The organism is Salinarimonas rosea DSM 21201, from assembly GCF_000429045.1.
In the GTDB taxonomy this organism is placed as follows: domain Bacteria; phylum Pseudomonadota; class Alphaproteobacteria; order Rhizobiales; family Beijerinckiaceae; genus Salinarimonas; species Salinarimonas rosea.
Genome location: NZ_AUBC01000001.1, coordinates 169667 through 280354 on the forward strand (window position 1 = coordinate 169667; position 110688 = coordinate 280354).

Here is a 110688-nt window from a genome sequence, read left to right on the forward strand (position 1 = left end):
CGGCGACCGCCGAGACCGTGCAGGGTGTCGCCCGGCTCGTCCGCGAGCTGGCGGAGGGTGTGCGCAGCGCTGCGAAGACGCCGGGGTAAGGCGCACCCACCGTCATCCCACGATCCACGCCACCACCACGGGCGCCGCGAAGGCGGTCACGAGTCCGTTGAGCGCCATCGCCAGCCCCGCGAACGTGCCCGCCACCGGGTTCACCTGCAGCGCGCGGGCGGTGCCGATGCCGTGGGCGGCGAGGCCCACCGCGAAGCCGCGGGCGCGCCAGTCCTTCACGCGGAGCAGGTTCAGCGTCGGCGTCACCAACGCCGCGCCGGTGATGCCGGTGGCGATGACGAGGACCGCCGTGAGCTCCGGCACGCCGCCGATCTCGCGGGCGACGCCCATGGCGATCGGCGCCGTCACGGACTTCGGCGCGAGCGACGCGACGAGCGCGCTGTCGAGGCCGACCGCGAGCGCGAGCCCGACCGCGCTCGCGATCCCCACCACCGCGCCGACCATCAGCGCGACGACGAGCGGCAGGAGGTTCGCGCGGATCTCGGCGCGGTGGCGCACGATCGGGATCGCCAGCGCCACCGTGGCGGGGCCGAGCAGCACGTGCACGAACTGCGCGCCCTCGAAATAGGTCTCGTAAGACGTTCCCGTGGCGATCAGCACCGCGCCGAGGACGACGATGGCGACGAGCACCGGGTTGACGAAGGAGTTGCGGCCAGACCACGCCGAGAGCCGGTCCGCGCCGAGATAGACCGACAGCGTCAGCGCGAGCCAGAACAGCGGCGAGGTCGCGAGGTAGACCCAGAACTCCGCGGCCGCCTCGGGAACGGGCGCGGGGCTCATCGCCCTCCCTCCTTCGCCGGCCGCGCCAGGAGCGCGAAGACGCCCGCCGTGACCGCCATCGTCACCAGCGTCGAGACGACGAGCACCGCGACGAGCCCCAGGAGCTCGGCCCGCAGCAGGTCGAGATGCTGCAGCACGCCGACGCCCGCCGGCACGAACAAGAGGCTCAGATGCCGCAGCAGCGCGTCCGCCGTCGGCTCGACGGCGCGCAGCAGCGCGGGAAACGCGATCGCCAGCAGCGCCAGCGCCGCCAGCCCGACCACGGGCCCCGGCGTCGGCAGCCCGGCGAGCCGCGCCGCCGCCTCCCCGGCGAACTGGAACAGGACGATGAGGACGAATCCGTGCAGCATGGGCGCCTCCGTGAGGGGCGGCCATGAGAGCACGGCGGGCGGGCGTCTGTCCCCTGCCGCTGTCCCCTGGCGCCCGGACCTCTCGCCCACCGGCTTCCTCCCCGCAGGCGAGGACGGAGGCTAAAAGGCCGGAGGGTGGGAAGGGCGGCGGGCCGGCGCGATCGCACGGCGCACGGCCCCACCGCCCGCTTCGAGGCGCGGACTCCTCCCCTGCGGGGAGGACGCGGCTCAAGGGGCAGCGAAGCGCGCGAAGTCCGCCACCACGCGCTCGTAGACCGCGCGCTTGAAGGGGATGATCAGCTCCGGCAGGCGCTCCAGCCGCTCCCAGCGCCAGGCCTCGAACTCGGGCTTGTGGCCGGCGGGGCTGGCGATGTCGATCTCGCTGTCGTCCCCCTCGAAGCGGAAGGCGAACCAGCGCTGCGTCTGGCCGCGCCACTTGCCCTTCCAGGCCTGGGCGGCGACCGTGCCGGGGAGGTCGTAGGCGTACCAGTCCGCGGCCTCGCCGACGAGGCTCGCGCTGGTGACGTTCGTCTCCTCCCGGAGCTCGCGCCGCGCCGCCGCGAGCGGGTCCTCGCCCGGGTCGATGCCGCCCTGGGGCATCTGCCAGACGTAGGGTCCGTCGACGTGCTCGGGGCCCGACTCGGGCAGGCGCTTGCCGACGAAGACGAGGCCGTCGCGATTGAAGAGCGCGACCCCGACGCAGGGGCGGTAGGGCGGCAGATCGTCGGTCATCCGGGTCTCCGGTGTCTCAGCCACCCGGCGTCGCCAGCGCGGCGGAGACCGGCACGAGCCGGACGCCGCGCTGCTCCGCCTGCGCGGCCCAGGCCGCGATGCGGTCGACCGTCATCGGCAGCGCGCTCGCCGTCGCCACCGCGATGCCGCGCTCGCGGGCGAGGCGCTCGAGCCGGGAGAGCTCGGCGTCGATCCGGTCGGGATCGGGCACCGTGTCCAGCACGACGTCGCCGACGGCAACCGGCAGCCCGGCATCGGCGGCGAGCGCCGGCGCGCGGCTGCGCGAGGATGTGCCGTCGTCGACATAGGCGAGCCCGCGCCCGCCGATCTCGGCGAGGATCGGCTGGAGGCTCGCGGCGTCGCCGGTGAGCTTCGCGCCCATGAAGTTGACGACGCCGACATAGCCGGTGAACCGGCCCATCACCCAGTGCAGCCGGTCGCGGTTGTCCTCGACGGAGGCCTCGGTCGTGAGCGTGTGCGGGCCGGGGTCGCTGCGGGGATAGTCGAAGGGCTCCATCGGCACCTGGAGGAAGACCTCGTGCCCGTCCTCCCGGGCCCGCGAGACGTGCCGGTCGAGATCGCCGCCGTAGGGGGCGAAGGCGAGGCTCACGTCCGGCGGCAGCCGATCGACGGCGCGGGTCGTGCCGGACTGGCTGATGCCGAGCCCGGTGACCAGGATGGCGACGCGGGCGCTCTCCGAGAGGCTCATCGGCGTCGGCGGCCGGGCGTAGACCCGCGCCGGCATCGCCCCGTCCTCCCCCACCCGCGGGAGGAGACCGTAGCGGGTGCGCTCGACGAGACGCTGGTCGGGCGCGGGCGCGAGCCCGCCGGACGGCGCCGCCCCCGCCGGGGCGGGAGGGGTCCCCTCCCCCGGCGGAACCTGGATGATCAGAGCGCCGGGCTCGGCCGCCCCGCCGGGACGCGTCACGGACACGCCGGACGCCCGCTCGATCTCGGCGGCGCTGGTGCCCGCACCCGCTCCGCGCGCGGACATGTCCTGGATGAGGGCGAGGCCGCTCTGCGGCGCGGTCCCGCCCGCCGGATCGACCGGCATGGGCGCCGCGCCCGGCGCGCCCTCTCGGATCTCGACGACCACCTGCGGGTCCCCCCCGGACGGGTCGTCGACGAGGGCGAGGTAGCCGCCGATCAGCGCCGCGAGCGTCATCGCCCCGCCGGAGGCGATCCGCCCGAGCGGCAGGCGCGCCAAGAGCGATGGCCGGCGCTCCTCGCGCTCGGTGCCGAGCGGTGTCGTCAGGTCGTCGGACGCACTGGACACGTACCCCGTCTCCGATCCTCGTCGCCGATGCTCGTCTGCGGTCCCGTCCGCGGCGCCTGCGGGCCGAATCGCGCGACGGCCCGCCTCCAATGTCGAGCATCGGAGGCGGGCCGTCGAGTGCCTGGTTCGGTGCCGAGCCGCGGGGCTTCGGTACGGCCTCAGTTCGGGACCGTCTCGGCCTGTGGCGCGCGGGCGGCGGAATCGACCCGCTCGCCGCGCAGGAGCGCGAGGGCGGCGGCGATCTGCACGTCGTCGGCCGGATCCGGCGGCACGTAGGCGGAGGACGCGGTGCGCTCCTCGTCGTCGTTGGCGAGGTGGCCGCGCAGGCCGGCCTCGCCCTCGACCGTGTCGCGCCCCTGGAGTTCCTCGGGCACGTCCGGCAGGACGATGATGTTCGGCTCGATGCCGCGCGCCTGGATCGAGGTGCCGCTCGGCGTGTAGTAGCGCGCCGTGGTCAGGCGCAGGGCGCCCGAGCCGCCCAGCGGGATGATCGTCTGCACGGAGCCCTTGCCGAAGGAGCGGGTGCCGAGCACCGTCGCGCGCTCGAGGTCCTGCAGCGCGCCGGCGACGATCTCCGAGGCCGAGGCCGAGCCGCCGTTGATGAGAACCACCACCGGCTTGCCGTCGGTCAGGTCCCCGGAGCGGGCGTTGAAGCGCTGCGTCTCCGCCGCGTTGCGGCCGCGCGTCGAGACGATCTCGCCGCCGTCGAGGAAGGCATCGGACACGTCGATCGCCTGGTCGAGCAGGCCGCCCGGGTTGTTGCGCAGGTCGAGCACGAATCCCTTGAGCCGCTCCTCGCCGATCTCGTCGGTCAGCTCGGCGATGGCGCGCTCGAGGTTCGGGGAGGTCTGCTCGTTGAACTGGGTGATGCGCACGTAGCCGATGTCGTCCTCGACGCGCCAGCGCACCGGACGGACGCGAATCACGTCGCGGGTGATCGACACCTCGATCGGCGCGGCGCCGCCGCCGCGCCGGATGCGCAGCTCCACCGCGGAGTTGACGGGACCGCGCATGCGGTCCACCGCCTGGTTCAGCGTGAGGCCCTGGACCTCCTCGCCGTCGATGTGGGTGATCAGGTCGTTGGCGAGCACGCCCGCCTTGGCGGCCGGCGTGTCCTCGATCGGACTCACCACCTTGACGAGCCCGTCCTCCATCGTGACCTCGATGCCGAGCCCGCCGAACTCGCCGCGGGTCTGCACCTGCATGTCGCGGAAGCTCTTGGGGTCGAGATAGCTCGAATGCGGGTCGAGGGAGGTCAGCATGCCGTTGATGGCCGCCTCGACCAGCGCGGCGTCCTCGGGCGCCTCCACGTAGTCGGTGCGGACCTTCTCGAAGACGTCGCCGAACAGGCTGAGCTGGCGATAGGTCTCCGCGGAGGCGGCGATCGCGCTCGAGCCCGGGAGCAGCTGCGGCTGCGAGACCACGGTCGCCGCGCCGGCGCCCATGGCCGCGCCGATCATCAGAAGTGAAAGCTTGCGCATTATCCGCGAACCTCTTCGCCTTCGGTTTCCTGCCACCAGGGAGACGGATCGATCGACCCGCCGTCTTTCTTGAACTCGACGTACAGAACCGGGTCCGTCGTCTCCAGCGCGCCGGCGGCCGGCGAGAGCGCGGCCGTCGCGCCCATCGTCCCGATCGGCTCGCCCGCCAGCACGAACTGCCCGACCTCCACCGTGATCGTCTCCATGCCCGCGAGCAAGAGATAGTAGCCCTCGCCCGCGTTGATGATCAAGAGACGCTCGAACGAGCGGAACGGCCCGGCGAAGGCCACCCACCCGTCCGCAGGCGCAGTGACGATCTCACCCGGTCGTGTCGAAAGTGAGATTCCCCGGGTGCGCCCGCCATAGCCGTCGGGTGCGCCGAATGCGCGCAGCGTGTCCCCCGCGACGGGGCGCGGCAGCAGGCCGCGCGCCTCGTCGAAGGGCAGCGCCGGCGCGAGCCGGGCAGGGTCGCGGAAGGCGGCTTCCTCGAAGCGCGCGCGGGTGCGCGCGACCCGTGCCTCGCCCGCCGCCCGCGCCGCCGCGGCCGCGTCGCGGGCGGCGGCGATCTCGCGCTCCATGCCGGCAATCAGGTCTTCGAGAGTGGCCGCCCGCTCGGCGAGCCCCGCCGTGCGGGCGCGCTCGGCCGCGGCGTTCTCGCGCGCTGCGGCGAGCCGCGCCTGGCGCGCCTCGACGAGGGCGGTCAGCCGCGTGCGCTCGGCGGCGAGCGCCTCGAGCTCGGCGGCGAGCGTCGCACGGTCGGTCGCGATGGCCTCGCGCAGGCGCACCAGCTCCGCGAGGTCGGCTGCGAGCGCCTCCGTCTCGGCGCGCAGCTCGGGGACGACCGAGCCGAGCAGCATCGAGGTGCGCACGGCGGCGAGGATGTCCTCGGGCCGCACCAGCACCGCGGGCGGAGGCCGGCGGCCCATGCGCTGGAGCGCGGCGAGCACCTCGACGACGACGTCGCGCCGGCTCTCCAGCGAGCGGCGGATCGCGGCTTCCGAGCCCAGCAGCACGGAGAGCCGCTCCTCGAGCTCGCCGGCGCGGCCCTCGAGGCCGCGGATGCGGGCCGTCGTGTCGATCAGCGCCTGGGCGAGGCGCGCGCGGTCCTCGCCGAGGCGCGCGATCTCCTCCTCGAGCGCCCGGCGCTGCGAGGCCGCTCCGTCGAGGGCCGAGCGCAGCGCCTCGAGCTCGGCCGCCCGCGCGTCGCGCTCGGCCTGCGTCTCGTCGGCCCGGATCTCGAGCGCACCGGGATCGACGGCGGGCGCCTCCGCGGGCGGCTCCACGGGATCCTGGGCACGAGAGCCTCCCGCGCAGAGCACGAGCGCGAGCGCGAGAGAGCCGACCCGGAGCGTCGGGCGGCGTGTCTTGCCGATGGCGCGCACCGCGCCTTCGCGCGTGGTCATCTATCGCCCCCGCGATGGTACGGATGGCCGGAGAGGATGGTCAGCGCCCGGTAGATCTGCTCGGCGACGAGGCCGCGCACGATCTGGTGGGGAATGGTGAGGGCCCCGAACGAGAGCACGAGGTCCGCCCGCGCGCGGATCGTCTCGTCGAGACCGTCGGGCCCGCCGACGACGAAGGTCGCGGCCGGGCGTCCCGCGCCGCGCCAGCCGCCGAGGCGGTCGGCGAAGCCGGGGCTGTCCAGCGTGCGACCACGCTCGTCGAGCACGACGAGCGCTCCGTCGGGGAGGCGCGCGGCGAGCGCGGACGCCTCCTCGGCGCGCCGATCGGCATCGCGCCGCGCGCGCGACTCGGGCAGCTCGGAGACCTCCGGTCCCGAGAGCCCGAGCGGGCGGGCGAGCGCGCGGGCGCGCTCGACGTAGCGGTCCGCGAGCGCGCGCTCGGGGCCGGCCTTGAGCCGGCCGATCGCGACGATCGCGAGCCGCACCTCCGCTCAGCCGTCGATGCGCTCGGCCGGCCGATCCGCGCCCCACATCTTCTCGAGATTGTAGAAGGAGCGGACCTCGGGGCGGAACACGTGCACGATCACGTCGCCGGCGTCGATCAGCACCCAGTCGCACGCGGGCATGCCTTCGACACGCGGGGTGCCGAGGCGATTGTCCTTGAGCGTCTGGATGATGCGGTCGGCGATCGCGTTCACGTGGCGATCCGAGCGGCCCGTGGCCACGAGCATCGTGTCGGCAACGGACGTCTTGCCGACGAGATCGATCTCGACGATGTCCTCGGCCTTCATGTCGTCGAGACACGTGCGGGCCACGGACAGGATTTCCCCGTCGGCCGAGGCGGAAGCCTCGGGACGGGCGGGAAGCGGCGCGGTTTCCGCTTCGCGCGGAGACACTTGAGCCAGCGTCATGTCCTCTCTGCGTTCACGACGGCAGGAATTGCCGACGCCCCCAAGATGCGCCTCCGGGCCCCGGATTTCAACGGCGATCTCGCGGCGTTCGGGTCCCGCCATATATAATGAGTCGATCCGCTCGTCCCACGCCCGGCACGGAGCGCCGTGCGGGGCGTGTCTCCGGCGCGTCGATGGGGCGTTGACGCGGGAGCCGTGCGCGACTATACACCCGGCTTCACGGGCGCGCGCCGGTTCCGCGGCGGGCCGCCCATGGGTTCCTGAGACATCAGCCGATCCCTGCTGCGCGGGCCGCGACGGCCTCGCCGATCGGCGCATCCGAACGGGGTTCTACAAGCCATGGCCAATACGCCCTCGGCCAAGAAGATGACGCGCAAGATCGCCCGTCGCACGGCGGTCAATCGCATGCGTCGCTCGCGCATGCGCACCTTCATCCGCAAGGTCGAGGAGGCCCTCGGCGCAGGTGACGCCACCGGCGCGCGCACCGCCTTCACCGTGGCGGAGCCGATCATCATGCGTTCCGCCCAGAAGGGCGTCACGCACAAGAACACGGCCGCCCGCAAGGTGTCGCGCCTCGCCAAGCGCGTGAAGGCGCTGGAGGCCGGCGCGAGCGCCTGACCGGCATCTCCGCCGGCGCGCGAGCGCCGGCTGCCCCGGCCCCGGTCGCCCCCGACCTTCGACGGAAATGCCCGAAAGCCCGGCCCTCGCGCCGGGCTTCGCCTTTTCGTGCACGGAATACGCGTCCTTGCGACGACTTGGCGAGAATTCGTGCGCGACTGAAGACATCCGGACACGCAGCGCGGTCGATTTCCGAGTTGAACGCAGTTCTTCTAACGTTCTGCTTGACTCCCGTGCGCGAATTCCGGGTGGAAACCTTGGAGACCGCCCGTTCGAGCGCGCAGATAAACGCTTTAAGCGTCAACACCTTAGGGGGCAAAGCACGGGAGGCCTCGGAATCGAGACGACCCGGAGGCGACAGCGGCGCCCCGATACAATGCGTGCGACGCGCCCCGAATCGGCAGCGCGGGCGCCGCCATCCTCAACAAAAGGTAAAGAGGCACAGCGACTTATCGGCCCGGGACCGGGTCTGCGGGGACCCGTCGAGCCGCCCGCGTCGCACGAGCCGACTCCTTTCTGTTGCGCCCCCGGGGGGGGCTGTGTAAGGTCTCAGGACTTCGGGGGCTCCCCGAAGTAACTCTTCAGAAATCCAAGGTTAAGCCTCAGGAGCGGGGGGTCGCGCGGTGTCTATCGTCGGCAAAGATACAAAAAAGCGCCTGATGATGACGCTGGCCCAGACCTCGAACGACGCCCTGTAGCACGACCTGGACGACATCCAACATCACTAAGACTTTCGGTGCCCCGGATCCTTTCGGGGCAGTGCGGCGGTTTTCCGCCGCACGGTACGGCAATTACTGGACGGGGCGGGCGGTGTCGGCTTGCGGCGGCGGTCGACGTGCCCGAGGCGCGGATGAGGAGGGCTGAGATGTTCCATGGGGGCGAGGAGCGCGCGAAGGCACTCGCGGCCGCGATCGGGGCGGAGCCCGGCGCGCGCATGACCTGCGCCGCGGGAGAGCCGACGACGGACGCCCCCGGCCCGGCTCGGGTCGCGGCCGGGGCCGGCGCGAGCGAGGCCTGGTCGCGCGTGCGCCGGCGCCTGCGCGCGGAGCTGGGCGAGGACGTCTTCACGTCCTGGTTCGCCCGCCTCGAGCTGGACGCCCTCGCCGACGGCTGCGCCCGGCTGACCGTCCCCACCCGCTTCCTCAAGAGCTGGATCGAGGCGCACTACCTCGACCGTGTCCTCGACGTGTATCGCGCGGAGGAGCCCGCCGTGGAGCGCATCGCGCTCGCGGTGCGCGGCACGACCTCCCGCGACGGCCCGCGACGGATGGAGCCCGCCCCGGCGACCCGTTCGGACGCCGCGCCCCGCCGCGAGGCGCCGGCCGCCGCCGCGCCCGCCGCACCGTCTCCGCCGCAGGCCTCCGTCGGACCGGCCGACGGCGACATCGCCGGCGCCCCGCTCGACCCGCGCCTGACCTTCGACAGCTTCGTCGTCGGTCGCTCGAATGCGCTCGCCCACGCCGCCGGCGACCGCGTCGCCCGCCACGACGGGCACGCGCTCTATAACCCGCTCTACGTCCACGCCGGCGTCGGGCTCGGCAAGACCCACCTGCTCCACGCCATCGGCCACGGCGCCCGCGCCCACGGCAAGCGGGTGATCTACCTCACCGCCGATCGCTTCATGTACGGCTTCGTCTCGGCCCTGAAGGCGCAGACCTCGCTCGCCTTCAAGGAGAAGCTGCGCGGCATCGACCTCTTGATCATCGACGACGTGCAGTTCATCCAGGGCCGTACGATCCAGCAGGAGTTCGGCCACACCCTCAACGCCCTGATCGATGCCGGCCGCCAGGTCGTGATCGCCGCCGACCGGCCGCCGGGAGATCTCGAGAGCCTCGACGAGCGCGCCCGCTCGCGCCTCGCCGGCGGGCTCGTGGTCGAGGTCGGCAACCTCGACGAGGACCTGCGCCACGCGATCCTCGGCGCGCGCATCGCCGCCGTGCATCAGGCGCATCCCACCTTCGACGTCGCTCCCGACGTGATCGCCTGGGTCTCCCGGCAGATCACCACCAACGGCCGCGACCTCGAGGGCGCCGTGAACCGGCTCCTCGCCCACGCCACCCTCACCGGCACGGCCGTGACGCTGGAGACCGCGGAGACGGCGATCCGCGACCTCGTCAAGAACCGCGAGCCCAAGCGCGTGAAGATCGAGGAGATCCAGAAGCTCGTCGCCTCGCGCTACAACGTCTCGCGCTCCGACATCCTCTCCGAGCGCCGCACCGCGGCGGTGGTGCGCCCCCGCCAGATCGCCATGTACCTCTCCAAGACGCTGACGCTCCGCTCCCTCCCCGAGATCGGCCGCCGCTTCGGGGGGCGCGACCACACGACGGTGCTCCACGCCGTGCGCAAGATCGAGAAGGCGATCGGCGAGGACACGACGCTGGGCGAGGAGGTCGAGCTGCTCAAGCGCATGCTGCAGGAGTGACGGCGCGGGGGGGCGTGTGCCCCGCCCCCTCGCCTACGCCTTCTCGCACCGCTCGCGCGACGGTGCTCATGCCTCGGGCACGTGTCGAAGTCGGGCTTGCTGGACGTCTGGCGCAGGCCTTCTCCTTCCCTGTAGGGGAAGGTGGATCGACGGCGAAGCCGGCGAGACGGATGGGGCGCGGCGCGGAGCGACGCGTTCCGCGAAGCGGAAGCCTCCGCGTCCGGCATTGGACCGGCCTTTCGGCTCCGCCGAACGCGCTTCGCGCGCCCCATCCGTCTCGGCTTCGCCGAGCCACCTTCCCCTACAGGGAAGGACAATGGGGGCGCCTGCATGCTCCGCTCACCTCCCGAAGGCTGCTCGCCGAGTTCCTGGAAAGGCATCAGTGATGCCCAAACCGACCAGCCCTCTCAAGCGAGCGCCGCCGCCACCCGCCGGGCCGCCTCGGCCATCTCGCCTTGCGCGTGATACAGCCCGAAGCCGAAGCGTAGCACGTCGGCGCGCACGTCCGTGACGATGTCCGCTGCCATGAGCCGCGCGTGGAGGTCGGCCGCGTCCCGGCGGCGGAAGGCCAGGAAGTTGGCGCGGCGCGGGTCGTCGAGCCCGATCAGCAAGTCCGCCCGCGACAGCGCGGCGCCCTGCGCCTCGAGCGCCGCGACGAAGGCGCGCTGGCAGGCGTGGGCGTGCGCGTGCGCCCGCGCGGCGTCGATCCCGAGCCCGGCCAGCCAGCGCATCACGGCATTGAGCCGGTAGAGCGCCGTCGGGTCGAAGGTCGCGCCCATGAAGCGGAAGCCGTCCTGGGCATAGCCGATCCGCCCGTCCTGCCGCGCGGCGAGCGCGCCGAAGGCGGCGTACCAGCCCGTGGCGCGCGGCCGCTCGCCGAAGCCCGGCGGGCAGTGCATGAACGCCGCCCCCTCGCCGCTCATCACGTACTTGTAGCCGCCCGACATGTAGAACACCCGGTCCGCGAGGCGCGAGAGGTCCGTCGGCAAGGCGAGGAAGCCGTGATAGCCGTCGATCACCACGAAGGTCCCGCGATCGGGCACCGCCGCGACGAGACCCTCGAGGTCCGCGACGACGTACCCCGAGCCGAACAGGACCTGACTGAACAGCACGATGTCCCACCCGCCCCGCGCCGCCTCCTCGGCGAAGCGCGCCTCGAAGCTCGCGAAGGGCTCGACGGGCACCGTCACGAGCTCGATCAGGCCGTCCTCGGCGAGGCGGCGCGACAGCCGGGTGAAGGAGTGGAACTCGCCGTCGGTGGCGAGGACCCGCGCCGGGCGGTGCGTCGGCATGCAGGAGAAAAGCCGCAGCCACAGCTCGAAGGTGTTCTGCGCGAAGACGACGGTGCTCGGGTCCGGCAGGCCGAGCACCCCCGCGACGTGGCCCTGCGCCTCCGGCCAGACATGGCCGAGGACATGCTCCCACTTGCGGTCGGCGAGCCGCGCCGCGTCGTCCCAGGCCTCCTCCTGCGCCGCGCGGGTGACGTCCGGCCAGGCGTGGTGGCTGTGCGCGGCGAGGTGGAGGCGGCCGGGCGCCGCGGCGCGGGTGCGGGAGAAGTGGTCGCGCAGGTCGAGCATGGGCCGTTTCGTCCTCGTGAAGCGAGGGCGGAGCTTGTGCCGGCGCGCGAGATATTTCAAGCTTCAACCATTCAGCGGAGGACCCCCGCGATGGCGGACGACGGCGTCAAGACCGACTTCTCGAACGACATGTCCTACGGCGATTATCTCGGGCTCGACACGCTGCTGTCGGCCCAGCGACCGCAATCGCCCGAGCACGACGAGCACCTGTTCATCGCCATCCACCAGGTGCAGGAGCTCTGGATGAAGCTCTTCATCCACGAGCTCGACGCGGCCACGGCCGCCGTGCGCGCGGACCGGCCGCGCCCCGCCTTCAAGGCGCTGGCGCGCTGCGGACGCATCCAGGAGCAGCTGGTGAGCGCCTGGGACGTGCTCTCCACCATGACGCCGGCGGACTACCTCGCCTTCCGCGAGCGGCTCGGCGCGTCCTCGGGCTTCCAGTCCTTCCAGTACCGGATGATCGAGTTCAAGCTCGGCGCCAAGAACGCCGGCATGATGAAGCCCCACGCCCACGTCCCCGCGCGCCACGGGCCGCTGCTGGCGGCCTACGAGGCGCCCTCGATCTACGACGAGGCGATCCGGCTGCTCGCCCGGCGCGGCCTGCCCGTGCCGGCCAACCAGCTCGAGCGCGACGTCCGCGAGCCCCACGTCTACGACCCGGCGCTGGAAGCAGCGTGGGAGGTGGTATACCGCCGCTCGGAGGAGCACTTCGACCTCTACGAGCTCGCCGAGGAGCTCGTCGACCTCGAGGACCTGATGCGCCAGTGGCGCTTCCGCCACGTGACGACGGTCGAGCGCATCATCGGCTTCCGGCGCGGCACCGGCGGCTCGGCCGGGGTGTCGTACCTCAAGGGCGTGCTGGAGAAGCCGTTCTTCCCGGAGCTCTGGCAGCTGCGGACGAAGCTCTAGCCCCGCGGAATCGGCCGCGGGCGTCCCTCGTCGTCGATGGCCACGAAGGTGAAGGTCGCGTCCGTCACCTTCTCGCGCTGGTTCGTCATGAAGCGGCGGGCCCAGGCCTCGATGTGGATCTTCATCGAGGTGCGGCCGACCCGCTCCACCTCGGTGTAGACGCACAGCACGTCGCCGACCTTGACGGGGCGGATGAAGGTCATCGCCTCGACCGCGATCGTCACGACGCGGCCGCGGGCGCGCTCGACGCCGGCGATGCCGCCGGCCTGGTCCATCTGCGAGAGCACCCAGCCGCCGAAGATGTCGCCGTTGGCGTTGGTGTCCGACGGCATCGCCAGCGTGCGCACGGTGAGGTCACCGCGCGGCTCGTCCGCCATCGTCGATCCCGTGGTGTCCTGCGCCATGCCCGCCTCCCGCGACGCATCCTGATGCGCCAGCGCGGACGGGTTGGCAAGGTCGACGCGAAGGTCCCGCGAGGCTGGCGCCGCGCGGGACCGGCGAGGGTCTCCCGAAGACGTCTCTCGAGGGGGTCTCTCGAACGAGCCTCAGGCGGCCTTCTGGTTCGCCGCCGTCTCGGCGAGCTTCGTCAGCTTCTCGTCGGTGCGGCTCTCCTCCTTCAGCGTCTCCTCGAGGAGCTTCGCCGCGTCCTTCATCCCGAGCGCGGTCGCCCAGGCACGCAGCGTCCCGTAGCGCGAGATCTCGTAGTGCTCCATCGCCTGGGCGGTCGCGATGACGCCGGCGTCGAGGGCGACCGAGCCCTTGAACTCGGAGAGGATCTCCTTCGATTCCTCGACGAGCCCCTGCATCGCTTCGCAGGTCTTGCCGCGGGCCGGCTTGCCGAGCATCTCGAAGATGCGATCGAGCCGCTCGACCTGCGTCTCGGTCTCGTCGCGGTGCTGCTCGAGCGCCGCCTTGAGGTCGTCGGACGCCACCGCCTTGACGATGCGCGGATAGGCGCGCAGCGCCTGCTTCTCGGCGTTGTAGACGTCCTTCAGCGTGTCGAGGAAGAGATCCTCGAGGGTCTTGTCGTTGGCCATGAGGGCATAACTCCGGTTGCGGGAGCCTTCGCAACGGCGATCGGGCGCCGGGGTTCCGGCGCCCGATGCGTCCTCAGCGCACGCGCGCCCGGTCGTCCGCGTCCGTGGCGCGGGTCGGCACCGTCTTCGTGGTCACCGCGGCGCCGATCTCGAAGAGGCCGATGATCAGGTGCGGCCAGAACACGAAGTCGGCGAAGCCGAACAGCCAGGGCGAGACCGCGAGCAGCGCCCCGCCGAGCGCATCGAGCCACAGGTGCGTCGGCATCGAGATCGCGCGGCGCGCGGCGTACTCGTAGTCCGTGAAGAGCGAGTAGAGGATCACGCCGGCACCCAGGATCACCGGGAGCCATTGCGCGACGCCGCCGATGGCGAAGCCGAAGAGCCAGGGCGAGGCGATGAGGAGCACGCCGACGAGATAGTCGACGATGGCGTGGACGTTGGTGGGAATGAAGCGCATGTCGGATCTCCCGGACTGTTGCGGCGCCTGCAGCGCCCCGTTGCCCCTCCAAGCCCCGCCGCGCGGCTGGGTTCCCTATCCGGCCTCTCTTCGTGCGCGATCATCGGGCGCCCCACCCCTCAGGACGCGCTCCACCGCGTCGAGGAGGGCGTCGGCGAGCCGCAACCGCTCCGCGCCCGTGCGTGTCTCGCGGGCGTAGACGAGGCGGTTGCCGTCGAGTGTCGCCTTCTCGGCGAGCGTCAGGCCGGCGAGCCGGCGTGCGGCCTCGTCGCGGAAGGTCGCGGCGAGCGCCGCCGGGCCGGCCTCGAGACGCAGGATGCCGAGGTCGCGCGCCCGCAGGCGCAGCCGCGCCAGCACGAGCGCGTCTCCGAGGGCGTCCGCCGCCACGCCGAACCGCTCGGCGATCTCGTCCACGAGAGCGTCGAGCGCGTCCTCGTCGGCGAGCCGCGCGAGGCGTGCGTAGAGCTCGAGCCGCATCTGCGGGCTCTCGATCTCGCTCGCCGGGATCGCGGCGCCGACGCCCAGCGCGAGATGCGGCATCGGTCCGGCCTCGCCGCCCTCCCCGCGCGCGTCCGCCATGGCGCGGGCGACGAGCTCGCGGTGGAGACCGATACCGATCGCCTCCGCATGGCCGGCCTGCTCGTCGCCCATGAGCGTGCCCGTCCCGCGCAGGTCGAGGTCGCGCAAGGCGAGCGCGAAGCCGGACCCGAGCCGGTCGTGCGCCACCAGCGCGTCGAGCCGCTCGCGGGTCTCCGCGGCGAGCTCGGCGCCGGGCTCGGTCAGGAGCCAGCAATGCGCCTGGCGCGCCCCGCGCCCGACGCGGCCACGCAGCTGGTGGAGCTGGGCGAGGCCGAAGCGGTCCGGGTGGACGATCAGCATCGTGTTCGCCGCGGGCACGTCGAGGCCGCTCTCGACGATGTTCGTCGCGAGCAGGACGTCGGGCGGATCGTCGCCGCAGGCGAAGTCGAGCATCGTGTCGTCGATGGCCGCGGGCTTCATCCGCCCGTGCACCACCGCGACCCGCAGGTCGGGGACGAGATCGGCGAGCCGGACCGCGATGCCCTCGATGTCCGCGATGCGCGGGACGACGACGAAGCTCTGCCCGTCGCGCGCCCGCTCGCGGGAGAGCGCCTCGCGCACGAGCGCGTCGTCCCAGTCCGCGCGGGCGGTGCGCACCGGCTTTCGGGCGACCGGTGGCGTTGCGATCGTGGACAGGTCGCGCAGGCCCGCGAGGCTCCCCGCGAGCGTCGCCGGGATCGGCGTCGCGGTGAGCGTGAGGACGTGCGCGCCCGCGCCGAGCGCCCGCAGCGCCTCCTTGTCGCTCGCGCCGAACCGCTGCTCCTCGTCGACGACGACGAGGCCGAGATCGGCGAAGCGCACCTCCTCCCCCGCGAGCGCGTGCGTGCCGCTCACGATCCGGATCGATCCGTCCGCGAGGCCCGCGCGGGTCTCCCGCGCCTCGGCGGCGGTAACGAGCCGCGAGAGCTGGCCCACCGCGATGCCGAAGCCCGCGAAGCGCCGGCGCAGGGTCTCCGCGTGCTGGCGCGCGAGCACGGTCGTGGGGGCGACGATCGCGACCTGCTTTCCCGCGAAGGCGGCGGCCGCCGCGGCGCGCAGAGCGACCTCGGTCTTGCCGTATCCGACGTCGCCGCACACGAGCCGGTCCATCGGCGTCTCGCGCGCGATGTCGGCGAGCGTCGCGGCTGTGGCCGTGGCCTGGTCGGCGGTGAGCGGATGGGGAAAGCGCTCGGCGAAGCGCGCGAGGTCGCGCGGGGAGGCACGCAGCGCGGGCGCGGTGGCGGCGCGACGCTCGGCGGCGCGCCGGGCGAGATCGCGTGCGGCCTGCGCGATCGCCGCCTCGATCTCGCCGCGACGCGTCCCCCAGGTGTCCGTATCGAGCCGGTCGAGCCGCGCGCGGTCGTCCGGCCCACCGTGGCGCCAGACGCGGTCGAGGTCCTCCACGGGGACGAGCAGGCTCGCCTCGTCGGCGTAGACGAGGCGCACGGCCTCGCCCGCCTCCTCCGCCGTCTCGGTGCCGGTCGCGATCCGCTCCAGCCCTTCGAGCCGGCCGATGCCGTGGTCGGCGTGGACGACGACGTCGCCGATCCCCGGGAGCGTGGCGGTCTCGGGGAGCACGCCGCTGCGTCCGCCGGCGAGGCCGGTCTCGCCCACGAGGTCCGCGGCCGCGACGAGCGTCGTGGCGGTCGCGTCGTCCACGAAGCCCTCCGCCAGCGGAGCCGCGAGCGCGGCGAGCGCGCCCCCGGGCATGTCGGCAGCCTCCGCGAGGCTCGCCACCCGCGTCGGCGTCTCGCCGAGCGCGGCGCGGGCGCGCCGCAGAAAGCCCGGGAGCGCCGGCGCGTCGGCGCAGAGCAGGATGCGCCCGCCCGCCTCGCGCGCCTGCGCGACGAAGCCGGCGAAGGCCGACCCGGGGCGGCCCTCCAGCACGAAGCGCGGCACGCCGGTCTCCTGCGCCTCGTCCGGCACGGTGGCGAGGACACGGGCGGCGAGGATCTCCTCCCACTCCTGCGCCCGCAGGTGCAGCGCGTCCGGCGCGAGCGGCGTGCGTGCACCGTCGCGGGTGCCGCGCAGGGTGCGTGCGGCCTCGTAGGCGTCGGCGACGTCGCGCAGAACGTCCTGCGCCACGTCGCGCGCCAGCGGATCGAGAACGAGCGCGGCGCGGGGCGCGTAGTCGAAGAGCGTCTCCAGCGCCTCGTAGCGCTCCGCCAGGCGATGCTCCGCGCCCGTCGCCAGCGGCTCGGGCGCGGCGTCGGGAGCCCGCACGATCTCGGAGGCGGGATCGATCACGAGCCGGTCCAGGTCCGCGAGGCGCGCCTGCGTGTCGGGGTCGTAGGTGTGGATCGCGCCGACGCGCCCGTCCGCGTGCTCGATGCGCACCGGCAACGCGGCCGCGGCGGGATGCAGGTCGACCACGTGCGGCCGCACCGCGGCCTCGCCGGGCTCCTCCACCCGCTCGCCCGCCCGGTAGCCGAGCCGCGCGATCGCGGCCTCGAACGCGTCCGGGTCGAGCCGGTCTCCCGCCGCGATTGACAGCGGCGCATGCGTCCAGATGGCGCGGGGCGGCACGCGGCGCAGCAGGGCGGCGGGCGTCGCGACGACGAGGACAGGCGCCCCGCCCGCCCCGCCCGGCTCTTGCGCACCGCCGGAGAGGCGGCGCAGGATGCTCATCCGCGCGCCCATGCATGCCCGCGACGGCGGCATCCTGTCGTAGGGAAAGCAGTCCCAGGCCGGCAGATGCACGGTCTCGACCTCCGGCGCGAGCCCCCGCGCCGCCGCGACGAGCGCGCGGGCGCGCCGGCCGCCGTCGGCGACGTGGACGATCGGCTCGGTGGCGCCTCGCTCGGACGCGAGCCGTGCGAGCGCGAGGGCGAGCCGCCCGATCGGGTCGGATGCGGGCAGAGGGGGAACGGCGTGGGACGGTTTCGGCATGCTTCGTGCAAGATCGCGGCGGGCTTCGAGAACGCCGCGCGCCGCCGTGAGTTCGGCGGGCAAGCCCGCAGGGCGAGTTCGCCGGGGCCCGAATAGGAATCCGGGCACGCGTGCCCTTCCCACGGCGCGAAACGCGCGTATATACGACAGTCCCCCGTCAGATCGTTCGCCAGAGCCGAAAGGCGCCTCGATGACCGCCGTCCCTCAGATGCTGGATCACGCCGCACCGGCGCCGATCGACGTGGATCAGCTCCTCGCCAACGCCCGCCAGGCCAGCGAATTCCTGAAGGCGCTCTCCCACGAGACGCGGCTCATCATCCTGTGCGTGCTCATCGAGGGCGAGAAGTCGGTGACCGAGCTCGAGGAGATGCTGAACATGCGCCAGCCGGCGGTGTCGCAGCAGCTCGCCCGCCTGCGCGCGGACGATCTCGTGGCGAGCCGCCGCGACGGCAAGAACATCTACTACTCCCTCGCCCGCCCCGAGGTGATCGAGGTGATCGGCTCCCTCCAGCGCGCCTTCTGCCCGCCGGAGCGTTGAGGCGCGGCGCCGCCCCGCCACACCCGACGCGCGGCCCTGCTGCGCCGCCTGCGGCGCAGCGAGCGGGCGGCGCGGCGCGCCGGCCGCGCCGCGGCAATCGAGGCACAGGCACCTCCACGTAGTCGCCCCGCGTGCGTAGCGTGAAGGTCACCGGCGTGTCGGTCCTGTTGCGCCAGAACCAGCCGTGGTTCCCGTCGAAGGCGGCGACGAGGGGGAACCGAGCGTCACAGTTGATCCAGCGCAAAGAAGCATTAGTAATATCGCATATTCTAAGGCTCAGCCGGGGCGCCGCCCCGTTGTCGCGGAGGAGCCGAGATGGCGAGACCGACCGGGTACACGCGCACGCAAATCGTCCTGCATTGGGCCGTCGTCGGCCTCATCGCCCTGCAATACCTCCTCCATGAGCCCATTGCGGAGGCTTGGGACGCGTGGCGCGGCGGAGCCGAGATCGCCTTCGATCCTCTCGTGGCCCAGCACGTTGTCGGAGGCCTGCTCGTCGCTGCGCTCGCGGCATGGCGCCTCGTTCTGCGCTTCCGGCACGGCGCACCACCGCCTCCCGAAGCGGAGCACGCCGCGCTGCGAGCGGCGTCGCACGCAGCCCATTGGAGCTTCTACGCGTTCATGCTTCTGATGCCGCTTTCCGGCGCTGTGGCCTGGTTCGCTGGTGCGCAAGAGGCGGCGGAGGCGCACAACGTGATGAAGATCGCGCTCCTCGCTCTGACCGGCCTGCACGTCGCGGCGGTGATCTTCCATCAGGTCGTGCTCAAGAGCGGCGTGCTCTCGCGGATGCGGCGTCCGGCGTGAGGGCATTCGAGGCCGAGGCGCGCTCCACATGATATCCCGCCACGAACTCGTGGAATATGCCCCCTATGCTCTCCGTCCTGGCGAACACCACCTACCGACGCCTCTTCGCCGCCCAGGTGCTCTCGCTGCTGGGGACGGGCCTGACGACCGTGGCGCTCGGGCTCCTCGCCTGGGAGCTCGCCGGCACCGATGCCGGGCTCGTGCTCGGGACCGCGCTCGCGATCAAGATGGTCGCCTATGTCGGCATCGCGCCGATTGCCGGTGCGCTCGCCGGGCGCTTCCCGCGCCGCGAGTTCCTGGTCGGTCTCGACCTGTTCCGGGCGGCGATGGTGCTGCTCCTGCCCTTCGTCACGCAGGTCTGGCAGATCTACGCTCTCGTTTTCCTGTTCCAGGCCTCGTCGGCCGCGTTCACGCCGACCTTCCAGGCGACGATCCCGGACTTGCTGGCCGACGAGAAGGACTACACCGCCGCGCTCGCCCTCTCGCGCCTCGCCTACGATCTCGAGGCGCTCGCGAGCCCCCTGCTCGCCGCGCTCGCGCTGACCCTCGTCTCGTTCCACTGGCTCTTCGTCGGCCAGAGGACCGTCCGGCGCTGTTCGCGGCGCAGTTCGCGCTGTCGCACGCCTGCTGGCTCGTGACCTACCCGCTATGGGCCTCGACGCCGCCTTCGCGCTCCTGGCGCTCGGCTCGGCCGGTGGGGTGGCCGTCGCCGCGCGGGTCTGGCCGCGGCACGATCCGGCCGAGGTCGAGCACGAGCACGAGGCGATCGAGCACGTCCACGACCGGGTCGACGACGATCACCATGCGCCGGGCGCCCTCGAGGCGGGTGCGACCGGCCCGCGCCACCGGCATCGGCCGACGCGCCACGCCCACGCATTCGTCATCGACGACCACCATCCGCGCTGGCCGAGGAGAGGTCGGCCGCCCGACCGCTGGGGTGTGACTGCGGGAGCGGGATCGAGGGCCAGCCGATGGGCACGGGTCCGGCGGATCTTCATCGCCCCGAAGCCGCGACCGACCGATGGAGCCGTCGCGGGCGAGCACGCCCGTGAGGAGGCTGATCCGAGGCTGCGGCGCTGACCGACTCGTCACGCCGGACGGAGACGTCGCCTCGCGCATGGGCGACGTGTCGCTCTCGCAAGCGTCGAGGTCTTCCCAGTCTCGCGGCGGTGGTGCGGCGGTTCCGAACGGTCCAGGTCACGTTCGCGGCTTTCTCGCGAACGGCAGACCTGCTGGCGCGCCCTGCGGGAATCGAACCCGCCTCTTCAGCGTGAAAGGCTGATGTCCTAACCGATAGACGAAGGGCGCTCCGGCCGCGGGGCGTCGGGCCCGTCGCGGCTGGGCCGTCATAGAGGGCTTCGGCGGCGCTCGCAAGCCTCCCGTGCGCGGCGGGAGCGCGCATTCGGCGCTGGCCCTGCGCGCCGCGGCGCACTATGGTCCGCCGCGCCGAGAGACCCGGACCACGGACACGAGATGGCCGAGAAGACGACTCCCCACTTCGCCAACGACGCGGGCGTGCCGATCATCCACATCGGGGCGAAGGAGTTCATGTGCATCGGGGCGAAGCCGCCCTTCGATCACCCCCACGAATTCCTCGACATGGGCGCCGAGGACGAGATCATCTGCCCCTATTGCTCGACGCTCTTCCGCTACCGGCCGGACCTGACGACGCAGCAATCCGACCCGCCGGAATGCCTCTGGACCGGCGGCGCGCTCGACATCGCCGCGGCCCACACCGGCCCCTCGCGCTGAGATGACCCGCCCGTCGGTCGCGATCGCCGGGGCCGGCATCGCGGGCCTCGCCGCCGCGCTCGCGCTCTCGCGCGCCGGCCACCCGGTGACGCTGGTGGAGCGGCGCACCGGCTTCTCGGAGGTCGGCGCCGGCCTGCAGCTGTCGCCGAACGCGAGCCGCATCCTCCTCGATCTCGGGCTCGGCCCCGCGCTCGCGCGGCACGTCGGGGAGCCGCGCCGTGTGGTGATTCGCGACATCGCGCGGGGCCGCACGCTCGCCGAGATGCCGCTCGGCGAGGCCATGCGCGGGCGCTTCGGCGCGCCGTACTGGGTGGTCCACCGCGCCGACCTGCAGACGATCCTTCTCGACGCCGTGCGCGCGCGCCCGGACGTCCGCCTCGTCATGGGGCGCGCCGTCGAGGACGTCGAGGAGACGCGAGGCGGCGTCGCGTTCGCGCTCGCCCGCGAGAACGGGGCGCGCGAGACGCTGCGGGCGGATCTCGCGCTCGGGGCCGACGGCGTCTGGTCGAAGCTCCGGCGCCTCGTGGAAGGGCCGACCGGGGCCGTTCCCGCGCAGTATCGGGGGTATGTCGCCTGGCGCGCGAGCGTGCCGCGCGAGGCGGCGCCCGCGGCGCTCGCGGGCGACGAGACCGGGCTGTGGCTCGGGCGCCGCGCGCACGTCGTGCACTACCCGATCGCCGCAGGCGCGCTCGTCAACATCGTCTGCGTGGTGCAGAGGGCCTCGCCCGTCGACGGCTGGGCGACACCGGGAGAGGCGTCGGCGCTGCGCGAGGCGCTGCCGGCGCTCGCGGCGCCGCTGCGCGCGCTGATCGACGCCGCGCGCGGCTGGCTGCTCTGGTCCCTGCACGACCGCCCGGCCGCGCGCATGGCGCGCGGGCGCATCGCGCTCGTGGGAGACGCCGCGCACCCGGTGCTGCCCTTCCTCGCTCAGGGTGCGGCCCTCGCCATCGAGGACGCCGCCTGCCTCGCGCGTGGGCTCGCTCCTGCCGAAAGGACGGGCGGCGACGCCCACGAGCCGGCCGCGGACCCGGTCGCCGCCGCCCTCGCCGCCTACGCCGCGCGGCGTACGCCGCGGGCGCTGAAGGTCCAGAACGCGGCACGGGCGAACGGGCGCGTCTATCACGCGGGCGGCCCGATCGCCCTCGGTCGCGATTTCGTGCTGCGCCGGATGGGCGCATCGGGGATGGCCGAACGCTACTCATGGCTGTACAGCTGGCGCGACGGCTGACGCGACGCCGACCCTTGGCGCACTTCTTGCTGCCGCTTGACGACCGATGCGGCGGCCCTTGACACGATGCTCGTAGCCCATATCAGCGACCTCCACGTACCCGCGTCGGGCGAGCCCGTCCCCGGGGCGGTGGACGTCAATGCTGCACTGCACAAGGCTTTCACGGCCCTGCAGGCGCTCTCGCCGCGCCCCGATCTCGTGATCGTCTCCGGCGACGTCGCGGACGCGGGCCGCGCGCGGGCCTATCGCCGAGCGGCCGAGATGCTGAAGAGCATGCGGCGATCCGTGGTTGCGGTACCCGGAAACCACGACGATCCGACGGCATTCGCCGCCTTCCTGCGCCTGATCGGCGGGGAAAGCCGCCTGCCCGCCCCCGACCTGTGCAGCGTGCGCGACTTCACCGCGCTCAGGGTCGTCGGCCTCGCCTCGAACCTGCCCTACACCAGCGCCGGCGGGCTCGACGACGCGCAGCTCGACTGGCTCGACGCGACGCTCACGGACGCGCCCGCGCGCCCGACGCTGATCGCCGTCCACCATCCGCCCTTCCGCTGCGGCATCGGGTTCATGGACCGGATCCGTCTCGTGGAGGGCGCGGCGCGGCTCGAGTGCATCGTGGCCGCCCACCCGCAGGTGCTCGCCGTCCTGTGCGGGCATCATCACCGGGCGATGGAGACGTTGTTCGGCGGGCGGCCCTGCTATGTCGCGCCCTCCCTCGCCTACGGGGTGAGCCTCGACATGCGCCCCGGCGGCGACGGCGGCCTCGCCCCGGAGCCCGCCGCCTACCGGCTCCTGCACTACGACGGCCGCAGGCTCGTCTCGCACCTCGCCTTCGTCGAGAGCGCCGGCGCCGCGCGGCCGTTCCGGCTGGCGGAGGTGGCCGGGGCGCGGGCGTGAGTCCGGATCGCCGGGGCCCGAACGCAGAACGGGCGGAGGGGTGCCCCCTCCGCCCGCCCGAGCCGTACGACGGGTCTCGAGGCGACGTCGCCGGTCGGTTCCGGAAAGGCTTCAGTTCGTCAGGTAGGGCATCGGGTCGACCGGGTCGGCCCCCTGGCGGATCTCGAAGTGGAGCTGGGGCGAGGTGACGTTGCCGGTGCGGCCGGAATTGGCGATCACCTGGCCGCGCCGCACGGCGTCGCCGCGGGCGACCAGGAGCTCGGAATTGTGGGCGTAGGCGGAGACGTAGCCGTCGTCGTGCCGCACGAGGACGAGCTTGCCGTAGCCGCGCAGCTCCTCGCCGGCATAGGCGACGGTGCCGCTCTCGGCGGCGCGCACCGGCGTGCCTTCCGGCACCGCGATGTTGATGCCCTCGTTCCCGGCGGTGCCGAAGCCGGAGATCACGCGCCCGCGCGCCGGCCAGCGGAAGTCGAGACCCGTCGCGGCGGAGGGCAGGCTCGCCACCTGCGTGGGCGCCGCCGCGGGAGCGGAGGGCTGTTGCACGGGTGCCTGAGCGGGGGCCTGTGCGACCGGCTGGGCGGGCGGCCGGGCCGGAGACTGGGCGACCGGCGGCACAGTGGACGCCGCCGGGCCGGGGCTGCGCGCCGGTGCGCGCGGCGGCAGCGGCGCGCTCGCGACGACGGTGCCCGTCTGCGTCGGGGCGGGAGAGGCGGCCGTCTGCGGCGGTGCGGACGCCGCGGGCAGCACGGTCGGCGCGGCGGAGGCGACGCGCGTGCCGCCGGCGGCATTGAAGACCGGGATGACGACGGCGCGGCCGGGCTGGACCTCGGCGGCGGATGCGAGGCCGTTCACCCGCAGCAGCGCATCGACGGGAACGTTGTAGCGTCCCCCGAGCGAGGCGGCGGTCTCGCCCTGGCGCACGATGATCGGCGTGCCGCCGAGAGCGCTCCAGCCGGGGGGGCCGCTCGGCGCCGGGGCCCGCGCCGCCACGGCGGCCGGTCCCGTCGGCAGCGGGGCGCCGGCGACGGCGCCCGGCGCGGAGAGCGGGGCGCTCGCGACGGCGACCGTCGGTGCGGCGGCGGCGGGATCGACGCTGCCCGTCATCACCGGGTCCTGCCCCGGCGCGGCGAACGGATTGCCGAAGGGATCGGCGAAGCGCATCGTGTCGGCGCTGCACGCGCCGAGCGCGCCCGCCGCCAGCGCGACGAGAGCCACCCTCGCTGCGATGGAGGAACGACGGTGACCCTGGAGAGCCTGGGGGTAGCGCATCGACGCACCTGATACTCGAAACGACCTGATGCACCGATTAAAAGGGCATTCAGGTTAAGCAAGCGTTGCGCACGTCACGCCCTCGTCGCTCCCGCCGCGGACGACCCGCCCGCCACCAGCGGCGCGATGCGCACGCTGGCGCCGAGCCGGCGGTGCAGCACGCCTTCCGCGTCCTTCTCGACGACGACGAGGCGCGGGAAGCCCTCGACGCTCAGCGCGCCGACGAGGCGCCCGCCGGGCGCGAGGCGCTCGAGCAGCGTGTCGGGGAAGGCGGCGAGCGCGCCGTTGACGAGGATGCGCGGGAAGCGCTCGCGGTTTCGCCGCGGGGTGAGCCCGTCGCCGACGCCGAGCGCGATCCGGTCCGCCACGTCGAGCTGGCCGAGCCGCAGCGCGGCGGCGTCCGCGAGCGCGCCGATCCGCTCGACGCTCTCGACCGCGCCGCCGAGCCGCGCCATCAGCGCGGCGACGTAGCCGGACCCGGTGCCGACCTCGTAGACGGCCTGGCCCTCCTCGAGCCCGAGCGCGACGAGCATCGCCGCGACGGTCGTGGGCGAGGACATGGTCTGGCCGAAGGGCAGCGGCAGCGCGACGTCGGAGCGGGAGAGATCGGCGAAGCGGGGCGGCGCGAACAGCGTGCGGGGCACGCGCTCCATGGCGCCGAGCACCGCCTTGTCCCGGAAGCCCTTGGCGCGCAGCGCCAGCACGAAGGCGGCCGTCTCCACCGCCTCCGCGTCGAGCGTCGGATCGCCCTCGCTGAGCCCTTGCCGATCGACGCGCATCGCCCCTCCGTCGCGTGAGGATAGAGCGTCCTGGTTAACCGATCCTTCACCCTGTCGCACGCAGGACACGCTCGGGCGCGCAGGTGACGCCGAGGCGGGCCGGCTCGCTTGATTTCGGGGCGCGCCTTGCGCATCGTCGCGCACGCTCGGGCAGACGGCGGAGGATCGCGGCAATGCGCAGGACGATGACGGCAGTGACGGCGGCGCTCGTCGCGACGATCGGGATGGCGGTCGCCGGAGCGGCACTCGCGGCGGACGTGACCGCGCGCGGCGGCCCCGATGATCGCCTCGGCGGCTGGTTCTACGGCGCGCCGCCGGCGGAGGAGCGGGTGATCCCGTTCTCGGGCGAGGTCCCCGCCTGCGATGCGCCGACGGTGCTCGCGACGATCTCGGCCGAGTTCAACCGCCGCGAGGCGCGGTTCTGGGACTCGGAGCTGCGGGTCGTCGGCATCGAGGAGGTGCGCCCCGTGGCCTTCCGGCCCTGGTCGGACAGCTTCTTCCCGCGCCGCTTCTGCACGGCCACCGCCGCCGTCGCGCACGGGCCGGTCGTGCGGCATCACCGGGTGAACTACCTCGTCCGCGAGGAGCTCGGCATCCTCGCCCAGTCGTCGCACGACGTCGAATGGTGCGTCGTCGGCATCGAGCGGCACCTGCACGCCGCGCCCAACTGCGAGATGATGCTGCCCTGATCGCGCTCCGGCGCCCTCGGCCGCGCGAAGGCGCTTGCGGCGCGCCGGGGTCCGGTGCCATCTCGGCCCCATGAACTATCGCCACGCGTTCCACGCCGGCGGCTTCTCCGACGTGATGAAGCACGCCGTCCTCGCCCGCCTCCTCGCCTATCTCGGGCGCAAGGAGACGCCCTACCGCTACATCGACACGCATGCCGGCATCGGCCTCTACGATCTCGCCGCCGAGGCGGCGCGCCGGACGGGGGAGGCGGATGCCGGCATCGGGCTGATGGGCGCGCCCTTCGCGCCCGAGGTGGAGGAGGTGCTCGCACCCTACCGCGCGGCGCTCGCCGCCGTGCGCGCCCGCCACGGGGAGAGCGCCTATCCCGGCTCGCCGGCGCTGGCGCGCGAGATGCTGCGCCGCCAGGACCGCGGCGTCCTCGTCGAGCTTCATCCGACGGACCACGCCACGCTGTCGGCGCGCTACAACACGGTCGCGAACCTCAAGACCCTCGCGCTCGACGGCTGGACGGCGCTCGGCGGCCTGATCCCGCCGAAGGAGAAGCGCGGCCTCGTCCTCGTCGACCCGGCCTTCGAGGCGCCGGGTGAGCTCGATCGCCTCGCCCGCACGCTCGTCGCCGCGCAGAGCAAGTGGCCGACCGGCGTCTACGCCGGCTGGTACCCGATCAAGGACCCGCGCGAGGTCGATCGCGCCGCAGCGCGGCTCGACGCGCTCCCGCGCCCGGCGCTGCGGCTCGAGCTCCACGTCGACGACGCGAGCCGGGTCGAACGGCTGAACGGATGCGGCCTGTTCGTGATCAACCCGCCCTTCACGCTGGAGGCCGAGGCGGGCGTGCTCCTCCCCGCCCTGGCGGAGCGGCTGGGACGCGCCGGGAAGGGCTCGGCGCGGGTCGTGCGCATCGGCGCAGCGCCGTAGCCGCGTCCCCCGGCTTGCCCGGGGGTGCCGCCGCGTGGGAGACAGGGGACCACAGGCACCACATCGAAGGACGAGACCCATGATCCTGCGTACGTCGCCGGCCTCCCCGTTCGGCCGCAAGGTGAAGATCGCTGCCGCGGTTCTCGGCCTGTCCGAGCGCATCGAGATCGTGCCCGCCGACACGAGCGATCCGTCCGACGACCTGCGCGTGCAGAACCCGCTCGGCAAGCTACCCGTGCTCGTGACCGACGACGGAACCGCGCTCTACGATTCCCCCGTGATCGTCGAGTATCTCGACCATCTCGCCGGCGGCGGGCGGCTCATCCCCGCGGGCGCGGGCCGCTTCGACGTGCTGACCCTGCAGGCGCTGGCGGACGGGCTCATCGACGCGGCGATCATGCAGGTCTACGAGGTGCGCTTTCGGCCGGAGGAGCGGCGCGAGCCGACCTGGGTCGACTATCAGGCGCAGAAGGTGACCCGCGCGCTCGACCGGCTCGAGAGCCGCGCCGGCGCCATCGGCGACGCCCTCGACGCCGGCACGATCGCGCTCGCCTGCGCGCTCGGCTATCTCGACTTCCGCTTCGAGGGTCGCTGGCGGGCGAGCTATCCCGCCCTCGTCGCCTGGCTCGACGGCTTCGCCGCCCGCGTCCCGGCCTTCGAGAAGACCCGCCCGAGCTGAGACGGACCTCGGCCACGCCCGCGCTCCCGCCCCGTTGGGGCGGGGACGATCCGCGGGAGCGGATCAGGGGCGGGGTCCCCCGGCTCGACGTCGGCGGTGATCTCGGCTGCCACCGGCGCGCGTGCCGGCGGATGGTGACACACGTGCGAGAGCCGAGCGGCAGGGCCGCCCGGCTCCCTGGAGGTGCGATGGCATGGCACGCGCCCATCGACCGGGCGCGTGCCTGCGATCGTCACTGACGCGGCTGGGCGGCCGGGTCGGCGGGAGCGTCCGTCGCGCCGGGCGCGGGGACCGGCGTCGCGCCGGGGGTGCCGAGCGCCGGCTCGCCGGTCGTGGCGGGCATCGAGCCGGTCGCCTCGCTCTGCGTGCGCCACTCGTCGAGCGTGGCGAACTCCGGGGCGGCCTCGAGCTGCTCGCGGGTGAAGTCGACCACGATGTGCTCGATCTCGCCGCCGCCGCTCACCGCCAGGCCCGAGCCGCTCTCGCCGGTCATGCGCCGGGTCTCGTCCATCTCGACCTCGGCGGCCGCCATGTCGGTGCGCTCGGCCTGAGTCGCCGTCCCCGGCGCCGGCTGCGTCGCGGCCATGCCGCCCTGCGGCACGACCGCCGTGTCGGCATCCAGGCCGGCCGCGGCGTCCGCCTGCATGTCCGCCTCGAAGCGGACGTCGACCGCGTCGAGCGGGATCGCGACCTGCTTCTCGCCGATGCCGAGGAAGCCGCCGACGCCCACGACGATGCCGCGGATGCGGCCGTCGGAGTCGATCACGACGTCCTCGACGCTGCCGAGCGACTCGTCCGCCATTGTGACGACGCTCGCGTCCATGAGGTCGGAGCCGAGGAGCTGGTTCTCGCCCTGGCGGGCGATGAAGCCGCCCTCGAGCTCCAGCTCGGAGGCGCCCGCCGTCTGCATCGTGGCGCCGTCGGTGCCCGCCGGGGCGGGCGGCAGGCTGTCGAGGGTCTGCGCGGTGGCCGGGGCGGCCTGGCCGGTGGCCGGCGCGCTGGTGGCCTGGCCGTTGGTCGTCTGGGCGGCGAGCGGCGCCGCCGCGAGGAGTGCGCCGAGGGCGCAGGCGGTAGCCAGATGCTTAGAGAACATGATGTCTCTCCTGTCGGGTGCTCCACGGTGTGGAAGCTCGGGCAGGCAACATCCACGAACCGCCCCGGTTTCGGCGACGGCGGTGCGGCGGCGCGTAGATGGGCAGCCTAAACGCCGCGGGAACCTCCAGCGCGCCTCGGATTCGCGCCGTCTCCTCAGAACGGCCCCACCGGGAAGAAGCGCAGGTAGATCTCGGCGTAGGTCCCCTGCGCCCACAACCGCGCCAGCGCCGCGTCGAAGGCCTCCGCGAGCCGCGCGTCCCCCGGGCGGAAGATGAAGCCGATCCCCTCTCCGAAGAAGCGGCTGTCGAGGAAGGGGCCCGAGACCAGCGTGCAGCATCCCTCCGACGCCCGCCCGCCGACCCAGAGCGCCAGCGCGAGCCCGTCGGCGAAGAGGAGATCGGTCTCGCCGGCGCGCAGCCCCTCCTGCGCCTCCGCCAGCGTCTGCGCGGGCACCCGCGTGGCGCCGGGCCAGAAGGTCTCGACATAGGCCTCGTGCGCGGTGCCGGCGACGACGCCGACCCGCGCCGCCTCCACCGCTTCGACGTCGAAACCGGCGGCTGCCGCCGCCGGCGCGGCGAGCCGGGCCGGGAAGCGGAAGAAGGGAGCCGTGACCGCATGGTCCTCCCGCAGCTCCGCGGTGATCCGCAAGGCGGCGGCGACCGCATCCCCCTCCCCCGCCGCGAGCGCCGGAAGCAGCGTTTCGAACGGCCGCGCCTGGATCGTGCAGGCCACTCCCGCCTCGACGCAGGCGGCCCGGGCGACCTCCACCACGAACCCCGTGGGCACCCCGTCCGCGCCGAGGAAGTGCAGCGGCGGGAAATCCGGGCTGGTGAGGAACCGGATCGTGCGCCCGGACGGCAGCTCCACCGGCTCGCGCGGGGCGCGCGGGTCCCAGAAGTTCGGGATCGCCGGCTCCGGGAGGACGACCGCGGGGGATTGCGCCTGCACGGGGGTCGCGAGGAGGAGGGCGAGGAGGAGCGGCGCGAGGATGCGGCCGACGGGACAGGACAAGGCTGGCGGTCCTCCGGTTGAGTGTGCAGGAGCTAATGCGGTGGTGCCCGCGGCGTCAACGGTCCTTCGCCTCGGGCCGCGGCGGGGCGCCCCCGTTCGCCTGGAGGACATGCGCCGCTCGACCAGGTCGATCCGCCGATCGCCGCGCGCGCTCCTGCCGCGCGGGCTCGTCGGCGGCCGGGCCCTCGATTGCTTTCCGGCCTCCTATACACCCGCGCGAATCACCCCGAGAGCACACGCGTGAAACCGTAGCTTTCCGTAATCTGGTCCGCTCAATTGCAATCGGAACGGACGAGAAGGGGGTGCTGACATGTCCGATGCCGAGAACCGCGCGCCCGGCGGCGCAGCGGACGGGGAGGGCTTGCCCGGCGACATCGCCTTTCTCCTGCGGCACGACGTGCCGCACGCGACGCTCGTCGCGGCCGCTCGCGCGGCGCGGACGAGCGCGGTGCCCGCCTGCGATGCCCTCCTCGCCCGCGGCCTCCTCGGCGAGGAGCGCTTCTACCGCGCGCTCGCCGCGGAGATCGGGGCGCCGTTCCTGGCGACCCCGCGTCTCGGCCCGCATGCGCGCATGCCGGAGAGCCTCCTCGCCGGACGGGCGCCGCTCGCTCCCGGACCGCCCGGCGCGCCGGCGACCGTTGCGGCGCCCCGGGGTGCGGCGGTCGGCGCGCTGGTCGCCCGGGGGCGTGCCCCGAACGGCCTGGCCCTCGCCACCCCGCGGGCGCTGCGCGAGGCGATGCTCGCGCTCCATGGCGCGGCGGTCGCACGGCGCGCGGCGCACGGGCTCGCGGATCGCACGCCGCATTTCTCCTACCGCGGCGGGCCGAGCATCGGTCAGCGCCGCACCATCGCCCTCGTCGCGCTGGCGATCCTGGCGGGCGCCGCGGTGCTGGACGGCGTCCTCGTCGCCCTCGGCGCCCTCGCCTGCGTGCTGTTCGTGGTGCTCGCCACGATCCGCTTCGCCACCTGCCTCGAGAGCGTCGCGACGGCGCCGCTGCGGGCCGTGGCACGCATCCCCGACGCGGACCTGCCGGTCTACACCATCCTCGTGCCGCTCGCCGACGAGGCGCGGGTCGTGCGCCGGCTGGCCGAGGACCTCCTCGCGCTCGACTACCCGCCGGAGAAGCTCGACATCAAGCTCCTCGTCGAGGCCGACGACGGCGCGACCGCGGCGGCGATCGACGCGCTCTCGCTGCCGGGGGCCTTCGAGACGATCGTGGTGCCGCCGGGCGAGCCGCGCACCAAGCCGCGTGCGCTCAACGCCGCCCTGCCGCTGGCGCGCGGCACGTTCACGGTGGTCTTCGACGCGGAGGACCGGCCCGAGCGCGACCAGCTGCGCCTCGCCGTCGCCGCCTTCGACCGGGAGCGGCCGGACCTCGCCTGCCTCCAGGCGCGGCTCGCCATCCACAACGCGCGGGACGGCTGGCTCCCCGCCCTGTTCGCCATCGAGTACGCGGCCCTGTTCGACGTGATCAACCCCGGCCTGATCCGGCTCGGCCTGCCGATCCCGCTCGGGGGCACGTCGAACCATTTCCGCACCGCCCCCTTGCGGGCCATCGGCGGCTGGGACGCATGGAACGTCACCGAGGACGCCGACATCGGCCTACGCCTCGCGGCGCTCGGCCTGCGCACGGGAGACCTGCCGTCCGCCACCTGGGAGGAGGCGCCGACCCGCCTCGGCCAATGGCTGAACCAGCGCTCGCGCTGGATGAAGGGCTTCGTCCAGACGCTGCTCACCCACACGCGCGACCCGCGCCGGTCGATCGCGGTGCTGGGCGCACGACGGGTGGCGATCGTCTGGCTCCTCGTCGGCGGCACGGTGCTCTCCGCGCTGCTCTATCCGCTGACGCTGGTCGTCGTCGCCTCGCTCGTGGCGGGCGGGATCGGCGCGGCGCTCGTGCCGGGGCCGGACCCGGCCTGGGTCGCGGCGGCGCTCGCCCCGCTGCCGCTCCCGATCGCGATCCTCGCGACGACGACCTGCGCCTGGGGCCTCGCCACGACCTGCGCCGTCGCTGGCCTCGCGCTGCGCCGACGGGGGCGACGCGACCTCGTGCGGCTCGTGCCGACGATCCCGCTCTATCTCTTCCTCGTCAGCGTCGGCGCGTGGCGCGGCCTCCACGATCTCGTGCGCCGCCCCTACCACTGGCACAAGACCTCCCACGGCCTCCCCCCGCCCCCGACGCCCGGCGCACGCCTTGCCGCGCGGTGGTCTCGGATCGTGCACCGGCGGGGGAGCGGGCGGCGGGAGGAGGCGCCCGCGGAATGACGAAGGATGCGTTGCTCTCCGGGCGGGCCGCTCAAATCCGCCCCAGCAGCTCCTCCGCCGCGTCGGCCGGCGCCTTGGCCGTGTTCAGCCCCGCGACGAAGCGGCCCTCCTCGTCCATGATGTAGACGATCGCCGTGTGCTCCATCGTATAGTCGCCGTCGTCGAGCGGGACCTTGCGGGCGAAGGCGCGGTAGGCGGAGACCACCGCGTCCACCTGCTCGGGCGTGCCGGTGAGGCCGAGGATGCGGTCGTCGAAGCTCGAGACGTAGGCTTGCATGATGTCGGGCGTGTCGCGCTCGGGATCGACGGTGACGAACAGCGCGCGCAGGTTGCGGCCGGAGCGCGCCTCGACCGCGTCGAGCGTCTCGGCGATCTCGAACAGCTTCGTCGGGCACACGTCCGGGCAATGGGTGAAGCCGAAGAAGACGAGGTGCGGCTCGCCCAGGAAGTCCGCCTGCGTCACCGGCGTGCCGAAATGGTCGACGAGCGTGAACGGCCCGCCGACGTCCGAGGCCGCGACCTCGCGGCCCTGCGGGGTGAGCGTCAGCACCGCGGCGATGCCGAGCGCGACGACGCCGAACAGGAAGGCGGCGAGCGGCAGGACGAGGCGGCGGGTGCGGTCGGTCATCTGGTGTCTCTCGGGCGTGCGCGTGCGGTGCGCCCGAGATACGCCCTCAGAAGCACCATGCCAATGCGGCGAGAACGACCTCGTTGAACACCGCCGGCCCCTGTGCCGCCCACATCAGGAGCCCCGCGCCCGCGAGCGCCGCGACGCCGAGCGAGACGAGGATCGCCGGCGCGCGGCCGGGCCCCGCGGCCTCCCGCATGCGGGCCTCTCGCGCCTCGCTCCCGGCGTTCGGATGGGTCGCCTCGTCGATCATGCCGGCGATCCTACCGCCATCCGGCGACCCGAGCAACCGAGGATGCCTGGAGCAGAGAGAAACAGTACAACTCCTGTTACGGCCGGCTTCTTACATCCGCCAACTTGCGCAGCCACGATGTTCCCGGGCGCCGATTCGACCGGGACGATGGCTGTGCCTGAAATCTCGGGAAGACGACGGCGTTTCGTTCCGTGGCATCTTGCCACCATCCGGATCGAGCCGAGGATGACGTGTCGAGCTCCTTGTCCCAGAAGCAGAAGATGCTGCTCCGGCTGCGCGATGTCGCGCAGACGATCGACTCCGACCTGAGCTGGATCGATCCCGATCGCCGTCGCGCCTTCCTCGAGCGGCTCGAGGCCGAGCGCGACGAGGCGCTCGACATCGTCCTCGCCGACCCGCCGGCCATCGAGGACGTCGCGATCGCGCAGCACGTGCTCGATCACCTGCGCCGCGCGCCCGAGGACGCCATCCTCGCCGACGCGCTCGAGGGCTGGATGAAGCAGGCGCGGGTCCCTCCCGGCGCATCCTGAAGACGCCGGCGGCGAGACGCGCATTGCGCCGGGCGCCGCGGGCGGGCACGATGGCGCGATGCCACCGACCGAACGCTACCAGCCCGACCCGCGCCACCTCGCCCTCGGCGAGGCGTTCTACGACCGCGTTTCCCCCGCGCCCTTCCCGGCGACCGTCCTGCGCTGGCGCAACGACCGCTGGGCCGCGCGGGTGGGCCTCGACGGGCTCGACGAGGCGGAGTGGATCGCCCATCTCGCCCGCTTCGCGCCGCTTCCGGGCAACATCCCCGAGCCGCTGGCGCTGCGCTACCACGGCCACCAGTTCCAGAACTACAACCCCGAGATCGGCGACGGGCGCGGCTTTCTCTATGCGCAGATGCGCGATGCGCAGGACGGGCGGCTCCTCGACCTCGGCACCAAGGGCTCCGGCCAGACGCCGTGGTCGCGCACCGGCGACGGGCGGCTCACCCTGAAGGGCGGCGTGCGCGAGGTGCTCGCGACCGAGATGCTGGAGGCGCTCGGCGTCTACACCTCGAAATCGTTCTCCCTGGTGGAGACCGGCGAGGCGCTCGTGCGCAACGACGAGCCCTCCCCCACCCGCTCCGCCGTCCTCGTGCGGCTGTCGCACTCGCATGTGCGCATCGGCTCGTTCCAGCGCTTCCTCTACCTGAACGAGGGCGCGCAGATCGAGCGGCTGCTCGCCTACTCCATCGAGACCTACTGGCCGCAGGCGGCGAAGGCCGAGAACCGCGCCGTCGGCTTCCTGGGGCTCGTCACCGACTCGGTGGCGCGTATGGCGGCGGAGTGGTTCCAGGCGGGGTTCGTGCACGGCGTGCTCAACACCGACAACACCACGATCACCGGGGAGAGCTTCGACTACGGGCCGTGGCGGTTCCTGCCCACGCTCGATACCGGCTTCACCGCCGCCTACTTCGACCAGACCGGCCTCTACGCCTTCGGCCGCCAGCCGGCCTCGGTGCACTGGAACCTCTGCCGGCTCGCCGATTGCCTGCGCCACCTCGCCCCCGACGACGCGCTCGTCTCCGCGCTGACCCCTTTCGGCGAGATCTTCGACGCCCACCTCTCCCGCCTCGCCCGCGCCCGCCTCGCGCTCGACCCCGACGACGCGGGAAGCGAGGATGCGCCGGCGCTCGTCTACCGCGCCATGGCCCGCACGGACGTGCCCTTCGAGCGCGCGATGTTCGACCTCGTCGGCGGCGCCGACCCCGCCCGCCTCGCCGCGAGCCCGCACGCCGCGATCTACGACGACCCGGAATGGTCCGACGCCCTCGCCGCGCTGCGCGCCGCCCGCCCGCACCCGCGCCGGGACGAGGCAATGGCGCACCCGTACTTCGCGCGCGAGGCGCCTGTGACGATGCTGATCGAGGACGTCGAGGCGGTGTGGGCGGCGATCGCGGAGGGGGACGACTGGGGGGTGTTCGCGGGAAAGATCGCCGAGGTGGAGCAGGTTCGGGGGGCATACGCGCCGCTGCTCGACAGCGTGCGGCGCGACCGGATTCCCTGAGCGCCGCCCGCGAGGCGCGACGGACCACGAAGCCGTATCGGAGCGCCGACGCCGTGTCTCAGCCCCTCCTCCTCTCCCTCGCCGCCGTGTCGGCGGCCGTCACCGCGCTCGTCCACCTCCTGGCGGGCGGCGCGCACATCGCGCGGCCGCTCCTGCGCGGCGACGGGCTGCATCCGGCCGTGCGCGACACGCACTACTTCTGCTGGCATCTCGTCACGATCGCGCTGGGCGGTGTGGCGCTCGCCTACGCGCTGGCGGCCGGCGGGCGCGCGAGCCTCGAGCTCGCCGTCGCGGCGACCGTGTTCAGCGGCGCAGCGGCGATCCTGAACGTCGTGCTGGGCGTGCGCGGCGGGCATTGGCCGTGGCGCATGCCGCAATGGGCCTTCTTCCTGGTCACCACCGTGCTGGGGACGTACGGGCTGCTGCTCTGACCGGCGCCCCCTCGAAAACGAAAACCGCCGCTCGGTCTCCCGAACGGCGGCGACGCTGCCTGGGGCTTCACGACGCCCCGTCTACTCGGCCTCTGGAATGCGATGACCGCTCCGTCAGTGGAGCGTCTCCTCCACGCGATCGCCGTCGCGCAGGCGCGTCATCTGGTCCTTGAGAACCAGCTTCCTGCGCTTGAGCCGGGCGATCTCCTCGTCGCTCGTCGAAGGGCTCGTCACCGCCTTCTGGATCTCCTGCTCGAGTGCCTGGTGCTTGCGCTCGAGCTCGGCCAAGTGGCTATTCAGCGACATGCGTCGTCTCCCTTCCAGTGTTCGCTTCGAACGCCTCGATGCTCTCACAGAATCATTCGCCTGTCGAAGCTTTCTCGTGCTGCGCCGCAACCCTGAAGAGTTGAACGGCGACGCTCGGACCTTGACGGCGGCGGGGTTTTGTCGCTCTTGGTGTGCAATGCGTGAAGACGCACCGGCTCGTTTGGTCACGGTGGAGCGCGAGAGTGGACGACGGGGTTGATTCCGCCGAGCTGCAGTCCGAGCTCGCGCGGCTGAAGGAGGAGCACCGCGATCTCGACCGGGCGATCGAGGCGCTCGAATCCGCGCCGGTGTACGATCGCCTCCAGCTGCAGCGGCTGAAGAAGCGCAAGCTCACGCTGCGCGACCGCATCCACCGAATCGAGGACGAGATCCTCCCCGACATCATCGCCTGACGGGCGTTCTCGCCCACCCGCGAGGGAGCCGCATGACCGAGACCACCCCGCCCGCGCGGCCCCCCGTGGCCATTGTCATGGGCAGCCAGTCCGACTGGGCGACGATGCGCCATGCCGCCGAGACGCTCGACGCGCTCGGCGTCGCCCACGAGGCGCGAATCGTCTCGGCGCACCGCACGCCCGAGCGGCTCTTCGCCTTCGCGAAGGGCGCGAAGGCGCAGGGCGTCGAGGTGATCGTGGCCGGGGCCGGAGGGGCGGCGCACCTGCCGGGCATGGTCGCGGCGCTCACCCCGCTGCCGGTGTTCGGCGTTCCGGTCGAATCGAAGGCGCTGTCGGGCGTCGACAGCCTCTATTCCATCGTGCAGATGCCCGCCGGCATCCCCGTCGGGACGCTGGCGATCGGACGCGCCGGCGCGATCAACGCGGCGTTGCTGGCGGCCGCCGTCCTGGCGCTCCGCGACCCCGCGCTCGCGGAGCGGCTGGAGGCGTGGCGGGCACGCCAGTCGCAGAGCGTCGCCGAGCATCCGACGGACGCGCCGATCGTGGAGGGCGTGCGATGAGCGGGGTCGCGCCCGGCGACGTCCTCGGCATCCTGGGCGGCGGCCAGCTCGGGCGGATGATCGCGGCCGAGGCCGCACGGCTCGGCCTCCTGGTGCACGTCTACAACGACGCGCCCGCGAGTCCCGCCTTCGATGTCGCGGCCCGCGCCACCACGGCGGATTTCGCGGACGGCGAGGCGCTCGCGGAATTCGCCCGCCACTGCGCCGTCGTCACCTACGAGTTCGAGAACGTGCCCGTCTCCGCCGCCGAGACGGTCGCACGCTGGGCGCGGCTGCGCCCGGGCCTCGCCGCGCTCGCCACCGCGCAGGACCGGCTCGCGGAAAAGCGCTTCGTCGAGGGGCTCGGCATCCCCGTCGCGCCCTTCCGCGCCGTGTACGACGCGGCCTCGCTCGCCGCCGCGCTGGCGGAGCTCGGGCGGCCCGCGATCCTCAAGACGCGGCGCTTCGGCTACGACGGCAAGGGCCAGGTCGTGATCCGCGAGGGCGACGATCCCGCCGCGGCGCTCGCCGCCATCGGCTCCGCGCCGGCGATCCTGGAGGGCTTCGTGCCCTTCGCCGCGGAGGTCTCCGTCGTGGCCGCCCGCGCGCCGGACGGCAGCCTCGCGGTCTACGACCTGTGCGAGAACCGCCACGAGAACGGCATCCTCGCCCGCACCAGCGTTCCCGCCGCGGTCGCGCCCGCGACGGAGGCGGCGGCCCGGGACGTCGCGGCGCGCATCGCCGCGGCGCTCGACTATGTGGGCGTTCTCGCGGTGGAGATGTTCCTCGTGCGCGAGGGCGCAACCGAGCGCCTCGTCGTCAACGAGCTGGCGCCGCGGGTGCACAATTCCGGCCACTGGACGGATTTCGGTGCCGCGACCTCGCAGTTCGAGCAGCACGTGCGCGCCGTCTGCGGCTGGCCGCTCGGCCCGACCGCACGGCGCGCCCCGATCGTCACGATGGACAACCTGATCGGCGGGGACGCGGGCGCCTGGCGCGACCTCCTCGCCGACGAGGGGGCGCGGCTCACCCTCTACGGCAAGGGCGAGGCCCGGCCGGGGCGCAAGATGGGGCACGTCACGCGGCTCTCGGAGGCGCGGTGAACGCCAGCGCACGCAGGCGTTCGGGGCCGGTCTCCGGGACCGATCTCGGGCCTCGACAGCCCTCGGCGATTCTGCTAAGCGCAGCATCCACCGGCCGAGGCGCGCGAGAGGCGCGAGCCTGCGCTCGGCCGTCCAGGTTCCCGTAGCTCATCCCGCATCCGACATCGCCGGCGCATCAACCGAAGGAACTCGACGCGTGCAGGTTCTCGTCCGTGAAAACAACGTCGATCAGGCGCTCCGCGCGCTCAAGAAGAAGATGCAGCGCGAGGGCATCTTTCGCGAGATGAAGCTGCGCGGCCATTACGAGAAGCCCTCCGAGAAGAAGGCGCGCGAGAAGGCCGAGGCCGTCCGCCGCGCCCGCAAGCTCGTGCGCAAGCGGATGCAGCGCGAGGGCCTGCTGCCGTCGAAGCCCAAGCCCGCCCGCTGAGGCGCGCACGCGGGACCGATGTGGCGATCCGCGGCTCGGAAAGGGCCCGGAATCGCCCCATTCGTGTCTCAGGTGGCCATGGAAGCCGGCTTTCGGCGGGCGGCCTCGCACCCTAGTATGCACGCGAGCGACGGGGCACGGGCGCAGAACGACGGGCGCGCATCGCGCCGGGGAGAGGCGAGCATGATCACGACCAACGACGGGACGCGCCGCGGCATGCGGCTGACGGGGCTCCTCCTGGCCGGCATCGCGCTCGCGGGCTGCGAGACCGTGGCGCGCGGCCCCGCCCAGCAGGTCGCCGTGCTGGAGCGTCAGGACAGCGCGGTGGCGGGCACGAACATCGCCTCGCTCACCGAGGTGATCCGCAACAATCCGGACGACGCCACCGCCTACAACACCCGCGGCGCCGCCTACGCGCGCACCGGCGAGTTCCGCGAGGCGCTCGCGGACTTCACACGCGCGATCGAGCTCGACCCGGCGAACGCCGCCGCCTTCACCAACCGCGCGCTGGCGCTGCGCCAGACCGGCCGCGACGACGAGGCGCTCGCCGACTTCACGCGCGCGCTCGCGTCGAACCCGAACTACGCGCCGGCGCGGATCGGCCGGGCCAACCTGCTGCGCGCGCGCGGCGACACGGCCGCGGCGCTCACAGACCTGAACGAGGCGCTGCGGGTCAACCCCGAGTCGGCCGAGGCGCACCACGCCCGCGGGCTCGTCTACCAGCGCCTCGGCCAGCATCGCGAGGCGGTGCTCGACTTCGACGCCGCGATCGAACGCAATCCCTATGTCGCCGCGCCCTACCAGGGCCGCGGCCAGAGCCTGATCGCGCTCGGCGACTACGACAAGGCGATCGAGGACCTCAACGCCTCGCTCAACGTGCAGTCCCAGAACGCCGACGCCTGGGCCTGGCGCGGCGTCGCGCTGGAGCGCTCGGGTCAGGCGGACGAGGCGCGCGAGAGCTACCGCCGTGCGCTGTCCATCGACGCGTCGAACAGCATCGCCCGCGAGGGCGCCGGTCGCGTGCGTGCCTGATCCGGCTCACCGCCCGGCCGTGACCCCGCTCCCCGAACTCGTCCGCGCCGCGTTCCTGCGCCAGGCCGAGGCCTGCCGTGCGCTGGGCTCGCCCTTCACCGCCGACCTGTGCGGGCTCCTCGCGAAGCAGCTCGACACGGATAGCGCCTTCGGGCGCCGGATCGCGTCCTGGGAGGGCGACCCGGGCGCGGACGCACTGGCGCTGCGCGCCGCGGGTGCGCTCAACGCGCTGGCACGCACCGGCCGCGTCCCCGCCCTGACACGGGCCTACCCGCCCGCCGGCTTCGACGCCCCACGGATCGCAGACGCGCTCGCGGCGTCACTCGCCGCGGAGGACGCGTTCCTCACGGCCTACCTCGACTCCGCGCCGCAGACGAACGAGGTCAAGCGCTCCGGCGCGCTCATTGGCGCCCTGCTGATCGTGGCGCAGAAGACCGGCCTGCCGCTGTCGCTCCTGGAGATCGGCGCCAGCGCCGGGCTCAATCTCGGGCTCGAGCGCTACGGCTATGCGCTCGCCGTCGCGGCGCGGGAGGGCACGAGCCCGGTCGTGATCCGCTGCGCCTGGCGCGGCGCGCATCCCGACCCGGCGACGCCGCTCGTCGTCGCCGATCGCGCCGGCTGCGACCGCAATCCGCTCGATCCCGGCGCGCCGGCGGATCGCGAGCGGCTGCTTTCCTACATCTGGCCGGACCAGCCGGATCGGCTCGAGACCACGGCCGCCGCCTGCGACGTCGCCGCCGCCGCACCCTGGCGGGTCGAGCGCGCCGATGCCGCCGACTGGATCGAGGCGCGGCTCGCGCAGGCGCCGCGGCCGGGGGTCGTGACCGTCGTCTTCCATACCATCGTCTGGCAATACCTCCCCGCCCCCGCGAAGGCCCGGATCGAGGCGGCGCTCGCCGCAGCCGCCGCCCGCGCCAGCGCCGACGCGCCGCTCGCCCGGGTGGCGATGGAGGCGGACGAGACCCGCGGCTCGGCCGCGCTGACGCTGACGCTCTGGCCCGGCGGAGAGACGCAGGCGCTCGCGCGCGCCGACTTTCATGGGCGCTGGGTGGCTTGGGAGTGACGTCTCACCAGGGGTGGCTGGTCGATTCACGCATCGTCCCGGATCACTCGGGTTCTGCACGAGCAGCGTCGCAGAGACTGCGCGCCGAGAGCGCCGATGCTTCTCCTTCCCTGTAGGGGAAGGTGGATCGGCGCGCAGCGCCGAGACGGATGGGGCGCGCGGCACGCGCGTTCGGCAAAGCCGAAACGAACGGGGCGCGAACCCGGAGACCAAAACTTGCGCTTCGCGGAACGCATCGCTGCGCGCCGCGCCCCATCCGTCACCGCGCCTTCGGCGCGGCGCCACCTTCCCCTACAGGGAAGGAGAAAGCCTGCCTCGACCTTCGGCGCAAACTCGGCATCGACTGGGGCGCCCGGAGATGTGTGCCGACGCTAGCCAGGTATGGAGAGGGACGCCGGCCCGATGATCGCGCCGGGCCGATAGGACCACGGTCGGTGCCGTCAGCGGTAGGCGTCGTCACTGTCGCGATCGTCGCGGATCAGGTCGACGCTGCTTCCGGGAAAGCGCGGTCCCATGGCCGAGATCCGCTCCGCGATGTCCAGGAACTCCGCCTGCGAGGGCGCCATGAAGGAGCGCAGCGCATCCAGGGCCACGTCACTCACCGACTTGCCCTGCGCCCGCGCAAGGGTCTGGAGACGTGTGAAGACCTCGTCGGCGACGTCGCGAATGAGGATTTCGACCATTTGCGGCTCCATCGGTCGCGAGAGGATCGCAGACCCGACGCGCCGCGCCAACCCCTACCCCCGCGCCTCCACCAGCCGCGCGGCATACCGCGCCATCAGGTCGACCTCGAGGTTGACCCGGTCGCCCGGGCCCTTCTCCGCGAAGGTCGTGTGCGCGAGCGTGTGGGGGATGAGCAGGACGGAGAAGACGTCCCCGTCCACGGAGTTCACCGTCAGCGAGCAGCCGTCGAGCGCGACCGAGCCCTTCTCGGCGACGAAACGCGCGAGGGGAGCGGGAACGCGCAGGTCGAAGCGGGCGGTCGCGCCCCAGCCGGTCTCCTCCGCGGTCACCTCGCTGCGCGCGACGATCTCGGCGAGCCCGTCCACGTGGCCGGTGACGATGTGGCCGCCGAGCTCGTCGCCGATCTTGAGAGAGCGCTCGAGGTTGACGCGGGTCCCCTCCCCCCAGGCGCCGACGGTTGTGCGCGCCAGCGTCTCCGCCGCCGCGTCGACCCTGAACCACATGTCGCCGGCCACACCGCCCAGCTCCACCACCGTGAGGCAGGGTCCGGAGCAGGCGATGGAGGCGCCGATCGCGATCGTCGCCGGGTCGTAGTCGCAGGCGATCGTGAGGCGCCGCTGGTCGGTGCGGTCCTCCACCGCCGTGACGCGACCAATCGTCGTGACGATGCCGGTGAACATGGCTCACGCCCTCTCGTAGTGCTGGAATACGTCCTCGCCCGCGGGCTCCTCGGAGACGAGCCGCAGGCGCGTCTCGAGGTGGCGCGCGAGCGCGGGGCCGACGGCAGCGAGGCCGGGCGCCGCGAGCCGGCGCGGACCCGTCGCGATGGCGAGCTCGTCCACGAGATCCGCCTGCGCCAGCCCCTCGGCCAGAGCCGGCCCTCCCTCGCAGAAGACGCGGGTGACGCCGCGCACGGCGAGCAGCCGCAGGCCCTCGTCGAGCCGCACGCGCCCGCGCTCGTCGGCGCCCACCCGCATCACCTCGACGCCCGCGGCGACGAGCCGGCGCTCGGCGGCGACGGGCGCGTCGATCGTGGTGATCACCCAGGTCGGCGGTGCGCCGGCGCTCTGGACGATCCCCGCCTCGAGCGGCAGCGCCAGGGTCGAATCGACGACGACGCGAACCGGCGAGCGGTGCTCGAGCCCCGGCAGCCGCGTCGTCAGCCGCGGGTCGTCGGCGACGACGGTGTTGAGGCCGACCAGGATCGCGTCCGCATGCGTGCGCATCAGGTGGACGCGGGCGTTCGCGAGGGCGCCGGTGATCAGGAGCCGCTCGTTGGAGGCGGCGGCGGCGTAGCCGTCGGCGGTGCGGGCGAGCTTGAGCAGCACCGCCGGGCGGCCCTTGGTCACCCGCGTGACGTGGCCGATGTGGCTGCGCGCGGCCTCCGCCTCCTCGATGCCGCCGGTGACGGCGAGACCCGCCTGGCGCAGGAGCGCCGCGCCGCGCCCGCTCACCCGCGGATCGGGGTCGGCCAGCGCGTAGACGACGCGGGCGACGCCGGCGTGGATCACCGCCTCGGCGCAGGGCGGCGTCTTGCCGTGGTGCGAGCAGGGCTCGAGCGTGACGTAGAGCGTCGCACCCCGCGCCGCCGGCCCGGCGGCATCGATCGCCACGCGCTCGGCGTGCGGGCGCCCGCCGGGCTGGGTGATGCCGCGGGCGACGACCACCGGCTCGCCGGAGGCGTAGGAGACGAGGACGGCGCCGACGCTCGGGTTGGGCGCGGTCAGGCCGAGGTTGCGCCGCCCGATGGCGAGCGCATTGCGCATGTAGACGACGTCGCGCTGCGCCTGCGCATCGCCGGCGGTCATCTCTCCGGCGACGGGTGCGCGCCCCGCGGCCGGGCTCATCGCACGCCGCTCGCGGCGGGATCGGCGGACGTGGAGGCGGGCTCCCGGCTGGCCGGCTCCTCGGCCGGGACCGCGGCGGCGACGGCCGCGTTCGCGCCGGCGGCGCGGCCGAGCCCGATCAGCAGCTCCTCGAAATCCTTGGGCTCCCGGAAGCTCTTGTAGACCGAGGCGAAGCGCACGTAGGCCACGTCGTCGAGATTCTTGAGCCCCTCCATGACGAGATCACCCACCTGCTCGGAGGAGATCTCGGTCTCGCCGGAGGATTCGAGCTGGCGCACGATGCCGTTGACCATGCGCTCGACGCGCTCGGCGTCGACCTCGCGCTTGCGCAGGGCGACGTCGATCGAGCGCTGGAGCTTGTCGCGGTCGAACGGCACCCGCTTGCCCGAGCGCTTCACCACGACGAGCTCGCGCAGCTGCACGCGCTCGAAGGTCGTGAAGCGCCCGCCGCAATCGGGGCACACGCGCCTGCGCCTGATCGAGGCCGAGTCTTCCGCCGGCCGCGAATCCTTCACCTGCGTGTCGAGGCTTCCGCAATAGGGGCAGCGCATGTGCGCCCGCGTCTCCTCAGCCGTAGATCGGGAAGCGGCCGGTGAGGGCGTGGACGCGCTCCTTCACCGAGGCCTCGACGGCGCCGTTGCCGCCCTCGCCGTTCGCCGCGAGCCCGTCGAGCGTCTCGACGATCAGCCGGCCGACCTCCTGGAACTCGGCCACGCCGAAGCCCCGCGAGGTCGCCGCCGGGGTGCCGAGCCGGACGCCGGAGGTGACCATCGGCTTCTCGGGGTCGAACGGCACGCCGTTCTTGTTGCATGTGATGTGCGCGCGCCCGAGCGCCTGCTCGGCGGCCTTGCCGGTGAGCGACTTCGGGCGCAGGTCCACGAGCATCAGGTGGTTGTCGGTGCCGCCGGAGACGATGGCGTAGCCGCCGGACTTGATCGTGTCCGCCATGGCGCGGGCGTTGTCGACCACCGCGCGGGCGTAGATCTTGAACTCGGGACGCAGCGCCTCGCCGAAGGCCACCGCCTTGGCGGCGATCACGTGCATCAGCGGCCCGCCCTGCATGCCGGGGAACACCGCCGAGTTGAACTTCTTCGCCAACGCCTCGTCGTTCGTGAGGATCATGCCGCCGCGGGGTCCGCGCAGGGTCTTGTGCGTCGTCGTGGTGGCGACGTGGGCGTGGGGGAACGGCGAGGGATGCGCGCCGCCGGCCACGAGCCCGGCGAAATGGGCCATGTCGACCATGAACCAGGCGCCGACCTCGTCCGCGATCTCGCGGAAGCGGGCGAAGTCCCAGTGCCGCGAGTAGGCCGAGCCGCCGGCGATGATGATCTTGGGCTTGTGCTCGCGGGCGAGGCGGGCGACCGCGTCCATGTCGATGAGGTTGTCGTCCGGCCGGACGTTGTAGCTCACGACGTTGAACCACTTGCCCGACACGTTCACCGGCGCGCCGTGCGTCAGGTGCCCGCCGGCGGCGAGGTCGAGGCCCATGAACGTGTCGCCGGGCTGCATCAGCGCCATGAATACCGCCTGGTTCGCCTGGCTGCCGGAGTTCGGCTGCACGTTGGCGAAGCCGCAATCGAACAGCCGGCGGGCGCGCTCCTGGGCGAGCGTCTCGGCGACGTCGACGAACTGGCAGCCGCCGTAGTAGCGCCGGCCGGGATAGCCCTCGGCGTACTTGTTGGTCATTACCGAGCCCTGGGCCTCGAGCACCGCCCGGGAGACGATGTTCTCCGAGGCGATCAGCTCGATCTCCATGCGCTGGCGGCCGAGCTCGGCCTCGATGGCCGCGGCGATCTCGGGATCGACGTCCGCGAGGCCCGCCGAGAAGAAGGAGTTGGACAGGTGGGTCCCGGTCGCTTCGCTCGCGCTCATGGTTCGCCTCGCTCGTGCCCCGCGTCGCTCACCGGCGCGACGCGACGGGGCCGTCCGCACGCACGCCCGCGGACGCCTGCCACGTCCGCCCGATCTCAGATGGGGCGTCTATCATGGGGGGACAGGGGCGGCAAATCGTGAATGGATGCGACATGGAGCGGGTGTTGCATCGACGTTGGCCCACTTCGGGGGGCGTTACGTCGAACACCTTGCACCCACGCCAACCCGCCCTGGCGCGCGGCCTCGTTGCTCCGGGCTTCCGCGCGACCATCTGTCAAAGCGACGATACGGCACAGCTCGCCGGAAAGGCCCCCCCCGATGACCGACCTCGCCACCCACCCGATCGCGACCCGCTTCCCGCCCGAGCACCCCGAGCGCCTCCAGCTCTACTCGGCCCCCACGCCCAACGGCGCGAAGGTTTCGATCATGCTGGAGGAGACGGGCGTCCCGTACGAGCCGCACTACGTCGCCATCGGCGAGAACGAGACCTGGACGCCGGAATTCCTGGCGCTGAACCCCAACGGCAAGATCCCCGCGATCATCGATCCGGACGGCCCCGGCGGCAGGCCGCTGGCGCTGTTCGAGTCGGGCGCGATCCTGCTCTACCTCGCGGAGAAGACCGGCCGGCTCCTCCCCGCCGACCCGGCCGCCCGCTGGGAGACGGTGCAGTGGGTGATGTGGCAGATGGGTGCGGTGGGGCCGCTCTTCGGGCAGCTCGGCTTCTTCCACAAGTTCAAGGGCCGCGAGATCGAGGACCCGCGCCCCAAGGAGCGCTACCGGGCCGAGGCCGAGCGGCTCCTGAAGGTGATCGAGACGCGGCTCGAGGGACGCGACTGGATCATGGGCGCGGACTACACGATCGCCGATATCGCGCTGCTGGGCTGGGTGCGCACGGTGGTCGGCTACTACGAGGCCGGCGACATCGTCGGCTGGGACGCGCTCTCGCGCACGCCGGCCTGGCTGGAGCGCGGCCTCGCCCGCCCGGCCGTGCAGCGCGGCCTGACGATCCCCTCGCAGAGCTGACGCGGCTCAGCGCGCCGCGGCGGGGGGCGCCTCGATCGAGGGCGGCGCGAGCACCTGCTCGCTGAGGAAGCGGCGCAGCGCGTCGGCGTCGAAGGTCGCCGGCTCGGGGCGCGCGCCGCTCGTCGGCGGCGGCGCATCGACCGGCGGCGGCTCGCGCGCCGCCTCCTCCGCGGCCCGCCGGGCTTCCTCCGCGGCCCGCCGGGCCTCCTCCTCCTCGGCGCGCCGGGCCTCCTCCTCGGCGACCCGCCGGGCCTCCTCGTCCGCCGCTCGGCGCGCGTCCTCCTCCGCCAGCCGGCGGCGCTCTTCCGCCTCCGCCGCCTGCCGGGCCCGCTCCTGCGTCAGAGCCTCGAGCGAGCGCAGCTCGGCGTCGCGGCGGGCCTCCTCCGCGGCGCCGCGCTCGCGGATCTCCTCCCGGCGGCGGCGCTCGGCCTCCACCCGCCACTCCTCCGCGCGCTCGCGGCGCAGCTCCAGCATGCGCGCCTCGTCGATGCGGCGCTGGCGCTCGCTCGCCTCGCGCTCGAAGGCCTCGATGCGGGCGAGCTCGCGCTGGAGCACGATGGCCGCGATGCCGTTCGTCAGCGGCCCGACGTCGACCGTGCGGGCGAGATCGCCGATCGGCCCGGCGAGGGTGACGCCGATCATCGGCGCGGGTCCCTCCCAGCCCTGCGGCGAGTCCTTCCCGCGCAGGAAGCCGCGGATCTCCAGCGTCAGCGCACGCAGGTCGAGCGCGACCGCCCCCTCGAAGTCCCCGCCCGCCGCCTCGGCGCGCACGGGCGAGAGGCCGAGCACGCCCGAGACCAGCGTCACCGGCGCCTCGACGGCGTCGACCCGCAGCGGCCCCTCGTCGAGCGCGGCGGAGACGTAGGTGTCGATCCGCCGGCCACCGAGCGGATCCTCCTCGGCCAGGGCCCGGTCGAGCCCGCGGCCGATCGCCGACGGGTCGGCGCCCGGCACGACGACGTCGGTGATCGTCATCTGCCCCTCCCCCGCGAGCGCGCCCACCACCTCGGCGATGCTGCCGCCGGACCCGCCGAAGCCGATCGTGCCGGTGAGCCGGCCCTCGACGGCGAGGTCGGGAGCCAGCTGCGAGAGCGCGAGATCGGCGAGGGAGGCCTCGCCGACGATGGACGCCCGCTCGGCGGCGGGCCGGCTCAGCGTCAGGTCCGCGGCGATACGCCCGTCCGCGAGTGCGCCTTCCAGCCCGGTGATCGCGATGCCGTCGCGCTCGAGCGCGACGTCGAACCGCGCGCCCTCGGCGACATAGCCGCGCCCGAGGGAAAGCTGCGGCACGATCACCGTGGCGCTGCCGCGCTCGAGCGGGCGCGCCAGCGCGGCGAAGGCCTCGCGCGACCAGGTCGCGTCGCGCCCCTCCAGCACGTCCCCGAGCGCGAGGGCCTCGACCAGCCAGGGCAGCGACAGGCGCGCGGTGCGGATCTCAGCGCGCGGGGGTCCGTCCGGCGGCAGGGTGGCGTCGATGCGCACGCTCGTCTCGGCGATGTTGCCGCCGGCCTCGAGCAGCGTCTCGACGCCCTCGCGGCGGATCGAGGCCCGCAGCGTCGCCGGCACCGGCGCCTCGGCGACGATCCGGCCGCCGAGCAGCGCGAATGCCGGGCGCAGGTCCTGTGCGACGAGGTCGACCTCCCCGCCGATCGGCGCGAAGTCGATGGCGTCGAGCACGAGCGGGCGGCTCGTGTCGAGCCGCAGGCCCGCGACGTCGGCGGTGACGCGGGCGACGAAGCGGTCGGGTCCGCTGCGGCCCAGCGTCAGCGCGACGAGGGCGGGCTCGCCGGCGATCGTCTCGGCCACCGCCGCGCCGCCTTCGGCGCCGAGCCAGCCGGCGACGTCCGCGGTCGAGAGCTCGAGCTCGAGCCGCTCGGTACGCCCGTCGAGGGTGAGCCATCGCGCCGCGATCGGCCCGCCGGCGGCAGTCCCCTCGATCGCCGTGCGCAGCCCGCCCGCCGCGGCGCCCCGGGCCTCGGCGAGCCGCTCGACGGTGAGCGCGACGTCGAGCGCGCCCTCGCGCAGGAAGCCCGGGATGAGGGCCATCGCCTCGCCGAAGGCCACGCGGCCGAGGAGCGCGATCAGCGGCTCGGCCTCGACCGCCGCGAGCCGCCCCTCGATGCGCCCGGCCCCGTCCTCGCCGATGCGCCCGGAAACGGAGACCTCCGCGCCGGCGAGGTCGGAGATCTCCAGCGTCTCGATCTCGATCCCCTCGCCTTCGGACCTCAGCCGTGCGCGGATGCGCCCCGCGCCCTCGGCGCCCTCGAAGCGGACGTCCTCGGCGTCGAGCACGAGATCGACGTCGAGCGCGCGCGGCAGGTCGGAGAGCGCGGAGAGCTGCGGCAGGCGCGCGACGTCGAGGCCGTCCGCGGCGATCTGCGCCGAGAGCGCCGGCCGCCCTCCGGGGCCCTCGGCGTCCCAGCGCACGGTCCCGGTCAGCGCCGTGTCGCCGGCGGCCAGACGCAGCGACGAGAGGGCGACGAGGTCATCGCGCCAGACGACGTCGGCGGCGACGTCGAGCGGCTGGCCGTCGAGCAGATCGACGAGCGGCCCCTCGACCCCGGAGCGGCGCAGGAAGCGCGCGAGGCGCGCGCCGTCTTGCGTGACGAGGCTCGCGCGTCCGTCGGCGCTCGGCGGGCCGTCGAGCCCGACCTCGCCGGAGAAGCGCGCCCGCGCGTCGCCGGGCAGCACGGCGGCGGCGGAGCGCACCAGCAGCCGATCGCCCGCGGTCGTGAGCGAGACCGCGAGGCTCGAGATCTCCTCATCGAGGAGCGCCACGCTGTCGGCGGCGAGATCCAGATCGACCGGCAGGCCGAGCCGCCCGTCGGCGGCGGCGGCGAGCGCCGCCCCGAGCGGGCTGTCGATCACGCGCTCGGCGACGAGCCGGCGCGTCGCGAGGTCGAGCGACAGCCGCGGATCGTCGAGAGCGACGAAGCCCTCGCCCTCGAGACGCGTCCCGGACCCGGCGTCCCCGGCCTCGATCGAGAGCTCGCCGAGCGAAACGCCGCGCCCGGCGGTCGCGAAAGCCGTCTCGATCACGAGGGGCGCGGCGTCCGGCTCCGCGGCGGCGACGATCATGCGCCCCTCTCCGGAGAGCGTCGCCGTCCAGAAGCCGCCGCCCGACGGCGCGAGCGCGAGCGCGCCCTGCGCGTCGAAGCGCACCGGCCCGTCCTCGCCGGCCTGGAAGCGCATCGCCATCACCCGCTCGACGTCGAAACGACCGGTCGCGAGGCGGAACGGCAGGTCCTCGGCGACGCCGTCGATGCGGTAGGGGCCGCCCAGCGCGTCGGCCGAGAGCCGCACGTCGGCGATGTCGAGCCAGCGGCGCTCCTCCCCCTCGGGCGAGACTGCGACGACGGCGAGCGTGTCGGCGCGCAGGTCGTCGAAGGCGAAGCGCGCGCCGCCCTCGGTCCCCGGCGCGAAGGCGGCGGGCAGGCGCAGACCCTCGTCGCCGCGGGTCGGCACGCGGATCGCGGCGGCGGCGGCGCGGCCCGAGGAGAAGCGCACCTCGCCGCGGAGGAGCGGCGCGAGCTCGATCTCGGCGACGACGTCGACCGCCGCGAGCGAGGCCGCGCCGCGATCGGCTCCGCCGATCGAGAGCCGCCCCACGCTCAGCCGCGGCGAGGGCAGGAGGCGCACGTCGAGCGGCCCCTCGGTCCGGATCGTCGCCCCCGCGGCCCGCGACAGCGCGCGCTCGACCTCCCCGCGACGCAGGTCCCAGTCGATCAGGGGCGGCGCGACGAGCGCCGCCGTGAGCAGGACGATGACGAGCCCCGCGAGCGCGGTCAGGATGTCACGCAAGACGAACAGATCCTCGTGTCGACCGTGCCCGGGTCAGGGGACGAGGACCTTTCCCGGGTTCATGATGTCGTGAGGATCGATCGCACGTTTGATCACGCGCATCAATTCCACGGCGGGCGCGCCGTGCTCTTCCTCGAGGAAGTGCATCTTGCCCTGCCCGATGCCGTGCTCGCCGGTGCAGGTCCCCTCCATCGACAGCGCCCGCGCGATCAGGCGCTCGATGAAGCCGTGGACACGGGCCACCTCGTCGGGATCGGCCGTGTCGACGAGGGGCAGGACGTGGAAGTTGCCGTCGCCGACGTGCCCGAGGATCGTCGCGACGATCCCGGCCTGCGCCATGTCCGCCGACGTCTCCTCGACGCAGTCGGCGAGCCGGGAGATCGGGACGCAGACGTCGGTGGAGACGCCCTTCGCGCCGGGGCGTCGGGCGAGCGCCGCCCAGTAGGCGTCGTGGCGCGCCTGCCAGAGCCGCGTGCGGCTCTCGGCCTCGGTCGCCCAGGCGAAGCTCCCGCCGCCGCACTCCCGCGCGATCTCGCCGAAGCGCTCGGCCTGCTCGCGCACGCCCGCCTCGCTGCCGTGGAACTCGACGAAGAGCGTCGGCGCCTCCTCCAGCGCGAGCTTGGAATAGGCGTTGCAGGCGGCGACCTGGGCGGCGTCGAGGAGCTCGATCCGCGCGACCGGGATACCGGACTGGATCGTCAGGATCGTCGCCTCGCAGGCGGCGCGCACGGACGGGAAGGGGCAGACGCCCCCGGAGATCGCCTCGGGGATGCCCTGCAGCCGCAGCGTGATCTCGGTGATCACGCCGAGCGTGCCCTCCGAGCCGACGAGGAGGCGGGTGAGGTCGTATCCCGCGCTCGACTTGCGCGCCCGGCTCGCGGTGTGGACGATCTCGCCGCTCGGCACGACGGCGGTGAGCGCCACGACGTTCTCGCGCATCGTGCCGTAGCGCACGGCGTTGGTGCCCGACGCGCGGCAGGCGACCATGCCGCCCAGCGAGGCGTCGTATCCCGGGTCGATGGGGAAGAAGAGGCCCTGGTCGCGTAGGTGCGCGTTCAGCCGCGTGCGGGTGACGCCGGGCTCGACCACGCAGTCGAGGTCCTCGGCGTTCACCCGAAGGATCGCGTCCATCCGCCCGAGATCGACGCAGACGCCGCCGCAGGGCGCGTTGACGTGGCCCTCGAGCGAGGAGCCCGTGCCGAATGGGACGACGGGCACGCGGTGCTCGGCGCACAGGCGCACGATCGCGGCGACCTCCTCGGTGGTGCGCGGGAAGACGACCGCATCCGGCGGCTGGGGCGGGACCCAGGTCACGGTCGCGGCGTGCTGGGCGCGCACCGCCTCGGCGGTGGAGAGGCGCTCGCCGAAGCGGGCCGAGAGCCCCTCCACGACGGCGCGGAGAGCCTGCGGGTCGGGCCTGTCGCGGAGCGGGCGCGTGGGTGCCTTCATGGACGTCCTCCGGGAGCGTGCGCGCGTCCCGAGACACGTGTGGCGGCGCACGGAGCGACTGGAGATTATCAGGGCGTGATGATGCGCGACACCCGTCGGTGAACGGTCGACTCCGCGGTATGGGAAACTGAAACGATTTAGCCCGCCTCCCGGGCTGGACGATCGCTCTCATATTGGGCACGTTGATCGGAACGATGCCAGAGAGGCTCCTGTGGCCGAGCATGTGCCGACCCCGATCTTCTTCTTCGCGCCGTTCGTCTCCTCGACGATGCGGGTCGAGGACACGTGGATCGACTATAACGGCCACATGAACCTCGCCTACTACCACGTCCTCTTCGACCGCGCGCTGGACGAGGCCTTCGGGATGGTAGGGCTCGGGCCGGACTACGTCGCCGAGCGCCGGGCCTCCTACTTCGCCGCGGAGGCGCACGTGCTCTATCGCCGCGAGCTCGTCGCCGACGATCCGGTGCGGGTGACGCTCCAGCTCCTCGACAGCGACGAGAAGCGCTTCCACGTCTATCTGGAGGTCCGCCACGCCCGCGAGGGCTGGACGGCGGCGACCTGCGAGATCCTCTCGCTACACGTCGACATGACCACGAAGCGCGTGACGCCCTTTCCCGATGCGGTCCGCGACAATCTGGAAGTCATGCGCGCCGCCCACGCCCGGCTGCCGCGGCCCGACGTGGTGGGGCGGACGATCGGCATCCCCAGCGCCGAGCCGGAGCGCGTGACGGGCACGCGGCACTGAGGTCGGCGCTCGCGCGTTCCCTCACGCGAGAGGACCGCCCCGGAAGCCGCGCCACGGGACCGCACCATGTACCTGCCCGAAGGCTACGCCCCGCTCTTCGTCGACGGCACGCCCGAGCCGATCGGCGCAGTGACCGGTCCCGTCGCGGGCGTCCTGTCCGGGCTCGCCGCGGCGCGGCCGGACGGCTTCGCCCTCCCGGCCGGCGACCTGCAGCGGGCGCTCGACGCGGCCGTCGAGCGGCTCCTCGCCGCGGGCCTGTGCCCGCCGCCCCGGGGCGAGGCGATCGGCGTCCTGGCGGGGCGGGACGGGGCCGAGCTGGCGCGGGTGGATCGCGCGGCCGCCGAGCCGCTGGGGCTCCTCGTGCGCAAGGTCTGCCTCGTCGGCCATGTGGACGGCACCCCGCGGCGCGTCTGGCTCGCCCGCCGCGCGACGGGGCAGCGCACGGCGCCGGGCCTGCTCGACACGACCGTCGCAGGCGGCGTGCCCGCGGGCGCGACGCCGGACGAGACGCTGCGCGAGGAGGCCCGGGAGGAGGCGAGCCTCACGCCCGAGCGTCTCCGCGAGGCCCGGCCCGCCGCACGGCTCGACCGGCTCTCGCCGGGGCCCGACGGGCTCTCGCGCGAGGACCTCCTCGTCTGGGACCTCGCGATGACGCCCGACGAGCGCCCCGCCCCCCGCGACGACGAGATCGCCGGCTTCGAGCCGTGGCTCCTTCCCGACCTGGCTCGGGCGCTCGTCGTCGCTCGCGACTTCAAGCCGGGCGCGGCGATCGTGCTGCGGGATGCGCTCGCGCGGTGGGGCGCCGCGAGCGGCGGCTAGAGCCACCCACCCGTCCACACCCGCGCCGCGGCGCGGTGCATCCGCGCCCAGCTCTCGGCGACGCGGGCGGCGTCCTCGAAGCCGCGCGCGGCGGCCTCCTGCGCGAGGGCGAGCTGGGTCGCCGCGAGATCCTGGGGCGTGCGGCAGGCCGCGAGGCGCCCGAGGCCCGCCACGTGGCGCTCGGCGGGCGCGCGCAGCGCCGCCGCGCAGTCGCGCTGGAGCCGGCCGAGGCATTCGGACAGCGAGAGCGGATCGTGCCCCTCGGCCGCCGCCTGCGCGGACGGCGCGCCGGCGGCGGCGACCCAGGCGTCGGCCGAGACCTCCGCCGGGCGGCGGCGACGCGCCTCGACGGGTGCCGCGCGGCGGGCGGCGGCGGCGCGGCGCGCGGCGGCGGGTCCGAACTCGACGACGGTGCTCACGCGGCGTCCTTTCGCAGATGGCGCCGGGCGATCTCGGCGACCAGGGCGGCGATCTCGCGGGCGGCCTCGCTCGCCGGCGCGGCCTCGGCGACGGAGAGCCCCTGCGCGGCGCTCTCGGCGAAGACGACGCGCTGGCACAGCGCCGGCTCGAGCACCGGCATCTCGAACGGCTCCAGCGCACCCGTCACGTCGCGCCCGATCGCGGTGTTGGCGATCTTGCGGTTGATGACGAAGGCGCCGGTGAGCCCCTCGCGGTAGATCTGCGCCTCGCGGATCAGCTCCACGGTCTCGCGCGCGGCCCAGATGTCGTAGGGCGAGGGCTGGACCGGGATGAGGACCGTGTCGCTGGCGAGGATCGCGGCGCGGGCGAGGTCGTTGGCGCGCGGCGCGCCGTCGATCACGACGGCGTCGTAGCCCGCGGCCAGGCTCGGCAGGTCGCGGTGGAGCGTCGGCTTGGCCATGCCGACGACCGGGAACAGCGGCTCGCGCTCTCGCGCGCTCGACCAGGCGAGCGCGGAGCCCTGCGGATCGGCGTCGACGAGGAGCACGCGCCGCCCCTGCGCCGCGAGGCCCGCCGCGAGGTTGACGGCGATCGTGGTCTTGCCCACACCGCCCTTCTGGTTGAGCACGCCGACGATCACGGGATCGCGCATCCTTGTCCGAGCCGTTCGCGCGACGATACCAGACCAGCGCCCGGCCGTCAGGGGAAAAGCCGCCGCACGCGCGGTCACGACAGGTGAACTTTCGGTCGACACGCCTCTATGCTGGGCAGTCGGACGCGTAGGGAACGAGGACGAGATGGCGCGGGACACGGACGGGATCGGCGAAGGCGGGCGACCCGGCGCGTTCCTGCGCATCCCCCTCGGCCCGGACATCGCGGTGGGTCCCGGCAAGGCGGACCTGCTCGAGGGCATCCGCGAGACGGGCTCCATCGCCGCGGCCGGGCGGCGCATGGGCATGAGCTACAAGCGCGCCTGGATGCTGGTCGAGACCATGAACCGCTGCTTCGAGGCCCCGCTGGTCGAGACCAGCCGCGGCGGACGCGAGCAGGGCGGCGCGCGGCTCACCGAGGGCGGCGCGCGGGTCCTCGCACTCTACCGCGCCATGCAGGAGAAGACGCAGCATGCGGTGGCCGCCGACATGGAGGCCATGCGCGCCATGCTCCGCGATCCCGCCGATCGAGGCGATATGTCTGAGCGAAAATAACGCTGGAACGTGGCCGTGCGGCCCGATATGTTTTCGCGAACCGGTCGAGGACGACACCATGATCAGGCACGCTCGCAAGCAGGCTCTCGAGCACGCGCTCCTGGCATTGCTCGTCGCAGCCGCGCTCGCCCTCGCCGCCCCCGCGGCCCGCGCCCAGGACGCCGTCGTCTTCGCCGCCGCGAGCCTGAAGAACGCGCTCGACGACGCCGCCGCGCTCTTCCGGGAACGGACCGGCCGGCGGATCGCGATCTCCTATGCGGGCTCCCCCGCCCTCGCCCGCCAGATCGAGCAGGGCGCGCCGGCCGATCTCTTCGTCTCCGCGAGCATCGAGTGGATGGACCACCTCTCCGCGGCGGGGCTGATCCGCGACGAGAGCCGCATCGATCTCCTGGGCAACCGCATCGCCCTCGTGGCGCCCGCCGCGTCCGACGTCGCGATCGCCGTCGCGCCGGGCTTCGACCTCGCCGGCGCCCTCGGCCCGGACGGGCGCCTCGCCATGGCCGAGACGACCGCCGTGCCGGCGGGCATCTACGGGCGCGCGGCGCTGGAGCATCTCGGCGTGTGGGAGAGCGTCGCGGACCGTGTCGCCCAGTCGGAGAACGTGCGCGCCGCCCTCGCCCTCGTCTCCCGCGGGGAAGTGCCGCTCGGCATCGTCTACACGACGGACGCGACGGCGGACGAGAAGGTGCGCGTCGTGGCGCTCTTCCCGGAGGAGACGCATCCGCCGATCGTCTACCCGGCGGCGCTGACGCGCGAGAGCGAGAGCGCGGCCGCGGCCGACTTCCTCGCCTTCCTGCGCACGCCCGAGGCCCGCCCGCTGCTCGAGCGCCAGGGCTTCGCGGTCCTGGGCGAGTGAGGCGCGAATGGGTGACGCGGACATGGGCTGGCTGGCGCTCTCGCCGCAGGAATGGGACGCGGTGCGGCTGTCCCTCCTCGTCTCCTTCTGGGCGACGATCGCGAGCCTGCCGCTGGGCATCGCGGTCGCGTGGCTGCTCGCGCGGGTCTCGTTTCCCGGCAAGGCGCTGGTGAACGGCCTCGTGCACCTGCCCCTCGTCCTGCCGCCGGTCGTCACCGGCTACGTCCTGCTGCTGCTCTTCGGCCGGCGCGGGCCGATCGGCGCCTTCCTCGCGGAGACCTTCGGGATCGTGCTCGCCTTCCGCTGGACCGGCGCGGCACTCGCCTGCGCGGTCATGGGCTTCCCGCTGATGGTGCGCGCGATCCGACTGGCCATCGAGGCGGTCGACCCGAAGCTCGAGGCGGCGGCGGGGACGCTCGGCGCGGGGCGGATCGCGACCTTCCTCGTCGTGACGCTGCCGCTCGTCCTGCCGGGGATCATCGCCGGCATGATCCTGAGCTTCGCCAAGGCCATGGGCGAGTTCGGCGCGACCATCACCTTCGTCTCCAACATCCCCGGCCAGACGCAGACGCTGCCGTCGGCGATCTACACCTTCACGCAGGTCCCCGGCGGCGAGGCCGGCGCGCTCAGGCTCACGCTCGTGTCCGTCGCGATCGCCTTCGGCGCGCTCCTCGTCTCCGAGCTCCTGGCGCGGCGGGCGCAGGCGCGGGTGGGGATCGCATGAGGCAGGACGGCGCGCCGACGCTCGAGATCGCGCTGCGCCACCGGCTCGGCGCCTTCGACCTCGACCTCGCCTTCGCGAGCGACGCGGGCGTGACGGCGCTGTTCGGCCCGTCGGGCTCCGGCAAGACGACGGTCGTCGACGCCATCGCCGGGCTGGTGCGGCCGCAGGCGGGGCTCGTGCGGATCGGGGGCGAGACGCTCACCGACACCGAGGCCGGCGTCCTGGTGCCGCCGCACCGCAGGCGCATCGGCCTCGTCTTCCAGGACGCGCGGCTCTTCCCGCACCTCTCGGTGCGCACGAACCTGCTGTTCGGCCGCTGGTTCGCGCCCCGCTCCGCACCGCGGGTCGCGCTGGAGCCGGTGGTGGCGCTGCTCGGCATCGAGCATCTGCTGAAGCGCCGGCCCCGCGGCCTGTCGGGGGGCGAGCGCCAGCGCGTCGCGATCGGCCGCGCACTCCTCTCCGCGCCCCGCCTCCTCGTCATGGACGAGCCCCTCGCCTCCCTCGACGACGCGCGCAAGCAGGAGATCCTGCCCTACCTTGAGCGCCTGCGCGACGAGGCGCGGGTGCCGATCGTCTACGTCAGCCACTCGCGCTCGGAAGTGGCGCGGCTCGCCGGCACCGTGGTGCTGCTGCGCGAAGGGAGGATCGTCGGGCGCGGGACGCCGCGGGAGATCCTGGCGCGCGGCGAGGCGAGCGAGACGGCGCCCGCCCGGAGCGCCGCGCGGGCGCGCCGGCTCGGCCGCTGGTCGCCGGGTCAGGCGTTGAACACGACGCGCCCCGCCTCCGAGAGATCGTAGCCGCCCTGCCGCTGCGCCGCCGCCGCGAGCGCCGGGTCGCGCAGGAAGCGGATCAGCCCCTGCACGGGCGGCTCGAAATAGTCGCGCCGGCGCATCACGAGATCGAACGGCTCGACCACGCCGATCGGGACGAAGTCCAGCCCCGCGGCCATCGCCGCCGCGCGCACGCCGACGCCGGCGTCGGCCTCGCCGGCCGCGACGAGGCTCGCGAGGTCGGCCTGGGTCTGCGCCGGCCGGGCGGCGCGCGGCAGCGCGTCCGCCGCGATGCCGGCGCGGGCGAGGAGCGTATCCGTCAGGAGCCGCGTCCCGGCACCGTCGGGCCGCGGCGCCAGGCGCGCGCCCGAGGACGCGAGGTCCGCCACCGTGCGGATGCCGAGCGGGTTGCCCGCCGCGACGACGAGGCCCTGCTCGCGGGTGCAGAAACGGATCATCACGATATCGGGGAACGGCAGGGCGCGGCGTACCGCATCGACGTTGTAGGCGCCCGTGTCCGGCTCCAGCAGGTGGACGCCCGCGAGCGCCGCCTCGCCGCGCGCGAGCCGCTCGAGCCCGTCCAGCGAGCCGCGCGCCAGCACCGCGAGCCCGCTCTCGGAGCTGCGCAGCGCCCATTCGAGCAGCGGATCGGACGAGCCGGCGTAGATCGCCGGCGGCGGGCTCGCGAATCGGCTCGGCGCCTCGGTATGCGCCTCGAGCCAGCGATCGACGAGGCGGCGCGAGAACAGGAGCTTGCCCGTGGCGCGGGTGCAGGGGATCTGCCCACGCCCCGCCATCTCGTAGACGGTTCGCTCCTTGAGCCTCAAGTAGGCGGCGACCTCGGCCGTCGTCATCAGGTCCACTGCATTTTTCTCCGTTCTCATGCAATAATTCCGTTCTTGCCGGTTTCCGTCGCCGAATCCAGAATGGGGGACACCGTACGCAGATCTCCCGATGTCCGATTCAGCCTTCGCCGCCGCCTTCGGCCTCGTTCTCGCGCGCGATCCCGCGCTCGTCGAGATCGTCGTGCTGTCGCTGCGCGTGACGCTCAGCGCCGTCGTGATCGCCTGCGCGATCGGCCTGCCGCTGGGCGCCGGGCTCGCGCTCGCACGCTTTCCCGGGCGCGGCGCCGTGATCGTGCTGGTCAACGCGTTGATGGGGCTGCCGCCGGTCGTGGCGGGGCTCGTGCTCTACATCGTGCTCTCCCGCTCCGGCCCGCTCGGGGATCTCGGGCTCCTGTTCACGCCCACCGCGATGATCCTCGCCCAGGCCGTGCTGATCCTGCCGATCGTCACCGCGCTCACCCGCCAGACGGTCGAGGACCTCTGGGAGGAGTATCGCGAACAGCTCATCTCGCTGGGCTCGTCCCGCGGCCGCGCGATCCCGACGCTCCTGTGGGACGCGCGCTTCTCGCTCACGACGGCGGTCCTCGCCGGCTTCGGACGGGCGAGCGCCGAGGTCGGCGCGGTGCTCATCGTCGGCGGCAACATCGCCGGCTACACGCGCACGATGACCACGGCGATCGCCCTGGAGACGAGCCGCGGCGACCTCGCGCTGGCGCTGGGGCTCGGCATCGTCCTGCTCGCGATCACGCTCGCGCTCAATGCGGGCGCGTACGGAAGCGCGCAGCTCGGCGCCAGGCTGGCGGGTCGAGGCGCCGATGCGTGAGACGCCCTCGATCCTGCCGCTGCGCCTGGAGGGCGTCGGCTACGAGGCCGGCGGCCGCCGGCTCCTGGCCGACGTCCACCTCGAGGTCGCGCGCAGCGCGCGCATCGCCGTGGTCGGTCCCAACGGCGCGGGCAAGAGCCTGACCCTGCGCATCGCCCACGGCCTGATCGCGCCGAGCGCCGGGCGGGTCGCGTGGTCCGGCCCGGCGGCGAGCGCGGCGCGCGCGGGGCGCGGGCACGCGATGGTGTTCCAGCGCCCGGTCCTGCTGCGCCGCTCGGCGCGCGCGAACCTCACCCACGCGCTCGCGCTCCACGGCGTCGCGCGCGGCGAGCGCCGGCGGCGGGCCGACGACGCGCTCGCCCGTTTCGGCCTGGCCTCGCTCGCGGGTGCGCCCGCGCGCGTGCTGTCGGGCGGCGAGCAGCAGCGCCTCGCCATGGCGCGGGCCTGGGCGCTCTCCCCCGAGCTCATCTTCCTCGACGAGCCGACCGCGCCCCTCGACCCGGCCGCGACCCGCGGCGTCGAGGACGTGATCCGCACCTTCCAGGCGGAGGGCGTCGCCACCGTCATCACCACGCACGATCTCGCCCAGGCCCGGCGGCTGGCGGAGGAGATCGTGCTGATGCACCGCGGACGGGTCGTCGAGCAGGGACCCGCGGATTGCTTCTTCACCCGGCCGCAGAGCCCCGAAGGCCGCGCCTTCGTCGCGGGGGAGCTCCTGTGGTGAGGCGCGATTCCGACGCGCGGGGATCTCCCCGCGGCTTCAGAGGAGACACCCCGTGGACCGTTCCAGGATTCGCCGCACGATCCTCGCCGCCGCCGTCGCGCTCCTGCCCTTCGCGACGCCCGGCGTGGCGCAGGAGCGCTTCATCACCGTCGCCTCCACGACGTCGACGGTGAATTCCGGCCTGTTCGAGGCGATCCTCCCGGCCTTCACGGAGGAGACCGGAATCGGGGTGCGCGTCGTCTCCCAGGGCACCGGGCAGGCGCTCGAGACCGGCCGGCGCGGCGACGCCGACGTCGTCTTCGTCCATTCCCGTCCCGCCGAGGAGCAGTTCGTGGCGGAGGGCTACGGCGTCGCCCGAATACCGGTGATGTACAACGACTTCGTCGTCGTCGGCCCGCAGGCGGACCCTGCGGGGATCGCCGGCGGCAGCGACTCCGTCGCGGCGCTCGCCGCGATCGCGCAGGCCCGGGCGCTCTTCGCCTCCCGCGGCGACGATTCGGGCACGCACCAGGCCGAGAAGCGCCTTTGGGAGGCCGCCGGGGTGTCTCCCGAGGGCTCCTGGTACCGCGAGACCGGCTCCGGCATGGGCACGACGCTCAACATCGCCGCCGAGATGCCCGCCTACGCGCTCACCGACCGCGGCACCTGGCTCTCCTTCGAGAACAAGGCCGATCTCGAGATCCTCGTCGAGGGCGACCGGCGGCTGTTCAACCAGTACGGCGTCATCCTGGTCTCGCCGGAGCGGCACCCGCACGTGAAGGCCGACGACGCCCGCGCCTTCATCGACTGGCTCGTCTCGCCCGAGGGCCAGGGCGCCATCGCCGGCTACACGATCGGCGGCGAGCAGCTGTTCTTCCCCAATGCCGACGAGCCGGGCGCCTGACCGTCATCCGAACGAGACAGGTATCGGTGTAAGCGCGAATGGCGCGGGCGTGCGCCCGCCGCTAGCCTCTCCTCGAGCGGGCCACCCGAGGTCCGGATCGAGGAGAGGACATGCGTCAGGTCTACCCGTTCTCGGCGATCGTCGGCCAGGACGAGATGAAGCTCGCGCTGGAGATCGCCGCCGTCGACCAGTCGGTCGGCGGCGTGCTCGTCTTCGGTGACCGCGGCACCGGCAAGTCCACCGCCGTGCGCGCGCTCGCGGGCCTGCTGCCGCCGATGAAGGTGGTCGAGCACTGTGCCTACAATTGCGATCCGGCCAAGCCGCGCGGCGAGTGCCAGTCCTGCGCCGCGCGCGAGGCGGCGGGTGCGTCCTTCACCGCCGTCGAGGTGCCGGTCCCCGTCGTCGACCTGCCGCTCGGCGCGACCGAGGACCGCGTCGTCGGCGCGCTCGACCTGGAGCGGGCGATCACCAGGGGCGAGAAGGCCTTCGAGGCCGGGCTCCTCGCCCGCGCCCATCGCGGCTTCCTCTACATCGACGAGGTCAACCTGCTCGAGGACCACCTCGTCGACCTGCTCCTCGACGTCGCCGCCTCGGGCGAGAACGTGGTGGAGCGCGAGGGGCTCTCCGTGCGCCATCCGGCGCGCTTCGTCCTCGTCGGCTCGGGCAACCCCGAGGAGGGGGAGCTGCGCCCGCAGCTGCTCGACCGGTTCGGCCTCTCCGTCGACGTGAAGACGCCCGCCGACATCCCGACGCGCGTCGCCATCGTGCGCCGCCGCGACGCGTTCGAGCGCGATCCGGCCGCCTTCATCGCGGACCACGCCGAGGCGGACGCGCGGCTGCGCAAGCGCATCGCCGCCGCGCGCGGCCGCCTGCCGGAGACGCTCGTCTCGGAGGAAGCACTAGAGGCCGCCGCACGGCTGTGCGTCGCGCTCGGCACGGACGGGCTGCGCGGCGAGATCACGCTGATCCGCGCCGCCCGCGCCCTCGCGGCGCTGGAGGGCGTCGAGGAGGTCGGCCTCGCCGCGCTGCGCGCCGTCGCACCGCTGGCGCTGCGCCACCGCCTGCGCCGCAATCCGCTCGACGATTCCGGGTCGGGGGTGCGGGTCGAGCGGGCGCTCGCCGAGGTGATCCCGGCGGAGGTCGCCTCCCCGAAAGCCCTCGCGTCGTGAACGCGGAAGCGCCGCGGACGCTCTCGGAGACCTGGCGCGCCGCCGCCCGGGCCGCGGCGCTCGTGGCGATCGATCCGGCCGGCCTCGGCGGCGCGTCCCTGCGTGCCGCCGCCGGCCCCGTGCGCGACCGCTGGCTCGCCTGGCTGCGGCATCTGCTGCCCGAGGGCACGCCCTTCCGGCGCGTGCCGGCGTGCATCGACGACGACCGGCTGCTCGGCGGGCTCGACCTCGTCGCCACGCTGAAGGCCGGGCGGCCGGTGATCGGGCGCGGCATCCTCGCCGAGGCGGACGGCGGCATCGTCGTCCTCGCCATGGCCGAGCGCCTGCCCGGCACCGTCGCCGGCAGGCTCGCCTCCGTGCTCGACGGTCGCGCGGTGCGCCTCGAGCGCGAGGGGCTCGCCGCGACGCTCGAGACCCATATCGGCGTGGTCGCCCTCGACGAGGGCCGCGAGGAGGACGAACGCCCGCCCGACGCCCTGCTCGACCGGCTCGCGTTCCTGATAGACCTCACTGGGGTCTCCCACCGCGAGACCGGGGACCCGGGCATCGCCCCCGCCGCGATCGCGGCGGCGCGGGCGCGGCTGCCGTCGGTCGCAGTCTCGGACGCGCGGCTGGAGGCCCTCTGTGGCTCGGCGGCAGCGGTCGCCATCGCCTCGCTGCGCGCGCCGCTGCTCGCGCTGCGCGCCGCGCGCGCGCTCGCGGCGCTCGACGGACGGGCCGAGGTGTCGGACGAGGACGTCTCGGAGGCGTTCCGCCTCGTGCTCGCCCCGCGCGCCCGCGCCCTCCCGCCGGCGCCCCGCGACGGCGAGGACGATGCCGAGCCGCCGCCCGACGAGGCCGATCGTGCGGGCGACGCCCCTCCCCCCGACGACCCGCCGGCCGCGGACGAGACGCCGGAGGACCCGGCCCCGGACGAGACCGAGGAACGCCCCCTCACGGCCGAGGAGCTGCAGAACCTCGTGCTCGAGGCCGCGAAGGCGATCCTGCCCGAGGACCTGCTCGCGCAGCTGCGCGCCGGCGTCGCCGGCCTGAAGACCGCCCGCACGCGCGGCGAGACCGGCGCCCGCGCCCGCCCGGGCGTCACCGGCCGCCCCGCCGGATCGCGTCCGGGCGAGCCGCGGCGCGGCGCGCGGCTCGACCTCGTCTCGACGCTGCGCGCGGCGGCACCCTGGCAACCGCTGCGCACCCGCGGTCGCGACGCCACCGCCGGCGGTCCCCGCGTCGCCGTGCGGCGCGAGGATTTCCGCGTGGGCGTGCGCAAGCCCACCATCCGCCGCACCACGATCTTCGCCGTCGACGCCTCGGGCTCCTCCGCCCTCGCCCGCCTCGCCGAGGCGAAGGGTGCCGTCGAGCTGCTGCTCGCGGAATGCTACGTGCGGCGCGACCGCGTCGCCCTCGTCGCCTTCCGCAACCGCGACGCCGAGCTCGTGCTCGAGCCGACGCGCTCGCTCGCGCGGGCGAAGCGGGCGCTCGCCGGCCTCGCCGGCGGCGGCGCGACGCCGCTCTCGCGCGGGATCGAGGCCGCGCTCGCCTGCGCCGACGCCGTCCGGCGCAAGGGCGAGGATCCCGCGATCGTGCTCCTCACCGACGGCAAGACCAACATCGACCGCTCCGGCGAGCCGGGCCGCGAGGCGGCCCGCGAGGACGCCCTCGCCGCCGCCCGCGAGGCGCGCGCGCGCGGCATCGTCGCCCTCGTCGTCGACATCTCTCGCGCCGGCCAGCCGCTGGCGCAGGAGATCGCGTCCACGATGGGCGCGCGCTACCTCGCGCTGCCCTACGCCGACGCCGCGACGCTCTCCTCCGCCGTGACCGCGGCGCTGCCCGCGCAGCGCGGGTGAGCGCGGTGGGCCGGCTCGACTGGGCGCGCGACGGGGCGGACTGGCCCAACCGCGAGGCCTCGCTCTTCGTGCGCGCCGCCGGTGCGCTCTGGCACGTCCAGCGCATGGGTGCGCCCGAGGCGCCGACTCTCCTGCTGGCCCACGGCACCGCCGCCTCCAGCCATTCCTGGCGCGACCTGATGCCCCTGCTCGCGGACGATTTCGACGTGATCGCCTGCGATCTCCCCGGCCACGGCTTCAGCGAGCCGATGGCCCGCGGGCGCCCGAGCCTGCCCGGCATGGCCCGCGCGCTCGCCGATCTCCTCGCGGCGCTCGATGCCCGCCCCGCGCTCGTCGTCGGGCATTCGGCGGGCGCCGCGCTGACGATCCGCATGGTGCTCGACCGGCGGATCGCGCCCGCCGGCATCGTCGCCATCAACGGCGCGCTGATGCCCTTCGGCGGCGTGGCCGGGCGCGTGTTCTCGCCGCTGGCGAAGCTGATGGCGCTCAATCCGCTCGTCCCGCGCTTCGTCTCGGCGAGCGCGGCGGACCGGGCCGGCGTCGAGCGCCTGATCCGCAACACCGGCTCGACCCTCGACGCGCGAGGCGTCGAGCTCTACCGCCGGCTCGTCGCCGACCCGGGCCACGTCCACGGTGCGCTCGCGATGATGGCGCACTGGGACCTCGATGCGCTCGTCGCCGACCTGCCCGGGCTCGCGACCCCGCTCCTGCTCGTCGTCGGCGATCGCGACGAGGCCGTCGCGCCCGAGGACGCGCGGCGCGTGCGCCGGCTCGTGCGCCATGCGACGCTCGCGACGATGAAGGGCGTGGGCCATCTCGCGCACGAGGAGCGCCCGGCGGAAACCGCGGCCCTGATCCGGGCGCTGGCCGGCGAGATCGGCCTCCTCGACGCGCCTCCGGGTTGATCCCGTGGAGAACCGCTCCAAAAAACTCCCGGCGGCGGCCGTGCTTTTCGCCCCGCTGCCGCGTTGTCGCCGTCGGTGCCGCGGGCTCGCGGCGCACGGCCGCCCGTCGCCCTCGCGACCCGGACGCGAAGAAAATAGGGAGAACGAGACCCCATGCGAAACCTGTACATCGTCGCCGCCGCCGCGTTCCTCGCCGCCCCCGGCATCGCCGCCGCCCAGGAGGCCGCGGGCGATCCGCAGGCGGGCGAGCGCGTCTTCAACCAGTGCCGCGCCTGCCACATGGTCGGCGAGAACGCACAGAACCGCGTCGGGCCGGTGCTCAACGACCTGTTCGGCCGCGAGGCCGGCAGCCTCGAGGACTACAACTACTCGCAGGCCATGCAGGACTACGACGTGACCTGGACCCACGAGACGTTCCGCACCTACATCAAGGATCCCCGCGGCGAGGTGCCCGGCACGAAGATGGTCTATCCCGGCCTGCGGAACGACGAGCAGGTCACCGACCTGATCGCCTATCTCGAGCAATACGACGACGACGCGGACGACGCCGCGCAGTAAGCGGCACCGCCGCACACCCGCCCGCGGCGCGCGGAACGGTCGCGCGCCGCGCAGCGTTGCCGTCGCGCTCGGACCCGGTGGTTTCGATATCGAGGAGAGGCGCGATGGCAGACGAGACGAAGAACGAGTTCACCCGCCCCATACCCCTGGCGCTCGCCGTCGTCGCGGCGATCGGCTGGATCGTGGCGATCTGGGCGCTCGTCTCGGCCGGCTCCACCGAGCAGGACTACGCCAGGCGCCTCGCGACCCTCGAGGAGGAGCGTACCGCCGCCGTGAGCTCCCTCGAGCAGCAGCGGGCCGCTGCGGGCGATCTCGACGCCATCCGCGTCCAGATCGAGGAAGGCGAGGCCCGCCTGGAGGAAGCGCAGGCCGCCGAGACGGAAGCGACCGGACGCGCCGAGACGCTGGCCTCCAAGATCGCGGAGCGCGAGGAGCGCCTCGCGACGCTGCAGCAGGAGGTCGCTGCGCAGGAGCAGACCTACGCGCAGCGCCAGGAGGAGATCGCGGGCTGGCGCGAGGAGATCGAGTCCGCCCGCGCGGAGCTCGCGGACCTGGAGAACGACCTCGCCGCCCGCTCGCAGGAGGTCGCCGACGTCGGGTCGCGTCTCGAGACCCTGCGCGCCGAGGAGGCGCAGGCCCGCGACAGCCTCTCCACGCTGACGCAGGAGGCCGCCGCGCGCAGCGAGGAGGCCGCGCAGGCGGAGTCGCGCATCCAGGCCGCCCGCGAGGCGGAAGCGGCGGCGCGCGAGCAGATCGCCGCCCTCGAGGAGCAGCTCCAGGCGCTGGAGGCCCAGGTCGAGGCCGCGCGCCGGGGCATCACGCCGAGCCTCGGCGGCCCGCTCGTCGGCGACGACGCCGCCGCTGGCGGCAACGCCGCGACCGAGAGCACGGACACGAACAGCACGCAGTCGACCCCCGGCGTCGACGACGGCGAGCCGCCGGCGAACGCGAGCGGGTCGCCCCAGGGCGGCCCCGAGCGCCCGGGCCCCGAGTGCCGCTTCACCGGCGACGGCTGGGTCTGCGCCCCGGCCGAGTGACGCATCCCGCCGGGCGCGACGCTGCTTTGCAGGCGCGCCCGGCTCGTCTATCGTCTCGCGACGAAACCCCCACCTCGCCGCGAGAGACCATGCACCGCGCCACCTCCGTCGTCCGCCGCGCCGCCGTCAAGCCCGAGAAGATCGTCGACACGGTCACCCTCGATCACGAGGGCCGCAACCGTCGGCGCATCGCGCTCACCGGCGACGGCGGGCTCGCCTTCCTGCTCGACCTCGACAAGGCGACCGCGCTCGCCGACGGCGACGCCGTGAAGCTGGAGGACGGCCGGCTCGTGCAGGTGAAGGCGGCCGCCCAGCCGCTTCTCGAGATCACCGCCGAGAACCCGCTGCGCCTCCTCCGGCTCGCCTGGCACATCGGCAATCGGCACACGCAAGCCGAGATCACCGCGGACGCGGTCTACATCGAGCGGGACCACGTGCTCGCCGAGATGGTTCGCGGCCAAGGCGGCCTCGCCCGCGAGGTCGAGCGCGCCTTCCACCCGGAGCGCGGGGCGTACGACCACGAATGCGGGCACGGCCACGATTGCGGGCACGACCACGGGCATGCGCACGGGCACTCCCACGGGCACTCCCACGGGCATGGGCATTCCCATGCGCATGCTCATGAGCATGGCCCCACGCACGATCACGGGCATGCGCACGACCACGGGCACGACCACGGGCACGACCACGCTCATGGCCATCGTCCCCACCACGACCACTGAGCCGGTCCGGGACCCCGGCTCGTGTCGCTCTCCCTCCCCCTCCTGATCTGGACGTCCCCCGCCTTCCCCGTCGGCGCGTTCGCCTATTCGCACGGGCTCGAATGGGCGCAGGAGGCCGGCGACGTCTGCGATGCCGAGAGCCTGGAGGCGTGGTTGCGCGACCTCTACGCCCACGGCGCCCCGCGCAACGACGCGATCCTGTGCGCCGAGGCCCGGCGCGCCGCCGACGATCCCGCCCGCCTCGCCGAGCTGGCGGAGCTCGCGGTCGCGCTCGCGCCGTCGGCCGAGCGGCGGCTCGAGACGATCACGCAGGGCAATGCCTTCCTCTCCGTCTGCGCGGCCTCCTGGCCCTGCGCCGCGCTCGACGCCTATCGCACGGGCGCGGGCGAGGCCGACACGCCGCTGCCGGTCGCCTTCGGCCTCGTCGCCGGAGGGCACGCCATCCCCCTGCGCGAGACGCTGGAGGCACTCGGCCTCGGCTTCGCGCAGAACCTCGTCTCCGCCGCCGTGCGGCTCGGCATCCTCGGGCAGACGCGTGCGCAGGCGGTCGTGGCCTCGCTCTTGCCTGCGATCCGTGCGCGCGCCGAAGCGGCGGAGGGCGAGGGCCTCGACGACCTCGGCGCCGCCGCCTTCCGCGCCGACCTCGGAGCCCTGCTCCACGAGACGCAGTACACCCGCCTGTTCCGATCCTGAGAGGAGCTCGACCGATGGCCCCGATGTCCCCCTCCCCTCACGGACCGCTGCGCGTCGGGATCGGCGGGCCCGTCGGCACGGGCAAGACGGCGCTGATGGAGGCGCTGTGCAAGCGCTTTGCCGGGCGCTACGACCTGTGCGCCATCACGAACGACATCTACACCAAGGAGGACGCGCGCCTCCTCACGGTGGCCGGCGCGCTGCCGGAGGAGCGGATCATGGGCGTCGAGACGGGCGGGTGCCCGCACACGGCGATCCGCGAGGACTGCTCGATCAACCTCGCCGCCATCGACACGATGACGAAGCGCTTCCCGGGGCTCGACCTGATCCTGCTCGAGTCGGGTGGCGACAACCTCGCCGCCACGTTCTCGCCGGAGCTCGCGGACATCACCGTCTACGTCATCGACGTCTCGGGCGGCGAGAAGATCCCCCGCAAGGGCGGGCCGGGCATCACCCGATCGGACCTGCTCGTCATCAACAAGATCGACCTCGCGCCGCATGTCGGCGCGAGCCTCGAGGTGATGGAGACCGATTCCGCCCGCATGCGCGGCAAGCGGCCGTTCGTCTTCGCCAACATGCGCACCGGCGAGGGCGTGGACGCGATCGCGCGCTTCATCGAGGAGGCGGGCGGGCTCTCGGCGAAGGCCGCCTGAGGGTCCGGATCTTGCGGGTCGCGGGTCGTCGGGCCGCGCGAAGGGCGACGATGGAGGGGGCGATGATGAAGTTTTCCGCATGCGGCGCCGCGGCGCTGCTCGTTCTGGCGGCGACGCCGGCACTGGCGCATGTCGGCCACCAGCCGACGGACGGTTTCCTCGCCGGCCTCACCCACCCGCTGACGGGTCTCGACCATCTCCTCGCGATGCTGGCGGTGGGCCTCTGGGCGGGGGTCGTCGGCGGGCGCGCGACCTGGGCCTGGCCCGCGGCCTTCGTCGCCGCGATGACGGCTGCCGCGCTCTACGGGATGGTCGGGCCGTGGCTCCCGGGCGTCGAGCCCGCGATCGCCGGCTCGGTGCTGGCGCTCGGCCTCGCCGTGGCGCTGCGGCTGCGCGCCCCGCTCGTGCTGGGCGCCGCCGCCTGCGGCGCCTTCGCGCTCGCCCACGGCTGGGCCCACGGCGCGGAGCTGCCGCTCGGCGCGGGCGCCGGCGCCTACGTCGCGGGCTTCGTCCTGGCGACGGCGGCGCTGCACGCGCTCGGCGTCGTCGCGGGCCGGCTGCTGGCGCGCGACCTGCCCGGCTGGGCGACGCACGGCGCCGGCGGGGCGGTCGCGGCGATGGGGGTCGCGCTGCTGGTCGGATGAGGCGGCCCTTCCGCCCGACAGGCGATCGGCGCGCAGCGAGTCGGGTGGCGGCGGAAGCGGCCGGAACGCTCCCCGGCCGCTCGCCCTGTCGCATCCGCTTCGCGGCCCGTCCCCCTCGGGCGGAAGCTCACTCCGCCGCGTCCCGCCCCTCCTCGAACGGCGGCACGATCGTCATCTGGGGGACCAGCACCAGCCCCATGTCGGTGATGCGGATCTCCGGGATCACCGAGAGCGGGATGAGGTTGAAGCCCATGTAGGGGATGGTGCAGCCGGCCTCGGACCAAGCCTCCTTGAGCACCCGAGTCTCCTCGGCGACCTCCGTCACCCGCTTGTCGGAGAGGAGCCCCGCGATGGGGAGCGCGACGAAGGCCTTCACCGCGCCCCCGTCGACGACGCACACCCCACCCTGCGCCTCGCGCAGCGTGTCGAGCGCGAGGCGCATGTCGGCCTCGTTGGTGCCGGCCACGATGAGGTTGTGCGAATCGTGGCCGACCGACGACGCGACGGCGCCGGACTCCAGGCCGAAATCCTTTAGGAGCCCGTGCGCCACCCGGCTCTCGCCGCCCGAGAGCCCGTGGCGCTCGATCACGGCGACGTGGCAGAGATCGGCGCCGCTCGCGCGGATGATCTCTTCCCACGTCTCGCCGGAGGGCAGCGTCACCCGATCGTGCAGCACGACGATGCCCGGCAGCGCCGTGCGCAGCGTGTTCGCGATCGCCGGCGTGCGCGGCGGCGCGGGGACGAGCGGCGGGTCGCCGGCGATCTTCACGGTGGCATAGGCCGCCTTCGGGTAGACCCAGCGGTCGGAGAGCGCGGCGTCGAGCACGGGGGTGATCCTGGCGTCCTCGACGACGAGCGTGCCGCCGTACCAGGTGTTGCGCACCTCGAGCGCGTCGTTCAGCAGCACGACGTCGGCACGGCGCCCGCCGCCGAGCGCGCCGATCTCGCCGTCCTGGTGGTAGCGCGTCGCGGGGTGGAGCGAGCCCATGGCCCAGGCCTGCTCGCGGGTCATGCCCGCCGTCCAGGCCTGGCGCGTGACCCAGTCCATGCCGAACAGCATCAGGTCGTCGGCGTCGCGGTCGTCCGTGCAGACGCACACGCGCTTGTTGGAGGCGCCGAGTTCCGTGATCGTCTTGATCGCCTCCGGCAGCGAGTGCCACGGCGTGGTCGGCGGCCCGCCGCGCAGGAAGATCCAGACGCCGGCATCGAGCAGGTCGTCGGCGATGTCGCGGTCGATCGCCTCGTGCGTGTCGGTGACGCCCGCCGCCGCGTAGGCCGCCACGAACTCGCGCCCGTAGATGTGGCCCGAGACCGGCCGCCCGCGCGACAGCGCCGCCGCGAGGATCGCGTGCGAGCGCGGATCGCCGTGGGCCACCTGCACGAAGTCCATCTTCTCGCCGAGCGCCACCGCCTCCGGCCAGCGGTCGAACAGCGCGCCGATCTTCTCCGCGGTGAGGTCCCCGCCGGCGGTCTCGAGCTCCGGCGACGTGGCGGGCACCGTCGATGGCACGGTGAGGAAGATCGACAGGGGCGCCTGGCGCGCGTCCTCCAGCATGGCCTCGACGCCCGCGACGTCCATGACGTTGCCGATCTCGTGGCTGTCGCAGAAGATCGTCGTCGTGCCGTTGAGCAGCGCTGCCTCGGCGTAGGCGCAGGCCGTCACCATCGACGATTCGATGTGGATGTGCGGGTCGACCAGGCCCGGCGCGAGGATGCCGCCGTTGGCGTCGTAGATTTCCGCCGGCGCGTGCGCGAGCTGCGCGTGCGCGCCGTTCGGCTTTACCGCGGCGATGCGCCCGCCGGCGATCCAGACCTCGCGCTCGGGCAGGATCCGGTCGGTGTAGGTGGAGAGCACCCGCGCCCCGCGGATCACGAGATCGGGCGCCGCCCGCCCGGCGGCGACATCGGCGAGACGGCGCGTCATCGTCGCGAGCGGCGCGACGGAGAAGCGGGTGAGGCGGGCGGTGGTGTCGGCCATGGGGGGCTCCGGCGATGACTGTCGTCCGGAGGGTAGCGTGCGGGGGGACGCGCGCAAGCGGGGCTTTTCCACTTCCCGTCGCGGGAAGCCGACCTCACCTCCGCCGCCGCGAGGCGTGAGAGCCGGGCGGGGCCGCGAGGCGCGCGGACGCCGCGATGCTCGGAGCGATCCCCGCCGGCGCGCTGTCGCTCGACCGCGCGCGGGCGGGGGCGTTCCGCCCCGCCGCGCGGCTCACGCCGCGCGCACCGTTCCCAGGAAGGCGTCCACCTCGCGGCCGAGATCGCTCGCACCGCGGGCCAGCTGGTTGGCCGAGGAGAGGACCTGCGTCGCCGCGGCACCCGTCGTCGTCGCCGTGCCGCGCACCTCGTCGATGCTGCGCGTCACCTCGCCGCTGCCGGAGGCCGCCTCCGCGACCGAGCGCGCGATCTCCTGCGTCGCCGCCTGCTGCTCCTCGGCGGCGGAGGCGACGGTCGTGGCAATGGCGTTCACCTCGCCGATCACCTTGGCGATCTTGCCGATCGCGGCCACCGCGCCGGCGGTCTCCGCCTGAACGCCGGAGATCTGGCTGCCGATCTCCTCGGTCGCCTTCGCCGTCTGGGAGGCGAGCGCCTTGACCTCGGCGGCGACGACCGCGAAGCCCTTGCCGGCCTCCCCGGCCCGGGCCGCCTCGATGGTGGCGTTGAGCGCGAGCAGGTTCGTCTGCTCGGCGATCTCGCCGATCAGCTTCACCACCTCCGAGATCCGCGTCGCGGTCGCGGCGAGCGCCTCCACGGCGCGCTGGGCGTCCGCCGAGTCGCTGGCGGCGCGGCCGGCGATCGCGGCCGAGCGCTGGATCTGGTCCTGGATCTCCCGCGCCGTGGCTGCGAGCTCCTCGGTCGCGGCGGCGACGGTCTGGACGTTCGCCGCCGTCTCCTCGGCAGCCGCGGCGACCGTGCCCGACTGCTCCGTCGTCAGCGATGCCGCCTTGGACATCGAGGTGGCCGTCGTTTCGAGCTGGGTCGAGGCCGTGGAGAGCGTGCGGACCAGATCGCCGACCTTCGCCTCGAAGCCGTCGGCGATCTCGGCCATCAGCCGCTTCTTCTCGCGCGCCGCGGCGGCGTCGCGGGCGCGGCCCTCCTCCTCCAGCGCGCGGTTGGCGATGAGGGCATCCTTGAACACCGAGAGCGCGGCGGCCATCGTGCCGACCTCGTCGCGCCGATCGCGCCAGCGCACTTCCGTCTCGAGCGCCCCGTCGGCGAGCCGGCGCATCGCGTCGGTGATGCCGGCGATCGGGCGGAGCAGGCCCCGCGTCACGACCAGGAACGCGGCGACGAAGGCCGCGACGCTCGCGCCGGCGGCCCCCATCAGGAAGAGCTCGGCCTGCGCGAACGCGGAGGAGGACGTGGTGTAGGCCCGCTCCGCTTCCATGACCTGGACGTCGATCAGCGCGCCGATCTGCTCCGTGACCGGATCGATCGCGGGGTAGAGCCGGCTCGTGATGAAGACGTCGAGCGCGGCGGCGTCGGACCGCTCCAGGATGCCCTTCAGCTCCGCGATCGCCGCGTTCGCCGCACCCGTTCGCGCGTCGACCAGGGCGGCGAGGCGCGCCTCCTCGCCGGTCATGCGGGTGGCGGCATAGGCCGTCCAGCGCTCTTCGATCGTCTCGCGGGCCGTACGGACGGCGGCGAGGCCCTCCTCCCAGCCGAAGGCGCCGTCGCGCACCTTGTGGGCGGCGTCGACGACGTTGACGGCGTACATGTCGGACAGTGCCTTGAGGTCCGCGAGAGGCACCACGCGGTCCGCATAGACCGTCTCGAGGCCCGAGAGGGCGACGAGCGACGTCCGCCAGCCGGAGAAGGCGACGGCGGCGACGCAGGCGAGAAGGACTCCGAGCGCGGCAAGGATTCGGACGCGAAGCGAGAGGGCGATCATCGGCTCACCTGATCCTGGAGTGACTGAATTCACTACACAGGCGAGCCCTAAACAATGAGTTAACTTCAAATAATCATCCCAATAATACGAATATCCGCCTAGTCGAATGAAGCCTCTGCTTGGCTGCGATGACACGATTGCATCTTTCGACTGCGGTGCCCCTTCGTCAGCACAGGGACCCCCGAGCACGGGCCGCCGCCTCGCCACCCCCTTGACCCCCGCCCCGCGATCCCGCACAAGACCGCGCAAGGTGAACGACCGCCCCGGCCTTGCGCCGGGGCTTTTCGTTTGCGGCCCGGCGAGCCCGGCCGCGAGCGTCCGAGGGGGCCCCGTCGAGGGGAGCTGAGAGCGATGTCGAACGTGGTCGTCGTGGGCGCCCAGTGGGGCGACGAGGGCAAGGGCAAGATCGTCGACTGGCTGTCGAGCCAGGCGGACGTGGTGGTGCGCTTCCAGGGCGGGCACAATGCCGGCCACACGCTGGTCGTCGGCGAGACGGTGTACAAGCTCTCGCTGCTGCCGTCGGGCGTGGTGCGGGAGGGCACGCTGTCGGTGATCGGCAACGGCGTCGTCGTCGATCCGCACGCGCTCGCCTCCGAGATCGAGCGGCTGAAGGGCCAGGGCGTCGCGATCTCGCGCGACAACCTGCGCATCGCCGACAACGCGACGCTCATCCTCTCCATCCACCGCGAGCTCGACGCCCTGCGCGAGTCGGGCGGGCACGGCACCAAGATCGGCACGACCAAGCGCGGCATCGGCCCCGCCTACGAGGACAAGGCCGGGCGGCGCGCGATCCGGGTGAACGACCTCGCCGATCTCGAGGCGCTGCGCCCGAAGATCGAGCGGCTGCTGACGCACCACAACGCGCTGCGCCGGGGCTTCGGCCTCGAGGAGTTCGGCGTCGAGGCGCTCTACGAGGAGCTCGCCAGCGTCGCGCCGAAGGTACTGCCCTACATCGACGCCACCTGGCGGCTCCTCGACGAGCAGCGCCGGGCGGGCAAGCGCATCCTGTTCGAGGGCGCGCAGGGCGCGCTGCTCGACGTCGACCACGGCACCTACCCGTTCGTGACCTCGTCGAACACGGTCGCGGGCCAGGCGGCGACCGGCTCCGGACTCGGCCCGAGCGCGGTCGGCTTCGTGCTCGGCATCGCCAAGGCCTACACGACGCGCGTGGGCGAGGGCCCCTTCCCCACCGAGCTGCACGACGCCGTCGGCGAGCGCATCGGCGAGCGCGGGCGCGAGTTCGGCACCGTCACCGGGCGCAAGCGCCGCTGCGGCTGGTTCGACGCCATGCTGGTCCGCCAGACGGTGCGGACGTCCGGGATCGACGGCATCGCGCTCACCAAGCTCGACGTGCTCGACGGCTTCGAGACGATCAAGGTCTGCGTGGGCTACCGCCTTGATGGCGACACGATCGACCACTTTCCTGCAGCGCAGGATGCGCAGGCGCGAATCGAGCCGATCTACAAGGAATTCGAGGGCTGGTCCGGCTCCACCGCCGGCGCCCGCTCCTGGGCGGACCTTCCCGCCCAGGCGGTCAAGTACGTGCGCTTCATCGAGGAGCTGATCGGCGCGCCGGTCGCCCTCCTCTCGACGAGCCCCGAGCGCGACGACACCATCCTGGTGACGAACCCGTTCGAGGCTTGACGGCGCGCTCTCGTTCAGGACAGTCAAACGCCCGATGGCCGACTACTACCCGCTGATCGCCCGCGCCGTGCAGGGCCTCGCCGATCCCTCTCCGCCGATGCGCGGGGCGGTCTACGAGCGTGCGCGTGCGGCGTTGATGGACCAGCTGCGCTCGCTCGATCCGCCGCTGTCGGAAGAGGACATCGCCGAGGAAGGCCGCTCGCTCGACGATGCGATCGTCCGCGTCGAGGCCGACTACGCCCCGGCCGCCGCGGCGCCGGCCCCGCCCGCCCGCGCGGAGCCGCGGCCCGCGCCGGAGGCCTACCCCGAGCCGGAGGCCTACGCCGAGCCGTATCCGGAGCCCGCTTCCTACGCGGAGCCCGAGCCCTATCCGGAGCCCGAGCCCTTCCCCGAGGCCGACCCTTTCCCTGAGGCAGAGCCTTACCAAGAGGCAGAGCCTTTCCCGGAGGCCGAGCCTTACCATGAGGCCGTGCCACATCACGAGGCCGCGCCGCGGCACGAAGGGCCATCCCTCGCGAAGGCACAGCCCTCCCCCGACCGCGCCATGACGTCGGGCGACGAGACGCAGCGATTCACGCTGCCGTCCACGCGGCGTCGTCCGGCGTTCGAGAAGCGCACGGAAGCCGACCACGCGGGCGCAGACGAGTCGGACGAGCGGCGCGCCGCGCCCGCGGCCGCCCCGGAGACCCGCCGGCGCCCGCGCATCGACGCGAAGGGCGCGAAGGCCGGGGCAGGCGGCGGGCGCGCCCGCGTCGCCATCATCGCGGGCGCCGTCGCCGCGGTGATCGGGGCCATCGCCGCAACCGCTTTGTCGCTCGGCGACGACCCGCCGGCCCTCGTCGCCGAGGCGCCGGCCCCGAGCGCGACGGCGCCGGTCGAGGACGGCAAGATCGTCGAGCGCATCGGCGGGGAGGCCCCGGTGACGGCCTCCGCACCGCAGCAGCCCGCGACGCCCCCGCTCGCGACGGACCAGGACGGCAGCATCGCCGTCGCCCAGCGCGCCGTCCTCTACGAGGAGGACCCTCTCAACCCGCAGGGCGAGCCGCGCGCCGCAGCCGGTCGTGCGGTGTGGAGCGTCGAGCCCGGCGGCCAGGGCGAGCCCGTCGTGCGCGCCACCGTCGAGATCCCCGATCCGCGCCTGCGCCTCGTGATGCTCGTCCGCCGCAACCTCGATCCGACCCTGCCGGCATCCCACACGATCGATCTCTCGTTCGAGACCGGGGACATGGAATCGCGGCGCGTGCGCGACATCGGCCTCCTCCAGCTCAAGGACGAGGAGACGATCCGCGGCGCACCCGTGGCGGGGCTGCCGGTGCCGGTGCGCGACAACCTGTTCCTGATCGGCCTCTCGAACCTGCCCCGCGACATCGAGCGCAACACCGTGCTGATGACCGAGCGCAACTGGATCGATCTGCCGGTGCGCCTCGCCTCCGGCCAGCGCGCGATCCTCTCCTTCGAGAAGGGCACGTCCGGGGACCGGATCATCGACGAGGCCTTCGCCCAGTGGGGCGAGAGCACGGTGAGCGCCGGCGCGAACTGAGCTCGCGCGTGCCCGCCGGTCAGGCGAGCGCACGCCCGAGCGCCAGCCCCACCGCGATCGCGCCGAGCGAGAGCAGGACCGACGCAGCGACATAGGCCGCCGCGAGGCCCGGCGCCCCGCGCTCCACGAGCGCGGCGGCGTCGAGCGAGAAGGCCGAGAAGGTGGTGAAGCCGCCGAGCAGGCCCGTCGTCAGAAAGAGCCGCGCCGTCTCGGACGGCATGCGCGCGAGGACCAGCGTCGCGACGAGGCCCATGGCGAAGGAGCCCGCGACGTTCACCGCGAGCGTCCCCCACGGGAAGGCGGGCCCGAAGGCGCGCAGCGCCGCCAGCCCGACGAGCCAGCGCAGCACCCCGCCGAGGCCGGCGCCGAGGAAGACGGTGAGGGCGGACACGGGCTGACCTCGCGAGGCGTGCGGGTTGGGATCGCCCCCCTCTGTCGCCCGCCCGCAGGCGTGTCAACCCGGCTCGGTGCCCGCGCCGGGCTTCGTCGCCTCGAGCCAGGCGTGGTGGCGCAGGCGGTGGGGCAGCAGCCGGTCGCCGAGCCCCCAGCCATCGTCGAGGCGCAGCAGCAGCCGCTGGAGCGCGCTCTTGGGCTTGCGGCTCTCGTAGGTGACGTTGACCCCGAAGCCGCGGATGCCCACGAGGCCCAGCTCACCGGCGATCCAGCGCAGCTCGTCGAGCGTGTATTCGCGATGGTGCCCGTGGAAGGGTGTGCCCTCGCGGAAGAAGTGCACCACGTTCTCGTGGGGCGAGCGCCCGCCCAGGAGGCGCAGGCGCATGTCCAGGCGCGCGATGTTGGGCACGGAGAGGCACAGGCGCCCCCCGGGAACGAGAGCGCCCACCATCTTCTCGAGCACGGGCCGCGGCGAGTGCGGCAGGTGCTCGATCGTCTCGAAGGCGACGACGGCGTCGTAGGCGTTCTCGGGCAGCCGCATCGTCTCGACGTCCGCCTCGACGAAGCGGATGCCCGCGTGGGACAGGGCCTCCACCCGCGGGCGCACGTCGCCTTCCCACCCGCGCAGGGCATCGACGACCGTGACCTCCGTCCCCATGAGCCGGGCGACGAGCGGATAGAGCGATACGCCGCCGCCGACGTCGCAGACCCGCCCGCCCGGGACGCTCATCAGCGCCGCCGCGATCCGCATCCGCGTGCTCGGAAGCCCGGCCGTGCCGACGATCTCGCTCGCGCGCCTGCAGGCGGCCGCGAAGGCGTCGGGGTCGAGGCGTCGCTCTGCGAGGATGGTGCGGAGCCTGGGGTGCATGTCGGTCGTGTCCGGTTGACGCACATCTACTCGTCGCGTGCCGCAAACGCGGCGTCAACCGGGCGCGTGCGAGGGTCGGCACAGAGGAGACCTCCGCCATGCCGCTCGCGCCGCTCCACCCGTCGCCGCCGCCGCGCCCCGATCGCCGCTCGCTGCTGGGCGCCGCCCTCGGCGGCTCGGCCCTCCTCGCCGCGGGGGGGCCGGCGCTTGCCGCCGCGCTCTCGGCGGAGAGCTTCGGCGTGCGCGGCGACGGCACCGAGCGCACGCTCGCGCTCCAGCAGGCTCTCGACGCAGCGACGGCCGCGGGACGGCCGCTGGCGCTCGCACCCGGGGATTACCCCGTCGGCGGCCTGCGCCTGCCGTCGGGGGCGGTGCTGATCGGCCCGCGCACGGCGCGGCTGCGCCAGGCGAGCGGCGCACCGGTGATCTCCGCGGCGGGCGCGCCGGGGGTGCGGCTCGCAGGCCTGTCGATCGAGGGGCTCGGCGCCGGCGTCGGCGACGCGCCGCTCGTCGCCCTGCAGGACTGCGGCGATCTCGCGATCGACGACGTGGCGCTCGCCGGCGCGCCGGGGATGGCGATCCGGCTCGAGCGCTGCGGCGGGCGGGTCTCCGGCTGCACCATCGCCGGCGCGCGCGTGGGCCTGTTCTCGCTCGACGCGACCGGGCTCGTCGTCGCCGGCAATTCCGTGGTCGACTGCCTCGACAACGGCGTGCAGATCTGGCGCTCCCAGAAGGGCGAGGACGGCGCGCAGGTGCTCGGCAACCGGATCGCGCGGATCGGCGCCCGCTCCGGCGGCACGGGCGAGAACGGCAACGGGGTCAATGTCTTTCGCGCAGGCGGCGTCGTCGTCGCGGACAACGTCGTCGCGGAGTGCCAATTCTCCGCCGTGCGCAACAACGGCGGCGACGGCGTGCAGATCGTCTCGAACCGCGCGCGCGCCTGCGGCGAGGTGGCGCTGTTCACCGAGTTCGGCTTCGAGGGCGCGGTGATCGCCTCCAACGTCGTCGACGGTGCGGCGCACGGGATCGTCTCGACCAACCTGAACGAGGGCGGGCGCATGGCGGCGATCACCGGCAACGTCGTGCGCAACCTCTTCCGCCGCCCCGCCGTGGAAGGCGGGCAGCAGGCGCGCAGCTACGGCATCTTCGCGGAGGCCGAGGCCGCGATCACGGGCAACGTCGTCGACGGCGTGCCCGACGAGGGCCTGAGGCTCGGCTGGGGGCCGTACCTGCGCAACGTCGCCGCCACCGGCAACGTGCTGCGCGACTGTGGCGTGGGGATCGTCGTCAGCGTCGTCGAGGGCGCGGGGCCGGTGCTCGTCGCTTCGAACCTGATCACCGGCGCCCGCCGCGGCGCCATCCTCGGCCACCGCTGGGACGAGACCGCGACCGGCGACATCGCCCGGGAGGGCGCGCAGGCGTGGACGCACCTGACGATCACGGGGAACGCCGTGGGCTGACGCCGCCGCAGCCCTCGGGGCTCAGCGCAGGCGCAGCCGGCCTGCCATCGCCCGTGCCGCGTCGTATTCCGCCGCGAGCCGCGCGATGCGCTCGGCGGCGGGGACGACGTCCTGCACCGCGCCGATGCCCTGCCCCGCGCCCCAGATGTCGCGCCAGGCCTTGGCGTCCGCGCCCGATGCGCCGAAGTCCATCGCCTGGCGCTCCTCGGCGGCGAGCGTGTCGGGATCGATGCCGGCGGCGCGGATCGAGGGCTTCAGGTAGTTGCCCGGCACGCCGGTGAAGTAGGGCGTGTAGAGGATGTCGTCCGCAGCACTCTCGACGATCATGCGCTTGTAGCCCTCGCTCGCCTTCGCCTCCGTCGTGGCGATGAAGGGCGAGCCGATATAGGCGAAGTCCGCCCCCATCACCTCGGCCGCACGCACCGCCCGTCCGGTGGCGATGGCTCCCGAGAGGGCGAGCGGGCCGTCGAAGAAGGCGCGGATCTCCTGGACGAGGGCGAAGGGCGAGAGCCCGCCCGCGTGCCCGCCGGCGCCGGCGGCGACCGCGACGAGCCCGTCGGCGCCCTTCTCGAGCGCCTTGCGGGCGAAGGCGAGGTTGATCACGTCGTGGAAGGTGATGCCGCCCCAGCCGTGGACCGCGTCGTTCAGCTCCGGGCGCGCGCCGAGTGAGGTGATGACGATCGGCACCCGGTGCTTCTCGCACAGCGCGAGATCCTGCTCGAGCCGGTCGTTCGAGCGGTGGACGATCTGGTTCACGGCGAAGGGCGCCGAAGGCGCCTCCGGGTGCGCGGCGTCGTGGGCGGCGAGCGCCTCGCGGATCTGCGCGAGCCACTCGTCGAGCAGCGCCGGCGGGCGGGCGTTGAGCGCCGGGAACGAGCCGACGATCCCCGCCTTGCACTGCGCGATGACGAGCTCCGGCCCCGAGACGATGAACATCGGGGCGGCGATCACGGGCAGGCGCAGGCGGCCCTGGAGGATGGCGGGTATCGGCACGGGGACGTCTCCGGCGAGGCTTCGGGCACGAGCGGGGTCGCAGCCGACATGGACGTTCCGCGCGGTCCTGGCAAGCGTGTGCGGCAACGCCCGGCCGCGCGGCCGGGGAGCGGCTTCCCTTAAGGATGCGTCCGGATGTCGCGGTTGGGCGCGCGGGACTAGGGTCCGCCCGGCGCACGGCGCGCCCGAGGAGACGAGCGATGACACCGCACGGGTACTTCCACTGGAACGAGCTGATGACGAAGGACCTCGCCGCGTCGAAGGCCTTCTACGGCGCGACGCTGGGCTGGACCTTCGAGGAGATGCCGATGGACGACGGCACCGTCTACGCCGTCGCGATGGTGGGCGAGACGGCGGTCGCGGGCCTGTTCGACACGTTGCATATGGGCGACGAGGCCGGGCCGGAGACCTGGTTCGCCTATGTCAGCGTCCACGATCTCGACGCGGCCCTGGCCGCGGCGCGGGAGAAGGGCGGGACCGTGCTGCGCGAGCCGTTCGACGTCCCGCAGGTCGGCCGCATCGCCATCGTCATCGACCCGCGCGGCGTCGCCATCGGCTGGATGACGCCGGCGTCGTGACGATCGCTGCCCGCCCCGGCCGAGCGCGACCGGGGCGGGCGGGGGCGTCCTCACATCTGGGCGAGGACGGCGAGCAGCATCAGCGCGATGATGTTGGTGATCTTGATCGCCGGGTTCACGGCGGGGCCGGCCGTGTCCTTGTAGGGATCGCCGACCGTGTCTCCGGTGACGGAGGCCTTGTGGGCCTCCGAGCCCTTCATGTGCTTGACGCCGTCCTTGTCGACGAAGCCGTCCTCGAAGGACTTCTTGGCGTTGTCCCAGGCGCCGCCGCCGGACGTCATCGAGATCGCCACGAACAGGCCCGTGACGATCACGCCGAGCAGCATCGCGCCCACCGCCGAGAAGGCCTGGCTCTTGCCCGCCACCGCGTAGATGACGAAGTAGGTCACGATCGGCGCGAGCACCGGGAGCAGCGAGGGCACGATCATCTCGCGGATCGCGGCCTTGGTCAGCATGTCGACCGCGCGGCCGTAGTCCGGCCGGTCGGTGCCGGCCATGATGCCGGGCTTCTCCTTGAACTGCCGGCGCACCTCCTCGACGACGGCGCCCGCCGCGCGGCCCACCGCCGTCATGGCGATGCCGCCGAACAGGAACGGGATCAGGCCGCCGAAGAGCAGGCCGACGACCACGTAGGGGTTGGCCAGCGAAAAGTCCGGGATGACGCCCTGGAAGTACTGGTACTGGGTCGAGCCCTCGCGGTTCGCCTCGAGGATGAAGTAGTTCAGGTCCGAGGTGTAGGCCGCGAACAGGACGAGCGCGCCCAGGCCGGCCGAGCCGATGGCGTAGCCCTTGGTGACCGCCTTCGTGGTGTTGCCGACGGCATCGAGCGCGTCGGTGGAGCGGCGCACCTCCTTGGGCAGGCCCGCCATCTCGGCGATGCCACCGGCGTTGTCCGTCACCGGGCCGAAGGCGTCGAGCGCCACCACCATGCCGGCGAGCGCCAGCATCGCCGTCACCGCGATGGCGATGCCGAACAGGCCGGCGAGCAGGTAGGCGCCGATGATGCCCACCACGATCACGAGCGTCGGCAGCGCCGTCGCTTCCAGGGAGATGGCGAGGCCCTGGATCACGTTGGTGCCGTGGCCGGTGACCGAGGCCTGGGAGATCGAGCGCACGGGCCGGAAGCCGACGCCGGTATAGTACTCGGTGATCCAGACGATGAGCCCCGTGACTACGAGGCCGAGCACGGCCGCGAGCAGGAGGTCGAGGGAGGTGAACACCGTGACGTTCTCGCCACCGCCGAGCGTCGGCACGACCGCGGTGAACTCGGCCGAGAAACCGCCGAACAGCAGGACGTTGACCAGCGCGATCGCCGCGATCGAGAGCACGCCCGTGGCAATGAAGCCCTTGTAGAGCGCGCCCATGATGGACGAGTTCGCGCCGAGCTTGACGAAGAACGTGCCGGCGATCGAGGTGACGATGCACACCGCGCCGATCGAGAGCGGGTAGAGCAGCATCGTCTCCATCACCGGCTGGCCGGTGAAGAAGATCGCGGCCAGCACCATGGTGGCGACGAAGGTCACGGCGTAGGTCTCGAACAGGTCCGCCGCCATGCCGGCGCAATCGCCCACGTTGTCGCCGACGTTGTCGGCGATGGTGGCGGGGTTGCGCGGGTCGTCCTCGGGGATGCCGGCCTCGACCTTGCCGACGAGGTCGCCGCCGACGTCCGCGCCCTTGGTGAAGATGCCGCCGCCGAGGCGGGCGAAGATGGAGATCAGCGAGGCGCCGAAGCCCAGCGCCACGAGCGAGTCGATCACGACCCGCGAGCCGGGCTCGTTCCCCAGGCCGCGGGTGAGGACGGTGAAGTAGACCGCGACGCCCAGCAGCGCGAGGCCCGCCACCAGCATGCCGGTGACGGCGCCGGACTTGAACGCCACGTCGAGGCCCTTGGCCAGCGAGGTCGCCGCCGCCTGGGCGGTGCGGACGTTGGCGCGCACCGAGACGTTCATCCCGATGAAGCCGGCGGCACCCGAGAGGATCGCGCCGATGGCGAAGCCGATCGCCACCCAGATCCCCAGCAGCCAGACGATTACGCCGAAGAGGATCACGCCGACGATGCCGATCGTGATGTACTGACGCTTGAGGTAGGCCTGCGCGCCCTCGGCGATCGCGCCCGCGATCTCCTGCATCCGCAGGGTGCCGGCGTCGCGCTTCATGACATCGTTGATGGCCCACAGGCCGTAGGCGATGGATAGCGCACCGCCCAGGATGATGAGTGTGAGTACGAGCATCTGACCGTCCTTGGGATCGGGGTCGGCGTCGTGTCCGTATCGACCGGCACGCACGCGACGCGCCGGGGCCGGCGCTCGTCCCCTCGAGGTTCTCCGCTGCGAGTCGTGCCAAACTTTGTGGCGGTGCGCAAACGAGTCTTGTGGCGGATGCCTGCCGGATGCACCGATTTCCGCCGCTTCGCGGCGGCCGCCGCCGGCGCGCCCCGTGCTCGCGGCCGCCTCGAGGCCTCAGGCCGCCGAAAGCCGCTTGTCGCGCGCCTGCAGCGCCACGAGGGCGAGGGCCACGACGACCGGCGGGAAGACGAGCCAGTTGAGCGTCTCCCAGCCGCCGACGTCGAGGAGCTTGCCGGCCGAGAAGGAGGCGATCGCCACCGAGCCGAAGACGAGGAAGTCGTTCGTGCCCTGCACCTTGGCGCGCTCCTCCGGGCGGTGGCAGTCCGTCACCATGGCGGTCGCGCCGATGAAGCCGAAGTTCCAGCCGATCCCGAGCAGGACGAGTCCGCCCCAGAAATGCGCGACCGAGAGCCCGCCGAGGTTGATCGCCGCGGCGACCGCGATCGTCACGAGGCCGATAGCCGTGATCGTCTCCTTGCCGAAGCGCTCGATCAGCCTCCCCGTGAAGAAGGCCGGGCCGAACATCGCGAGGATGTGCCAGGAGATGCCGAGCGCCGCCGTCTCGATCGGCAGCCCGCAGCCCACCATCGCGAGCGGTGCGGCCGTCATGAGGAAGCTCATCAGCCCGTAGGAGACGAGCCCGGCGCAGACCGCGATGACGAAGCGCCCCTGGCGCACGATCTCGCGCAGGGGCCGCCCCGCGGGCGCGGGCGGCTCCCCGGCCGGGCGGGGCGGGAGCGCGGGCGGGGTGCGCAGGGCGGAGATCACGAGGATCGAGAGGAGCGCGAGCCCGCCCTGGGCCATGAACGAGCCGGCGAAGGGCGCGCCGGGGATCGCCTCGCGCGTGAGGATCACCACCTGCGGCCCGACCACGCCCGCGACGAGCCCGCCGGCCATGACCCACGAGATCGCCCGCGCCTTGAAGGCGGGGCTCGCCGTGTCCGCCGCCGCGAACCGGTAGGACTGCACGTAGGCGCCGTAGAACCCGGCGACGAAGGTGCCCAGGCAGAACAGCGCGAAGGCCTCGCGCGCGATCCCGAGCGTCGCGATCGTGCCCGCCATGACGCCGATCGTCGCGCCGAACATGTAGCCCGCACGCCGCCCAAAGCGGCGCATCACCAGGGCGGCGGGAATGGTGCCGAGCGCGAGGCCGAGGTTGAGCAGGCTCACCGGCAGGGTGGCGAGCGCGTCGTTCTCCGCGAGCTGCTGGCCGACGATGCCGCCGAGCGAGATCACGATGGCGGGGTTTGCGCCGCCGAGCGCCTGTGCACCCGCGAGCACGAAGGCGTTGCGGCGGGCGAGCCCGTCGTCGATCCCCGAACCCGCCGCGGCGTCCGCCGGCCCGATCACCCCCGCCTGCGGCTTCCTCATCCCGTACGCTCAAAAATGGCTGTAGGAGCCGCAGGCATAACGCGTCTCGGTGCCCGCGTCACGGAAAACGGGGAGCTCGTCGCCGGGGACGATGCTGCCGATCGCGGTGGCGCGCACACCGGCGCGCTCGGCCGCGTCGAGGAAGGGTGCGAGCGCCGCGTCGGGCAGGGTGCAGAGGATCTCGTAGTCGTCCCCGCCGGTGACGATCGTGTCGATCAGGGTCGGATCGACGGCGAGCGCCGCACGGGCGGCCTCCGAGATGGGCAGGAGAGCGAGGTCCACCTCGGCGCTCGCGCCGGAGGCGCGGCACATCTTGGCGAGGTCCCCGGCGAGGCCGTCCGAGACGTCCATCGCCGCGCGGGCGTGGGCGCGCAGCGCCTCGACGACGCCGAGCCGCGGGGCCGGGTGGAGGTAGCGGTCGGTGAGGAAGACGCGCCCGTCGACGCCGAGCACCTCCGTCCAGGCCGCGCCCGGCGCCGTCCGCAGCAACAGGCCGAGCGCGGCGTCGCCGATCGTGCCGGTGACGACGATCCGGTCTCCCGGCGTCGCGGCGAAGCGGTGCACCATCGCCCCGCGCGGGGTCTCGCCGAAGGCGGTGACCGAGAGGGCGAGCGGGCCCGGCGTCTTCACCGTGTCGCCGCCGAGCAGCGGGCAGCGATAGGCCTCCGCCGCGTCCTTCAGCCCGGCGGCGAACTGCTTCAGCCAGCGCGGGGAGATGTCCGGCGGCAGGGCCGCTGAGAGCAGGAAGCCGCGCGGACGCGCACCCTTCGCCGCGAGATCGGACACGTTGACGCCGAGCGCCTTGCGCCCGATGGCACCCGGCGGATCGTCGGGAAAGAAGTGCACCCCGGCGACCAGCGTATCGACGGTGACGACGAGCTCCGTCCCCTCGCCGGGCACGATCCGCGCCGCGTCGTCGCGCAGCCCGAACGCCCCCTCCCCCGCCAGCGGGCGGAAGTAGCGCGAGATGAGGTCGTCCTCGGTGAGACGCACGTCGTCCTCGTCGTGCGCGGGATCGGGCATCGGAATCACCCCGGGGAGCCATCGACGGAACGTCGGTCGAGGTCCGACGTATGCGCCATGGACGCGCGGTGGGCAAGCGCTCCCCTCGGCGGTCGTGAGATCACCCCGCCGGGACGGCGAACGCCTCGTGGTGCGCCAGGGTGCCGGCGGGCGGCGGACCCGCGAAGGAGAGCGCGAGGACGTACCGCGCGGGCACGCCCGGCATCGCGAGCCGGGGATCGGCATCGAAGCCGAAGCGCCCGTAATAGGCGGGGTCTCCGACGAGAACGACGCCGCGGGCGCCCGCGGCGCGGACGCGCGCCAGCCCCTCGCGCACCAGCGCGGCGCCGATGCCGCGACCCTGGCGATCCGGCCGCACGGCGATGGGGCCGAGCGCGAGCCAGCCGACGTCGCGACCATCGACGCGCACCTCCGAGAACCCCACGTGCCCAACGACCGTGCCGTCCTCCTCCGCGACGAGGGAGAGCGTCAGCGCGCCCGCCCGCCGCAGGCGCTCTACGATCGCCGCCTCCGTTCCGCTCGCGTGGGGTGCACGGGCGAAGGCATCCGTCGTGATGGTGCCGATCGTGCCGGCGTCGGAGGGCGTCTCGGGGCGAATGATCATGCGGCGTCTCCGGCCACCGCCGGCGCGCACGGCTTCCACAGCAGCTCGCGGGTGGCCATGTCGAGGAAGGCGGCGTGCCCCGCCAGGATCGCTGCCAGCCCGGGGCCGATCGCGGCCTCGGGAAGCGGCGCGTAGCCGAGGCGGCGGAACCACGGCCCGTTCCAGGGCGGCACCCGGAAGGTGGCGAGGCTCGTACCCGCGAGACCCAGCTCGACCGCGCGGATCTCCGCCGCCCGCATCAGGTCGCGGCCGACGCCGCGGCCGCCGGCCTCGGGCGCGACGGCGATGCTCGCGACGTAGATCAGGCCATCGAGGGGCTCGAGCAGGACGTATCCGGAGGGGCGCCCATGGATCTCCGCGACGAGCGTCTCGCCGCGGGCGAAGCGCTCCGCCGCGATCGCCGGCGTTTCCGCGACGAAGGCCAGCGGCCCGCCCGCCTCGCGGTAGCGCGCGCGGGCGGCGACGTCGATGGCCCGCAGGTCCTCGATCTCCCCGGGCGCGGGCGCCCGCTGGACAACGGCGGCCGCCTCCCCCTGCGCCGGCATCAGCCGCGGACCTTGCGGCGGAACGGCCCCGGCACCGCGAAGGCTGGCACGCGCTCGGCGTAGTCGCGCCAGAGGGCGCCGAAGCGCGCATCGAGCGCGCGATCCTCGACGTGCGCCTGCACGCGCAGCACCGAGAGGCCGACGAGCAGGCTCACGAGCGAGAACACGCTCGGCAACGCCAGGAAGAAGCCGATCTGGCCGAGCGCCACGGCGACGAAGAGCGGATGGCGCATGGCGGCGAAGGGACCGCCCGTGATGAGCCGGCGCGGGCCCTCCTCGCTCACGCCCGACATCCAGTCCTCCGACATGTAGGAGTGGGTGTAGACGACGAGCGCCAGCGAGGCGACGAGGAAGAGGAGGCCGCTCGCCACGACGGCGGCGGTGTAGAGCGGGTCGAAGCGCCCGAGCGCAGCGTCGAGCCCCGGATAGGGCACCCGCACGAGACACACGCCCCAGATGGCGATGCGGAAACCGTTGAAGAGAACGCGTCCGACCCGCTGCGCCGAGCCCGGCGCGCCGCGATGCTCGTGCGAGCGTCCGGTGCGCGCCCGCAGGGCGAACAGCTTCGCCGTGTAGAACACCGCGACGAAGGTGAAGTAGCAGGCGAGCGCCGCCCGCCCGAATTCGAGCACGTCCACGTGAGCGACCTCATGCGCGACCGAGCCCCCGCCGGCAAACTGCCGGCATCGACCCGTGGTGCGTCGCGTCTGTCGCACCGGAGCCGTACGCTTCCCGCGCGCTCACGGGGGCGGCTCTGTCGGCTCGCTCTCACCGGCGCGAGCCGAAGTACACCACGAACCGGACGACTTGGAAACCCTCGGCCGTGCGACGCCGACGGCGGGCGTGCGCTCGCGCGCGACGCCCGCTGGATTTCCGCGCCCGCCGCGGCCCGCCCGCCTCAGTGCAGGATCTGGCCGAGGAAGAGCTTCGTGCGCTCGTGCTGCGGGTTGGAGAAGAAGGCCTCCGGCTCGTTCATCTCCACGATCTGCCCGTAGTCCATGAAGATCACCCGGTCCGCCACCTGGCGGGCGAAGCCCATCTCGTGGGTGACGACCATCATGGTCATGCCCTCCTCGGCGAGCGACACCATGGTGTCGAGCACCTCCTTGACCATCTCCGGGTCGAGCGCGGAGGTGGGCTCGTCGAAGAGCATGATCTGCGGGTTCATGCACAGCGAGCGGGCGATGGCGACGCGCTGCTGCTGGCCGCCGGAGAGCTGGCCCGGGTACTTGTGGGCCTGCTCCGGGATCTTGACGCGGGTGAGATACTTCATCGCGATCTCTTCGGCGTCCTTCTTGGGCATCTTCTTCACCCAGATCGGCGCCAGCGTGCAGTTCTCCAGGATCGTCAGGTGCGGGAACAGGTTGAAGTGCTGGAACACCATGCCGACGTCGCGGCGGATCTCGTCGATCCGCTTGAGGTCGTTGGTGAGCTCCGTCCCGTCGACGATGATCTGCCCCTTCTGGTGCTCCTCCAGCCGGTTGATGCAGCGGATCATCGTCGACTTGCCCGACCCGGACGGGCCGCAGACGACGATGCGCTCGCCACGCATGACACGCAGGTTGATGTCGCGCAGCACGTGGAACTCGCCGAACCACTTGTGGACGCCCTTCATCTCCACGGCGACCTCGGTGTTGGAGGCCTGGCTCTGCGCGGTCTGCGGCTTCTCGAGGCTCGTTGTGTCAGCCATCGCTCGATCCCCTCTCGATCATCGTTTTTCGCTGGCCGCGAGCCGGCGCTCGACGGATTGGGAGTACCAGGACATGCCCCAGCAGCAGAAGAAGTAGAAGATGGCCGCGAAGGCGTAGCCGGAGTAGTTCACCGACGGGGCCGACCAGAGCGGGTCGATCCGGGCCGACTCCACCGTGCGGATCAGGTCGAAGATGCCGACGATCGACACCAGCGTCGTGTCCTTGAACAGGCCGATAAAGGTGTTGACGATCCCCGGGATGACGATGCGCAAGGCCTGGGGCAAGACGATGAAGTACATCATCTTCGGGTAGGACAGGCCGAGCGACATCGCCCCCTCGTACTGGCCCTTGGGGATCGCCTGCAGGCCGCCGCGCACCACCTCGGCCATGTAGGCGGAGGCGAAGAAGGCCACGCCGATCAGCGGCCGGACCAGGCGGTCCACCGTAATGCCCTCCGCCAGGAACAGCGGCAGCATGGTGTTGGCCATGAACAGCACGGTGATGAGCGGCACGCCGCGGGTGAACTCGATGACGATGACGCACACGAGCCGCACGATCGGCAGGTGCGATCGTCGCCCCAGCGCGAGCAGGACGCCCACCGGCAGGGAGATCACGATGCCCACCGCCGAGACCACGATCGTGACGAGGATGCCGCCCCACACGCCGGTGGGCACGTTGGAGAGGCCGATCGCCGGGAAGCCGGCCAGCAGCCAGTAGGAGAGGATCGGCACGACGACGAAGAAGTAGATGGCGCCGAGCCCGCGCCGGGGCGCGTCGAGCCACAGCATCCAGACGATGCCGATCGCAAGAACGAGGAAGAACAGGTTCGGGCGCCAGCGCAGGTCCGCCGGGTACGAGCCGTAGAGGAAGTAGTTGACGCGGTCGATCACGAAGGCCCAGCAGGCCCCCACTTCGCGGCCGGTCGTGTCCTCGCGGCAGGCGCTGCCGTCCTGGCCGGTCCAGACGGCGCTGAAGAACAGGTAGTCGAGGATCGGCGGGACGATCCAGAACAGGAACCACGCCATCAGCACGGTCACCGCCGTGTTGATCGGCCCGGAGAACAGGTTCTCCTTCACCCACGCGAGGGGGCCCGCAACGGTGCGGGGCGGCGGCAGCGCCTCCTCGGAGGCGGTGCGCACGAAGCTGCGCTGAGGGGTCATGACGGTCATGGCGTCCTCCTCAGCGTTCGACCAGCGCGATGCGCCGGTTGTACATGTTCATGAAGAACGACGTCACGAGCGAGATGATCAGGTACACGGCCATGGTGATCGCCACGACCTCGACGGCCTGCCCGGTCTGGTTCAGCACCGTGCCCATGAACACCTGCACGAGGTCGGGGTAGCCGATCGCGACCGCGAGCGACGAGTTCTTGGTCAGGTTGAGGTACTGGCTCGTCAGCGGGGGAACGATCACCCGCATGGCCTGCGGGATGATCACGAAGCGCATCGTCTGCCCGGGCTTGAGCCCGAGCGAGGAGGCGGCCTCGGTCTGGCCGCGCGACACCGCGAGGATGCCCGCGCGCACCACCTCGGCGATGAAGGCGCCGGTGTAGATCGCGAGGCCCAGCACGAGGGCGACGAACTCCGGGAACAGCTGCGAGCCGCCGGTGAGGTTGAAGCGTCCCTGCTGCGGCACGTCGAAGGTGACGGGAGTGCCTCCGCTCAGCGTCAGCAGCAGCCAGGCGAGGACCGGTAGGCCGACCACGAGGCCGAGCATCGTGAGCCCGATCGGGAACTGCTCCCCGGTGGCCGCCTGACGCGCCTTCGCCCAGCGCCGCACCAGGAGCGAGACGACGATGCCCACGCCGAAGGCGATCAGGATGAGGATCGCGCGGCCGTCGAAGACCGCGGCCGGCAGCGAGAGGCCGCGCACGCTCAGGTAGAAGCCCGGTGCGAGCTCGATCGCGTCGCGCGCCGAGGGCAGCGTCGAGAGCACCGCGTTGTACCAGAACAGCAGCTGGAGCAGGAGCGGCAGGTTGCGGATGATCTCGACGTAGGCCGAGGCGACCTTGGCGAGGATCCAGTTCTTCGACAGGCGCGCGATGCCCGCCGCGAAGCCGATGATCGTGGCGAGCACGATGCCGATCGCCGCGACCAGCAGCGTGTTCAGCAGCCCCACGACCAGCGCGTCGCCGTAGGTCGAGGCGGCGGCCGAATACTCGATGAAGGTCTGGTTGATGTCGAAGCCGGCGGGCTGCCCGAGGAAGCCGAAGCCCGACGCGATGCGCGCGGCCCGCAGGTTTTCGACCGCGTTGGTGACGGCCTCGTAGGCCATCCATCCGATCAGCAGAACCAGGACGCCCTGAAAGAAGAAGCCGCGGACCCTCGGATCATAGATCAACGAGGCTCGCGGCGGCGCTTGATCGACGACGCTCGCCAACTTGTCACCCTCCCCATTCCGGCGCCCCGCGCCGGTCGATGTCATCACGCCGAAGGGCTCTTTCGCCCGTGGCCGTTCCCCTGGGCCGGCTCGTTCTCAGCGGATGCAAGAAGAGCGCCGCACCCCGGGAGGTGCGGCGCTCCGATGCGATCCTCAGCGGATCGGGTGGCCGTACTGCAGGCCGCCGTCGGTGTAGAGCGCGTTGAGGCCGCGGCTCAGGCCCACGGGCGAGCCCTCGCCGATGTTGCGATCGAACACCTCGCCGTAGTTCCCGATCTTGGAGATCACGTTGAACGACCAGTTGTTGTCGAGGCCGATCATCTCACCGAAGTTGCCCTCGACGCCGAGCAGGCGGCGGATCCCCGGCGCCTCCGAGGTGTCACGCAGCTCCTGCGCGTTCGCGGACGTGACGCCGTACTCCTCCGCCTCGAGCATGGCGTAGTGCAGCCAGCGCACGATGTCCGCCCAGTTGTTGTCGCCGTGACGGACCACCGGCCCGAGCGGCTCCTTGGAGATGATCTCCGGGAGGATGACGTGGTCGCCCGGGGTCGGCGCGCGCAGGCGCTCCGACGCGAGACCGGAGGCGTCCGTCGTGAACGCGTCGCAGCGCCCGCTGAGATAAGCCTCGACCGCCTCGACCGACTGGGCGAAGGTGACGGGCTCGTAGTCCATGTTGTTGCGGCGGAAGAAGTCCGCGAGGTTGAGCTCGGTGGTCGTGCCCTGCTGCACGCAGACCGAGGCGCCGTCGAGCTCGAGCGCCGAGGTGACGCCGAGGCTGGCGTTCACCATGAAGCCCTGGCCGTCGTAGTAGTTGATCGCCGGGAAGTCGAGGCCGAGCGACGTGTCGCGCGACATGGTCGAGGTCGAGTTGCGGAACAGCACGTCGACTTCGCCCGCCTGGAGCGCGGTGAAGCGATCCTTGGCCGAGAGCGGGATGAAGGAGACGGCGTTCGGATCGTCGAAGATCGCGACGGCGAGCGCACGGCAGTACTCGACGTCGAAGCCGGTCCAGTTGCCCTGGGCATCCGGAACGCCGAAGCCGGAAAGGCCGGTGTTCGAGCCGCAGATCAGCTGGCCGCGATCGCGGATCTGCTGGAGGGTCTCCTGCGCGGCGGCCACGCCCGTGAAGGCGACGCCAGCGGCAAGGCCGAAGGCGATTGTGGTAAGCGCTTTTTTCATGCTTGTCGTTCTCCCAAGGAAGGTTGGTGCGCCGACCCGTCGAGCAAGTCAGCCCCTCTGATGGCGCGACCCGTCCTGCTACGTGCGCAGGTCGGCGCTCCGGGCACTTCTCTGGCGCTGTCGTGTTCGTGCGTCAATGCCGATGTCGCCTTCGCCCAATCGCCGAGCGCCCGCGGGTCGCGTCACGCCCGCATCTCAGGCCAGGGGTCCGACGCGGTCAAGTGCCGATGAGCATGTGGGCTGAGCCGAAACGGGTATTTTTTCACGACGCGCGGGATGCTAAGCAAAGGTTGCCCGCGCGTGATGCAAGTCGAGGATGCAAATGACGGAAGAAAATGCACGGTCGAGCTGGAGAGACGGCACCCGGCTGGTTCACGCAGGACGCGACCCGTCCACGCAGCACGGCTTCGTGAATACGCCGATCTATCGCGGATCGACCGTGCTTTTCCCCACGATGGACGATCTCCTCAACCGGCGCGGACGTTACGTCTACGGAACGCGCGGCACGCCCACGACGGAGGCGCTGGAGAGCGCATGGACGGAGCTTTCGGGCGCCGCCGGCACGGTGCTCGCCCCCTCGGGCCTCGGCGCGATCTCGCTCGCGCTGCTCAGCCTGGTGCGGTCGGGAGATCACGTCCTCGTCACCGACAACGTCTACTGGCCGACGCGCGCCTTCTGCGACGAGATGCTCTCCGGGCTCGGTGTCGAGACGACCTACTTCGATCCGATGATCGGCGAGGGCATCGCCGCGCTGATCCGCCCGAACACCAGGGTCCTCTTCCTGGAGACGCCGGGCTCGCTGACGCTCGAGGTGCAGGACGTGCCCACGATGGCGGCGGCGGCCCGGGAGAAGGGCGTCGGCGTCGTCCTCGACAACACCTGGGCGACGCCGCTCCTCTACCCGCCGCATGCGCGCGGCGCGGATCTCGCGATCGAGGCCGGCACGAAGTACCTCTCCGGCGGCTCCGACCTCCTGCTCGGCATGGTCTCGGCCAATGCCGAGCACTGGCCGCGCCTGCGCAAGACCTTCGACCTGTTCGCGAACTGCGCCGGCCCGGAGGACGTCTTTCTCGCGTTGCGCGGCATGCGCAGCATGAAGCTTCGCCTCGGGGAGGCCGAGCGGCAGGGGCTCGCGATGGCGCACTGGCTCGCCGCGCGCCCGGAGGTCCGCCGCGTGCTGCACCCGGCGATGCCGGGGCATACCGGCCACGAGATCTGGAAGCGCGACTTCCGCGGCGCCTCGGGCCTGTTCTCGCTCGAGCTCGAGCCGGTCTCCACCCCCGCGCTCGCGGCGATGCTCGACGGGCTGCGCCTGTTCGGCATGGGTTTCTCGTGGGCGGGCTTCGAGAGCCTCGTCATTCCCTTCGATCCGAACAAGACCCGCACGGCCACCCGCTTCGCGCACGAGGGGCCGCTCCTGCGCTTCTCGATCGGCCTCGAGGACGTCGCCGACCTCCAGGAGGACCTCGACGCGGGATTCGCGCGGCTCCGCGCAGCCGCCGGCTGAGGCTCACGGCACGAGCCAGGTGGCGTCTTCCCAGGTAGCCTCTTGACAGTCGGCCTCCGCGGAGCCGTCCGGGCGGCGCACGAAGCGGGCGCGGCGGTGGCCGTCGCGGGCGAGCCAGAGCGTCTCGAGGGTCTCGGCGACGATCTCGACCGCGCAGAACTGCGCGCGCCCGGCCAGGATCGCGTCCTCGCTCTCCGGCAGGTCGAAGCCGTCCGGCACTGCGATCGCCCTGCCGGGCGCGGGCTGCGTCGCATAGCAGGCGCGGCTCGCCATGCGCGAGCCGCGCCAGGCCTCCTCCGCGAGGGCGTCGGCCGTGTGCAGGACGGCCGCGCCCTCGATGCGGACCTGCAGCTTTGCCACGGGATCGTAGGCGTGGAGCGCGATGCGGGCGTCGCGGCGCAGCTCGGCGACCTTCTCGGAGCGCGTGTCCGTGTGGAAGCGCAGGCGCGCCCGCGCCGGCTCGACGCCCCGCAGCACCACCGTGCGCAGGCGTGGGCGGCCGTCGAGGCCGACCGTCGCCACCGTGGGCGCGTGGAAGGGCGAGCGACGATCCTCCACCCCGCGCGCCAGCTGCCGCCAGGCGTGCGCACGCATCGCGTCGAGGTCGTTCGCGAAGGCGGGCGTGTCGCGCGGATCGCGCATGTGCGGCTCGCTCCCCCTCACGAGGTCAGGGAGCGGGTCTCGCGCTTCGACTTGGCGATGAGCATCAGGTTGCGCATGTAGATCAAGGATCCCAGCGCCTGCCCGATGATGAAGACCGGGTCCTGCCGGTAGACGGCGTAGCCGAGCAGGATGAAGCCGCCGCCCAGCGAGAAGAACCAGAACGAGATCGGCACGACGCTCTTGCCGGCCCGCTCGCTCGCGATCCACTGGACCACGAAGCGGGCGGTGAACAGCAGCTGGCCGAGCAGCCCGATCAGCACGACCATGTCGAAGCTATCGATGAAGATCGTGTGCAGGCGCCCGCCCAGATCGTTGATCAGGTTGGCGATCATCGAGACGACCCTTCCGAGATGGGGGAACCCACGTTGACGTTGCGCTCGGGTGCCGGGATCTCCGGCGCGGAAACCTCGCGCGCGTCGGCGATGCGCCGACGGCGCCGGATCAGCCACCACACGCCCGCGAGGTCGAGGATGCCGACGAACAGCCGGTCGAGCATGCCGTATTTCGACGTGCCGGCGAGGCGCGGGCGGTCCTTCACGTCGACGTGGACCACGCCGTAGCCCTCCCGCGCGACGAGGGCCGGCATGAAGCGGTGGAGCGCGTCGAAATAGGGCAGCATCAGGTAGACGTCGCGCCGCACGACCTTGAGCCCGCAGCCGGTGTCGCGCGTCGCGTCGGCCAGCACGCGCCGGCGCACGCCGTTGGCGATGCGCGACTGGAACGCCTTGAAGCGGCCCTTGCGGCTCGTGCGCTGCCCGGCGCACAGGCCGCAGCGCGGGCCGCCGGCCTCCAGCGCGGCCACGAGGGCGGGGATGAAGGCCGGGTCGTTCTGCCCGTCGCCGTCGATCGTCGCGACGAGCGGCGCGCGGGCGGCGCGGATTCCCGAGCGGACGGCAGCGCTCTGGCCGCAGCTCGCCGCGTGGCGGACGACGCGCAGGTGAGGGCGCGTCGCCCGGGCGGCGGCGAGCTCCGCGGCGGTGGCGTCGGTCGAGCCGTCGTCGACGTAGACGATCTCGAAGGCGCCGAGCGGCGCGCAGGCCGCCTCGATCTCCGCGATCAAGGGCAGAACGTTGCCGGCCTCGTTCTTGACCGGCACGACGACGGAGAGCACCGGCGCCGGCAGGACGGCGCGATCGGCCGAGGCCGCGCTCGCTGGGCCGCTCATCGCGTCCCCTCCCCTGCGCGCGTGTAGACGCCGATGCCGAGCGGATCGCCGCCGTTGATGTTGAAGCCGAGCACCCGCTCGGCCTGGACCGCCGCGAGACCCGCCTGCGCGAGCGCCTGGCCGAAGCCGACCTCGAAGGCGTCCGTCACCAGGACGACGCGGCAATCGCCGTCCGCGAGGAAGCGCGCCGCGGCCTCCGGCCCGTCGAGCATGGCGAGATCCGTGCCGGCGAGGAAGACGAGGCTCGGCTCGCGATAGCCGAGCGTCCCCACACGCGGGCTCGGGCAGGAGACGTCGCGTGCGACGGCGCGCTCCGCGGCCGCGGCGAGGTTCGGCGACAGCTTCAGAGCCGCGAGGTCCTTCTGCGCGAAGCCGAAGACGGCGACCGAGAGCGCCATCGCGGAGACGATTCCGGCGAGCGTCGCGTCCTCGACCCGCGCCTTCGCCCACAGCCGCCAGGCCGCGAGCCCGAGGACGGCGGCGACGGCGAGCGCAGCGAGGGCGGCGACGCCGAGCCGATCGCCCAGCATCCAGGCGGCGATCGGCAGGCCGATCAGGAGGCCGACCGGAACCAGGGCGAGGAGGAAGCCGAAGATGCGGAAGCGTCGCCGGTAGGGTCCGACGAAGCCGCGTCCGATGCCGAGCGCCGCCGCGATCGCCAGCGCGGGATAGAGCGGCATCGTGTAGTGCGGTAGCTTCGTCGGCACGAGCTCGAGCGCGATCCAGGCGGGCACGACCCAGGCGACGAGGAAGGCCCCCTCGCGGACCCGTCGGTTGATCCAGGCGAACTCCGCGCCGATCGCCGCCATCAGCGCGCCGGGCCAGAACGTGGCGAAGAAGACGAGGAGGTAGAAGCCCGGCGGCGCCCAATGGTAGGTCTGCGCCGTGCCGACCTTGCCGAGCAGGTCCTGCCCCGCCGAGGCGGCGAAGAAGTCCGCGCCCGAGCGCAGGGCGATCATCACGAACCACGGCGCCGCGATCGCCAGCGCGAGCGCCAGGCCGGGCAGCGGGCGCAGCGCCCAGAGCCAGCGGGCCGACCGCTCGTGGAGCGACAGCGCGATCGCCGGCAGCCCGGCGAAGAGCAGCACGAGCGGCCCCTTCACCAGCACCCCGATGCCGATCCCGAGCCAGAAGGCGAGGAATACGGACGTCGGCAGGCGCACCGCCCCGCGCGCGAGCCAGGCGCGGGCGAGCGCCCCCATGGTCGCGACGCTGCAGGCGAGGAGCACCGCGTCCGTCTTGGCGAGCCGGGCCTCGACCATCAGGATCACGCTCGCGCCGACGAGCGCCGCTGCGAGGAAGGCCTCCCGCCGACGCGCGAGCGCCAGCGCGGCCCAGTAGGTCAGGAGCGTCGCCGCGATGGCGCCCGCCAGCGAGGGCACGCGGTAGGCGGCGATCGTGGTGCGCGCGTCCGCGATACCGACCGCATCGGCGGCGGAGACGGCGGCCGCCTGCATCCAGTAGATGCCCACCGGCTTCTTGTGGCGGGCCTCCTCCTGGAAGCGGATGTCGACGACGTCCCCGGTCTCCAGCATCTGCTTCGTCGCCTGGGCGTAGCGCGGCTCGTCGCGGTCCATCGGCTGGAGCGAGACGAAGCCGGGCAGGAAGCAGGCGAGGCAGATCAGCACGAGGAGGAAGGCCGCGCGTCCGTGCCCCCCTTCCGCGAACGAAAGCAGACGTCCCCCGGGCGTGCCGCGGTCGGGCTCGGGAAAGCTTCCGTCCCGGTTGAGGGAGAGTGTCGTCATCGAGCGGCTCCGGCGGCGCGGGTCATCTCGGCAATCCGGGTGCGAATGTCAAATCGGGGGAGGGTCCGGCGAGGGTCCGCCGAGAGCCCGGGGCTTTGCGCGCCGCGCACGGCGAAACCAAGGCGGCGTCGGTGATCGCGCGACGCGTGCGAGCGTGCCCTGCCGACCGTGCTGGACCCGTTCTGCGCGCATCGGGGAAAGCGGCGCGCGTTTCGGCCGGCGTGTGGCGAATCGTCGAGAGGTGTGGCCATCCGGGTCGGCGCCGTGCGAGGCTTCGCGCCGGTTCGGCACCGGGAGCGAGCAGGCATCGCGGGCCGGAACCGCCCACCGATGCGCCGGGTTTTCGAAGCCGGCGCGACGCCGAGGACGTCGATGAGCGAATCGCCCGAGGATGCGGCTCCCTACGCCGCCGGCTTCCGGTCGACGACGCGGGAGGTCGCGGACGTCGCGCTCGCCGTGCGCGGGACGCTCCCGGGCTGGCTCTGCGGCGCGCTGCTGCGCGTCGCGCCGGCGCTGTTCGAGGTGGGCGAGCAGCGCTACGCACACTGGTTCGACGGCCTCGCGCGGCTCCACCGGTTCGCCGTCGCCGACGGGCGGGTGACCTATCGCAGCCGCTTCCTGCGCTCGCGCGCCTACGAGGAGGCGACCCGCGCCGGGCGGATCGTCTACGCGGAGTTCGCAACCGACCCGTGCCGCAGCCTGTTCGGCCGCGTGCAGGCGATCCTCGAGCCCACCGTCACCGACAATGCCGTCGTCGGCGTCAACCGCATCGGCGGCGAGATCGTCGCGCTCACGGAGACGCGGCTTCCCGTGCGCTTCGACCCGTGCACGCTGGAGACGCTCGGCGTCCACGACTTCGGCGCGTCCGTCGAGGGCTCGGTCTCGACGGCGCATCCGCACCACGACGGCACCCGCGCCTACACCTACCTGATCTCCTTCGGCCGGCGCTCGGCCTACCACGTCCACGCGGTCGACGACGCGGGCGTCGAGCGCGAGCTCGCCCGCATCCCCGTGGAGCGGCCGTCCTACATGCATTCGTTCGGCATGAGCGAGAGACGGCTGGTGCTGGCCGAGTTCCCCTTCGTGGTGAACCCCCTGCGGCTGTACCTCTCGGGCGCGCCCTTCATCCGCAACTACCGCTGGGACCCGGCGCGGGGGACGACGCTCACCGCGATCGACAAGGAGACCGGCGCCGGCGTCGGGCGCTGGACGGCGCCGCCGCTCTTCGCCTTCCATCACGTCAACGCGGTGGAGCGCGGGGATACGCTGGAGATCGACCTCGTCGCCTACGACGACGCGTCCGTCATCGACGCGCTCTATCTCGCCCGGCTGCGCGGGAGCGAGCCGGTGCACGCCGTCGGCCGGCTCGTGCGGCTGACGCTGCCGGCGGGCGGTGGCGAGGTGTCCGTGCACACCCTGTCCGACACGCCGATCGAGCTGCCGCGCATCGACTACCCGCGGCGCCAGGGCCGCCCGTACCGGTACGTCTGGGGCAACGGCCAGGCCGGTGCCGACTTCCTCGATTCGATCGTGAAGATCGACCTCGCCGGCGACGCGGCGACCAATGCCCGCGTCTGGCGCGAGGACGGCGCCTGGCCCGGCGAACCGGTCCTCGTGCGTCGTCCGGGAAGCGAGCGGGAGGACGACGGCGTGCTGCTCTCGGTCGTGCTCGACGCCCGCGCCGAGCGCTCGTTCCTGCTCGTCCTCGACGCCGCGACGCTCGCGGAGATCGCCCGGGCCGAGGCGCCGGAGATCGTCACCCTCGGCTTCCACGGCAATTTCCTCGGCACGCCGGAGGACGGGCCGCTGCACGCCTGAAGCGCGCGGCTCACCCCGCGCGGAGGTCGAGATCCACGAGGCGCCGCAGCGCGTCGATGTCCAGCCCCTCGACGAGATCGCGCGCGACGACACCGTCCGGCCGCAGATCGAAGGTCGCGAGGTCGGTGTAGACGCGCGAGACGCAGGCCCTGCCCGTGAGCGGGTAGGCGCATTCCCGCACGAGCTTCGGCCGGCCCTCCTTGGTCAGGGCTTCCATCAGCACGAAGACGCGCTTGGCGCCGATCGCGAGATCCATCGCGCCGCCGACGGCGGGGATCGCATCCGGCTTGCCGGTGTGCCAGTTGGCGAGGTCGCCCCCGACGGAGACCTCGAAGGCGCCCAGCACGCAGATGTCGAGGTGGCCGCCACGCATCATCGCGAAGGAATCGGCGTGGTGGAAGAAGGACGCGCCGGGCAGCGTCGTCACCGGCCGCTTGCCGGCGTTGATCAGCTCCGGGTCCTCGTGCCCCGCCGCGGGGCGCGGACCCATGCCGAGGAGCCCGTTCTCGGTATGGAGCACGATCTCGCGCCCCTCGGGCAGATGGTCGGCGACCAGGGTCGGCAGGCCGATGCCGAGGTTGACGTAGGCGCCGTCCGGGATGTCGCGGGCGACGCGAGCGGCCATGGCGTCGCGGTCGAGCTTGTTCATGACGTGACCTCACCAGGACGGGGGCGTCGCCTCGTGCGCGACGACGACGCGCGAGACGAAGATGCCGGGGGTGACCACGCACTCGGGGTCGAGGGCGCCGAGCGGCACCACCTCGGAGACCTGCGCGATCGTCAGCGCGGCGGCGCTCGCCATGATCGGCCCGAAATTGCGCGCGGTCTTGGCGTAGACGAGGTTGCCGTGCCGATCGCCGGCGCGCGCCTTGATCAGCGCCACGTCGGCACGGATCGGGTACTCGAGCACGTAGTCGCGCCCGTCGATGGTGCGCGTCTCCTTGCCCTCGGCGAGAAGGGTGCCGTAGCCGGTGGGCGTGAAGAACGCGCCGATGCCCGCGCCCGCGGCGCGGATGCGCTCGGCGAGGTTGCCCTGCGGCACGACCTCGAGCTCGATCTCACCCGCCCGGTACTGCCGGTCGAAGTGCCAGCTGTCGTGCTGGCGCGGGAACGAGCAGATCACCTTGCGCACCCGGCGCGCCGCGATGAGGGCGGCGAGGCCGGCGTCGCCGTTGCCGGCGTTGTTGGAGACGATGGTGAGGTCCGTCGCGCCCTGGGCGATGAGGGCGTCGAGGAGCGCGAACGGCATCCCCGCCGTCCCGAACCCGCCCACGAGAACGGTCGCGCCGTCGCGGATGCCCTCGACGGCGGCCTCCGGCGTCGGGACGATCTTGTCGATCATGCCTCGGGTCTCCCACGGCGGGCGAGAGCGCCCGCGAGCGGGATAGGATTAGCGGAAGGACGCGGCGAGGGGAACGCCGCAGGACGACGGGGCCGGTTGCGCGCGCGTGCGGCGGCTTGCGCGCCGGCGATGGATATCCTAGGGATATCACCCTGCGATCGGCGATCCGCTCGAGCCGGCGCCGGCGGGGTGCAGCCGCGGCGAGGCGAGGGGCGCGAGGAGGCCGCGATGACGAAGTCAACCATCGGGCAATGGGGCAAGAGCCTCGCCGTCCGGCTCCCCGCCGACGTCGTGCGCGCGGCCGGGCTGTCGAAGGGTGCCGAGGTCGAGTGCACGGTGGAGAACGGCACCGTCGTAATCCACCCGGGCCGGTCGGAAGAGACGATTCGCAAGGCGAGAGAAGCAGGGGCGCGCATCCTTGCACGCAGCCGAGGCGTGCGCCTCGACGGGCTGAGCATTCGCGAGATGCTCGACGAAGGACGGCGCGGCGAGTGATCGTTCTCGACGCCTCGATGGCGCTCTCCTGGTTCTTCGAAGACGAGCAGACACCTGCCGGCCGCGCCATCATGGATCATGCGATCGAGCGCGGCGCGATCGTGCCCTCGCTTTGGAAGCTGGAGGTGGCGAACGTCCTGCGGATGTCCGTGAGGCGTGGCCGCTGTACGATGGCGTTCGCCGATCAGGCGATCGCCGACCTCGTCGAGCTGGAGATCGAGATAGACGCGGAGACGGCCGATCACGCCTGGAACGCGACACGGACGCTCGCGCACGACCATGGCCTGACGGTCTACGACGCCGCCTATCTCGAGGTCGCGCTGCGGCGGCGTTTGCCGCTCGCCACCTGCGACAAGCGGCTCGACGCCGCGGCACGCGGCCTCGGCCTGCGCGTCCTCGGCACCTAGCACGGCTGCGCCGCTTGACTTCCCCCCATCCACTCCCGCCTCTCGCGCGTAAGCTCCCGTCGACGGCGAAGGATCCTCGATGACGCGCGTGTTCTCCTCCCCCCTCGCGGCGGCGGCGCTCCTCCTCGCGGCGTGGTTCGTGGCGAGCCTCGCCGTAAACCTGCCGCCCTTCGCGGACGCGCTGTTCGGCGCCTTCCACCTCGGCTTCGCGCTCGAGGTCGGTGCGGCGTTCGCCGTCCTGGCGCTGGTGCGGGCGCGGCTCGGGCGGGTGCCGCGGGTGCTGGTGCACGCGCTCGCCGGGATCCTGGTCCTGCTGGTCGCGATCCGCATCGCCGACCTCGCGGCACGCTCGGTCGTCGACCGCCCGCTCAACCTCTACCTCGACGTCTCGCTCCTGCCGGCGACGATGGACGTCGCGCGCACGCTGCTGGGCCCCGTCCGGGCCTGGGGCGCCGTGGCCGGCCTCCTGGTCGGCCTCGTCGCGCTCTGGGCCGCCCTCGCCTGGGGCCTGTCGCGCCTCGCGGATCTGTTCGCGGCGCCGCCGGCGCGGCGGACCGTGTACGTGCTCGGCGCCGGCGCGCTCGCGCTCTACGGCGGGCAGAAGGCCTTCCTGGAGAGCCTGCCCGGCTGGCGTCCGGTCGGCGGCTCCGCGAGCCTGACGGTGGCGCTCCAGGCGGAGGGCCTCCTCGTCGCGCTCGGCCGACGCGCCGCCTTCCGCGCCGATCTCGGCCGCGACCCGGCGGACGGCATTGCCGACGGCGAGATGCTCGGCGCGCTCGACGGGCGCGACGTCGTGCTCGTCTTCATCGAGAGCTACGGCGTCACCGCGCTCGACGAGCCCGCCTACGCGCAGGTCGTCGCCCCGCGCCTGGCGGCATTCGAGGCGCGCGTGCGCGACGCCGGCTTCGCCGTCGCCTCCGGGCGGCTCGTCGCCGCGAGCGCGGGCGGGCAGTCCTGGCTCAACCACGCCAGCGTCTCCTCGGGACGCTTCATCGACGACCAGACGCTCTATGCGCTGTTCCTCTCGGAGGAGCCGCGCACCCTCGTCGACGACTTCTCCCGCGCCGGCTATCGCACGGTGCAGTCGATGCCGGCGATCACCATGCCCTGGCCCGAAGGCCGGCTCCTCGGCTACGACGCCACCTACGAGGCGCAGGACATGGGCTATGCCGGGCCGGCCTTCTACTGGGGCATCGTGCCCGACCAGTTCGCCCTCGACCACCTCGCCCGCACGGAGCTCGATCCGCCCGATCGCCCGCCGGTCTTCGCCGTGGCCGCGCTGATCTCGAGCCATGCGCCCTGGCTCCCCGTGTCGGAGGTCGTGCCCTGGGCGGCGCTGGGGGACGGCGCGATCTACCGCCGCTGGACCGACGGCGCGCCGCATCCCCGCGAGGTCTGGCGCGATCCCGAGGCGGTGCGCGTGCAGTACGCGCGCTCGGTCGCCCACTCCATCGACGCGGTGGCCGCCTTCGTCGCCGAGCGGCTCTCGCCGGACACCGTCGTCGTCGTCATGGGCGACCACCAGCCGGCGCCGCTGATCACCGGGGAGGACGCCTCCCGCGCGGTGCCGGTGCACGTGCTCGCGCGCGATGCGGCGCTGCTCGCGCCCCTCGCCGAGCTGGAGTTCCGCCCTGGCATCGTCCCGCCGCCGCCACCGCCGGTCGGCGACGCCGCGCTCCCGCGGATCGACGCGCTGCGCCCCGCGCTGCTGGAGGGCTGGCGGGACAGGAGCCGGAGCGCCGATCAGGCGGCCGTGCCGCGCCTCGCCCGCTGACGGCACACTCCCGCGGGCCTCGCCGATTGTGCCTCGCCGCCGGCCCCGACCGAGCCGCGGGACGGCCGGACGCCGGCCCTTCCCGCTACGGATCCCCGACCGCGTGCGATGCGCACCACCGCACGGGCCCGACTGACACCGGCAGGAGCACCGACCGTCGAGCCGGGGACCCCGCCCCTGGCTCGCTGCGCTCGCCGTCCCCGCCCCGAGAGGGCGGGAGGGCGCGTCAGGCTTCGCCTTCGTCGAGGTCCTCGGCGGTGGGCGTCGCCTCGTCGAGGATGCGGTCGGCCAGCACGCCGGAGTTCTGGCGGATGGCGTCCTCGATGCGCTTGGCGACGTCGGGATTGTCCTTGAGGAAGGTCTTGGCGTTCTCGCGCCCCTGCCCCAGCCGCTGGCTGTCGTAGGAGAACCAGGCGCCCGACTTCTCGACGATGCCGCCCTTCACCCCGAGGTCGAGCAGCTCGCCGACCTTCGAGATGCCCTCGCCGTACATGATGTCGAACTCGACCTGCTTGAACGGCGGCGCGACCTTGTTCTTGACGACCTTGACGCGCACCTGGTTGCCGATCGCCTCGTCGCGGTCCTTGAGCGTCGAGGTGCGGCGGATGTCGAGGCGCACGGAGGCATAGAACTTCAGCGCGTTGCCGCCCGTCGTCGTCTCCGGCGACCCGTACATCACGCCGATCTTCATGCGGATCTGGTTGATGAAGATCACCATCGTCTTCGAGCGCGAGATCGAGCCGGTGAGCTTGCGCAGCGCCTGCGACATCAGGCGCGCCTGCAGCCCCGGCTGCACGTCGCCCATCTCGCCCTCGATCTCCGCGCGCGGGGTGAGCGCCGCGACCGAATCGACCACGAGCACGTCGACCGCGCCCGAGCGCACCAGGGTGTCCGTGATCTCGAGCGCCTGCTCGCCGGTGTCGGGCTGGGAGATCAGGAGGTCGTCGAGCTGCACGCCGAGCTTGCGCGCGTAGACGGGGTCGAGCGCGTGCTCGGCGTCGACGAAGGCGCACACGCCGCCCTTCTTCTGCGCCTCGGCGATGGTGTGCAGGGCGAGCGTGGTCTTGCCCGAGCTCTCCGGACCGTAGATCTCGACGATGCGCCCGCGCGGCAGGCCGCCGACGCCGAGCGCCACGTCGAGCCCGAGAGAGCCCGTCGACACGGTCTCGATCTCGACGAGCGGCTGGTTCTTGCCCATCCGCATGATCGAGCCCTTGCCGAACGCACGCTCGATCTGCGAGAGCGCCGCGTCGAGCGCCTTCGTCTTGTCCTTGTCCATGGGGGAGCCTTCCACCAGCCTCAGCGAGGTCTGAGCCATTTCGCGAATCCCTTATTGCACGGGGTGGAGACGAATCTCAACGCGGCGTCGACCCCCGCAATGTACGTGCTTCGTTCTCCCGCGCAAGACCCAAAACGAAAAGTGAACGAAAAATCCGCGGCACACTCGGCGCACCGGCTGTGCAAGGCTTTGGGAAGCGCGCACCCGGGCTCGCCGGGCCCCGCGCGCGGAGCGGCGCGGCCCCGCCCGGACCGGTCGCCGCGATCCGCGGATCGACGCGGCGTCCACAGGAAAGGTCGGCCCCGGCGCCGCAGCCGACGCGGGCGCCGGCGTCCCCTCACCGGCCCATCGTCTCCTTCACCGTCTCCACCAGCTGCTTGAGCGTGAAGGGCTTCGGCAGGAAGGCGAAGTGCTCGCCCTCGGGGAGGTTCTTCTTGAAGGCGTCCTCGGCGTAGCCCGAGACGAACACGACCTTGAGATCGGGGTGCGTCTTGCGCAGCTCGCGCAGGAGCGACGGCCCGTCCATCTCCGGCATCACGACGTCGGAGACGACGAGATCGACCGGCGCCTCGGACTCCGCTATCGCCTCGAGCGCCTCGACGCCGGAGGCGGCCTCGAGCACGGTGTAGCCGCGGGCCTTGAGCGCGCGGGAGTTCACCGCGCGCACCGGGTCCTCGTCCTCGACGAGGAGAACCACCCCGTGGCCGGTGAGGTCGGCGTTGGACCGCGCCAGCGGGCCCAGCCGCGCGGCCGCGACCTCGGCGGAGGTCTGCAGGTGGCGCGGCAGGTAGACCTTGAAGGAGGCGCCCTCGCCCGGCGTCGAATCGACGTAGACGAAGCCGTTCGACTGCTTGACGATGCCGAACACGGTCGAGAGCCCGAGCCCGGTGCCCTTGCCGATCTCCTTCGTGGTGAAGAACGGCTCGAAGATCTTGTCCATCACCTCGGGCGGGATGCCGGTGCCGGTGTCGGCCACCTCGATCAGCACGTAGTCCGCCGCCGGCATGCCCGGACGCTCGAGGCGGGCCGCCTCCTCCGCCGGCACGTTGGCGGTGCGGATCGTGAGGCGCCCGCCTTCGGGCATCGCGTCGCGGGCGTTGACCGCGAGGTTGATGACGACCTGCTCGAGCTGGTGCACGTCCGCCTGGATCGGCCACAGGTCGCGCCCGTGGCGCAGGTCGAGCTCGACGCGCTCGCCCAGCAGGCGCTTGAGGAGCATCGTCAGGTCGGACATCGTCTCGCCGAGGTCGAGCACCTCGGGCCGCAGCGTCTGGCGCCGCGAGAAGGCGAGCAGCTGGCGCACCAGGCTCGCCGCCCGGTTCGCGTTCTGCTTGATCTGCATGATGTCCTGGAAGGCCGGGTCGGTCGGCCTGTGGTTGGCGAGCAGAAGGTCGGAGTATCCGATGATCGCCTGGAGCACGTTGTTGAAGTCGTGCGCGACGCCGCCGGCGAGCTGGCCCACGGCCTGCATCTTCTGCGCCTGGGCGAACTGCGTCTCGAGCTGGCGCTGCTCGGTGGTCTCGAGCGCGTAGACGATCGCGACCTCGCCCTCCCCGTCCGTCTCGTTGACCGGGCTCGTCCAGATCCGGGCCGAGCGCTCGCCCGCTCCGACGATGCCGACCTCGACGGGCTCGGTGGCGCGGGCGGTCTCGGCGGCGGAGAGCGCGCCCTGGAGCGCCTCGTGGTCGCGCTCGAGCACGCGCTGGACGAGGCGCGGCTCCTCGCCGCCGGGCTCGGCGCGCGGCATCGTGCCGAACAGCCGCACGAACGGGGCGTTGGCGCGCAGGATGCGGCCCTCGCGCCCGAGCGTCGCGATGGCGATCGGCGTGTTGTTGAAGAAGCGCGCGAAGCGCACCTCCGCCGCGCGCTGGGCGTCGGCCGAGCCCTCCTCGCCCGCCGAGCGGTTGATCACGAGCGTGCGCGAGGCGCCGCGCTCGCCCTCCATGCCGAAGGCGACGCGGTGATAGAGCCGCGCGGGCAGCGCCTGGCCGGCGCGGCGCGTCATGTCGAGGTCGAAGATCTCGGTGCGCACCTCGCCGGGCGCGCCCTCCACCGAGGCGAGCAGCGTCGCCGCGTCGGGGGGAACCATGTCCTCGAGCGCGAGCCCGCCGGAGCCGACCTTGGCGAGGTCGTGGTCGAGCCAGGCGGCGAGCGTGGCGTTCATGTAGGCGACCGAGCCGTCGGGCTCGACCGAGAAGAAGCCCGCCGGCGCGTGGTCGAGGTAGTCGATCGCGTGCTGGAGCTCCTGGAAGACGTTCTCGTGGCGCTCGCGCTCGTGCGTCACGTCGGCGATCGACCAGAGCACCGCCGGCTTGGCGCCGGGGCGCGGCAGCGGGCGCACGCGCACGCGATACCAGCCGTACTCCCCGCGCCCGCCGAGCGCCGGCGAGAGGCGGATCTCCTCGGCGAGCGCGCGCTCCTCGCGCGCCGCCTGGGCGAGGCGGTAGATCGCCTCGGACACCTCCGGGGCGCCGAGGAAGAGGCGCTCGACCGTCTTGATCTCCGCGAGCTCGGTGGCGCCGGCGAAGGACAGGTAGGCCTCGTTGGCGTAGGCGACGCGCCCGTCCCCCTCGACGACGACGAGGCCCTCCGAGGAGGAATCCGCCATCGCCTTCGTCAGGTCGTTGCGCGTGCCCTGCGCGGAGAAGCCGAAGGCCCCGATGGCGTAGGCGGTGATGAAGAACACCCCCGCCATGGCGAGCAGCGCGAGCAGCGCCGTGATCAGCGGCTGGGCCTGCTCGCTCGTGACGAAGGAGAGGCCGAAGAAGGCGCCGGGCAGCACGAGCGCGAGGACGACGAGGAGCCAGATCTTCCCCGGCGTCTCGCTGCGCTCGATCGCCCGCTGGGGCTTGTCGCTCGTCTGAGCCATGTGTGTCGTCGCCTGTTCTCGTCGCTCGAGCGGTTATGCCCGACGGCGCCTGAGCCGCAAGACGTAACCGATGACCTCGGCGACGGCGGAGTAGTGTTCCACCGGGATCTCCCGGTCGATTTCGACGGTCGCGTGCAGCGCGCGCGCCAGCGGCGGGTTCTCGACGATGGGCACGTCGTGCTCGCGGGCCTTCTCGCGGATGCGCAGCGCCAGCGCGTCGACACCCTTGGCGACGCAGATCGGCGCGGGCATGCCCTTCTCGTACTTCAGCGCGACGGCGTAGTGCGTCGGGTTGGTGACGATCACCGTCGCCTGCGGCACAGCGGCCATCATCCGCCGGCGGGCGCGCTCGATGCGCAGCTGTCGCCGGCGCGCCTTCACCTCGGGCGAGCCTTCCGACTGCTTGAACTCCTCCTTCACCTCGCGCCGGGTCATGCGCTGGCGCTTCATCCAGGAGAAGCGCTGGTAGAGGAAGTCGCCCACCGCGACGAAGAAGAACAGCGCCAGCACGCCACCGAGCAGCTTCACGGAGAGGTCCTTCACCTCCACGAAGAGCAGCGTCGGGTCCTCCTGCACCAGCGTGTCGACCCGCGCGCGCTCGCCCCACAGGATGACCGCCACGAGCGTGCCGATGATCGCGAGCTTGAGCAGGCCCTTGGCGAAGTTGACGAGCGCCTCCATGCCGAAGACGCGCTTGAAGCCGGCGATGGGGCTGATGCGGTCGAGCTTGGGCGTCAGCGGCTCGACGGTCCACAGCAGGCGGTGCTGCATGCCGCCGCCGACGAGCCCCGCGACGATGAAGATCGCGAAGGGGGCGGCGAGCGCGATCAGCACGGTGACGATCGCGTCGCGCATCACCGCGAGGTGCCCCGCGCCGTCGGTCACCTGGTGGGCGTTCGCGAGGAAGCCCGTGATGCCGATCGAGATGCGCTCGGCGCTGAAGCCGGAGACGAGCAGCGCCGCGAGGGTGAAGCCGCCGAGCACGAAGAAGGTCGTGATCTCCTGGCTCTTGGCGACGTCGCCCTTGTCGATCGCCTGCTCGAGCTTTCGGGCGGTCGGCTCTTCCGTGCGATCGTCGTTCTCGGTGTCCTGGTCCGCCATGCCGCTCTCCCCTCTAGAGGCCGGAGATGGTGGAGAGGAAGGCGCGCAGGTTCTCGAGGAACACGCTCATCATCACGCCGACCACGATCGCGAGCACGATGAAGCCGCCGAGGATGGTCGCCGGCAGCGCGAGGAAGAAGACCTGGAGCTGCGGCATCATGCGCGAGAGCACGCCGAGCCCGAGGTTGAACAGGATCGCGAAGACGATGAACGGCGCGGAGATCTGCACCGCGAGCGCGAAGCCGCGCCCCACCGCCTGGATGCCGAGCCGCGCGACGTCCCCGCTCTCCGGCAGGCCTCCCGGCGGGAGCATGTCGTAGCTCGCGCGCACGGCGGCGATGGCGAGGTGGTGGAGGTCGGTGACGAAGATCAGCGTGATGGCGAGCAGCGTGAGGAAGTTCGCGATCGCCGTCTGCTGGCCGCCGAGGGAGGGATCGACCGTCATGGCGAAGCCCAGCCCCATCTGCTGGGCGATGATGGTGCCCGCCGTCTGCAGCGCGCCGACGACCATGCGCACGGCGAGGCCCAGCACGAGCCCGACCAGGATCTCCCCGAACAGGAGCGACAGCGTCGCCGGCCCGGCGATGCCGCCGGCGGGCTCCACCAGCGGGCGGACGGCGGGATAGACGACGATCGTCAGCAGCACCGCGAAGGCGAGGCGCACGCGCGGCGAGATCAGCTGCTCGCCGAGCCCGGGCAGCAGCATGACGAGCGTACCCACCCGCGCGAAGGCGAGGAGGAAGGTCGTCGCGACGGCGGGCGAGAGGAGCTCCATGGGCGGGCACGATACGAGATTCGCGCGCCGCGCGCGCGGTCCGGCCGCACTCGTCGCGGACGCGACCGCGGGCACCTCACCCGCCCGCGACGATGCGCTCGGCGACGCGGGACATGTAGCCCGCGAGCGCGTCGCTCATGAGGGGGAGCATGATCAGCAGCGAGACGAACACGGCGATGATCTTGGGCACGAAGACGAGCGTCTGCTCCTGGAGCTGGGTGAGCGCCTGGAGGAGCGAGATCGCGACGCCCACGGCGAGCGCGACCAGCATCACCGGCGCCCCGACCTTGAAGAAGGTCATGATGCCGTCGCGGGCGATGTCGAGGATGGCCATGCCGGTCATGGGGTACGCTTTCGGTGCTGGCGCCGCCGTCAGATCGGCATGCGCATGATCTCTTCGTAGGCCTGGATCACGCGGTCGCGCACGGCGACCAGCGTGTTGAGCGCGGCCTCGCTCTCGGCCACGGCCGTGACGACGTCGACGACGTCCGCGCGGCCGGCGGCCGCGGCGCTCGCCTGCGCCTCCGCGGCGCGGCCGGCCTCGGCGACGGAGCCGACGGCGCCCTGGAGGAGGGCGGCGAAGTCCGGGCGCTCGGCGCCCGCGGCGCCGCCGATGCGGCCGACGGCGCCGCCCTGCCCGAGGCCCGGCGCGAGCCCCTGGATCGAGGCGTAGGCGTTGGCGGCGAACATGTTCGTGGCCATGATGCGTTACCTCTCGCTTCGGCGTCTCAGGCGCGCAGGATCTCGATCGTGCGGGACAGCATCCGGCGCGTGGCGTTGACGAGGTTGAGGTTCGCCTCGTAGCTGCGCTGCGCCTCGCGCATGTCCATGCTCTCGACGAGCGAGGAGACGTTGGGCAGCTTCACCTGCCCGTCCTCGTCCGCCGCCGGGTGGCCGGGGTCGAAGCGGGTGCGGAACTCGCTCTGGTCCTCGCGCACGCGCCCCAGCGTGACGGTGCGCACGCCGAGCTCCCGGTCGAGCTTCTCGACGAAGGTGGGGATGCGCCGGCGATAGGGGTCGGCGCCGGGGCGGGCCGCGGTGGAATCCGCGTTGGCGATGTTCTCCGCGATGACGCGCATGCGCCCGGACTGGGCCTTCAGGCCCGAGGCCGCCACCGCGATCGTCTTGAGGAAGTCCATGGTCGCGCTCCTTCACTCAGCGCCGGCCGATGGCCGTGCGCAGCATCGCCAGGTTCTTCTCGTAGAGAGAGGCGGCGAGCTGGTAGTCGGACTGGTTCTGCGCGACCTTCAGCATCTCCTCCTCGAGGCTCACGGCGTTGCCGGACGGGCGCACCTCGAAGCGCGCGCCGTCGACCTGCGCGGCGACGCGCGGATCAACGCCGCCCGCGAGATGCAGCGGGCTCGTGCGCGCCGGGGCGAGGGCCGCGGAGACGCCGCGCCCGTCGCGGCCGAAGCGCGGCTCGGCGACGTCGCGGGGCGCGAAGCCCGGCGTGTCGGCGTTCGCAACGTTCTCGGCCAGGAGCTTCTGGCGCGCCTGATGCCAGTGCATCCGCGTCTTCAGCATCTCGAGGAGAGGCAGGCCGGTGGCGGTCAAAGGGGTCGCTCCGGATGCGGCGCGGCGGCCGAGGCTGCGGGACGGGATGTCGGCATGGGACGAATCCGGCCCCGCCTTGGGCAAAATTTGCCGGCATGTTGGTTAACGGCGCGTTAAAGGACTGCCACCGTCTGGTGGTTTCGTGTTAACCGCGCGACGGTTATGGTGCATGCCGCGCTCCCGGGCGCGGACAACTCGCGCGCCCATCGAGGCCGCCGGACGGGATCTCGCACCCGGGCGGCGACGCGACGGGCCGCCGTTCAGTAGAGAGCGCGACGACCTGCCATGCTCGGTTTCGAGAACACCTCCATCGTCCAGTACCTGATCGCCTTCGCCGTGGTGATGGGGCTGCTCGCCTTGTTCGCGTGGCTGGCGCCGCGGCTGATGGGCCGGCGAATGGGCGGCCAGGGCCTCGCGTCCGGCCGGTCGAAGCAGCCGCGGCTCGGCATCGTCGACGTCTACGACCTCGACCGGCAGCGCCAGCTCGTGCTGCTGCGCCGCGACGGCGTCGAGCACCTCCTGCTGATCGGCGGGCCCAACGACGTCGTCGTGGAGAGCGGCATCGGCCGCGCCCCGCCGAGGCCGCAGCAGCGCCCCGGCGGCACGCAGATGCCGATGCCCGGCCAGGCGCCCGCGCCGCTGCCTCAGGCTGCGCCGGTCCCCGTGCCGCACGCGCCCGCGGCCGCCGAGGCTTCGCCGGAGCCGGCGCCGATGCCGTCGCCGATCACGCCGCCTCTCCCCGATCTCGCACCGCCCTTGGAGGAGCCGCGCCATCCCGGCGCCGGCGTCTCCGACGCGGCGGTCGTCGCGCGCGCGCCGGAGACGGTAGCGCCCGAAGCCGTCGCAGCGGCGGCCGCGGCGCCCCCGAGCCCGCCGGCGGCGGCGATGCACGCTGCTCCGTCCGCTCCGTCGCGAGCGCCGGCCGTCGAGCCCCGGCCCACGCCGCGTCGTCCGGCTCCCGAGCCGATGGCGGCGCCCGAGGCGCCCGCCCCCGACGTCCCGCCGCCGCGCCGCAGCCTGATGGACCTGGCGCGGGCGGCCGCCGGCGGCGCGCCGGTCCTGCCGCAGCGCTCGCGCGCGACGCCGACGATCCCGCCCGAGCCGCCGCCGCGTCGCGAGCCGCATTTCGGGCAGGAGCCCCGCATCGAGGACGAGTCTCCCGCGTCCGCGGCGCGTTTCGAGCCCCGGGTGGACGAGCCCAGGATCGTCACCGACGACGCGCCCGAGCCCGCACCGTCGCCCGAGGTCCCGCCCACGCCGAGCGTCGATCCGGCCGACCAGCGCGCCTCGCGCCTCGCCGCCGCCGCGCCGGAGGACGCCGCGGTGCTCTCCGACATGGCCCGCCAGCTCGAGGACGCGCTCAAGCGCCCGCTGCCTCCGGGCGCGCAGCCGCGCCGTCCGGCGGGACCGGACGCCGGCGCCTTCCCGCCGCCGCCCCGGCCGGCCCCCAAGCCCGCCCGCGAGCCCGGCGCCGAGTTCGACTTCGCCAGCCTGCTGCGCCGCCCCGCTGGCGGCGCCGCGCCCACGCCTCCTCCGCCCGCCTCCTCGCCCGCGGCATCGCCCGGTCCCGCCGCGGCGCCGCAGGACCGCACGGCGGCGGAGCGCGCCGCCGCGAGCGCCGCGCTCGCTGGCTTCGGCGCCGACGAGCCCGCCTCGCCGCCGCGCGTCGACCGGCAGCCCGAGCAGGAAACCGCGCCGGCCGCCGACGCCGCCCGCTTCGACGACGTCCCGCCCGTCGGCAACGAGCCCGCGCCGTTCGCGGCGTTCGACGAGCCCGTCGGCGAGCCGCCGCCGTCCGAGGAGGCCCGGGCCGACGACGTCGCCGCGGAGGATGTCCCACCCGAGGAAATGCCGCCCGAGGAGGCCCCGCCCGAGGAGATCGGCGCCTCGCCGCTCGGCCTCGAGAAGGCCGGGTGGCAGGACAGCGAGCCCGAGACGATCGCGGCGGAGGAGCCGGCCACGCACGAGCCGGCCGCCGAAGAGCCGATCGCCGAGGAGCCGGTCGCCGAAGAGCCGGCCGACGAGCAGCCGCTCGACGAGGAGCCCGTCGACGAGGAGCCTTCCGTGCCCGAGGCCCCCGTCTTCGACGCGCCCCCGTTCGAGGAGCCCGCTCCCGACGAGCCGATCGCCGCCGCGCAGCCGGAGCCGACCCCCGCGCCCACGCCCCCTCCCCCGGAGGAACGCCCCGCGGCGAAGCCCATCGACCCGTTCTCCGTCGAGGAGATCGAGGCGGAGTTCGCCCGCCTGCTGGGCCGCGCGCCGAGCCGCGACGAGAAGTCCTGAGCTTATCCAGCACCTTCGCCGCGGCGCCGCTTGCGTCGCGGCGACCGATTGCGCAGCGTCCGGAACCGTGGCGGCAATCGGCGAATCA

The 110688-nt window shown here is 73.2% G+C and carries 111 protein-coding genes, 1 tRNA gene and 1 pseudogene (1 of these 113 running past the window's edge); 52 read left to right on the forward strand and 61 right to left on the reverse strand.

Features of this window, described 5'->3' with window-relative positions:
* Window positions 1–89 carry the end of a tryptophan synthase subunit alpha gene (gene trpA, locus G407_RS0100830; protein WP_029029278.1) on the forward strand. Its footprint begins 745 nt before the window's first position, so only the last 89 of its 834 coding nucleotides appear in the window; its start codon lies off the left edge, out of view; its stop codon occupies window positions 87–89.
* Between the two features lie 13 nt (window positions 90–102).
* On the opposite strand, the gene G407_RS0100835 is transcribed toward trpA, so the two are convergent.
* The 8 genes from G407_RS0100835 to rsfS form a co-directional block, all read right to left on the reverse strand.
* Window positions 103–840: an LrgB family protein gene (locus G407_RS0100835; protein ID WP_029029279.1), complete on the reverse strand. Its 738-nt coding sequence runs from the start codon at window positions 838–840 to the stop codon at window positions 103–105.
* Entirely contained in the window at window positions 837–1190 is a 354-nt protein-coding gene (locus G407_RS0100840) for a CidA/LrgA family protein (RefSeq protein WP_029029280.1), read from the reverse strand. The genes G407_RS0100835 and G407_RS0100840 overlap by 4 nt, the downstream gene beginning before the upstream one ends.
* A 228-nt stretch (window positions 1191–1418) precedes the next feature.
* Window positions 1419–1922, reverse strand: a complete 504-nt coding sequence (locus G407_RS0100845) for an RNA pyrophosphohydrolase (protein WP_029029281.1) — start codon at window positions 1920–1922, stop codon at window positions 1419–1421.
* A gap of 16 nt (window positions 1923–1938) precedes the next feature.
* On the reverse strand, window positions 1939–3198 hold the full coding sequence (locus G407_RS0100850) for a divergent polysaccharide deacetylase family protein (RefSeq protein WP_029029282.1): 1260 nt from the start codon (window positions 3196–3198) through the stop codon (window positions 1939–1941).
* Window positions 3199–3356: 158 nt separating this feature from the next.
* A complete protein-coding gene (locus G407_RS0100855; RefSeq protein WP_029029283.1) occupies window positions 3357–4679 on the reverse strand; it encodes a S41 family peptidase in 1323 nt (440 codons plus the stop codon).
* Window positions 4679–6082 (reverse strand): murein hydrolase activator EnvC family protein, encoded by a 1404-nt coding sequence (locus G407_RS0100860; protein WP_084327139.1) that lies wholly within the window; start codon window positions 6080–6082, stop codon window positions 4679–4681. Before G407_RS0100860 ends, G407_RS0100855 begins: the two co-directional genes overlap by 1 nt.
* A complete protein-coding gene (gene rlmH / locus G407_RS0100865) occupies window positions 6079–6567 on the reverse strand; it encodes a 23S rRNA (pseudouridine(1915)-N(3))-methyltransferase RlmH (protein WP_029029285.1) in 489 nt (162 codons plus the stop codon). The genes G407_RS0100860 and rlmH overlap by 4 nt, the downstream gene beginning before the upstream one ends.
* Window positions 6568–6573: 6 nt before the next feature.
* Window positions 6574–6993, reverse strand: a complete 420-nt coding sequence (gene rsfS, locus G407_RS0100870) for a ribosome silencing factor (protein WP_084327141.1) — start codon at window positions 6991–6993, stop codon at window positions 6574–6576.
* Window positions 6994–7332: 339 nt separating this feature from the next.
* Between rsfS and rpsT the strand changes: the two genes are divergently transcribed.
* On the forward strand, window positions 7333–7611 hold the full coding sequence (gene rpsT / locus G407_RS0100875) for a 30S ribosomal protein S20 (RefSeq protein WP_029029287.1): 279 nt from the start codon (window positions 7333–7335) through the stop codon (window positions 7609–7611).
* A gap of 934 nt (window positions 7612–8545) precedes the next feature.
* On the forward strand, window positions 8546–10033 hold the full coding sequence (dnaA, locus tag G407_RS0100880) for a chromosomal replication initiator protein DnaA (protein WP_084327205.1): 1488 nt from the start codon (window positions 8546–8548) through the stop codon (window positions 10031–10033).
* A gap of 407 nt (window positions 10034–10440) precedes the next feature.
* Here the strand turns inward: dnaA and G407_RS0100885 are convergent, their stop codons facing one another.
* Window positions 10441–11610 carry an aminotransferase class V-fold PLP-dependent enzyme gene (locus G407_RS0100885; protein ID WP_029029289.1) on the reverse strand — a complete coding sequence of 390 codons (1170 nt, stop codon included), beginning with the start codon at window positions 11608–11610 and terminating at the stop codon, window positions 10441–10443.
* A gap of 90 nt (window positions 11611–11700) precedes the next feature.
* Between G407_RS0100885 and kynA the strand changes: the two genes are divergently transcribed.
* Window positions 11701–12519 carry a tryptophan 2,3-dioxygenase gene (gene kynA / locus G407_RS0100890; RefSeq protein WP_052340790.1) on the forward strand — a complete coding sequence of 273 codons (819 nt, stop codon included), beginning with the start codon at window positions 11701–11703 and terminating at the stop codon, window positions 12517–12519.
* On the opposite strand, the gene G407_RS0100895 is transcribed toward kynA, so the two are convergent.
* The 4 genes from G407_RS0100895 to G407_RS24980 form a co-directional block, all read right to left on the reverse strand.
* Window positions 12516–12923: an acyl-CoA thioesterase gene (locus G407_RS0100895; protein ID WP_029029291.1), complete on the reverse strand. Its 408-nt coding sequence runs from the start codon at window positions 12921–12923 to the stop codon at window positions 12516–12518. The genes kynA and G407_RS0100895 overlap by 4 nt on opposite strands.
* A gap of 141 nt (window positions 12924–13064) precedes the next feature.
* The gene (locus G407_RS0100900) at window positions 13065–13556 is read right to left on the reverse strand and encodes a YciE/YciF ferroxidase family protein (RefSeq protein WP_029029292.1); all 492 of its coding nucleotides are present in this window, start codon (window positions 13554–13556) and stop codon (window positions 13065–13067) included.
* Window positions 13557–13629: 73 nt separating this feature from the next.
* Complete coding sequence (locus tag G407_RS24975; protein WP_043538607.1) at window positions 13630–14013, reverse strand: SPW repeat domain-containing protein; 384 nt, start codon at window positions 14011–14013, stop codon at window positions 13630–13632.
* A gap of 75 nt (window positions 14014–14088) precedes the next feature.
* A complete protein-coding gene (locus G407_RS24980; RefSeq protein ID WP_052340792.1) occupies window positions 14089–17460 on the reverse strand; it encodes a DEAD/DEAH box helicase in 3372 nt (1123 codons plus the stop codon).
* A gap of 190 nt (window positions 17461–17650) precedes the next feature.
* On the opposite strand from G407_RS24980, the gene G407_RS0100915 reads away from it, so the two are divergent.
* The 3 genes from G407_RS0100915 to G407_RS32230 all read left to right on the forward strand — a co-directional run bounded on the left by G407_RS0100915 (window position 17651) and on the right by G407_RS32230 (window position 19440).
* Complete coding sequence (locus G407_RS0100915; RefSeq protein ID WP_029029293.1) at window positions 17651–17998, forward strand: ArsR/SmtB family transcription factor; 348 nt, start codon at window positions 17651–17653, stop codon at window positions 17996–17998.
* A 315-nt stretch (window positions 17999–18313) separates the two neighbouring features.
* Window positions 18314–18802: a cytochrome b gene (locus G407_RS0100920; RefSeq protein ID WP_029029294.1), complete on the forward strand. Its 489-nt coding sequence runs from the start codon at window positions 18314–18316 to the stop codon at window positions 18800–18802.
* Between the two features lie 56 nt (window positions 18803–18858).
* Entirely contained in the window at window positions 18859–19440 is a 582-nt protein-coding gene (locus tag G407_RS32230) for an MFS transporter (RefSeq protein ID WP_425337480.1), read from the forward strand.
* A gap of 1 nt (window position 19441) precedes the next feature.
* Here the strand turns inward: G407_RS32230 and G407_RS32815 are convergent, their stop codons facing one another.
* Window positions 19442–19699 (reverse strand): hypothetical protein, encoded by a 258-nt coding sequence (locus G407_RS32815; RefSeq protein ID WP_029029296.1) that lies wholly within the window; start codon window positions 19697–19699, stop codon window positions 19442–19444.
* 336 nt (window positions 19700–20035) lie between these two features.
* Window positions 20036–20110 (reverse strand) — tRNA-Glu (locus tag G407_RS0100935).
* 165 nt (window positions 20111–20275) lie between these two features.
* Here G407_RS0100935 and G407_RS0100940 point away from each other — a divergent pair.
* From G407_RS0100940 to G407_RS24985, 3 genes are all read left to right on the forward strand, one after another.
* Entirely contained in the window at window positions 20276–20554 is a 279-nt protein-coding gene (locus tag G407_RS0100940) for a zinc-finger domain-containing protein (protein ID WP_029029297.1), read from the forward strand.
* 1 nt (window position 20555) lies between these two features.
* Window positions 20556–21782 carry an FAD-dependent oxidoreductase gene (locus G407_RS0100945; RefSeq protein WP_029029298.1) on the forward strand — a complete coding sequence of 409 codons (1227 nt, stop codon included), beginning with the start codon at window positions 20556–20558 and terminating at the stop codon, window positions 21780–21782.
* Between the two features lie 66 nt (window positions 21783–21848).
* Entirely contained in the window at window positions 21849–22676 is an 828-nt protein-coding gene (locus G407_RS24985) for a metallophosphoesterase (RefSeq protein ID WP_043538609.1), read from the forward strand.
* 111 nt (window positions 22677–22787) lie between these two features.
* Here G407_RS24985 and G407_RS0100955 read toward each other — a convergent pair whose 3' ends face one another.
* On the reverse strand, window positions 22788–23891 hold the full coding sequence (locus G407_RS0100955) for a M23 family metallopeptidase (RefSeq protein ID WP_052340795.1): 1104 nt from the start codon (window positions 23889–23891) through the stop codon (window positions 22788–22790).
* 128 nt (window positions 23892–24019) lie between these two features.
* Window positions 24020–24724 (reverse strand): protein-L-isoaspartate O-methyltransferase family protein, encoded by a 705-nt coding sequence (locus tag G407_RS0100960; RefSeq protein WP_029029300.1) that lies wholly within the window; start codon window positions 24722–24724, stop codon window positions 24020–24022.
* Window positions 24725–24897: 173 nt separating this feature from the next.
* On the opposite strand from G407_RS0100960, the gene G407_RS24990 reads away from it, so the two are divergent.
* From G407_RS24990 to G407_RS0100975, 3 genes are all read left to right on the forward strand, one after another.
* Window positions 24898–25413, forward strand: coding sequence for a hypothetical protein (locus tag G407_RS24990; protein ID WP_156917430.1), 516 nt, complete (start codon window positions 24898–24900; stop codon window positions 25411–25413).
* A gap of 70 nt (window positions 25414–25483) precedes the next feature.
* The gene (locus G407_RS0100970; protein ID WP_029029301.1) at window positions 25484–26329 is read left to right on the forward strand and encodes a 23S rRNA (adenine(2030)-N(6))-methyltransferase RlmJ; all 846 of its coding nucleotides are present in this window, start codon (window positions 25484–25486) and stop codon (window positions 26327–26329) included.
* Window positions 26330–26408: 79 nt separating this feature from the next.
* A complete protein-coding gene (locus G407_RS0100975) occupies window positions 26409–27008 on the forward strand; it encodes a glutathione S-transferase family protein (RefSeq protein ID WP_029029302.1) in 600 nt (199 codons plus the stop codon).
* 232 nt (window positions 27009–27240) lie between these two features.
* Here G407_RS0100975 and G407_RS30070 read toward each other — a convergent pair whose 3' ends face one another.
* Complete coding sequence (locus G407_RS30070; RefSeq protein ID WP_052340797.1) at window positions 27241–28101, reverse strand: PRC-barrel domain-containing protein; 861 nt, start codon at window positions 28099–28101, stop codon at window positions 27241–27243.
* 155 nt (window positions 28102–28256) lie between these two features.
* Window positions 28257–29114, reverse strand: coding sequence for a transporter substrate-binding domain-containing protein (locus tag G407_RS0100985; RefSeq protein ID WP_245258993.1), 858 nt, complete (start codon window positions 29112–29114; stop codon window positions 28257–28259).
* Window positions 29115–29424: 310 nt separating this feature from the next.
* Between G407_RS0100985 and G407_RS25000 the strand changes: the two genes are divergently transcribed.
* Window positions 29425–31380 (forward strand): glycosyltransferase, encoded by a 1956-nt coding sequence (locus G407_RS25000; protein WP_084327148.1) that lies wholly within the window; start codon window positions 29425–29427, stop codon window positions 31378–31380.
* Window positions 31381–31411: 31 nt separating this feature from the next.
* Here G407_RS25000 and G407_RS0100995 read toward each other — a convergent pair whose 3' ends face one another.
* Window positions 31412–32008 carry an SCO family protein gene (locus tag G407_RS0100995; RefSeq protein ID WP_029029304.1) on the reverse strand — a complete coding sequence of 199 codons (597 nt, stop codon included), beginning with the start codon at window positions 32006–32008 and terminating at the stop codon, window positions 31412–31414.
* A 46-nt stretch (window positions 32009–32054) separates the two neighbouring features.
* A complete protein-coding gene (locus G407_RS25005) occupies window positions 32055–32261 on the reverse strand; it encodes a hypothetical protein (RefSeq protein ID WP_043538610.1) in 207 nt (68 codons plus the stop codon).
* Between the two features lie 230 nt (window positions 32262–32491).
* Between G407_RS25005 and G407_RS0101005 the strand changes: the two genes are divergently transcribed.
* The 3 genes from G407_RS0101005 to G407_RS0101015 are packed head-to-tail and all read left to right on the forward strand — an operon-like array spanning window position 32492 to window position 34726.
* Entirely contained in the window at window positions 32492–32791 is a 300-nt protein-coding gene (locus G407_RS0101005; protein WP_029029305.1) for a hypothetical protein, read from the forward strand.
* A gap of 58 nt (window positions 32792–32849) precedes the next feature.
* On the forward strand, window positions 32850–34295 hold the full coding sequence (locus tag G407_RS25010) for a protein adenylyltransferase SelO family protein (protein ID WP_043538611.1): 1446 nt from the start codon (window positions 32850–32852) through the stop codon (window positions 34293–34295).
* 53 nt (window positions 34296–34348) lie between these two features.
* The gene (locus tag G407_RS0101015) at window positions 34349–34726 is read left to right on the forward strand and encodes a hypothetical protein (RefSeq protein WP_029029306.1); all 378 of its coding nucleotides are present in this window, start codon (window positions 34349–34351) and stop codon (window positions 34724–34726) included.
* 114 nt (window positions 34727–34840) lie between these two features.
* Here G407_RS0101015 and G407_RS0101020 read toward each other — a convergent pair whose 3' ends face one another.
* Entirely contained in the window at window positions 34841–35032 is a 192-nt protein-coding gene (locus G407_RS0101020) for a YdcH family protein (RefSeq protein WP_029029307.1), read from the reverse strand.
* A gap of 203 nt (window positions 35033–35235) precedes the next feature.
* Between G407_RS0101020 and G407_RS0101025 the strand changes: the two genes are divergently transcribed.
* From G407_RS0101025 to G407_RS0101050, 6 genes are all read left to right on the forward strand, one after another.
* Window positions 35236–35445, forward strand: a complete 210-nt coding sequence (locus G407_RS0101025) for a YdcH family protein (RefSeq protein WP_029029308.1) — start codon at window positions 35236–35238, stop codon at window positions 35443–35445.
* Between the two features lie 32 nt (window positions 35446–35477).
* Window positions 35478–36005: a 5-(carboxyamino)imidazole ribonucleotide mutase gene (gene purE / locus G407_RS0101030; protein ID WP_029029309.1), complete on the forward strand. Its 528-nt coding sequence runs from the start codon at window positions 35478–35480 to the stop codon at window positions 36003–36005.
* Window positions 36002–37087 (forward strand): 5-(carboxyamino)imidazole ribonucleotide synthase, encoded by a 1086-nt coding sequence (locus tag G407_RS0101035; protein ID WP_029029310.1) that lies wholly within the window; start codon window positions 36002–36004, stop codon window positions 37085–37087. Before purE ends, G407_RS0101035 begins: the two co-directional genes overlap by 4 nt.
* A gap of 196 nt (window positions 37088–37283) precedes the next feature.
* Complete coding sequence (rpsU, locus tag G407_RS0101040; RefSeq protein ID WP_029029311.1) at window positions 37284–37514, forward strand: 30S ribosomal protein S21; 231 nt, start codon at window positions 37284–37286, stop codon at window positions 37512–37514.
* A 183-nt stretch (window positions 37515–37697) separates the two neighbouring features.
* Window positions 37698–38546, forward strand: coding sequence for a tetratricopeptide repeat protein (locus G407_RS0101045; protein ID WP_029029312.1), 849 nt, complete (start codon window positions 37698–37700; stop codon window positions 38544–38546).
* 19 nt (window positions 38547–38565) lie between these two features.
* Entirely contained in the window at window positions 38566–39609 is a 1044-nt protein-coding gene (locus G407_RS0101050; protein ID WP_029029313.1) for a DUF2332 domain-containing protein, read from the forward strand.
* Window positions 39610–40049: 440 nt separating this feature from the next.
* On the opposite strand, the gene G407_RS0101055 is transcribed toward G407_RS0101050, so the two are convergent.
* Genes G407_RS0101055 through glyA form a run of 5 tightly spaced genes read right to left on the reverse strand, consistent with a single transcriptional unit; the run spans window position 40050 to window position 44012 of the window.
* Window positions 40050–40292: a hypothetical protein gene (locus tag G407_RS0101055; protein WP_029029314.1), complete on the reverse strand. Its 243-nt coding sequence runs from the start codon at window positions 40290–40292 to the stop codon at window positions 40050–40052.
* 54 nt (window positions 40293–40346) lie between these two features.
* Window positions 40347–40973, reverse strand: coding sequence for a riboflavin synthase (locus G407_RS0101060; protein WP_029029315.1), 627 nt, complete (start codon window positions 40971–40973; stop codon window positions 40347–40349).
* A gap of 3 nt (window positions 40974–40976) precedes the next feature.
* Window positions 40977–42140 (reverse strand): bifunctional diaminohydroxyphosphoribosylaminopyrimidine deaminase/5-amino-6-(5-phosphoribosylamino)uracil reductase RibD, encoded by a 1164-nt coding sequence (ribD, locus tag G407_RS0101065; protein ID WP_043538612.1) that lies wholly within the window; start codon window positions 42138–42140, stop codon window positions 40977–40979.
* The gene (gene nrdR, locus G407_RS0101070) at window positions 42137–42691 is read right to left on the reverse strand and encodes a transcriptional regulator NrdR (protein ID WP_029029317.1); all 555 of its coding nucleotides are present in this window, start codon (window positions 42689–42691) and stop codon (window positions 42137–42139) included. Before nrdR ends, ribD begins: the two co-directional genes overlap by 4 nt.
* Before the next feature lie 16 nt (window positions 42692–42707).
* Window positions 42708–44012 carry a serine hydroxymethyltransferase gene (gene glyA / locus G407_RS0101075; protein ID WP_029029318.1) on the reverse strand — a complete coding sequence of 435 codons (1305 nt, stop codon included), beginning with the start codon at window positions 44010–44012 and terminating at the stop codon, window positions 42708–42710.
* A gap of 318 nt (window positions 44013–44330) precedes the next feature.
* On the opposite strand from glyA, the gene G407_RS0101080 reads away from it, so the two are divergent.
* Window positions 44331–45035 (forward strand): glutathione S-transferase family protein, encoded by a 705-nt coding sequence (locus G407_RS0101080; RefSeq protein WP_029029319.1) that lies wholly within the window; start codon window positions 44331–44333, stop codon window positions 45033–45035.
* Window positions 45036–45041: 6 nt separating this feature from the next.
* Here the strand turns inward: G407_RS0101080 and G407_RS0101085 are convergent, their stop codons facing one another.
* Together G407_RS0101085 and G407_RS0101090 are read right to left on the reverse strand one after the other, a co-directional pair.
* Window positions 45042–48836: a hypothetical protein gene (locus tag G407_RS0101085; protein WP_029029320.1), complete on the reverse strand. Its 3795-nt coding sequence runs from the start codon at window positions 48834–48836 to the stop codon at window positions 45042–45044.
* A 33-nt stretch (window positions 48837–48869) separates the two neighbouring features.
* Window positions 48870–50285 carry an FAD-binding oxidoreductase gene (locus G407_RS0101090; RefSeq protein ID WP_029029321.1) on the reverse strand — a complete coding sequence of 472 codons (1416 nt, stop codon included), beginning with the start codon at window positions 50283–50285 and terminating at the stop codon, window positions 48870–48872.
* 211 nt (window positions 50286–50496) lie between these two features.
* On the opposite strand from G407_RS0101090, the gene G407_RS25015 reads away from it, so the two are divergent.
* Both G407_RS25015 and G407_RS30075 read left to right on the forward strand, forming a co-directional pair.
* Window positions 50497–51033, forward strand: coding sequence for a thioesterase family protein (locus G407_RS25015; RefSeq protein ID WP_043538614.1), 537 nt, complete (start codon window positions 50497–50499; stop codon window positions 51031–51033).
* A gap of 66 nt (window positions 51034–51099) precedes the next feature.
* Window positions 51100–51852 (forward strand): NUDIX hydrolase, encoded by a 753-nt coding sequence (locus G407_RS30075; protein ID WP_052340798.1) that lies wholly within the window; start codon window positions 51100–51102, stop codon window positions 51850–51852.
* Here G407_RS30075 and G407_RS0101105 read toward each other — a convergent pair.
* A complete protein-coding gene (locus G407_RS0101105; protein WP_029029322.1) occupies window positions 51849–52271 on the reverse strand; it encodes a phasin family protein in 423 nt (140 codons plus the stop codon). The two genes, G407_RS30075 and G407_RS0101105, sit on opposite strands and share 4 nt — an antisense overlap.
* On the reverse strand, window positions 52268–52912 hold the full coding sequence (parA, locus tag G407_RS0101110) for a ParA family partition ATPase (protein ID WP_029029323.1): 645 nt from the start codon (window positions 52910–52912) through the stop codon (window positions 52268–52270). The genes G407_RS0101105 and parA overlap by 4 nt, the downstream gene beginning before the upstream one ends.
* Window positions 52913–53069: 157 nt before the next feature.
* On the opposite strand from parA, the gene G407_RS0101115 reads away from it, so the two are divergent.
* The 4 genes and pseudogenes from G407_RS0101115 to modC form a co-directional block, all read left to right on the forward strand.
* A complete protein-coding gene (locus G407_RS0101115; RefSeq protein ID WP_052340799.1) occupies window positions 53070–53477 on the forward strand; it encodes a winged helix-turn-helix domain-containing protein in 408 nt (135 codons plus the stop codon).
* 58 nt (window positions 53478–53535) lie between these two features.
* On the forward strand, window positions 53536–54333 hold the full coding sequence (gene modA, locus G407_RS0101120; protein WP_052340800.1) for a molybdate ABC transporter substrate-binding protein: 798 nt from the start codon (window positions 53536–53538) through the stop codon (window positions 54331–54333).
* Between the two features lie 22 nt (window positions 54334–54355).
* The gene (gene modB / locus G407_RS0101125; protein WP_029029326.1) at window positions 54356–55057 is read left to right on the forward strand and encodes a molybdate ABC transporter permease subunit; all 702 of its coding nucleotides are present in this window, start codon (window positions 54356–54358) and stop codon (window positions 55055–55057) included.
* A pseudogene (modC, locus tag G407_RS25025) lies at window positions 55054–55752 on the forward strand (molybdenum ABC transporter ATP-binding protein); the annotation flags it as partial. The gene modB and the pseudogene modC, both read left to right, overlap by 4 nt.
* A gap of 59 nt (window positions 55753–55811) precedes the next feature.
* Here modC and G407_RS0101135 read toward each other — a convergent pair.
* Complete coding sequence (locus G407_RS0101135; RefSeq protein WP_029029327.1) at window positions 55812–56711, reverse strand: helix-turn-helix transcriptional regulator; 900 nt, start codon at window positions 56709–56711, stop codon at window positions 55812–55814.
* Window positions 56712–56781: 70 nt separating this feature from the next.
* Here G407_RS0101135 and G407_RS0101140 point away from each other — a divergent pair, with 70 nt between their 5' ends.
* The 12 genes from G407_RS0101140 to G407_RS0101195 all read left to right on the forward strand — a co-directional run bounded on the left by G407_RS0101140 (window position 56782) and on the right by G407_RS0101195 (window position 67321).
* Window positions 56782–57495, forward strand: a complete 714-nt coding sequence (locus G407_RS0101140) for an ABC transporter permease (RefSeq protein WP_029029328.1) — start codon at window positions 56782–56784, stop codon at window positions 57493–57495.
* Window positions 57488–58219 carry an ATP-binding cassette domain-containing protein gene (locus tag G407_RS0101145; protein ID WP_029029329.1) on the forward strand — a complete coding sequence of 244 codons (732 nt, stop codon included), beginning with the start codon at window positions 57488–57490 and terminating at the stop codon, window positions 58217–58219. The genes G407_RS0101140 and G407_RS0101145 overlap by 8 nt, the downstream gene beginning before the upstream one ends.
* Before the next feature lie 52 nt (window positions 58220–58271).
* A complete protein-coding gene (locus G407_RS0101150; protein ID WP_029029330.1) occupies window positions 58272–59102 on the forward strand; it encodes an ABC transporter substrate-binding protein in 831 nt (276 codons plus the stop codon).
* A gap of 110 nt (window positions 59103–59212) precedes the next feature.
* Window positions 59213–60271, forward strand: a complete 1059-nt coding sequence (bchI, locus tag G407_RS0101155) for a magnesium chelatase ATPase subunit I (RefSeq protein WP_029029331.1) — start codon at window positions 59213–59215, stop codon at window positions 60269–60271.
* Window positions 60268–62109, forward strand: a complete 1842-nt coding sequence (locus G407_RS0101160; protein WP_029029332.1) for a magnesium chelatase subunit D — start codon at window positions 60268–60270, stop codon at window positions 62107–62109. The genes bchI and G407_RS0101160 overlap by 4 nt, the downstream gene beginning before the upstream one ends.
* Entirely contained in the window at window positions 62106–63014 is a 909-nt protein-coding gene (gene bchO / locus G407_RS0101165) for an alpha/beta fold hydrolase BchO (protein WP_029029333.1), read from the forward strand. Before G407_RS0101160 ends, bchO begins: the two co-directional genes overlap by 4 nt.
* A 153-nt stretch (window positions 63015–63167) precedes the next feature.
* Window positions 63168–63572, forward strand: coding sequence for a c-type cytochrome (locus G407_RS0101170; protein WP_029029334.1), 405 nt, complete (start codon window positions 63168–63170; stop codon window positions 63570–63572).
* A gap of 104 nt (window positions 63573–63676) precedes the next feature.
* Window positions 63677–64609: a coiled-coil domain-containing protein gene (locus tag G407_RS0101175; RefSeq protein ID WP_029029335.1), complete on the forward strand. Its 933-nt coding sequence runs from the start codon at window positions 63677–63679 to the stop codon at window positions 64607–64609.
* Window positions 64610–64698: 89 nt separating this feature from the next.
* Window positions 64699–65331: an urease accessory protein UreE gene (locus G407_RS0101180; protein WP_029029336.1), complete on the forward strand. Its 633-nt coding sequence runs from the start codon at window positions 64699–64701 to the stop codon at window positions 65329–65331.
* 21 nt (window positions 65332–65352) lie between these two features.
* The gene (locus G407_RS0101185; protein WP_029029337.1) at window positions 65353–66024 is read left to right on the forward strand and encodes an urease accessory protein UreF; all 672 of its coding nucleotides are present in this window, start codon (window positions 65353–65355) and stop codon (window positions 66022–66024) included.
* 23 nt (window positions 66025–66047) lie between these two features.
* Complete coding sequence (ureG, locus tag G407_RS0101190) at window positions 66048–66677, forward strand: urease accessory protein UreG (RefSeq protein WP_029029338.1); 630 nt, start codon at window positions 66048–66050, stop codon at window positions 66675–66677.
* A 62-nt stretch (window positions 66678–66739) separates the two neighbouring features.
* On the forward strand, window positions 66740–67321 hold the full coding sequence (locus G407_RS0101195; protein WP_029029339.1) for a HupE/UreJ family protein: 582 nt from the start codon (window positions 66740–66742) through the stop codon (window positions 67319–67321).
* A gap of 127 nt (window positions 67322–67448) precedes the next feature.
* Here G407_RS0101195 and G407_RS0101200 read toward each other — a convergent pair whose 3' ends face one another.
* Together G407_RS0101200 and G407_RS0101205 are read right to left on the reverse strand one after the other, a co-directional pair.
* A complete protein-coding gene (locus G407_RS0101200; RefSeq protein ID WP_029029340.1) occupies window positions 67449–69299 on the reverse strand; it encodes an adenine deaminase in 1851 nt (616 codons plus the stop codon).
* Between the two features lie 231 nt (window positions 69300–69530).
* The gene (locus G407_RS0101205) at window positions 69531–71210 is read right to left on the reverse strand and encodes a methyl-accepting chemotaxis protein (protein ID WP_043538618.1); all 1680 of its coding nucleotides are present in this window, start codon (window positions 71208–71210) and stop codon (window positions 69531–69533) included.
* Window positions 71211–71561: 351 nt separating this feature from the next.
* On the opposite strand from G407_RS0101205, the gene G407_RS0101210 reads away from it, so the two are divergent.
* Together G407_RS0101210 and G407_RS0101215 are read left to right on the forward strand one after the other, a co-directional pair.
* Entirely contained in the window at window positions 71562–72854 is a 1293-nt protein-coding gene (locus G407_RS0101210; protein ID WP_029029342.1) for an adenylosuccinate synthase, read from the forward strand.
* A 34-nt stretch (window positions 72855–72888) separates the two neighbouring features.
* A complete protein-coding gene (locus G407_RS0101215; RefSeq protein ID WP_029029343.1) occupies window positions 72889–74394 on the forward strand; it encodes a hypothetical protein in 1506 nt (501 codons plus the stop codon).
* Between the two features lie 19 nt (window positions 74395–74413).
* On the opposite strand, the gene crcB is transcribed toward G407_RS0101215, so the two are convergent.
* Complete coding sequence (gene crcB, locus G407_RS0101220) at window positions 74414–74785, reverse strand: fluoride efflux transporter CrcB (protein ID WP_029029344.1); 372 nt, start codon at window positions 74783–74785, stop codon at window positions 74414–74416.
* A gap of 63 nt (window positions 74786–74848) precedes the next feature.
* Window positions 74849–75655, reverse strand: a complete 807-nt coding sequence (locus tag G407_RS30080; RefSeq protein ID WP_029029345.1) for a class I SAM-dependent methyltransferase — start codon at window positions 75653–75655, stop codon at window positions 74849–74851.
* A gap of 98 nt (window positions 75656–75753) precedes the next feature.
* On the opposite strand from G407_RS30080, the gene G407_RS25035 reads away from it, so the two are divergent.
* Complete coding sequence (locus G407_RS25035) at window positions 75754–77115, forward strand: TIGR03808 family TAT-translocated repetitive protein (RefSeq protein ID WP_052340802.1); 1362 nt, start codon at window positions 75754–75756, stop codon at window positions 77113–77115.
* A 21-nt stretch (window positions 77116–77136) separates the two neighbouring features.
* Here the strand turns inward: G407_RS25035 and G407_RS0101235 are convergent, their stop codons facing one another.
* On the reverse strand, window positions 77137–78108 hold the full coding sequence (locus G407_RS0101235; protein WP_029029346.1) for an NAD(P)H-dependent flavin oxidoreductase: 972 nt from the start codon (window positions 78106–78108) through the stop codon (window positions 77137–77139).
* A 200-nt stretch (window positions 78109–78308) separates the two neighbouring features.
* Here G407_RS0101235 and G407_RS0101240 point away from each other — a divergent pair, with 200 nt between their 5' ends.
* A complete protein-coding gene (locus G407_RS0101240; RefSeq protein WP_029029347.1) occupies window positions 78309–78686 on the forward strand; it encodes a VOC family protein in 378 nt (125 codons plus the stop codon).
* 50 nt (window positions 78687–78736) lie between these two features.
* On the opposite strand, the gene G407_RS0101245 is transcribed toward G407_RS0101240, so the two are convergent.
* From G407_RS0101245 to G407_RS0101290, 10 genes are all read right to left on the reverse strand, one after another.
* Window positions 78737–80917, reverse strand: coding sequence for a sodium-translocating pyrophosphatase (locus G407_RS0101245; protein WP_029029348.1), 2181 nt, complete (start codon window positions 80915–80917; stop codon window positions 78737–78739).
* A gap of 228 nt (window positions 80918–81145) precedes the next feature.
* Window positions 81146–82402, reverse strand: coding sequence for an MFS transporter (locus G407_RS0101250; protein ID WP_084327152.1), 1257 nt, complete (start codon window positions 82400–82402; stop codon window positions 81146–81148).
* Between the two features lie 9 nt (window positions 82403–82411).
* Window positions 82412–83425 carry a thiamine-phosphate kinase gene (gene thiL / locus G407_RS0101255; RefSeq protein WP_052340850.1) on the reverse strand — a complete coding sequence of 338 codons (1014 nt, stop codon included), beginning with the start codon at window positions 83423–83425 and terminating at the stop codon, window positions 82412–82414.
* Window positions 83426–83525: 100 nt separating this feature from the next.
* Window positions 83526–84029 (reverse strand): GNAT family N-acetyltransferase, encoded by a 504-nt coding sequence (locus G407_RS0101260; RefSeq protein ID WP_029029351.1) that lies wholly within the window; start codon window positions 84027–84029, stop codon window positions 83526–83528.
* Window positions 84026–84574, reverse strand: coding sequence for a GNAT family N-acetyltransferase (locus tag G407_RS25040; RefSeq protein ID WP_052340803.1), 549 nt, complete (start codon window positions 84572–84574; stop codon window positions 84026–84028). Before G407_RS25040 ends, G407_RS0101260 begins: the two co-directional genes overlap by 4 nt.
* A complete protein-coding gene (locus G407_RS25045) occupies window positions 84574–85212 on the reverse strand; it encodes a methyltransferase family protein (protein WP_052340804.1) in 639 nt (212 codons plus the stop codon). Before G407_RS25045 ends, G407_RS25040 begins: the two co-directional genes overlap by 1 nt.
* 260 nt (window positions 85213–85472) lie before the next feature.
* Window positions 85473–86264, reverse strand: coding sequence for an amino acid ABC transporter ATP-binding protein (locus G407_RS0101275; RefSeq protein WP_029029352.1), 792 nt, complete (start codon window positions 86262–86264; stop codon window positions 85473–85475).
* 18 nt (window positions 86265–86282) lie between these two features.
* On the reverse strand, window positions 86283–87434 hold the full coding sequence (locus G407_RS0101280) for an amino acid ABC transporter permease (protein WP_029029353.1): 1152 nt from the start codon (window positions 87432–87434) through the stop codon (window positions 86283–86285).
* Between the two features lie 10 nt (window positions 87435–87444).
* Entirely contained in the window at window positions 87445–88692 is a 1248-nt protein-coding gene (locus tag G407_RS0101285) for an amino acid ABC transporter permease (protein ID WP_425337481.1), read from the reverse strand.
* A 105-nt stretch (window positions 88693–88797) separates the two neighbouring features.
* A complete protein-coding gene (locus G407_RS0101290) occupies window positions 88798–89823 on the reverse strand; it encodes an amino acid ABC transporter substrate-binding protein (RefSeq protein WP_029029355.1) in 1026 nt (341 codons plus the stop codon).
* 322 nt (window positions 89824–90145) lie between these two features.
* Here G407_RS0101290 and metC point away from each other — a divergent pair, with 322 nt between their 5' ends.
* Entirely contained in the window at window positions 90146–91330 is a 1185-nt protein-coding gene (gene metC, locus G407_RS0101295) for a cystathionine beta-lyase (protein ID WP_029029356.1), read from the forward strand.
* Between the two features lie 3 nt (window positions 91331–91333).
* Here the strand turns inward: metC and G407_RS25050 are convergent, their stop codons facing one another.
* Genes G407_RS25050 through G407_RS25055 form a run of 4 tightly spaced genes read right to left on the reverse strand, consistent with a single transcriptional unit; the run spans window position 91334 to window position 94903 of the window.
* Window positions 91334–91972 (reverse strand): pyridoxamine 5'-phosphate oxidase family protein, encoded by a 639-nt coding sequence (locus tag G407_RS25050; RefSeq protein WP_052340805.1) that lies wholly within the window; start codon window positions 91970–91972, stop codon window positions 91334–91336.
* Between the two features lie 17 nt (window positions 91973–91989).
* A complete protein-coding gene (locus G407_RS0101305) occupies window positions 91990–92325 on the reverse strand; it encodes a lipid-A-disaccharide synthase N-terminal domain-containing protein (RefSeq protein WP_043538621.1) in 336 nt (111 codons plus the stop codon).
* Window positions 92322–93158 carry a glycosyltransferase gene (locus G407_RS0101310; protein ID WP_052340806.1) on the reverse strand — a complete coding sequence of 279 codons (837 nt, stop codon included), beginning with the start codon at window positions 93156–93158 and terminating at the stop codon, window positions 92322–92324. Before G407_RS0101310 ends, G407_RS0101305 begins: the two co-directional genes overlap by 4 nt.
* Window positions 93155–94903, reverse strand: a complete 1749-nt coding sequence (locus tag G407_RS25055; RefSeq protein WP_052340807.1) for an ArnT family glycosyltransferase — start codon at window positions 94901–94903, stop codon at window positions 93155–93157. Before G407_RS25055 ends, G407_RS0101310 begins: the two co-directional genes overlap by 4 nt.
* 372 nt (window positions 94904–95275) lie before the next feature.
* On the opposite strand from G407_RS25055, the gene G407_RS25060 reads away from it, so the two are divergent.
* Window positions 95276–96721 carry a carotenoid oxygenase family protein gene (locus G407_RS25060; RefSeq protein WP_043538714.1) on the forward strand — a complete coding sequence of 482 codons (1446 nt, stop codon included), beginning with the start codon at window positions 95276–95278 and terminating at the stop codon, window positions 96719–96721.
* A gap of 10 nt (window positions 96722–96731) precedes the next feature.
* Here G407_RS25060 and G407_RS0101325 read toward each other — a convergent pair whose 3' ends face one another.
* Window positions 96732–97370 (reverse strand): 3-oxoacid CoA-transferase subunit B, encoded by a 639-nt coding sequence (locus G407_RS0101325; protein ID WP_029029359.1) that lies wholly within the window; start codon window positions 97368–97370, stop codon window positions 96732–96734.
* 9 nt (window positions 97371–97379) lie between these two features.
* Window positions 97380–98060 (reverse strand): 3-oxoacid CoA-transferase subunit A, encoded by a 681-nt coding sequence (locus tag G407_RS0101330; protein ID WP_210163058.1) that lies wholly within the window; start codon window positions 98058–98060, stop codon window positions 97380–97382.
* 231 nt (window positions 98061–98291) lie between these two features.
* On the opposite strand from G407_RS0101330, the gene G407_RS25065 reads away from it, so the two are divergent.
* From G407_RS25065 to G407_RS25070, 3 genes are all read left to right on the forward strand, one after another.
* Complete coding sequence (locus tag G407_RS25065) at window positions 98292–98558, forward strand: AbrB/MazE/SpoVT family DNA-binding domain-containing protein (protein ID WP_169728751.1); 267 nt, start codon at window positions 98292–98294, stop codon at window positions 98556–98558.
* Complete coding sequence (locus G407_RS0101340) at window positions 98555–98965, forward strand: type II toxin-antitoxin system VapC family toxin (protein ID WP_029029361.1); 411 nt, start codon at window positions 98555–98557, stop codon at window positions 98963–98965. Before G407_RS25065 ends, G407_RS0101340 begins: the two co-directional genes overlap by 4 nt.
* 79 nt (window positions 98966–99044) lie before the next feature.
* A complete protein-coding gene (locus tag G407_RS25070) occupies window positions 99045–100739 on the forward strand; it encodes a sulfatase-like hydrolase/transferase (protein WP_052340808.1) in 1695 nt (564 codons plus the stop codon).
* Window positions 100740–100965: 226 nt separating this feature from the next.
* Here G407_RS25070 and recA read toward each other — a convergent pair whose 3' ends face one another.
* From recA to flgB, 8 genes are all read right to left on the reverse strand, one after another.
* Entirely contained in the window at window positions 100966–102057 is a 1092-nt protein-coding gene (gene recA, locus G407_RS0101350; RefSeq protein WP_029029362.1) for a recombinase RecA, read from the reverse strand.
* Between the two features lie 298 nt (window positions 102058–102355).
* Complete coding sequence (gene cckA, locus G407_RS0101355; protein ID WP_029029363.1) at window positions 102356–104887, reverse strand: cell cycle histidine kinase CckA; 2532 nt, start codon at window positions 104885–104887, stop codon at window positions 102356–102358.
* A 33-nt stretch (window positions 104888–104920) separates the two neighbouring features.
* Entirely contained in the window at window positions 104921–105988 is a 1068-nt protein-coding gene (gene flhB / locus G407_RS0101360) for a flagellar biosynthesis protein FlhB (RefSeq protein ID WP_029029364.1), read from the reverse strand.
* A 13-nt stretch (window positions 105989–106001) separates the two neighbouring features.
* The gene (gene fliR, locus G407_RS0101365; protein ID WP_029029365.1) at window positions 106002–106763 is read right to left on the reverse strand and encodes a flagellar biosynthetic protein FliR; all 762 of its coding nucleotides are present in this window, start codon (window positions 106761–106763) and stop codon (window positions 106002–106004) included.
* 76 nt (window positions 106764–106839) lie between these two features.
* Entirely contained in the window at window positions 106840–107106 is a 267-nt protein-coding gene (locus G407_RS0101370; protein ID WP_029029366.1) for a flagellar biosynthetic protein FliQ, read from the reverse strand.
* Window positions 107107–107135: 29 nt separating this feature from the next.
* A complete protein-coding gene (gene fliE / locus G407_RS0101375) occupies window positions 107136–107465 on the reverse strand; it encodes a flagellar hook-basal body complex protein FliE (protein ID WP_029029367.1) in 330 nt (109 codons plus the stop codon).
* Window positions 107466–107491: 26 nt separating this feature from the next.
* Window positions 107492–107902, reverse strand: coding sequence for a flagellar basal body rod protein FlgC (gene flgC, locus G407_RS0101380; protein ID WP_029029368.1), 411 nt, complete (start codon window positions 107900–107902; stop codon window positions 107492–107494).
* A 16-nt stretch (window positions 107903–107918) separates the two neighbouring features.
* On the reverse strand, window positions 107919–108317 hold the full coding sequence (gene flgB / locus G407_RS0101385; RefSeq protein WP_029029369.1) for a flagellar basal body rod protein FlgB: 399 nt from the start codon (window positions 108315–108317) through the stop codon (window positions 107919–107921).
* A 285-nt stretch (window positions 108318–108602) separates the two neighbouring features.
* Here flgB and G407_RS0101390 point away from each other — a divergent pair, with 285 nt between their 5' ends.
* Complete coding sequence (locus tag G407_RS0101390; RefSeq protein WP_029029370.1) at window positions 108603–110600, forward strand: flagellar biosynthetic protein FliO; 1998 nt, start codon at window positions 108603–108605, stop codon at window positions 110598–110600.
* The last annotated feature ends 88 nt before the right edge of the window (window positions 110601–110688 follow it).

Coding starts and splice junctions, on each gene's coding strand:
- G407_RS0100835 (WP_029029279.1), bottom strand. CDS start 840: ATGAGCCCCGCGCCCGTTCCCGAGGCGGCCGCGGAGTTCTGGGTCTAC.
- G407_RS0100840 (WP_029029280.1), bottom strand. CDS start 1,190: ATGCTGCACGGATTCGTCCTCATCGTCCTGTTCCAGTTCGCCGGGGAG.
- G407_RS0100845 (WP_029029281.1), bottom strand. CDS start 1,922: ATGACCGACGATCTGCCGCCCTACCGCCCCTGCGTCGGGGTCGCGCTC.
- G407_RS0100855 (WP_029029283.1), bottom strand. CDS start 4,679: ATGCGCAAGCTTTCACTTCTGATGATCGGCGCGGCCATGGGCGCCGGC.
- G407_RS0100860 (WP_084327139.1), bottom strand. CDS start 6,082: ATGACCACGCGCGAAGGCGCGGTGCGCGCCATCGGCAAGACACGCCGC.
- rsfS (WP_084327141.1), bottom strand. CDS start 6,993: ATGACGCTGGCTCAAGTGTCTCCGCGCGAAGCGGAAACCGCGCCGCTT.
- rpsT (WP_029029287.1), top strand. CDS start 7,333: ATGGCCAATACGCCCTCGGCCAAGAAGATGACGCGCAAGATCGCCCGT.
- dnaA (WP_084327205.1), top strand. CDS start 8,546: ATGACCTGCGCCGCGGGAGAGCCGACGACGGACGCCCCCGGCCCGGCT.
- G407_RS0100885 (WP_029029289.1), bottom strand. CDS start 11,610: ATGCTCGACCTGCGCGACCACTTCTCCCGCACCCGCGCCGCGGCGCCC.
- kynA (WP_052340790.1), top strand. CDS start 11,701: ATGGCGGACGACGGCGTCAAGACCGACTTCTCGAACGACATGTCCTAC.
- G407_RS0100895 (WP_029029291.1), bottom strand. CDS start 12,923: ATGGCGCAGGACACCACGGGATCGACGATGGCGGACGAGCCGCGCGGT.
- G407_RS0100900 (WP_029029292.1), bottom strand. CDS start 13,556: ATGGCCAACGACAAGACCCTCGAGGATCTCTTCCTCGACACGCTGAAG.
- G407_RS24975 (WP_043538607.1), bottom strand. CDS start 14,013: ATGCGCTTCATTCCCACCAACGTCCACGCCATCGTCGACTATCTCGTC.
- G407_RS24980 (WP_052340792.1), bottom strand. CDS start 17,460: ATGCCGAAACCGTCCCACGCCGTTCCCCCTCTGCCCGCATCCGACCCG.
- G407_RS0100915 (WP_029029293.1), top strand. CDS start 17,651: ATGACCGCCGTCCCTCAGATGCTGGATCACGCCGCACCGGCGCCGATC.
- G407_RS0100920 (WP_029029294.1), top strand. CDS start 18,314: ATGGCGAGACCGACCGGGTACACGCGCACGCAAATCGTCCTGCATTGG.
- G407_RS32230 (WP_425337480.1), top strand. CDS start 18,859: ATGCCCCCTATGCTCTCCGTCCTGGCGAACACCACCTACCGACGCCTC.
- G407_RS32815 (WP_029029296.1), bottom strand. CDS start 19,699: ATGGTGGTCGTCGATGACGAATGCGTGGGCGTGGCGCGTCGGCCGATG.
- G407_RS0100940 (WP_029029297.1), top strand. CDS start 20,276: ATGGCCGAGAAGACGACTCCCCACTTCGCCAACGACGCGGGCGTGCCG.
- G407_RS0100945 (WP_029029298.1), top strand. CDS start 20,556: ATGACCCGCCCGTCGGTCGCGATCGCCGGGGCCGGCATCGCGGGCCTC.
- G407_RS24985 (WP_043538609.1), top strand. CDS start 21,849: ATGCTCGTAGCCCATATCAGCGACCTCCACGTACCCGCGTCGGGCGAG.
- G407_RS0100960 (WP_029029300.1), bottom strand. CDS start 24,724: ATGCGCGTCGATCGGCAAGGGCTCAGCGAGGGCGATCCGACGCTCGAC.
- G407_RS24990 (WP_156917430.1), top strand. CDS start 24,898: ATGCGCAGGACGATGACGGCAGTGACGGCGGCGCTCGTCGCGACGATC.
- G407_RS0100970 (WP_029029301.1), top strand. CDS start 25,484: ATGAACTATCGCCACGCGTTCCACGCCGGCGGCTTCTCCGACGTGATG.
- G407_RS0100975 (WP_029029302.1), top strand. CDS start 26,409: ATGATCCTGCGTACGTCGCCGGCCTCCCCGTTCGGCCGCAAGGTGAAG.
- G407_RS30070 (WP_052340797.1), bottom strand. CDS start 28,101: ATGTTCTCTAAGCATCTGGCTACCGCCTGCGCCCTCGGCGCACTCCTC.
- G407_RS25000 (WP_084327148.1), top strand. CDS start 29,425: ATGTCCGATGCCGAGAACCGCGCGCCCGGCGGCGCAGCGGACGGGGAG.
- G407_RS0100995 (WP_029029304.1), bottom strand. CDS start 32,008: ATGACCGACCGCACCCGCCGCCTCGTCCTGCCGCTCGCCGCCTTCCTG.
- G407_RS25005 (WP_043538610.1), bottom strand. CDS start 32,261: ATGATCGACGAGGCGACCCATCCGAACGCCGGGAGCGAGGCGCGAGAG.
- G407_RS25010 (WP_043538611.1), top strand. CDS start 32,850: ATGCCACCGACCGAACGCTACCAGCCCGACCCGCGCCACCTCGCCCTC.
- G407_RS0101020 (WP_029029307.1), bottom strand. CDS start 35,032: ATGTCGCTGAATAGCCACTTGGCCGAGCTCGAGCGCAAGCACCAGGCA.
- purE (WP_029029309.1), top strand. CDS start 35,478: ATGACCGAGACCACCCCGCCCGCGCGGCCCCCCGTGGCCATTGTCATG.
- G407_RS0101035 (WP_029029310.1), top strand. CDS start 36,002: ATGAGCGGGGTCGCGCCCGGCGACGTCCTCGGCATCCTGGGCGGCGGC.
- G407_RS0101045 (WP_029029312.1), top strand. CDS start 37,698: ATGATCACGACCAACGACGGGACGCGCCGCGGCATGCGGCTGACGGGG.
- G407_RS0101055 (WP_029029314.1), bottom strand. CDS start 40,292: ATGGTCGAAATCCTCATTCGCGACGTCGCCGACGAGGTCTTCACACGT.
- G407_RS0101060 (WP_029029315.1), bottom strand. CDS start 40,973: ATGTTCACCGGCATCGTCACGACGATTGGTCGCGTCACGGCGGTGGAG.
- ribD (WP_043538612.1), bottom strand. CDS start 42,140: ATGAGCCCGGCCGCGGGGCGCGCACCCGTCGCCGGAGAGATGACCGCC.
- nrdR (WP_029029317.1), bottom strand. CDS start 42,691: ATGCGCTGCCCCTATTGCGGAAGCCTCGACACGCAGGTGAAGGATTCG.
- glyA (WP_029029318.1), bottom strand. CDS start 44,012: ATGAGCGCGAGCGAAGCGACCGGGACCCACCTGTCCAACTCCTTCTTC.
- G407_RS0101080 (WP_029029319.1), top strand. CDS start 44,331: ATGACCGACCTCGCCACCCACCCGATCGCGACCCGCTTCCCGCCCGAG.
- G407_RS0101090 (WP_029029321.1), bottom strand. CDS start 50,285: ATGAAGGCACCCACGCGCCCGCTCCGCGACAGGCCCGACCCGCAGGCT.
- G407_RS30075 (WP_052340798.1), top strand. CDS start 51,100: ATGTACCTGCCCGAAGGCTACGCCCCGCTCTTCGTCGACGGCACGCCC.
- G407_RS0101115 (WP_052340799.1), top strand. CDS start 53,070: ATGGCGCGGGACACGGACGGGATCGGCGAAGGCGGGCGACCCGGCGCG.
- modA (WP_052340800.1), top strand. CDS start 53,536: ATGATCAGGCACGCTCGCAAGCAGGCTCTCGAGCACGCGCTCCTGGCA.
- modB (WP_029029326.1), top strand. CDS start 54,356: ATGGGCTGGCTGGCGCTCTCGCCGCAGGAATGGGACGCGGTGCGGCTG.
- G407_RS0101135 (WP_029029327.1), bottom strand. CDS start 56,711: ATGAGAACGGAGAAAAATGCAGTGGACCTGATGACGACGGCCGAGGTC.
- G407_RS0101140 (WP_029029328.1), top strand. CDS start 56,782: ATGTCCGATTCAGCCTTCGCCGCCGCCTTCGGCCTCGTTCTCGCGCGC.
- G407_RS0101145 (WP_029029329.1), top strand. CDS start 57,488: ATGCGTGAGACGCCCTCGATCCTGCCGCTGCGCCTGGAGGGCGTCGGC.
- bchI (WP_029029331.1), top strand. CDS start 59,213: ATGCGTCAGGTCTACCCGTTCTCGGCGATCGTCGGCCAGGACGAGATG.
- G407_RS0101170 (WP_029029334.1), top strand. CDS start 63,168: ATGCGAAACCTGTACATCGTCGCCGCCGCCGCGTTCCTCGCCGCCCCC.
- G407_RS0101175 (WP_029029335.1), top strand. CDS start 63,677: ATGGCAGACGAGACGAAGAACGAGTTCACCCGCCCCATACCCCTGGCG.
- G407_RS0101180 (WP_029029336.1), top strand. CDS start 64,699: ATGCACCGCGCCACCTCCGTCGTCCGCCGCGCCGCCGTCAAGCCCGAG.
- ureG (WP_029029338.1), top strand. CDS start 66,048: ATGTCCCCCTCCCCTCACGGACCGCTGCGCGTCGGGATCGGCGGGCCC.
- G407_RS0101195 (WP_029029339.1), top strand. CDS start 66,740: ATGATGAAGTTTTCCGCATGCGGCGCCGCGGCGCTGCTCGTTCTGGCG.
- G407_RS0101200 (WP_029029340.1), bottom strand. CDS start 69,299: ATGGCCGACACCACCGCCCGCCTCACCCGCTTCTCCGTCGCGCCGCTC.
- G407_RS0101205 (WP_043538618.1), bottom strand. CDS start 71,210: ATGATCGCCCTCTCGCTTCGCGTCCGAATCCTTGCCGCGCTCGGAGTC.
- G407_RS0101210 (WP_029029342.1), top strand. CDS start 71,562: ATGTCGAACGTGGTCGTCGTGGGCGCCCAGTGGGGCGACGAGGGCAAG.
- G407_RS0101215 (WP_029029343.1), top strand. CDS start 72,889: ATGGCCGACTACTACCCGCTGATCGCCCGCGCCGTGCAGGGCCTCGCC.
- G407_RS30080 (WP_029029345.1), bottom strand. CDS start 75,655: ATGCACCCCAGGCTCCGCACCATCCTCGCAGAGCGACGCCTCGACCCC.
- G407_RS25035 (WP_052340802.1), top strand. CDS start 75,754: ATGCCGCTCGCGCCGCTCCACCCGTCGCCGCCGCCGCGCCCCGATCGC.
- G407_RS0101240 (WP_029029347.1), top strand. CDS start 78,309: ATGACACCGCACGGGTACTTCCACTGGAACGAGCTGATGACGAAGGAC.
- G407_RS0101245 (WP_029029348.1), bottom strand. CDS start 80,917: ATGCTCGTACTCACACTCATCATCCTGGGCGGTGCGCTATCCATCGCC.
- G407_RS0101250 (WP_084327152.1), bottom strand. CDS start 82,402: ATGAGGAAGCCGCAGGCGGGGGTGATCGGGCCGGCGGACGCCGCGGCG.
- thiL (WP_052340850.1), bottom strand. CDS start 83,425: ATGCCCGATCCCGCGCACGACGAGGACGACGTGCGTCTCACCGAGGAC.
- G407_RS0101260 (WP_029029351.1), bottom strand. CDS start 84,029: ATGATCATTCGCCCCGAGACGCCCTCCGACGCCGGCACGATCGGCACC.
- G407_RS25040 (WP_052340803.1), bottom strand. CDS start 84,574: ATGCCGGCGCAGGGGGAGGCGGCCGCCGTTGTCCAGCGGGCGCCCGCG.
- G407_RS0101275 (WP_029029352.1), bottom strand. CDS start 86,264: ATGGCTGACACAACGAGCCTCGAGAAGCCGCAGACCGCGCAGAGCCAG.
- G407_RS0101280 (WP_029029353.1), bottom strand. CDS start 87,434: ATGACCGTCATGACCCCTCAGCGCAGCTTCGTGCGCACCGCCTCCGAG.
- G407_RS0101290 (WP_029029355.1), bottom strand. CDS start 89,823: ATGAAAAAAGCGCTTACCACAATCGCCTTCGGCCTTGCCGCTGGCGTC.
- metC (WP_029029356.1), top strand. CDS start 90,146: ATGACGGAAGAAAATGCACGGTCGAGCTGGAGAGACGGCACCCGGCTG.
- G407_RS25050 (WP_052340805.1), bottom strand. CDS start 91,972: ATGCGCGATCCGCGCGACACGCCCGCCTTCGCGAACGACCTCGACGCG.
- G407_RS0101305 (WP_043538621.1), bottom strand. CDS start 92,325: ATGATCGCCAACCTGATCAACGATCTGGGCGGGCGCCTGCACACGATC.
- G407_RS0101310 (WP_052340806.1), bottom strand. CDS start 93,158: ATGAGCGGCCCAGCGAGCGCGGCCTCGGCCGATCGCGCCGTCCTGCCG.
- G407_RS25055 (WP_052340807.1), bottom strand. CDS start 94,903: ATGACGACACTCTCCCTCAACCGGGACGGAAGCTTTCCCGAGCCCGAC.
- G407_RS25060 (WP_043538714.1), top strand. CDS start 95,276: ATGAGCGAATCGCCCGAGGATGCGGCTCCCTACGCCGCCGGCTTCCGG.
- G407_RS0101325 (WP_029029359.1), bottom strand. CDS start 97,370: ATGAACAAGCTCGACCGCGACGCCATGGCCGCTCGCGTCGCCCGCGAC.
- G407_RS25065 (WP_169728751.1), top strand. CDS start 98,292: ATGACGAAGTCAACCATCGGGCAATGGGGCAAGAGCCTCGCCGTCCGG.
- G407_RS25070 (WP_052340808.1), top strand. CDS start 99,045: ATGACGCGCGTGTTCTCCTCCCCCCTCGCGGCGGCGGCGCTCCTCCTC.
- recA (WP_029029362.1), bottom strand. CDS start 102,057: ATGGCTCAGACCTCGCTGAGGCTGGTGGAAGGCTCCCCCATGGACAAG.
- cckA (WP_029029363.1), bottom strand. CDS start 104,887: ATGGCTCAGACGAGCGACAAGCCCCAGCGGGCGATCGAGCGCAGCGAG.
- flhB (WP_029029364.1), bottom strand. CDS start 105,988: ATGGCGGACCAGGACACCGAGAACGACGATCGCACGGAAGAGCCGACC.
- fliR (WP_029029365.1), bottom strand. CDS start 106,763: ATGGAGCTCCTCTCGCCCGCCGTCGCGACGACCTTCCTCCTCGCCTTC.
- G407_RS0101370 (WP_029029366.1), bottom strand. CDS start 107,106: ATGACCGGCATGGCCATCCTCGACATCGCCCGCGACGGCATCATGACC.
- fliE (WP_029029367.1), bottom strand. CDS start 107,465: ATGGCCACGAACATGTTCGCCGCCAACGCCTACGCCTCGATCCAGGGG.
- flgC (WP_029029368.1), bottom strand. CDS start 107,902: ATGGACTTCCTCAAGACGATCGCGGTGGCGGCCTCGGGCCTGAAGGCC.
- G407_RS0101390 (WP_029029370.1), top strand. CDS start 108,603: ATGCTCGGTTTCGAGAACACCTCCATCGTCCAGTACCTGATCGCCTTC.